The sequence below is a fragment of the Vibrio sp. Vb1729 genome (assembly GCF_033338655.1).
GTDB classification, from domain to species: Bacteria; Pseudomonadota; Gammaproteobacteria; order Enterobacterales; family Vibrionaceae; genus Vibrio; species Vibrio alginolyticus.
Window position 1 is genome coordinate 1 of the sequence record NZ_JAWOTB010000049.1, and the last position, 115,343, is coordinate 115,343.

At 44.0% G+C, this 115,343-nt stretch carries 95 protein-coding genes, 1 tRNA gene, 1 other RNA gene and 1 riboswitch (1 of these 98 running past the window's edge); of the genes, 52 read left to right on the plus strand and 45 right to left on the minus strand.

Annotated elements, in window-relative coordinates; translation table 11 throughout:
• Nucleotides 1-67 (minus strand) — tRNA-Tyr (locus R7E29_RS20440).
• 292 nt (nt 68-359) lie between these two features.
• Between R7E29_RS20440 and R7E29_RS20445 the strand changes: the two genes are divergently transcribed.
• Both R7E29_RS20445 and vmeF read left to right on the plus strand, forming a co-directional pair.
• On the plus strand, nt 360-1,454 hold the full coding sequence (locus tag R7E29_RS20445; protein ID WP_054576346.1) for an efflux RND transporter periplasmic adaptor subunit: 1,095 nt from the start codon (nt 360-362) through the stop codon (nt 1,452-1,454).
• Nucleotides 1,454-4,567, plus strand: coding sequence for a multidrug efflux RND transporter permease subunit VmeF (vmeF, locus tag R7E29_RS20450; protein WP_054576347.1), 3,114 nt, complete (start codon nt 1,454-1,456; stop codon nt 4,565-4,567). Before R7E29_RS20445 ends, vmeF begins: the two co-directional genes overlap by 1 nt.
• Nucleotides 4,568-4,647: 80 nt before the next feature.
• On the opposite strand, the gene R7E29_RS20455 is transcribed toward vmeF, so the two are convergent.
• Nucleotides 4,648-5,223, minus strand: a complete 576-nt coding sequence (locus tag R7E29_RS20455; protein ID WP_053307492.1) for a porin family protein — start codon at nt 5,221-5,223, stop codon at nt 4,648-4,650.
• 214 nt (nt 5,224-5,437) lie between these two features.
• Between R7E29_RS20455 and R7E29_RS20460 the strand changes: the two genes are divergently transcribed.
• The gene (locus R7E29_RS20460) at nt 5,438-5,755 is read left to right on the plus strand and encodes a DUF1244 domain-containing protein (RefSeq protein ID WP_054576348.1); all 318 of its coding nucleotides are present in this window, start codon (nt 5,438-5,440) and stop codon (nt 5,753-5,755) included.
• Nucleotides 5,756-5,816: 61 nt separating this feature from the next.
• Here R7E29_RS20460 and R7E29_RS20465 read toward each other — a convergent pair whose 3' ends face one another.
• Nucleotides 5,817-6,911, minus strand: a complete 1,095-nt coding sequence (locus R7E29_RS20465) for a PLP-dependent cysteine synthase family protein (RefSeq protein WP_005389952.1) — start codon at nt 6,909-6,911, stop codon at nt 5,817-5,819.
• A 138-nt stretch (nt 6,912-7,049) separates the two neighbouring features.
• Here R7E29_RS20465 and R7E29_RS20470 point away from each other — a divergent pair, with 138 nt between their 5' ends.
• Both R7E29_RS20470 and R7E29_RS20475 read left to right on the plus strand, forming a co-directional pair.
• Nucleotides 7,050-7,514 (plus strand): Lrp/AsnC family transcriptional regulator, encoded by a 465-nt coding sequence (locus R7E29_RS20470; RefSeq protein WP_017820003.1) that lies wholly within the window; start codon nt 7,050-7,052, stop codon nt 7,512-7,514.
• Between the two features lie 456 nt (nt 7,515-7,970).
• The gene (locus tag R7E29_RS20475; RefSeq protein WP_054576349.1) at nt 7,971-11,012 is read left to right on the plus strand and encodes a hypothetical protein; all 3,042 of its coding nucleotides are present in this window, start codon (nt 7,971-7,973) and stop codon (nt 11,010-11,012) included.
• 68 nt (nt 11,013-11,080) lie between these two features.
• Here the strand turns inward: R7E29_RS20475 and tesB are convergent, their stop codons facing one another.
• On the minus strand, nt 11,081-11,941 hold the full coding sequence (gene tesB, locus R7E29_RS20480; protein WP_005378575.1) for an acyl-CoA thioesterase II: 861 nt from the start codon (nt 11,939-11,941) through the stop codon (nt 11,081-11,083).
• 240 nt (nt 11,942-12,181) lie between these two features.
• On the opposite strand from tesB, the gene R7E29_RS20485 reads away from it, so the two are divergent.
• Nucleotides 12,182-12,616, plus strand: a complete 435-nt coding sequence (locus R7E29_RS20485) for a YbaY family lipoprotein (protein ID WP_005378572.1) — start codon at nt 12,182-12,184, stop codon at nt 12,614-12,616.
• 30 nt (nt 12,617-12,646) lie between these two features.
• Here the strand turns inward: R7E29_RS20485 and R7E29_RS20490 are convergent, their stop codons facing one another.
• On the minus strand, nt 12,647-12,949 hold the full coding sequence (locus tag R7E29_RS20490) for a DNA base-flipping protein (RefSeq protein ID WP_033905036.1): 303 nt from the start codon (nt 12,947-12,949) through the stop codon (nt 12,647-12,649).
• A gap of 257 nt (nt 12,950-13,206) precedes the next feature.
• On the opposite strand from R7E29_RS20490, the gene R7E29_RS20495 reads away from it, so the two are divergent.
• The 7 genes from R7E29_RS20495 to udp all read left to right on the plus strand — a co-directional run bounded on the left by R7E29_RS20495 (nt 13,207) and on the right by udp (nt 21,502).
• A complete protein-coding gene (locus tag R7E29_RS20495) occupies nt 13,207-13,950 on the plus strand; it encodes a hypothetical protein (protein ID WP_005389942.1) in 744 nt (247 codons plus the stop codon).
• A gap of 152 nt (nt 13,951-14,102) precedes the next feature.
• Nucleotides 14,103-16,106, plus strand: a complete 2,004-nt coding sequence (locus tag R7E29_RS20500; RefSeq protein WP_053349422.1) for a GGDEF domain-containing protein — start codon at nt 14,103-14,105, stop codon at nt 16,104-16,106.
• Between the two features lie 137 nt (nt 16,107-16,243).
• Nucleotides 16,244-16,340: signal recognition particle sRNA small type (gene ffs / locus R7E29_RS20505), an RNA gene on the plus strand.
• A 212-nt stretch (nt 16,341-16,552) separates the two neighbouring features.
• A complete protein-coding gene (locus R7E29_RS20510) occupies nt 16,553-17,287 on the plus strand; it encodes an RNA methyltransferase (RefSeq protein ID WP_005378485.1) in 735 nt (244 codons plus the stop codon).
• 244 nt (nt 17,288-17,531) lie between these two features.
• On the plus strand, nt 17,532-17,951 hold the full coding sequence (locus R7E29_RS20515; RefSeq protein ID WP_005378483.1) for a CBS domain-containing protein: 420 nt from the start codon (nt 17,532-17,534) through the stop codon (nt 17,949-17,951).
• Nucleotides 17,952-18,123: 172 nt separating this feature from the next.
• Complete coding sequence (locus tag R7E29_RS20520) at nt 18,124-20,430, plus strand: zinc/cadmium/mercury/lead-transporting ATPase (RefSeq protein ID WP_025766942.1); 2,307 nt, start codon at nt 18,124-18,126, stop codon at nt 20,428-20,430.
• Nucleotides 20,431-20,743: 313 nt separating this feature from the next.
• A complete protein-coding gene (gene udp / locus R7E29_RS20525; RefSeq protein ID WP_005378479.1) occupies nt 20,744-21,502 on the plus strand; it encodes a uridine phosphorylase in 759 nt (252 codons plus the stop codon).
• Nucleotides 21,503-21,659: 157 nt separating this feature from the next.
• On the opposite strand, the gene R7E29_RS20530 is transcribed toward udp, so the two are convergent.
• Both R7E29_RS20530 and R7E29_RS20535 read right to left on the minus strand, forming a co-directional pair.
• The gene (locus R7E29_RS20530) at nt 21,660-22,820 is read right to left on the minus strand and encodes a DUF1887 family protein (protein ID WP_005378476.1); all 1,161 of its coding nucleotides are present in this window, start codon (nt 22,818-22,820) and stop codon (nt 21,660-21,662) included.
• A 163-nt stretch (nt 22,821-22,983) separates the two neighbouring features.
• Nucleotides 22,984-24,975, minus strand: a complete 1,992-nt coding sequence (locus R7E29_RS20535) for a methyl-accepting chemotaxis protein (RefSeq protein WP_213906489.1) — start codon at nt 24,973-24,975, stop codon at nt 22,984-22,986.
• 269 nt (nt 24,976-25,244) lie between these two features.
• Here R7E29_RS20535 and hinT point away from each other — a divergent pair, with 269 nt between their 5' ends.
• From hinT to R7E29_RS20570, 7 genes are all read left to right on the plus strand, one after another.
• On the plus strand, nt 25,245-25,595 hold the full coding sequence (gene hinT, locus R7E29_RS20540) for a purine nucleoside phosphoramidase (RefSeq protein WP_005378473.1): 351 nt from the start codon (nt 25,245-25,247) through the stop codon (nt 25,593-25,595).
• A gap of 69 nt (nt 25,596-25,664) precedes the next feature.
• Nucleotides 25,665-27,062 (plus strand): COG3014 family protein, encoded by a 1,398-nt coding sequence (locus R7E29_RS20545; protein WP_065274288.1) that lies wholly within the window; start codon nt 25,665-25,667, stop codon nt 27,060-27,062.
• Nucleotides 27,062-27,454: a YcfL family protein gene (locus R7E29_RS20550; protein WP_064353738.1), complete on the plus strand. Its 393-nt coding sequence runs from the start codon at nt 27,062-27,064 to the stop codon at nt 27,452-27,454. Before R7E29_RS20545 ends, R7E29_RS20550 begins: the two co-directional genes overlap by 1 nt.
• Before the next feature lie 66 nt (nt 27,455-27,520).
• Nucleotides 27,521-28,111: a penicillin-binding protein activator LpoB gene (gene lpoB, locus R7E29_RS20555; RefSeq protein WP_005378467.1), complete on the plus strand. Its 591-nt coding sequence runs from the start codon at nt 27,521-27,523 to the stop codon at nt 28,109-28,111.
• Nucleotides 28,112-28,135: 24 nt separating this feature from the next.
• Complete coding sequence (gene thiK / locus R7E29_RS20560; RefSeq protein WP_149191934.1) at nt 28,136-29,017, plus strand: thiamine kinase; 882 nt, start codon at nt 28,136-28,138, stop codon at nt 29,015-29,017.
• Between the two features lie 75 nt (nt 29,018-29,092).
• Nucleotides 29,093-29,635, plus strand: a complete 543-nt coding sequence (gene ycfP, locus R7E29_RS20565; RefSeq protein ID WP_005378464.1) for an alpha/beta hydrolase YcfP — start codon at nt 29,093-29,095, stop codon at nt 29,633-29,635.
• A 533-nt stretch (nt 29,636-30,168) separates the two neighbouring features.
• A complete protein-coding gene (locus R7E29_RS20570) occupies nt 30,169-31,458 on the plus strand; it encodes an NAD(P)/FAD-dependent oxidoreductase (RefSeq protein WP_005378463.1) in 1,290 nt (429 codons plus the stop codon).
• Between the two features lie 76 nt (nt 31,459-31,534).
• On the opposite strand, the gene R7E29_RS20575 is transcribed toward R7E29_RS20570, so the two are convergent.
• The 4 genes from R7E29_RS20575 to R7E29_RS20590 all read right to left on the minus strand — a co-directional run bounded on the left by R7E29_RS20575 (nt 31,535) and on the right by R7E29_RS20590 (nt 37,055).
• Nucleotides 31,535-32,083 (minus strand): GNAT family N-acetyltransferase, encoded by a 549-nt coding sequence (locus R7E29_RS20575; protein ID WP_042522138.1) that lies wholly within the window; start codon nt 32,081-32,083, stop codon nt 31,535-31,537.
• A 160-nt stretch (nt 32,084-32,243) separates the two neighbouring features.
• Nucleotides 32,244-33,011 (minus strand): peptidoglycan binding protein CsiV, encoded by a 768-nt coding sequence (locus R7E29_RS20580; protein WP_080773703.1) that lies wholly within the window; start codon nt 33,009-33,011, stop codon nt 32,244-32,246.
• A 7-nt stretch (nt 33,012-33,018) separates the two neighbouring features.
• The gene (gene mfd, locus R7E29_RS20585; RefSeq protein WP_213906488.1) at nt 33,019-36,480 is read right to left on the minus strand and encodes a transcription-repair coupling factor; all 3,462 of its coding nucleotides are present in this window, start codon (nt 36,478-36,480) and stop codon (nt 33,019-33,021) included.
• 5 nt (nt 36,481-36,485) lie between these two features.
• Nucleotides 36,486-37,055, minus strand: coding sequence for a hypothetical protein (locus R7E29_RS20590; RefSeq protein ID WP_054576371.1), 570 nt, complete (start codon nt 37,053-37,055; stop codon nt 36,486-36,488).
• A 249-nt stretch (nt 37,056-37,304) separates the two neighbouring features.
• Here R7E29_RS20590 and lolC point away from each other — a divergent pair, with 249 nt between their 5' ends.
• The 3 genes from lolC to lolE are packed head-to-tail and all read left to right on the plus strand — an operon-like array spanning nt 37,305 to nt 40,460.
• On the plus strand, nt 37,305-38,513 hold the full coding sequence (lolC, locus tag R7E29_RS20595) for a lipoprotein-releasing ABC transporter permease subunit LolC (protein WP_054576372.1): 1,209 nt from the start codon (nt 37,305-37,307) through the stop codon (nt 38,511-38,513).
• Nucleotides 38,506-39,213 carry a lipoprotein-releasing ABC transporter ATP-binding protein LolD gene (gene lolD / locus R7E29_RS20600; protein ID WP_005378457.1) on the plus strand — a complete coding sequence of 236 codons (708 nt, stop codon included), beginning with the start codon at nt 38,506-38,508 and terminating at the stop codon, nt 39,211-39,213. The genes lolC and lolD overlap by 8 nt, the downstream gene beginning before the upstream one ends.
• 2 nt (nt 39,214-39,215) lie before the next feature.
• Nucleotides 39,216-40,460, plus strand: coding sequence for a lipoprotein-releasing ABC transporter permease subunit LolE (gene lolE / locus R7E29_RS20605; RefSeq protein ID WP_025766930.1), 1,245 nt, complete (start codon nt 39,216-39,218; stop codon nt 40,458-40,460).
• A gap of 148 nt (nt 40,461-40,608) precedes the next feature.
• Here lolE and R7E29_RS20610 read toward each other — a convergent pair whose 3' ends face one another.
• Complete coding sequence (locus R7E29_RS20610; protein WP_005387834.1) at nt 40,609-41,118, minus strand: DUF2062 domain-containing protein; 510 nt, start codon at nt 41,116-41,118, stop codon at nt 40,609-40,611.
• A gap of 8 nt (nt 41,119-41,126) precedes the next feature.
• Here R7E29_RS20610 and R7E29_RS20615 point away from each other — a divergent pair, with 8 nt between their 5' ends.
• From R7E29_RS20615 to kdsB, 5 genes are read left to right on the plus strand one after another with little or no spacing between them, the layout of a single operon-like run.
• On the plus strand, nt 41,127-43,382 hold the full coding sequence (locus tag R7E29_RS20615; RefSeq protein ID WP_054576373.1) for a DNA internalization-related competence protein ComEC/Rec2: 2,256 nt from the start codon (nt 41,127-41,129) through the stop codon (nt 43,380-43,382).
• 31 nt (nt 43,383-43,413) lie between these two features.
• On the plus strand, nt 43,414-45,162 hold the full coding sequence (gene msbA, locus R7E29_RS20620) for a lipid A ABC transporter ATP-binding protein/permease MsbA (protein ID WP_042522131.1): 1,749 nt from the start codon (nt 43,414-43,416) through the stop codon (nt 45,160-45,162).
• Between the two features lie 5 nt (nt 45,163-45,167).
• On the plus strand, nt 45,168-46,175 hold the full coding sequence (gene lpxK / locus R7E29_RS20625) for a tetraacyldisaccharide 4'-kinase (protein WP_053303249.1): 1,008 nt from the start codon (nt 45,168-45,170) through the stop codon (nt 46,173-46,175).
• Complete coding sequence (locus tag R7E29_RS20630) at nt 46,156-46,335, plus strand: Trm112 family protein (protein WP_005378451.1); 180 nt, start codon at nt 46,156-46,158, stop codon at nt 46,333-46,335. The genes lpxK and R7E29_RS20630 overlap by 20 nt, the downstream gene beginning before the upstream one ends.
• Complete coding sequence (gene kdsB / locus R7E29_RS20635; protein WP_053303248.1) at nt 46,335-47,090, plus strand: 3-deoxy-manno-octulosonate cytidylyltransferase; 756 nt, start codon at nt 46,335-46,337, stop codon at nt 47,088-47,090. Before R7E29_RS20630 ends, kdsB begins: the two co-directional genes overlap by 1 nt.
• Nucleotides 47,091-47,169: 79 nt before the next feature.
• On the opposite strand, the gene R7E29_RS20640 is transcribed toward kdsB, so the two are convergent.
• From R7E29_RS20640 to R7E29_RS20680, 9 genes are all read right to left on the minus strand, one after another.
• On the minus strand, nt 47,170-48,729 hold the full coding sequence (locus tag R7E29_RS20640; protein WP_005378449.1) for a SpoVR family protein: 1,560 nt from the start codon (nt 48,727-48,729) through the stop codon (nt 47,170-47,172).
• 11 nt (nt 48,730-48,740) lie between these two features.
• A complete protein-coding gene (locus R7E29_RS20645; RefSeq protein ID WP_005378448.1) occupies nt 48,741-50,012 on the minus strand; it encodes a YeaH/YhbH family protein in 1,272 nt (423 codons plus the stop codon).
• Between the two features lie 47 nt (nt 50,013-50,059).
• On the minus strand, nt 50,060-51,994 hold the full coding sequence (locus R7E29_RS20650; RefSeq protein ID WP_005378447.1) for a PrkA family serine protein kinase: 1,935 nt from the start codon (nt 51,992-51,994) through the stop codon (nt 50,060-50,062).
• A gap of 493 nt (nt 51,995-52,487) precedes the next feature.
• The gene (locus R7E29_RS20655; RefSeq protein ID WP_005378446.1) at nt 52,488-52,988 is read right to left on the minus strand and encodes a YfbU family protein; all 501 of its coding nucleotides are present in this window, start codon (nt 52,986-52,988) and stop codon (nt 52,488-52,490) included.
• A 136-nt stretch (nt 52,989-53,124) separates the two neighbouring features.
• Nucleotides 53,125-53,790, minus strand: a complete 666-nt coding sequence (locus R7E29_RS20660) for an energy-coupling factor ABC transporter permease (RefSeq protein ID WP_005378445.1) — start codon at nt 53,788-53,790, stop codon at nt 53,125-53,127.
• Between the two features lie 154 nt (nt 53,791-53,944).
• Nucleotides 53,945-54,685 (minus strand): pyruvate formate lyase 1-activating protein, encoded by a 741-nt coding sequence (gene pflA / locus R7E29_RS20665; RefSeq protein ID WP_005378444.1) that lies wholly within the window; start codon nt 54,683-54,685, stop codon nt 53,945-53,947.
• Nucleotides 54,686-54,896: 211 nt separating this feature from the next.
• Nucleotides 54,897-55,874 (minus strand): lipid A deacylase LpxR family protein, encoded by a 978-nt coding sequence (locus R7E29_RS20670; RefSeq protein ID WP_213906487.1) that lies wholly within the window; start codon nt 55,872-55,874, stop codon nt 54,897-54,899.
• Between the two features lie 153 nt (nt 55,875-56,027).
• Nucleotides 56,028-58,304 carry a formate C-acetyltransferase gene (pflB, locus tag R7E29_RS20675; protein ID WP_005378442.1) on the minus strand — a complete coding sequence of 759 codons (2,277 nt, stop codon included), beginning with the start codon at nt 58,302-58,304 and terminating at the stop codon, nt 56,028-56,030.
• Between the two features lie 303 nt (nt 58,305-58,607).
• A complete protein-coding gene (locus R7E29_RS20680) occupies nt 58,608-60,155 on the minus strand; it encodes a DUF3360 family protein (RefSeq protein ID WP_005378441.1) in 1,548 nt (515 codons plus the stop codon).
• Between the two features lie 454 nt (nt 60,156-60,609).
• Between R7E29_RS20680 and R7E29_RS20685 the strand changes: the two genes are divergently transcribed.
• From R7E29_RS20685 to R7E29_RS20710, 6 genes are all read left to right on the plus strand, one after another.
• On the plus strand, nt 60,610-62,085 hold the full coding sequence (locus R7E29_RS20685) for a hypothetical protein (protein ID WP_054576374.1): 1,476 nt from the start codon (nt 60,610-60,612) through the stop codon (nt 62,083-62,085).
• A 264-nt stretch (nt 62,086-62,349) separates the two neighbouring features.
• The gene (locus tag R7E29_RS20690) at nt 62,350-63,120 is read left to right on the plus strand and encodes an ABC transporter ATP-binding protein (RefSeq protein WP_005378438.1); all 771 of its coding nucleotides are present in this window, start codon (nt 62,350-62,352) and stop codon (nt 63,118-63,120) included.
• Nucleotides 63,121-63,203: 83 nt separating this feature from the next.
• Nucleotides 63,204-63,974 carry an ABC transporter substrate-binding protein gene (locus R7E29_RS20695; protein ID WP_005378437.1) on the plus strand — a complete coding sequence of 257 codons (771 nt, stop codon included), beginning with the start codon at nt 63,204-63,206 and terminating at the stop codon, nt 63,972-63,974.
• Nucleotides 63,975-64,055: 81 nt separating this feature from the next.
• Nucleotides 64,056-64,796, plus strand: a complete 741-nt coding sequence (locus R7E29_RS20700; RefSeq protein WP_005378436.1) for an ABC transporter permease — start codon at nt 64,056-64,058, stop codon at nt 64,794-64,796.
• A 3-nt stretch (nt 64,797-64,799) separates the two neighbouring features.
• Nucleotides 64,800-65,477 carry an ABC transporter permease gene (locus R7E29_RS20705; protein WP_213906485.1) on the plus strand — a complete coding sequence of 226 codons (678 nt, stop codon included), beginning with the start codon at nt 64,800-64,802 and terminating at the stop codon, nt 65,475-65,477.
• 154 nt (nt 65,478-65,631) lie between these two features.
• The gene (locus R7E29_RS20710; RefSeq protein ID WP_054576375.1) at nt 65,632-68,355 is read left to right on the plus strand and encodes an ImpA family metalloprotease; all 2,724 of its coding nucleotides are present in this window, start codon (nt 65,632-65,634) and stop codon (nt 68,353-68,355) included.
• 93 nt (nt 68,356-68,448) lie between these two features.
• Here R7E29_RS20710 and xthA read toward each other — a convergent pair whose 3' ends face one another.
• From xthA to dinG, 5 genes are all read right to left on the minus strand, one after another.
• The gene (xthA, locus tag R7E29_RS20715; RefSeq protein WP_005378433.1) at nt 68,449-69,255 is read right to left on the minus strand and encodes an exodeoxyribonuclease III; all 807 of its coding nucleotides are present in this window, start codon (nt 69,253-69,255) and stop codon (nt 68,449-68,451) included.
• A 95-nt stretch (nt 69,256-69,350) separates the two neighbouring features.
• Nucleotides 69,351-69,515: a pleiotropic regulatory protein RsmS gene (gene rsmS, locus R7E29_RS20720; RefSeq protein WP_213906484.1), complete on the minus strand. Its 165-nt coding sequence runs from the start codon at nt 69,513-69,515 to the stop codon at nt 69,351-69,353.
• Complete coding sequence (locus R7E29_RS20725) at nt 69,515-70,060, minus strand: primosomal replication protein (protein ID WP_017820026.1); 546 nt, start codon at nt 70,058-70,060, stop codon at nt 69,515-69,517. Before R7E29_RS20725 ends, rsmS begins: the two co-directional genes overlap by 1 nt.
• Entirely contained in the window at nt 70,057-70,842 is a 786-nt protein-coding gene (locus R7E29_RS20730) for a sulfite exporter TauE/SafE family protein (RefSeq protein ID WP_005387866.1), read from the minus strand. Before R7E29_RS20730 ends, R7E29_RS20725 begins: the two co-directional genes overlap by 4 nt.
• Before the next feature lie 14 nt (nt 70,843-70,856).
• Complete coding sequence (dinG, locus tag R7E29_RS20735; RefSeq protein ID WP_054576376.1) at nt 70,857-72,932, minus strand: ATP-dependent DNA helicase DinG; 2,076 nt, start codon at nt 72,930-72,932, stop codon at nt 70,857-70,859.
• 515 nt (nt 72,933-73,447) lie between these two features.
• On the opposite strand from dinG, the gene R7E29_RS20740 reads away from it, so the two are divergent.
• Nucleotides 73,448-74,527: a porin gene (locus tag R7E29_RS20740; protein WP_005378424.1), complete on the plus strand. Its 1,080-nt coding sequence runs from the start codon at nt 73,448-73,450 to the stop codon at nt 74,525-74,527.
• Between the two features lie 76 nt (nt 74,528-74,603).
• The gene (locus R7E29_RS20745; RefSeq protein WP_017634732.1) at nt 74,604-75,281 is read left to right on the plus strand and encodes a DUF2057 family protein; all 678 of its coding nucleotides are present in this window, start codon (nt 74,604-74,606) and stop codon (nt 75,279-75,281) included.
• 85 nt (nt 75,282-75,366) lie between these two features.
• On the opposite strand, the gene R7E29_RS20750 is transcribed toward R7E29_RS20745, so the two are convergent.
• Nucleotides 75,367-76,068 (minus strand): pseudouridine synthase, encoded by a 702-nt coding sequence (locus R7E29_RS20750; protein WP_005387874.1) that lies wholly within the window; start codon nt 76,066-76,068, stop codon nt 75,367-75,369.
• Nucleotides 76,069-76,379: 311 nt separating this feature from the next.
• Between R7E29_RS20750 and R7E29_RS20755 the strand changes: the two genes are divergently transcribed.
• Nucleotides 76,380-78,605: an NADP-dependent isocitrate dehydrogenase gene (locus R7E29_RS20755; protein ID WP_005378404.1), complete on the plus strand. Its 2,226-nt coding sequence runs from the start codon at nt 76,380-76,382 to the stop codon at nt 78,603-78,605.
• A 185-nt stretch (nt 78,606-78,790) separates the two neighbouring features.
• On the opposite strand, the gene cspD is transcribed toward R7E29_RS20755, so the two are convergent.
• Nucleotides 78,791-79,009 carry a cold shock domain-containing protein CspD gene (gene cspD, locus R7E29_RS20760; RefSeq protein ID WP_005378407.1) on the minus strand — a complete coding sequence of 73 codons (219 nt, stop codon included), beginning with the start codon at nt 79,007-79,009 and terminating at the stop codon, nt 78,791-78,793.
• A 704-nt stretch (nt 79,010-79,713) separates the two neighbouring features.
• Between cspD and clpS the strand changes: the two genes are divergently transcribed.
• Together clpS and clpA are read left to right on the plus strand one after the other, a co-directional pair.
• On the plus strand, nt 79,714-80,034 hold the full coding sequence (clpS, locus tag R7E29_RS20765; protein WP_005378419.1) for an ATP-dependent Clp protease adapter ClpS: 321 nt from the start codon (nt 79,714-79,716) through the stop codon (nt 80,032-80,034).
• Nucleotides 80,035-80,084: 50 nt separating this feature from the next.
• A complete protein-coding gene (gene clpA / locus R7E29_RS20770) occupies nt 80,085-82,352 on the plus strand; it encodes an ATP-dependent Clp protease ATP-binding subunit ClpA (protein ID WP_005387879.1) in 2,268 nt (755 codons plus the stop codon).
• 133 nt (nt 82,353-82,485) lie between these two features.
• On the opposite strand, the gene infA is transcribed toward clpA, so the two are convergent.
• From infA to aat, 3 genes are all read right to left on the minus strand, one after another.
• Complete coding sequence (infA, locus tag R7E29_RS20775; protein ID WP_001040192.1) at nt 82,486-82,704, minus strand: translation initiation factor IF-1; 219 nt, start codon at nt 82,702-82,704, stop codon at nt 82,486-82,488.
• 81 nt (nt 82,705-82,785) lie between these two features.
• Nucleotides 82,786-83,487, minus strand: a complete 702-nt coding sequence (locus R7E29_RS20780) for an arginyltransferase (RefSeq protein WP_047100846.1) — start codon at nt 83,485-83,487, stop codon at nt 82,786-82,788.
• Nucleotides 83,484-84,191 (minus strand): leucyl/phenylalanyl-tRNA--protein transferase, encoded by a 708-nt coding sequence (gene aat, locus R7E29_RS20785; RefSeq protein ID WP_005387881.1) that lies wholly within the window; start codon nt 84,189-84,191, stop codon nt 83,484-83,486. Before aat ends, R7E29_RS20780 begins: the two co-directional genes overlap by 4 nt.
• Before the next feature lie 39 nt (nt 84,192-84,230).
• Here aat and R7E29_RS20790 point away from each other — a divergent pair, with 39 nt between their 5' ends.
• Together R7E29_RS20790 and aroA are read left to right on the plus strand one after the other, a co-directional pair.
• Entirely contained in the window at nt 84,231-84,707 is a 477-nt protein-coding gene (locus tag R7E29_RS20790) for a glycine zipper 2TM domain-containing protein (RefSeq protein ID WP_005378348.1), read from the plus strand.
• Between the two features lie 290 nt (nt 84,708-84,997).
• Nucleotides 84,998-86,278, plus strand: coding sequence for a 3-phosphoshikimate 1-carboxyvinyltransferase (gene aroA, locus R7E29_RS20795; protein ID WP_017634728.1), 1,281 nt, complete (start codon nt 84,998-85,000; stop codon nt 86,276-86,278).
• 63 nt (nt 86,279-86,341) lie between these two features.
• On the opposite strand, the gene R7E29_RS20800 is transcribed toward aroA, so the two are convergent.
• Nucleotides 86,342-86,590, minus strand: a complete 249-nt coding sequence (locus R7E29_RS20800) for a YciN family protein (protein ID WP_005387884.1) — start codon at nt 86,588-86,590, stop codon at nt 86,342-86,344.
• Nucleotides 86,591-87,024: 434 nt separating this feature from the next.
• On the opposite strand from R7E29_RS20800, the gene topA reads away from it, so the two are divergent.
• The 4 genes from topA (at nt 87,025) to R7E29_RS20820 (ending at nt 93,840) form a co-directional block, all read left to right on the plus strand.
• Nucleotides 87,025-89,655 carry a type I DNA topoisomerase gene (topA, locus tag R7E29_RS20805; protein ID WP_054576377.1) on the plus strand — a complete coding sequence of 877 codons (2,631 nt, stop codon included), beginning with the start codon at nt 87,025-87,027 and terminating at the stop codon, nt 89,653-89,655.
• 607 nt (nt 89,656-90,262) lie between these two features.
• Nucleotides 90,263-91,480, plus strand: coding sequence for a glucose-1-phosphate adenylyltransferase (glgC, locus tag R7E29_RS20810; protein ID WP_017634726.1), 1,218 nt, complete (start codon nt 90,263-90,265; stop codon nt 91,478-91,480).
• Nucleotides 91,470-92,927 (plus strand): glycogen synthase GlgA, encoded by a 1,458-nt coding sequence (glgA, locus tag R7E29_RS20815; protein WP_017820031.1) that lies wholly within the window; start codon nt 91,470-91,472, stop codon nt 92,925-92,927. Before glgC ends, glgA begins: the two co-directional genes overlap by 11 nt.
• Nucleotides 92,928-93,036: 109 nt before the next feature.
• Entirely contained in the window at nt 93,037-93,840 is an 804-nt protein-coding gene (locus tag R7E29_RS20820) for an alpha/beta fold hydrolase (RefSeq protein WP_054576378.1), read from the plus strand.
• Between the two features lie 31 nt (nt 93,841-93,871).
• Here R7E29_RS20820 and R7E29_RS20825 read toward each other — a convergent pair whose 3' ends face one another.
• The 4 genes from R7E29_RS20825 to purR form a co-directional block, all read right to left on the minus strand.
• Nucleotides 93,872-94,192, minus strand: coding sequence for a DUF2007 domain-containing protein (locus R7E29_RS20825; protein WP_017820033.1), 321 nt, complete (start codon nt 94,190-94,192; stop codon nt 93,872-93,874).
• Nucleotides 94,193-94,212: 20 nt separating this feature from the next.
• Nucleotides 94,213-94,899 carry a TVP38/TMEM64 family protein gene (locus R7E29_RS20830; protein ID WP_054576379.1) on the minus strand — a complete coding sequence of 229 codons (687 nt, stop codon included), beginning with the start codon at nt 94,897-94,899 and terminating at the stop codon, nt 94,213-94,215.
• Between the two features lie 114 nt (nt 94,900-95,013).
• Complete coding sequence (locus tag R7E29_RS20835; protein WP_005378367.1) at nt 95,014-95,604, minus strand: TfoX/Sxy family DNA transformation protein; 591 nt, start codon at nt 95,602-95,604, stop codon at nt 95,014-95,016.
• A 116-nt stretch (nt 95,605-95,720) separates the two neighbouring features.
• Nucleotides 95,721-95,810: riboswitch (cyclic di-GMP riboswitch) on the minus strand.
• A 287-nt stretch (nt 95,811-96,097) separates the two neighbouring features.
• Nucleotides 96,098-97,102 carry an HTH-type transcriptional repressor PurR gene (gene purR, locus R7E29_RS20840; RefSeq protein ID WP_005378368.1) on the minus strand — a complete coding sequence of 335 codons (1,005 nt, stop codon included), beginning with the start codon at nt 97,100-97,102 and terminating at the stop codon, nt 96,098-96,100.
• 2 nt (nt 97,103-97,104) lie between these two features.
• On the opposite strand from purR, the gene R7E29_RS20845 reads away from it, so the two are divergent.
• Entirely contained in the window at nt 97,105-97,281 is a 177-nt protein-coding gene (locus R7E29_RS20845) for a hypothetical protein (RefSeq protein WP_155489418.1), read from the plus strand.
• Between the two features lie 290 nt (nt 97,282-97,571).
• Here R7E29_RS20845 and torD read toward each other — a convergent pair whose 3' ends face one another.
• Nucleotides 97,572-98,219 carry a molecular chaperone TorD gene (gene torD, locus R7E29_RS20850; protein WP_054576380.1) on the minus strand — a complete coding sequence of 216 codons (648 nt, stop codon included), beginning with the start codon at nt 98,217-98,219 and terminating at the stop codon, nt 97,572-97,574.
• 266 nt (nt 98,220-98,485) lie between these two features.
• On the opposite strand from torD, the gene torR reads away from it, so the two are divergent.
• Nucleotides 98,486-99,196 (plus strand): two-component system response regulator TorR, encoded by a 711-nt coding sequence (gene torR / locus R7E29_RS20855; protein ID WP_005378370.1) that lies wholly within the window; start codon nt 98,486-98,488, stop codon nt 99,194-99,196.
• A gap of 72 nt (nt 99,197-99,268) precedes the next feature.
• Here the strand turns inward: torR and elyC are convergent, their stop codons facing one another.
• Nucleotides 99,269-100,054, minus strand: coding sequence for an envelope biogenesis factor ElyC (elyC, locus tag R7E29_RS20860; RefSeq protein ID WP_005387893.1), 786 nt, complete (start codon nt 100,052-100,054; stop codon nt 99,269-99,271).
• Between the two features lie 114 nt (nt 100,055-100,168).
• Here elyC and cmoM point away from each other — a divergent pair, with 114 nt between their 5' ends.
• From cmoM to mukB, 4 genes are read left to right on the plus strand one after another with little or no spacing between them, the layout of a single operon-like run.
• On the plus strand, nt 100,169-100,960 hold the full coding sequence (gene cmoM, locus R7E29_RS20865) for a tRNA uridine 5-oxyacetic acid(34) methyltransferase CmoM (RefSeq protein WP_025998624.1): 792 nt from the start codon (nt 100,169-100,171) through the stop codon (nt 100,958-100,960).
• 2 nt (nt 100,961-100,962) lie between these two features.
• A complete protein-coding gene (mukF, locus tag R7E29_RS20870) occupies nt 100,963-102,300 on the plus strand; it encodes a chromosome partition protein MukF (RefSeq protein ID WP_054576381.1) in 1,338 nt (445 codons plus the stop codon).
• The gene (mukE, locus tag R7E29_RS20875) at nt 102,281-103,006 is read left to right on the plus strand and encodes a chromosome partition protein MukE (protein WP_005378379.1); all 726 of its coding nucleotides are present in this window, start codon (nt 102,281-102,283) and stop codon (nt 103,004-103,006) included. Before mukF ends, mukE begins: the two co-directional genes overlap by 20 nt.
• Before the next feature lie 2 nt (nt 103,007-103,008).
• A complete protein-coding gene (gene mukB / locus R7E29_RS20880; RefSeq protein ID WP_054576474.1) occupies nt 103,009-107,472 on the plus strand; it encodes a chromosome partition protein MukB in 4,464 nt (1,487 codons plus the stop codon).
• A 143-nt stretch (nt 107,473-107,615) separates the two neighbouring features.
• Here mukB and R7E29_RS20885 read toward each other — a convergent pair whose 3' ends face one another.
• From R7E29_RS20885 to R7E29_RS20915, 7 genes are all read right to left on the minus strand, one after another.
• On the minus strand, nt 107,616-107,768 hold the full coding sequence (locus R7E29_RS20885) for a hypothetical protein (protein ID WP_005378381.1): 153 nt from the start codon (nt 107,766-107,768) through the stop codon (nt 107,616-107,618).
• A gap of 227 nt (nt 107,769-107,995) precedes the next feature.
• Nucleotides 107,996-108,964, minus strand: a complete 969-nt coding sequence (locus tag R7E29_RS20890; RefSeq protein ID WP_005378387.1) for an alpha-L-glutamate ligase-like protein — start codon at nt 108,962-108,964, stop codon at nt 107,996-107,998.
• Between the two features lie 3 nt (nt 108,965-108,967).
• On the minus strand, nt 108,968-110,473 hold the full coding sequence (locus R7E29_RS20895) for an inactive transglutaminase family protein (protein ID WP_005378389.1): 1,506 nt from the start codon (nt 110,471-110,473) through the stop codon (nt 108,968-108,970).
• 11 nt (nt 110,474-110,484) lie between these two features.
• Complete coding sequence (locus R7E29_RS20900) at nt 110,485-111,231, minus strand: ATP-dependent zinc protease (RefSeq protein ID WP_005378391.1); 747 nt, start codon at nt 111,229-111,231, stop codon at nt 110,485-110,487.
• Nucleotides 111,232-111,507: 276 nt separating this feature from the next.
• On the minus strand, nt 111,508-112,479 hold the full coding sequence (gene cmoB / locus R7E29_RS20905; RefSeq protein ID WP_005387902.1) for a tRNA 5-methoxyuridine(34)/uridine 5-oxyacetic acid(34) synthase CmoB: 972 nt from the start codon (nt 112,477-112,479) through the stop codon (nt 111,508-111,510).
• Nucleotides 112,480-112,560: 81 nt separating this feature from the next.
• Complete coding sequence (gene cmoA / locus R7E29_RS20910; protein WP_054575109.1) at nt 112,561-113,298, minus strand: carboxy-S-adenosyl-L-methionine synthase CmoA; 738 nt, start codon at nt 113,296-113,298, stop codon at nt 112,561-112,563.
• A 93-nt stretch (nt 113,299-113,391) separates the two neighbouring features.
• Nucleotides 113,392-114,258, minus strand: a complete 867-nt coding sequence (locus R7E29_RS20915; protein ID WP_054576382.1) for a DUF72 domain-containing protein — start codon at nt 114,256-114,258, stop codon at nt 113,392-113,394.
• A gap of 273 nt (nt 114,259-114,531) precedes the next feature.
• Between R7E29_RS20915 and aspS the strand changes: the two genes are divergently transcribed.
• Nucleotides 114,532-115,343, plus strand: partial view of an aspartate--tRNA ligase gene (gene aspS, locus R7E29_RS20920; protein WP_054576383.1) — the 5' portion only. Its footprint extends 967 nt past the window's final position; 812 of the gene's 1,779 nt are visible here — the first part of the coding sequence; the start codon lies at nt 114,532-114,534; its stop codon lies beyond the right edge, outside the window.

Here is a 115,343-nt window from a genome sequence, read left to right on the forward strand (position 1 = left end):
GGACGGATTCGAACCATCGAAGGCAGTGCCGGCAGATTTACAGTCTGCTCCCTTTGGCCACTCGGGAACCCCTCCAGAGGATTTTTATACTTAGTAAGATGTTTTCCCAACTCATCTCCCAAGTGCGGAGCGAATCATAGCAAACTCGCTCAGGCTGTAAAGCGTTTTTCTTACGTTTTTACGTTGAATGCTGTCTTTTTGGGCAAAGATGGTAGAAAGTCAGCGTTTTGTTTGTCCTTTGAACAGAAGAGAAGCGCACTTTTTACTTGAATTTACACTACTTGACGTTAAACACCGTATCTACTGATAAACTGTAAGCAGTTTAATGACATAAGTTTATTCGTTTAGAAGTCAATATCATGAGCATGAAAGCCACGTTATCGTTATCTGTTTTAACGCTTTCTATATTACTGAGTTCTCCATCGGTTTGCGCTGCGATGCGAGGAGGCTCAGCGGTTACTGTTGTGACTGAACAAGTAGAAACGCACGAGATCAATCAATCCTTAACTCTTATCGGCAAATTAAAGGCAGCGGAGTCTGTGGTTGTCGCATCGGAAGTCGCCGGCAAAGTGAATCAAATCGCTGTTAAAGCGAATCAAAATGTCCAGCAAGACCAGTTATTAATTAAGTTAGATGACGATAAGGCTCAAGCCGCTTTGATTGAGGCAAAGGCGTATCTAAAAGATGAACAGCGTAAGTTAAAAGAGTTCCAACGTTTGGTTAAGCGGAATGCGATTACTCAAACTGAAATCGATGCACAAAAAGCCAGTGTTGAAATAGCACAAGCGAGGCTAGATGCTGCTCAAGCCAATTTAGCTGATCTCCATATTACTGCTCCATTTTCTGGCACTGTTGGTTTTATCGATTTTAGCCGCGGCAAAATGGTCAGTGCGGGTACTGAACTTTTGACGTTGGATGATCTTTCCGTCATGGAACTGGATTTACAAGTACCGGAGCGCTATTTATCGATGCTTTCTATTAGTATGGAAGTCATCGCTAAAACCAGTGCATGGGGTAGCCAGATCTTTACTGGTCAAGTCACAGGTATTGATACGCGTATCAGCGCCGAAACACTGAATCTTCGCGTGCGTATTGAGTTTGATAACCCAGAAAATCAATTGAAGCCGGGCATGTTGATGAACGCTTCACTAGCATTTCCTGCTATTAAGGCGCCAATCATTCCTGTTCAAGCACTTGAATACTCCGGAACTAAACGTTTTGTATATGTAATTGATGAAAATAACAAAGCTACTCGTCAAGAAGTGTCGCTAGGTGCTCGTGTTGGCAACGAGGTGGTGATCGAATCTGGTGTTGAGATTGGTGACAAGATTGTGGTTCAAGGCATTGTTAACATGCGTGATGGTGTCGAAGTGAAAGAAATTGTCGCGCCACTAAAAGCGAACACCACGGATGTGACACGCAATGACAGTGAATCGGATGAGGAAGAAAACTAATGTTACTGTCCGACGTTTCAGTTAAACGCCCTGTCGCGGCGTTAGTTCTGAGCATGCTGTTGTGTGTGTTTGGCTTTGTGTCATTCACCAAATTAGCCGTTCGTGAAATGCCTGATATAGAAAGCCCAGTCGTTTCTATCAGTACGCGTTATGAGGGTGCATCTGCGACTATTATTGAAAGCCAAATTACCTCCGTTTTGGAAGACCAGCTTTCTGGGATCAGTGGAGTTGATGAAATTAGCTCCACTACTCGTAACAGCATGTCGCGTATCACGATCACGTTTGAGTTAGGTTACGATCTCAACACAGGTGTGAGCGACGTGCGTGATGCCGTGGCTCGTGCTCAGCGCTCGCTACCTGATGAAGCGGATGACCCTATTGTTTATAAGAACAATGGCTCGGGAGAGGCATCGCTCTACATCAATCTCAGTTCTGCAGAGATGGACCGTACTCAATTAACGGATTATGCCGAACGTGTATTGATGGACCGCTTTAGCCTGATCTCTGGGGTTAGCTCCATTGATCTCTCCGGTGGTTTGTACAAGGTCATGTACGTGAAGCTTAAGCCAGAACTAATGGCTGGACGTTCAGTTACAGCTTCGGACATTACATCAGCTTTACGAAGTGAGAACCTAGAAAGCCCAGGTGGTGAAGTTCGCAACGACTCAACAGTAATGTCCGTGCGTACGGCTCGTACTTATAACACGCCTGAAGATTTTCAATATCTTGTCATTAAACGCGCAAGCGACAATACACCTATCTATTTAAAAGATGTAGCAGATGTCTTCATTGGTGCAGAAAACGAAAATTCAACCTTCAAAAGTGATGGTGTAGTAAACATCAGTCTTGGTGTGGTATCGCAGTCAGACGCAAACCCGTTAGAGGTTGCTAAGCTGGTTCGTTCTGAAGTCGATAACATCCAGAAGTTCTTACCAGAAGGTACACGCCTTGCGATAGATTACGACGCGACAGTATTTATCGAGCGTTCAATCGAAGAGGTGTACAGCACGCTATTTATCACGGGCGGCTTGGTGATTTTGGTGTTGTACATTTTCATCGGCCAAGCTCGTGCAACCTTAATTCCTGCGGTTACGGTTCCTGTTTCTCTGATTTCTTCGTTCATTGCCGCGTACTACTTTGGGTTTTCTATCAACTTGATCACCTTGATGGCGTTGATATTATCGATTGGTTTGGTGGTGGATGACGCAATTGTGGTTGTAGAGAATATCTTCCACCATATTGAACGCGGTGAATCGCCATTACTCGCCGCATATAAAGGCACAAGAGAGGTTGGTTTTGCTGTTATAGCAACAACATTAGTGCTGGTGATGGTGTTCTTACCGATCTCCTTTATGGATGGCATGGTAGGTCTACTATTTACAGAGTTTTCTGTATTGCTGGCTATGTCGGTCATATTCTCCTCTTTGATTGCCCTGACGCTGACTCCTGTATTAGGTAGTCAGATTTTGAAAGCGAATGTAAAACCAAATCGATTCAATGAAGCGGTTGATCGCTTGTTTAGCAAGCTTGAGAGTGGTTATCGCGCATTATTGAAAGGCGCATTGAAAGTACGTTGGGCTGCTCCGCTGGTGATTCTAGCTTGTTTGGGCGGTAGCTATTTCTTGATGAATCAGGTACCGGCCCAGCTGACCCCACAAGAAGATCGCGGTGTTATATTCGCGTTTGTGCGCGGTGCAGATGCTACGTCATACAATCGTATGTCAGCCAATATGGATATTGTCGAAGACCGATTGATGCCATTACTAGGGCAAGGTTATCTGAAGTCATTCAGTATCCAAACGCCAGCGTTTGGTGGCCAGGCAGGAGACCAGACAGGCTTTGTGATCATGATTCTAGAAGATTGGAACGAACGTGATATCACGGCTCAGCAAGCCCTTAACAAAGTACGGAAAGAATTGGCAGGTATCCCAGATGTTCGAGTGTTCCCATTTATGCCAGGTTTCCAAGGTGGTTCGAGTGAGCCAGTTCAGTTCGTATTAGGCGGCTCTGATTACGATGAGCTCGTTGTTTGGGCTGAAATGCTAAAGAACAAAGCAGAAGAATCACCAATGATGGAAGGAGCAGAGATAGATTACTCGGAAAAAACGCCTGAGTTATTGGTTACAGTTGACCGACAGCGTGCCGCAGAGCTAGGAGTCAGTGTTCAAGACATTTCTGACACCCTAGAAATCATGCTCGGTGGTAAAAGCGAAACGACTTATGTTGAGCGTGGCGAAGAGTACGATGTGTATCTTCGCGGTGATGAAAATAGCTTTAATAATGCTGCAGATTTAAGTCAGATTTATCTGCGCACGAATAGCGGTCAGCTAGTGACGTTAGATGCGGTCACAAAAATTGAAGAAGTGGCGGCCTCTATTCGTCTTTCTCACTACAACAAACAGAAGTCCATCACTATTACTGCCAACCTGTCGGAAGGTTATACATTAGGAGATGCGCTGGATTACCTAGACCAGGAAGCCATCGACAACTTACCGGGTGACATTTCGGTGAGTTATTCGGGGGAGTCGAAAGACTTTAAAGAGAACCAAGCGAGTGTTGCTGTTGTGTTTGCATTGGCACTGCTAGTGGCGTATCTCGTGTTGGCGGCTCAGTTTGAAAGCTTCGTAAACCCGTTAGTGGTCATGTTTACGGTGCCGATGGGTGTATTTGGTGGCTTCCTTGGTTTAGTTATTATGGGCCAAGGTATGAACATTTATAGCCAGATCGGCATGATCATGTTGATTGGTATGGTGACGAAAAACGGTATTTTGATCGTAGAATTTGCCAATCAGCTACGTGATCGTGGCGTTGGGTTTGAAAAAGCGATCATTGATGCAGCTGCGCGACGTCTACGTCCAATCTTGATGACTGCGTTTACCACACTTGCTGGCGCAATTCCGTTGATCGTATCGACAGGGGCGGGTTATGAGAGCCGTATTGCCGTGGGTACGGTAATCTTTTTCGGGATGGGGTTTGCGACATTGGTGACCTTGTTTGTTATCCCGGCAATGTACCGATTGATTTCGGCGAAAACACAAGCACCAGGTCATGTAGAAGCAGAGTTAAACAAAGCAATTAGCCATGATACGAAGGGCCGTATAGCGCACCCTTAAATCAAACGTTAAAACATAAAAGCCGAGGTAATAACCTCGGCTTCTCTTTATCGGTTTAAAGTTAGCTCGGAAGCGTTCGATTAGAAGCGTTTCCCTAGGCTGATTTGTACACCTTCGTAGCTGTCGTAAAAATCTTCAAAACCCATATCCGCGACATTATAAATGTACTCTGCGCGTAACCAGATATCTTTGCTCATATCCCAATGGACACCAGCACCGATGTTGAATAGCGCGCCTGAATCATCTGTGACTTTTTGTTCGTTTGGAACATACATTTCAGCTTGAGTGCCAAGCGCAGTTACGCGACCAAACAGTGACAGCGGCGTATCGCCTAAGTTATCACTTGTTACAACAGCAGACATACCTGCTTGGTAATAGTGAAGATCTAAGTCAGTTTTTAGAGCATCGTTCTTAAGTTCATTTTGTGAATAGCGCAGAACCCCTTCAAACGCGAGGTATTGGTTTATATGGTAACCCCAGCCAACTGTGATATGTGGTGTTGACCACTCATTGTCTCTATCCGAGCCGAAATACGGTGTATCAAAACCAACGTTACCAGTACCCAGATAAAAATAAGATTGATGAGCTTGTTCTTGAGCAGCTAAAGTTGGCACGCTAATGGTCAAGGCAGACAATAATAGAATGGCGTTTTTCATAACTAGACGATAACCTTGGTAAAAGACCGTTGTAATGATTTGTTTAAATGTTAATTTAATCAATAGGATGGATGGTAATTATCATATCAGCTTTTATCAAAGGTAGTGATTTTAGAATGGGAATTGTTGCGCTAAAGCATACTTCTTACTCATGACTACCGACTAACTAGATATGGTGACGAAAGCTAGCTAAATAAGAGAGAAGGAAAGGAAAGTGGCTGAATTCAAATACAAAAACTTGACTCAAGAAGAACAAGATAAGTTAGACGCGGCGACATTTCGCCGTTTATTGGCGCATTTAGATGCTAACAAAGACGTACAAAACATCGACCTGATGATCCTTGCGGGCTTCTGTCGCAACTGCTTTAGCAAATGGTATAAATCTGAGGCTGAAAATCTCGGTTTGGATTTAGATATTGATGACGCTCGCGAACGTGTTTACGGCATGACTTACTATGAATGGAAACAAAATCATCAACCAGCGGCAACGCCAGAACAATTGGCTGCGTTTGAAGCGCGCCAGAAAAAGTAAAACCCAGCGATAAAAACAGCCCACATGAAGTTGGGCTGTTTTTTAAAGTCCAGTTTGCACGTTAAGCGTTAGTTGAGCCGCAACAAGCTGGCTCAACGCAACCTTTTGCTTGAATGACTTCGAGTTGAGCTAAGTAAGGTTGAATATCGCCGATGTTCTCTTTTACCCATGTTAAGTCATAATACGTATCTAGGTAACGCTCTCCAGAATCACATAGAAGCGTCACGATAGAACCCTTCTCACCGCGTTGTTTCATCTCACAAGCCAATTGCAGCACACCGTAAAGATTGGTGCCTGTTGATGCGCCGACTTTACGCCCAATCAGCTGAGATACCCAATGGGCGGTTGCCACACTGGCTGCGTCTGGAATTTTGCGCATTTCATCAATGACACCAGCAATAAAACTTGGTTCGACACGTGGTCGCCCGATACCTTCAATTTTGCTGCCAGTATCGCCTTTCAATGAGTGATTTCCTGACTGGAAAGCATCGTAAAACACTGAGTTTTCAGGGTCTACCACGCAAAGCTTAGTGTCGTATTTTTGGTAACGAATAAAACGGCCAATGGTTGCTGATGTGCCGCCTGTTCCAGGACTCATCACTACCCAGCTAGGAATCGGGTGATCTTCTAACTCCATTTGGCTAAAGATAGAGTTCGCGATGTTGTTGTTACCGCGCCAGTCAGTAGCGCGTTCAGCATAAGTAAACTGGTCCATGTAGTGACCATTTAGTTCTTGAGCCAAGCGTCGAGACTCGTCATAAATCTGATCTGATCGTTCAACAAGGTGCGCTTTACCACCGTAAAATTCAATTTGTTCGATCTTTTTACGTGCAGTGGTTTTCGGCATGACGGCAATGAACGGTAAGCCAAGTAAACGCGCAAAATACGCTTCCGAAACGGCAGTGCTGCCTGAGGACGCCTCGATTACAGTGGTTTCAGGACCAATCCATCCATTACAAATAGCATAAAGAAACAATGAGCGCGCCAATCGATGCTTAAGAGAGCCTGTTGGATGCGTGCTCTCATCTTTTAGGTAGATATCGATACCATCAAGAGAAGGCAGTTCAAGTTTAAATAAATGAGTATCAGCAGAACGTTGAAAGTCTGCTTCAATTTTACGCACTGCATTGTTGATCCAGTTGTGGTCAGTACACATGGCGTCTCTCCTTGGAAATCGATAGATAAGCATTAGATGGGAATAATTTACCTATAATACGAGAGAAAAACTTTGCTATAGTTGCCGGTAATGACTATTTTGATAGAAAAGTTTTCTACACTTCGTGGGTTTTATAGGATGAGTTTGGATCGGGTCGATAAACAGCTGCTTGCGTTGTTACAAACCGACAGCACCTTGTCATTAAATGAGTTAGCAGAGCAGGTAAATCTGACAACGACGCCATGTTGGAAGCGTTTGAAAAGGTTGGAAGAAGAGGGCTACATCGAAAAACGCGTGGCGTTGTTAAGTACAGAAAAGCTCGAGCTATCTTTCATTGCATTTGTTCAGTTAAAAACGATTGATCATTCCGAAGGTTGGTATCACCATTTTGTTACAACTGTGAGTGACTTTCCTGAGGTAATGGAGTTTTATCGTATGGCTGGCGAGTATGACTACATGATGAAAGTACTAGTCAAAGATATGAAGTGTTTTGACGAATTCTATAAGCGGTTAGTTAATAGCGTAAAAGGGCTATCTAATGTGACTTCAACATTTGCTATGGAGTCCATTAAATACACAACAGAGTTACCAATCCTAAAATAACTCGCCCTATAAGAATTCTATCTAATGTTAATTCTACCTTTTAGTATTTTAAATGTTAAAAGGTAGTTTGATTATGCTTTTAAAACTATTTCCTACCAGATTTTTATAAATATAAACGATATTTATTCTCTCTTCTATTTTTCATTAACCATTTGTTTTTGCAGTCCATTAATCCTATACATCATAACGAAAGAAAAAATAACGCAATTTTTTCTCTTTCTTTTTCATGTTTTATTTTATTGAATATTAATTTTTACTAAATTAATGGAAGAGTTTGATTTAAACGTTTGCTTTTTGTGTTTTCATGTAATTTGGTCGCTATTTTTGATTATTTGTTTTTAGGATTAATACAGTAGCAATTACTTAAGTAATAAAGTACTCAAAAATGGGGATAGTGATTAATAAAACATCGTATTATTATCGCCCCATCTTGTATGTAACAAAGTATTACTAAAAATGAACAGAAATTACTATTTGCTTTTTCTCGCAGCTTTACTCGCTGGCTGTGGCGGTGGGGGAGACTCTAAGCCGAACAATACGAAGACACCAACTACGATAACAAAGCAGAACCGTCCGCAATTAAAAGTGGAAGACACGGTGTTGAAGTTTGAAGGAGTGGGAACGGTTACTGAAGCAAAACTGAGCAATGTACATGGGTCGGTATCTTACCAAGTCATTGATTCTAATCCGCCAAATGTCGTGAAAATTAATGACTCAGGAATACTACAAATTCTGCGCCCAGGAACGGCGACTATTCTTGCTACAGATAGTAGCTCTGCTTATGAATCTTCTGAAGCAAGATTTTCTGTCACTGTAGAGCGAGGCATCAATACTGAACTTTCAGTGAGTGATCTGAATTTCAATGCGATTGAGTCAGAAGGAAAAGCGTTGATCGTCCGTGGCCAAAAAGGCGAACTGAGTTATGAGGTAGAAAGTGGTCATAACTTGATTCGTGTTGATGAGAACGGTTCGGTATATTCATTAGGTTCAGTTGGTCAGGCATCGGTGCTGATTACTGATTCAGGTAACGACTTTTACTTGCCGAAACAAGTTCGCGCTACGGTTAAGCTGCATGCAGTAGCTCCGGGGCAATTACAGTTCGCTTTGCTTGAAGACGAGTATCGAGAAGGGTTGACGTTAGAACCAGTGCGTCTAGATAAAGCTCAAACGCAACGTATTTCTTACAAAATTATAAATAGCGTACCAGACAGCAAGGTGGCCGAGTTGCTAGATCCTGAAACGGGTTTGCTTCTTGTTCATAATGTTGGTCGATTAACGGTTGAGGCGACAGCAACTTACAGCGACGCGTTTCTGGATAAACAGCAAACAGCGCAATTTTTTGTGGATGTAAAACAAGGCAAGCGTCAAGAAATCAGCGCAGCGGATATCGTCACAACTTATGAGGAAGGTGGACGAATTTTCCCTAAGGTGACGAATGCCTACGGTGACTATGAGCTGAGAATCATTCGTGGTGAAGACGTTGTCGCTAAAACTGAAAATGGTGAAGCATTACTGATCAAAGGTGTTGGTGCTGCTGAAGTGGAAATTTACGAGCATGACATGCGTAATTATCCTGCAAGCAAAACTCGTTTTGATCTTGAAGTTAATCGCGCGCCTCATCCCGTTATAAAAGACATTGAAATGCCGCTTACCTATCAACCAAATCTTTCAATCCCTCTGGCGTTTAAAGGGCAAAAAGGTAACGTAAATCTAGTTAGCAGCTTACCTAATGGCTTACGAATGACTGACGGCAAGTTGGAGGTAGTGACTGCGGGTGAGTACGACCTTAAGTTTGAAGACGATGGTGGGGAGTTCTACCAACCTATTCAATTTAATGTCGTCATTAAAGTTGCAAAGGCTGAAGGCCAACCCATGGCAACGCACGATTATGACGTTGTATACAGCAACAAATACAGTTTTGATCTTCACCGTGATTTTGGTTTGAGTGCTGACGAGCAAATTGAGATTGTAGATAACTCCGCACCAGATGTTGTCGGTGGTTTTAGTGAAGGACGTCTCCATGTGTATAAAGCGGGTAAAGCGACGCTAACTGTGCGCAGAAAAGAGAGCGCGAATTATACTGTTGGTCCTGATCAAAAAGTCTACGTGACAATTTTGAGTGCGCCGAGCCGAATTGAAGTTCAATCCGATGTGGAAGAGATTTGGAAGGTTGGCCAAACATTTGTTGCGCCGAAAATCTCTGGTACGGTTGGGGAAGTTACGTACCGATTTGCAGACAACGCAGCAACAGATGTAGTTTCCTTAAACAGCCAAACGGGTGCCATGCAAATTCTTAACGCGGGTAGCACAAAAATTATTGTTTCGGATGCGGGGGACGACAAAGTGGATCCGGGTGAAAGTAGTTTCTCGGTCACGATTAAACAAGGCACAAACCCTGTATCGGTTACTTACCCAACGGTAGAATTCTCCGCTGGTAGTGTTATCTCACCAGTGATGAGTGGTGGGACTGCGAAGGCAAGTTACCGTCTTATTAACCAAAAAGATCCTGTGGTCGAGCTAGTTTCCCCTGATACGGGGCGTTTGAAGATTTTGCACGCAGGCGAGTACCAAGTAGAGGTTACTCTTACTGGACGCAACTACAAAGCTAAAACAATCGTCGTAAATGGCACTATTAACAAAGCGAATCACCCTGGTTTAAGTGCTTCTACAATGAAGGTGGAATTTGAACCATTTAAAAAGGTTAAGCTAGACTTTGGTACACCAATAGGAAACCGCAGCTATCAAATATCCAGCTCAACAATTAAAGGAGTCGCTTCATTAGATGTTGATAAGGAAGAGCTGACGTTACTTGACCTCCCACCAGTAAAAAGACGTTGGATTTCTCTCGACGTTTCGGAAGGAGAATCTCGAGATTACAAAGCGTTGGAAAGTAAGAAAGTCCAGCTGTATCTAAGCTTTGCAGATGAAGGTGTTGCGGATCAATATACATTGCTTGAAACTGAACAAACAGTATTGTTTAGCACGCTAAATGCACGTGAGTTTTCTAACTTAGAAGAAAGTGAGTTTGGTTTGATGAACGTTCGTTCAGTGCGTGAGCCAACGGACGAAGAATTGAAATTATACGGCAAAGGTAAGATTGCACTACTTGCATTCAAGCCGGTGGGTAACGATGACCAAACTCTAATAAAAGGAGCGTGGGTACACTTAGCTCGATTTGATGGATGTACATCAGAGCTGTTCGAAGATGATCTCAAGCCTTTTGAAGCAATTGACTATGATGACCCAGGGTACTGCACCAACGGCAGCACGATTCGTATGACTCGGTTCTTAATAATTGATGACTCGAAGATGGAAAAGGTAGAGTATGAGTTAGTAGCACCTGTGATTACTTACCGTCGTGGGGTTCGTGAATTTTTAGCAACGAATAAAGGTGGATTCTATGCCGACCCAAATGTCATTTACGGGAAAGGCGAATATGGTTACCCGAAATCACTTTACGAATGGTCGGTTATTAACATGAAGTATCAACCAAATTAATCATCGTTTGATACCCCTTAAAAAAGGAGTGCGGAACAGCACTCCTTTTTTCGTCTGGCGAACACGAGCTATTTCGTGTAGCGCATCACCCCTTCTTGCACGGCGGTCGCCACTAAGTGACCTTGCTGGTTGTATATTTCGCCACGGACCAACCCACGAGTATTGCTCGCCGTTGGGCTCTCTATCGCATATAGAAGCCATTCATCCATCTTAAACGGACGATGGAACCAGATAGAGTGGTCAATGGTGGCCACTTGAAAGTTAGGCGTCATTAATGAGACTTCATGTGGATGCATTGCTGTCACAAGGAATCCCCAATCGGATGCGTAGGCCAGAAGGTACTGGTGAATTAGCTGATTCTCTGGCATTTCACCATTAGCACGAATCCAAAGGTACTGTTTGGGTTCTGCTTTTTTGGGCTTCAAAGGGTTGATAACCGTAACGGGGCGAGTTTCGATTGGCTTTTCCCCGCAAAATGTTTTGCGTAAGCGTTTGGGTAGAAATTCTGCAATATGGCTTGCGAGCTCACTCTCTGAGGCAAAGTTTTCTGGACCAGGGATATCTGGCATTTCTTTTTGATGATCAAACCCAGGTTGATCGCCATGGTAGGATGCGGTTAGGTAAAAAATAGGGCGTCCATTTTGAATTGCTTTTACGCGTCTAGTGCTAAAGCTACGGCCATCTCTCAGATTTTCTACATCATAAATAATAGGTTTTTCTGGATCGCCAGGGTACAAAAAATAGCTATGGAAGGAGTGTACCGTGCGTGTTTCTTCAACGGTGTAGCGCGCAGCAGAAAGCGCTTGCCCAATTACTTGACCGCCATAAACTTGAGGCAAACCTAGGTTTTCACTTTGGCCACGAAACAAGCCTTCTTCTAATTTTTCGAGTTGTAGTAGGCTGAGCAATTCTCGTAGTGGTTTACTCATTGTGTCTCCTCACCGTTGTCTTTCATTCCAAGTTACCTCAACAGCCTCACTCTTGTGAAGTGGCATAGTTAAGAACTATTGAGTAACTTAGAAATAGTATTGTTCCAATTATGAAACAAAATCAATTGTTTGATAAATTCTAACTCAGTCAAACTATTGTCAAATAAACTGACAGGAAGCAGACAGTTTTATATTCCACACCTATAATTGCCTCGGTTTAATGCTCTTTTCGAGGAATATATGAAAAAAACACTACTACTTGTTACTTCTCTACTCTTTGGGGCTGCGTTAGTGGGTTGCCAAACTTCTCAAAATACAGAAATGGAATCTACAGAGGCGTCAATGAAGACGATTACAGGTACAGTGGCTTATCGCGAGCGGATTGCCTTGCCACCAAACGCAGTGGTTACTATTGCGTTAGAAGATGTGTCCTTGGCGGATGCGCCAGCAAAAGTGTTGGCGAAACAGACATTCGAAACGGAAGGTAAGCAAGTTCCTCTTTCTTTTGAGTTGAGTTACGACAGCAATGAAATCAAACCAAACCATCGTTACAGCGTTCGTGCTCGCATTGAGGTAGATGGAAAGCTGCGTTTTATCAGCGACACACATAACGGTGTTATTACAGATGAAGCACAAACTCACCAATTAGATATTCGTCTAGTTGGAACACGTTAATACGACGTACTGAGAACAAAAAATGGCAGCTTAAGGCTGCCATTTGTATTTTTTAAGTGAAGTTTTGCCAACTTCCGAGACTTCAATCCCTTCTGCTTCTAATTTCTTTTTTTGTCGCTCTAAGTCTCTGCCTTTTAAAGATATTTTTCCTTGGCTATTTACCACTCTAAACCAGGGGAGTTTGCTGTCTTCTGGTAGGTTACCCAGTGCTTTACCAACATGTCTCGCATAGCCCGGATAACCGGCCATTTTTGCAATTTCCCCATAGGTGGAGACTTTTCCTTTTGGAATTTGGTGAATTACAGCAAAGATTTGCGCTAAAAATTGGTCCATACTCAAAAGTGTCTATTTTGGATTACTAAGGAATGGTAAACCATTGGACTTGTATATTGCTAACGGTTCTTAACCCTTGTGTTGTCAGCGACTCACTTTGAAGAATTACATTTTCTGTTCTTTAGTGTCGTTGGTTGATGAGCCTTAAACAGCATGAAGCAAACGCAAGCTAAGCTTGAATCTAGACCCTCTCAACGACTTTCAATCCCAGTTTTTGCCGTTGAGTTACCAAGTAGGTGGGGAAGCCAGGAGGCGCTATGATTTTATCGACACTTCAATTTTTCGTTACGACCTTACTCGCTGTTGTCTGCGTTCGGGCGATGAGTTTGAGCGAGGGTGACATTCCCGTTCTTGCACTTATGATCCCCGCGCTGTGGGTTCTGCCACAAGGTGGGTTCGCTGGCTTAGTATTGCTGGGCGCGATGATGGCTTTTGGTGCGACACTCTCAATGCAGCCAATTGCTTTGTCGGTTGGTGTTTTGATCCTTTTCCCACTTTTAATGGTGGTGTTTTCTCGTAGAAGCTCTTTAGGCGTGTTGCTCACCGCTGGTCTTATTGTACTTACACTGCAAGTTGGTCTTATGGTCACACAGCAAGGCGGTAAGCTGGATGGGTCTGCTTGGGTTACAGTGGTTCAAACCATTGCGGTTATGGCGATGTGGTGGTCGGCTGCGCATTGGACGCCATCCAATAAACACAGCTGGTGGCCGTTGTTTTTGTTGCTCCCATTGTGGATTGCAGGCCTACCGTACGCCGTTCTTATGGCGTTAAGTTTGACGGGAATGTTAGCGTCAATGGAAGCACTTGCGAAGCTTCAACATACCATTCGTTGGAGCAAATTATTATGTTGGACATTGCCGACTGTGGGTTTTGCCGCTTTAGTCGTCAGCCCGACCACGGATGTGCCAAACCCTGTTTTCGTGGTTTGGATCTGTTTGTTAGGGACGGCTTGGATGACTGACTATATTTTACGTAGTAGCGATGAACAGGCTGAATTATGAATTTTTAGTCAGGTAAAAAGTGACATGTGCGGCAGAGTATCGAATTGGTTGTGGAACAAAATGGAGATTAGTATATGTTCTTCATTTCATATTTACTACACTTCCAATAATAATAACCACAATATAAGTGGTTGATTTAAGATAAGTTTGTCATGACAACTTTTGCTCGAACACTGTTGCTTTTTGCATGTTGCCTCTTGAGTTTGAATGTAAAAGCCGAAGCCCCTTTAATTGCTCATTATAAAGTCGCGACTGAAGCGGATGATGTCGTCACTCGTGTTCTTTTCAATGCTGCTTCAAAGGAGTTTGGCTTTACCGTTCAATACGTAAACTACTCCAGCTTTGATGCCATTCTAAATTCAGTAGCGAATGGGGAAGCGGACTTTGCTGCGAATATCACTTACACACAAGAACGTGCTCAACGTTTTAGTTATTCCCGCCCAACAAATATCGAATATACCTACCTCTTTGGCTTAAAAGATTCGACGTTGAGTGATATTTCGCGTGTTGGCGTCCCCAAAGATACAGTTTATGCCCAATTACTTAAACAACACTACCCTGGTCTAGAACAGATCTCTTATCAAGGTCACGAACAAGCAGTAACACTGCTACGTTCAGGTGCTGTGGACGGCGTTGTCGATGCCATTAACCAGCTCAAGCCGATGCTGATGGAGGGGTTTGACGCCAAGATGCTCAATGATCAGATTTCGATAAAGCCCGTATCCATCATCAGTAAAAAAGATCATCATCTTGAGGAGTTGGACACGTTCGCTACGTTTATTCACGGGGAAGCGGTGCAAAAGCAGCTTCGCGAAGAAATTTCCCAGTATCAATTTGAATTAAGGCGAGCAGCGTTGCGTGATTCTATTCGTTTATTACCCCTTGATTTTAATGAACCAATACGGATTAAGCTCGAATCTATCTTTCCATATGTTGTATACAACGCAGATGGTAGTGTCGAAGGGATGACGGCTGATGTAGTCCTGAGAAGTTGTGAGATCTTGGCTTTAAACTGCTTGATCATTAGTGAGCCTGGTGAAAGCTGGGGTTCTATGTACCATGAGTTTATCCAAGGTAATTTCGAAATTTTGGCGCCGTTAACGGTCAGCCGTGAGCGGCGCGCATTTAGCTACTTTCCAAAGTCCCATTACGCGCCAGCATCGGTGATGGTCAAGCGTTTAGGTTACAAACCGAGCACATACTCTCATGTTTCACAGTTGATATCTGAGCAGATTGGCGTAGTTAAGGATGACTTTTTCGATCAAATGATGACGCAACTGTTACCGCTAAAAGAACTCAAACGTTATCGTACTCAACAAGAGCTCATTCAGGGGCTATTAAATGAAGAAGTCGATTACATTCCGATGGATACGGCGATGCTCAATCATTTTTTACGTCTCAGTGAATTGGTTCCGATAGAGCAGGATACCGCTATTGGTGAGTTTTATGAGTCACAACTCTCTGTTGGATTGGTCGCGAATGAAAAAGGAGCCATGCTTGCGCCTTTCTTCAGTCGAGCGATAGCGATGTTAGAAGTTGATAAGATCATTGCTCAGTACGATGTACGCCCAGATTGGCGTACCGCACTTGAATATGAGATTCGATTAGCGACGCAAACACAAGCTGTGTTTATCTTTGTGTTATTGTTTGCTATTTGTGTTTCGCTTTATCTTTACCGTCAATCTAACACTGACAACTTAACAGGGTTAAGGAATCGTCGTGCGTTGCAAGTAAAGTATCGAAAAGGAGTAAACAAAGATCTATCCATACTTTACTTAGACATTAATCATTTCAAACGAATCAATGACACTTATGGGCATCGCGCTGGGGACGAAGTTTTACAACTACTGGCACTAAAAATTCATTATGTCTGGTCGGGAAGATGTTATCGAATTGGAGGGGATGAGTTCATATTACTGGGTTATCCTACGCAAGCTGAGTTAACTAGAGCAATGAGAGAGCTCAGTAGAATCGATGTGAAAGGCAAATTATGTAGTGATTTGGAGTCTATAAGTATCTCTATTGGTTTCTCTGCAAAAAGGGAACGGCACATGAGCTTAGAGCAAGCGATGCATTTGGCTGATGAAGACATGTACATGAGTAAGCAGTCCTCACGGCACGACTCCTCTTATCGTGACTGTACGGTTTCATCATAAAGGAATGAATTGATCGAGTTTTGTCCAAACGGTAATGAAATGATGAAATTCAAGGTTTTTGCTCTTGCATTATGAGAGCTGATACTGAATAATCGCCCCATCGATTGAGGCAAGACCTCTCGAAAAGAATTATGGGGCTCTGGTCCTCTCGCAACAATAGCTCGTGAACTCGGTCAGGTCCGGAAGGAAGCAGCCGCAGCGTGTGACTTGTGTGCCGGGATGTGGCTGGGGTCCCACCCTTTGAAAGCCCTGCGTTATCGCAGGGCTTTTTTCGTTTTTGAGCCTTCTTTTATTTTGGCTACGCTTGGTGTTCAACGTCTTCTGATGCTCAAGCTTCTTGAGGTTATTTAGGTATAATTTATAATCTCATCCGCTTGATACCGAACTGTCGTGAAGATTGTTTAGGGTACGCTCGCCGAATAACCATTTTCACCTGGGATACTTTAATGATTTCAAAAAACCAATTAAAACTGCTTCGTGCTTTAGGTCAAAAGAAACAGCGTAAAGCGCATGGCTTATTCCTAGTTCAGGGTGAAAAGAACGTACTAGAGCTAGCAAGTAGTTCATTGAAGGTGAAGCAGGTTTTTGCAACAGCGGCATTTCTCGAACAAAATGCTGGTACGCTAAATCGTTTTGATTGTGTTGAAGCATCGCTTGATGAATTGACCAAAGCGAGCACGCTTGTGAGCAATAATGCGGCCATTGCTGTGGTTGAAATTCCGAGTGTAAAAGAGCCTCAAGCGAAAGGCTTGATGATTGCGCTAGATGGTGTATCCGACCCTGGTAATCTAGGTACGATTATTCGTGTTGCAGACTGGTATGGCATCAAGCACATTATTGCGAGTACAGATTGTGCTGATCCTTATAATCCTAAAACGATCAGTGCGACCATGGGCAGCTTTGGCCGCGTACAAGTGAGTTTGGTGGATTTGCCAAGTTACTTGGAACACGCCAAATTGCCAGTATATGGCGCGTTTTTGGAAGGAGAGAGCGTTCATAAAACGGATTTCGCTGCTGAAGGTATTTTGTTGATGGGCAGCGAATCTCATGGTGTGCGTGAAGCCGCAGCAAAATTCGTGACAGATAAGATCACGATTCCGGCGTTTGGCGGTGCCGAATCACTGAATGTCGCGATGGCGACTGGCATTATTTTAGACAACATGCGCCGCCAACATAGCTAACGCAACAATTACATAATAACAAAGCCAGTCAATTGACTGGCTTTGTTGTATTTTGCCTAGAAAAATCAGCCTGGCTGAATCTTGCGTTTAACGAAATACAGTGAATGTTGTTCGGTGAGTTAATTTTGTTTTAGTTCAATAGGCTGTGCCTATAAATAAAATTACTCCTTTCCATTTAGTAAAATCAGGAAATTAGGCGACACTTATCTAAAGGCCGCAATAAAATGCCCTTAAGGAGATAAGAATGCATTCATTAAAAGTAAAAGATTACATGACGTTGCAAGCGGTGACTTTCACGAAAGATATGTCACTTTCGGCAGCTTTAAACAAAGTAATGCAAAGTGTCACACTAGGTGGCCCTGTCATTGATGAAAATGAAAAAGTGGTTGGGTTTTTATCGGAGCAAGACTTATTAGATAAGTTGGTGAAAGCAAGTTATCACTGCCAAGATACACATACGGTACAAGAGTGTATGCATGATGATGTCTTATCTGTTTCTCCAGAAATGTCAGTAATTGAACTGGCTGACATGATGAAAGTTGGAAAGCCGAAAATGTATCCAGTGGTGGATGGCAAAGGTAAGTTGGTTGGTGTTATCACAAGAAGAGACGTGCTGCGTGCCATAGGAATGACATTAAATGAGTGTTTTAAGCATCCCGTTTAACCTCTCTGTTTAAACTTTACGGAATATTGCTTTTAAACTGGTTTGGAAAGACGCTTCGGCGTCTTTTTTATTTTCTATCGCCGAACTGTACAAATTTATCTTGACCTTGGAGCTTACTCTAAGGTTTATCCTTAGCAATAGGTAAATCACCGATACCAATAAGGAAAAAATTATGTGTACAAAACATCAAGGTTGCCAATCTAGCAAAATCAAAACTGCGGTGCCGCTTGGTGCAAGCGAGTCATGCTGTGCGCCAGTAAAATCTTCGCTCAATATCTCTCAGGCCAGTGTTGATGTTTCTGAAAGCTCTTGCTGTAGTGGAGGAGGCTGCAGCGTTGACACAGGCGAGGAAGACGATCCCACAAGGGAGAGTAATTCCTCCGTTCGGAACGCTTGGCTTGTGTCAGGTATGGATTGCCCATCTTGTGCGCAAAAGCTTGAGAAAGCCATTACGTCTTTACAAGGCGTCAGCCAAGCCAAGGTTTTGTTTGCAACAGAAAAACTGGTCGTCGATTTTGATGGTCTAGAGCTGATAGCTACGATAGAGCAGACAGCCCAAAAAACGGGTTTCCCGCTCTTTTCACTTGATGCTCCAAAACCAAGCACTACAAAGAAAGGCTGGCTTGGCGTCATAAGAGACAACATCCAAATTCTCTCGATTGCTGGTGCAATGGCTACTGCGGCAGTAATTTCTAAGATCGACCCTCAAATAAGCGCTTGGTTATTCACTTTGACGTGTTTACTTGGTTTATACCCAATCGCGCTCAAAGCATTTAAGTTGGCGCGTAGCGGTACGCCTTTTGCGATTGAAACGTTAATGAGTGTAGCGGCGCTCGGCGCTTTATATTTAGGTGAAACCGCCGAAGCCGCAATGGTGTTATTGCTTTTCCTTATTGGTGAAAAGTTAGAAGCATATGCATCATCTCGCGCGCGAAGCGGTGTCCAGGCGTTAATGGACTTAGTCCCAGAAAATTCAATTTTAATTATTGATGGTGAACGCAAAGAAGTACCAGCTGCGCAGCTTAAACCAGGGGATATCATAGAAGTCGCACCCGGAGGTCGTTTGCCTGCCGACGGTGTTTTGCAAGATGCGCTTGCGAGTTTTGACGAAAGTGCGTTAACGGGAGAATCTGTTCCCGTTGAACATCAAACCGGTGGCAAAGTGATGGCCGGGGCTGTGGTTGTCGATAAAGTGGTTCGTTTACAGGTGACGTCCCGTCAGGGCGAGAATGCGATAGATCGAATTCTTCATTTGATTGAAGAAGCAGAATCCCGTAAGGCACCATTAGAACGCTTTCTTGATAAATTTAGCCGTTGGTATACGCCACTAATGATGTTGGTGTCTCTGATGGTTATCGTTACGCCGCCATTACTATTTGCCCAACCGTGGGAAACGTGGATCTATCGAGGACTCGCCCTGCTGTTGATTGCTTGTCCATGTGCATTAGTCATTTCAACGCCTGCGGCGATCACTTCTGGCTTGGCGGCAGCGGCTAAGCGGGGCGCATTGATCAAAGGTGGAGCGGCGCTTGAGTTGCTTGGCAAGGTTGAGTCTGTCGCATTTGATAAAACTGGGACACTGACGCAAGGTAAACCAGAAGTGACCGACGTCTTTGCTTTTGATATGGATGAAGACAAGTTACTTAGCCTAACTGCGTCAATCGAGGTTGGTTCAAGTCATCCTCTAGCGGTTTCTTTAGTTACCAAAGTGCAAGAGCAGGGGCTTACTATTCCTGAAGCGTTGGATAAAACCGCGCAAGTAGGCTCTGGTGTCACTGGTTACGTCGATGGAAAAATGGTCCAAGTGGTCACGCCTTCAAAGGCAGACTTTCCACTTTCTCAAGAAGCCAAAGAGCAAGTGGTTACGTTGGAACAACAAGGTAAAACGGTTGTCATTGTTCGTTACGATGACGAGGTCATTGGCGTGATCGCATGGCAAGATACATTGCGCTCAGATGCCCAGCAAGCCATCGCAATGTTGAAGGAACTTGGGGTCACGTCGGTGATGCTAACGGGTGACAACCCGAGAAGTGCAGAAGCAATGGCAAATAGAATAGGCTTGGATTATAAAGCGAGTTTGTTACCTGCAGACAAGGTGCATTACGTCGAGAAACTATCACAACAACATACCGTTGCGATGGTGGGAGACGGTATCAATGATGCTCCAGCCATGAAAGCTTCGAGCATTGGTATTGCGATGGGAGGCGGTACGGATGTTGCGCTCGAGACTGCTGATGCGGCGTTAACACACAACCGGTTGATTGAGCTACCTGCCATGATAGAACTGTCGCGTGCGACGCTAAGTAACATTCGTCAGAATGTCGCGTTAGCGCTAGGTTTGAAAGGTGTATTCTTAGTGACAAGTTTACTTGGGGTTACTGGGTTGTGGGTTGCAGTATTAGCTGACAGTGGTGCAACAGCACTGGTGACATTGAATGCGTTGAGATTACTTCGTTTTGAGTCCAAACAGATCAAATAACTGACCTAACCAATGATCCCACTCATTAATAGCCCGAGGCATTCGTGTATCGGGCTTTTTTAACCGTATTCACCTGATGCGATCAGACGTTTTTCTCGTCCTTGAAATCACGCATTGCTATGCAACAAAATGATCTAACGCCCCTTAAAGTGTGATCAATACCAGTTTTGTTTGAAATTTCATTTTCATTACATTTTGTCATTGTGATTGTGATCACTCTATGTTGGTGAAAGGTTCGCTACAGTGCATCTGTACCCAATAACTGATTAATGAGCTTATTGTTCATAAAATAAGCCACAATAAGGAGCGACTTATGTCTCAAGCTGTATTCCATTTAGGTGTTACTGAAGCTGATCTTAATGGTGCGACTCTAGCGATCATTCCTGGTGACCCAGCGCGTGTTCAAAAAATCGCAGAACAAATGGAAAATCCAGTATTTCTAGCAAGCCATCGTGAATACACGCTATACCGTGCAGAGTTAGACGGTAAACCTGTTGTGGTTTGTTCTACAGGTATTGGTGGTCCTTCTACCTCTATCGCAGTTGAGGAATTGGCACAGCTTGGTGTTCGTACTTTCCTACGTGTTGGTACAACGGGTGCAATTCAACCACATGTAAACGTGGGTGACATGATCGTAACGACGGGGTCAGTTCGTCTTGACGGTGCGAGCCTACACTTTGCTCCTATGGAATTCCCAGCAGTTGCTGACTTTGAAGTAGCAACCGCAATGAAAGCAGCAGTAGAAGAGTCTGGCGCTACAGTTCACATGGGTGTGACTGCATCAAGCGACACGTTCTACCCTGGTCAAGAACGTTACGATACGTTCTCTGGTCGTGTTGTTAAGCGTTTCCAAGGCTCTATGCAAGAATGGCAAGACATGGGCGTACTTAACTTCGAGATGGAGTCTGCAACACTGCTAACAATGTGTGCGAGCTCTGGTTTAAAAGCGGGTTGTGTGGCTGGTGTTATCATCAACCGTACACAAAAAGAGATTCCAGATCATTCAACTCTGAAAGAAACGGAAGCGCGTTCAATTAAAGTGGTTGTAGAAGCAGCGCGTAAAATGCTTTAAGCCGCTATAGTTGGCATTTAAACAAACAGAAAAAACCAGAGGCTAACCTCTGGTTTTTTTCTACTTATAGAAATGCGTACAGCTAAAATTTAGGTATAAAAAAAGCAGCATTAATGCTGCTTTTTATCGTTGTGAATTTTAGCTTTTCTTAATGGCACTATATCTCGTCTGAACCGCCCGCGTCTTTAAACCAAGCAGTTAAGTGCGTTCTTAAATCTTTAAGCTCATCAGGGCCAATCAGGGCTAGCCCTAAGTCTTCAGCACGAGTAATGTCATTGTGACGAAGAGGACGGAAGCTCACCAACATTGCGCGCGCTTGTAAGCCACCTAATAGATCGCGAAGCGATTCTAACTTATATAAAGTATCGTCGCCGTCATCTCTCATGCCTTTGGTTTTGCACTCGATGATGTGCAGCTTGTTGTTTACAACTGTTGCGACATCTAACTCATTGCGTACTTCACTTTCACCAAGTTTGCGATAAACCTGAACATTTAACGATCGATCTTGGATCGTCGGCATGGTGTCTTGGATTTGCTTCACGGTGCTGTGAACCAAAGTTTCTAACCACTCACCATTTGAAAAGCGTCGAGCATCTTCATCTGCAAACGTTAAAACGCCATTCTCATAGGTGGCGATTTCTGCTTCTACTAAATCTGAAAGCAACATGTTGAGCTCACGGTAGCCCTGCTGTTTTTCGGAGAGCTCGACATCAAGCTTTTGTTCTTTGCGGCATGTGGTTGCAAGGTAGTTAAGTGTTGCTAGACCTGGCCCAAGCTCAAGCGCATTTGAGGCCCATCGTTCACCAAGTTCATACAATTTTTTATCAAGAAGAGGTGGTAAATCAACGTGGTGAAACTCGCCGCGTGCACCAAAGATAGTGAGGTAATCTGCAATCGTAATGTGATCTTCGACTTGGGTATCTTCTTTGCCATCAGGGTATAACCAACAAAGCTTATCGCTACTAGGCTCTACCACAAAAATTGGCCAGCGATAGGTACGGAAAACTTCGTACACCGACAACAAGCGATGACGAAGACCACAGCTCGCGTTCAATTTTACATCTTCGCCGCGTTCATGGAGGTCTTTTGCCAGTTTTTGAATTGCTTGTTTGATCAGAGATGTATTAACAGCGGATGGAATTTCAAAAAATTCAGAAGTAATTTCTCGTTGATCTAAAACGGCACTCAGTCGGTCAAATATATCTAACTGGCTCTTGTCTCCGATGAAGACGATATGTGTGCTTAGCGTACGATTATCTAATAGAGGAGTGACCAATCTCACTGGGTCTTGGTCGATAATACCAACATGAACAGCCATAGATTTTCCTTTTTATGAGGCCGCTCGAAAAGAGTTGTGCAAGGGGATGAGCTGGCCTTATTAATCATATGTAGACATGGCCGACAAAAAACAAGGGCGACTTAACAAAAAGTCGCCCTTATACAGTTGATTGCACTAATTAATGCTCTTAGTTATAAAGTATTTATAACTTAAAGCGGTGGACCAATTCATTTTGCTGATGAGCCAAGTGGGTCAGTGATTCACTGGTTTGTGCGATACTCGACATGGCTTGGAAACTTTCATCGGCGATACTGTTGATATCTTCAATGCTGCGAGCAATGTCTGTTGATGTTTCACTTTGCTCTGCTGCTGCTTGTGAAATGTGCGTACTCATTTGGCTGATTTCGATGATTAGCGCCTGGATCTCTTCCATTGAGCTGTTCGCTTTTGATGCTTGCTCAACCGATATCTCCATATCGCTCATACAGCTTTGTATGACTTGGTTCGCCGATTGCGAGCTAGCTTGCAGATTACTGATCATGGATTCAATTTCAGTGGTTGATTGAGTCGTTCTTGATGCGAGTACTCGTACTTCATCTGCCACTACCGCGAAGCCGCGACCTTGTTCACCAGCGCGAGCCGCTTCAATTGCCGCGTTCAATGCCAGTAGGTTGGTTTGCTCCGCAATGTTGCGGATCACATCAAGGATAGACCCAATTTGACCACTCATCTTTTGTAGCTCAGAAACTGCGGAGACCGATTCGTTCAAACGTGTTTCTAGTTGATTAATGGTTGAGATGTTACTGCTCATAACATTTCTGCCTTCTTCAGAGGCAGATTCGACGCGTTGCACCATTTCTAGCGAGCCTTGCGCACTTTGCGCGACTTCCTGCACTGAATGAGACATTTCTGTCATCGCGGTAGCGACGTTTGCCGTTTGTTCGCGTTGAGAGCTCAATTTAATTTGTGCTTGCGAAGAGGTGCGTTCGTTGGTTGTCGCGGTTGACGATAGGTTTTCTGACGCTTCGTTGAGTTTCACCAAGATCTCGTGAAGGTTGTCGGCGAGTGAGTTAATGTGTCCACTCACACGGCTGAATTCGTTGTTATAGCGAATGTCGATACGCTGTGTCATATCACCTTCAGTCAGGCTTTCTAACACTTTTAGAATACGAGTCAACGGTTCGCGAACGCTTTGAGCGATGTGGTAGCCAATCGCTGTCGCGAGTAAAACGACAATAACGCCAATGATGATGGCTTTCGTTACACCCGCCGAATATATGTCACCTGCGTCTGCCAATGATTCATTGAGCTTATCTGTTGCGGTTGTCGTGAATTGCTCAAGAATCGCCATGGTTGAATCCACTTTATTTGCTAGGTTGGCGATATTGTTATACAAAGCGGCGCGAGCATTGAGGTAATTATTATGTTGGTCTAGCACACCGCCACGCATACCGACGTCACGAGTAAATTGCTCTACAGATTCGCCAAATGCTTTTTCTAGCTCAGGAAGCTGAGTCACCAACCCGCGGAATGCGTAATTCAAGTGCGTTACTGCTTTGCGGTTTTTAGCTACGGCTTGCGTAACAAACTCAGGGTTGGAACTGGCGAGGGCATCAGAGGTAATTACTTCGGCATCTTTTAACTTGATAAAGTAGCTCTTTGCCATGACTTTGACAGAAATGCTGGTTTGATCTGCCACATATTCTTTAAGACCAACCGACAGTTCGGTATTCAGTTTTTGGAAGCGGCGTGAGGATTTTTGCACTTCTTCTTGAGCCGCGAACATTGCTTCGTAGTTGTCCATGGCCTCTAGAGCTTCTGTAAAATAGCTCTGCTCTAACGTTTTTAACTCTGAAAACGGTTCGGCAAGAGAAGGGTAGATTTGGCTTGCGGTTTTCAGTTGAGCCAATGTGGATTCGAAGCGCTGTTGAGATCTAGCAAATTCCTGACGCATTTCATCCATGCGTTGTTTATTCTCTGTTGTCAGGAAGTCTTTAAATGATTTGTCGGCAGAAAGCAGCTCAACACTGGTTTGATTAGATAACGATACCAACGGTAGGGATGATTTAGAAACCGTGCCAAATTTTCCGTGAATAGCACTCATTCCTCCCATCATAATGGCAATTGTGACGGCAAATAGGATGATGATCAGTGCAAAGCCGGCATACATCCTTTTAATAACTGAACCTCGCATAAGTGAGCTTCCTCTCCCAAAAATAGACAAGCTACCCAAGCATTTTTGAGTTTACTTGGGTATAAAAATAATAATTGTCTTAAAAAAGTAACAAAATTCATTGGATTGTATTCAGTTTGTGACGCGCATTTTATGACGCACACGACAAAAAAAGCTTCGTTAATTAGCATTTGATTAATAATGTTAAGTGAACACTGTTTTTATTGAGCTCCGCTTTTGGTTGGCGCATACTAATTGGGGTCTAATTACGTTTATAAAATGGAGTCCTCATGGCGGAAGAAACGATCTTTAGTAAAATTATTCGCAAGGAAATCCCTGCCGATATCCTTTATCAAGATGATTTGGTGACTGCGTTTCGCGACATTAACCCTCGCACACCAAGCCATATTCTCATTATTCCGAATAAACTGATCCCAACAACGAATGATGTAGAAGCTGAAGATGAAGCAATGATGGGGCGTTTGTTCACTGTTGCTAGAAAGTTAGCGAAAGAAGAAGGTATTGCTGAAGACGGCTATCGCCTGATCGTTAATTGTAATCCACATGGTGGCCAAGAGGTTTACCATATTCACATGCACCTACTAGGCGGCCGCCCTCTAGGTCCAATGGTATTGAGCTAAGCTTTTAAAAGTGGGTGGTGATTCACCCACTTCTTTTTCCTGTCGAATGACACATTTGTGGAGATAAATGTGAAACTAGGTGTAAAGCTGTTAGGGCTGATGAGCTGGGCTTTAATGGCCTCTGGCTGCGCGAATTTATCTGCGGGCAATCTGTTTAGCCATTACAGCAACCAGAATCAAGAAGTTTATCAAGCCGTTGTTGCAGGGGAATATGCCAAAGCAAAACAACTTCAATCAAGTGAAGTGGGTGGCGAGATACTTGGCAATTTTGAAAAAGGTCGTATCTCTTTTCTTGCTGAAGATTACCTAACAAGTTTAAATGCGCTAGAAAGCAGCGATCGTGCTGTACGTGTTCAACAAGATCGTGCGACGATATCTGTGTCAGACACGGCAACGAGCGTCGGCTCTCTCGCAGTGAACGACAATCTCCAAGACTATCATCCCGCCGATTACGAACTTGGCTTTTTGCACCTGTATCTAGGACTAAATTACTTACAGAAAAACGATTTAGAAGGGGCACTAGTTGAAGTGCGTCGAGCTAATCAAGTTCAGGAAGCAGCAAGAAAGGCGCGTGAAAAAGAGCTAAAAGCAGCAGAGAAAGACCTTAACAAGCAAGGCATGTCTGCCAATTTAGGCAGTGTGTTAGCGAACTACCCTGATGCTGGTAAAAAACTAAGCGCGGTACAAAATGGTTATCTGTTCTATCTTTCTGGCTTGTTATATGAAGCGTCGCGAGACTTAAACAGTGCTTATGTTGATTACCGACGAGCACTCGCTGTAATGCCAGACAACAAGCAAGTTGTGGAAAGCACCTTATACGCTGCTAAGAAGCTGGGCATGCGTGAAGACTTGCGCATGCTAGAGAAGCGGTATGGTAAAGCACCTTCTGGATTAACTCAGTCACAAGGGCGAGTCATCGTTATTGATGAGCAGGGTGTTGTTGAGGCGATGAAAGGGTGGCGTATTGATTTACCAATTTACGACAGTCGCGATAATGGCGCGATTTATTCGTTGGCGCTTCCTTATTATCAGAACCGAGGTGCTCAACGTTTTAGCGATGTTGTTTTAAATGGTCAGATATTGCCTTCCAGTACGCTGACTGATGTTAATGCGATGGCGCAAAACGATCTTAATGAACGTCTTACTACAATAGTGATCCGTCAAGCTCTTCGTGTTTGGGCAAAAGATCGAATCCGAAAAGAGGCGGCGAAAAAAGGCGATGATGTAGGCAACATACTTTTCAATGTATGGAACACATTGACCGAACAGCCAGATACAAGAAGTTGGCAAACATTGCCAGCGCAAGTGAAAACGGCTTCAAAAATCGTGAAACCGGGAACACAAAGTTTAAACTTGGGTGATCAAACCTATCAGTTTGAAGTGCCTGCACAGCAGACTACATTGGTATGGGTATCTCGTCAGGGAGCACACTCAACCGTGTGGCATAAACAGCTAGGGAGACTGTAATGAAAGCATGGCTTGTTTGTTTAGCAATGGCTATTGGTTTAGTTGGATGCGCCGAAAACACGGCTGGTATTCGAATTGATGGCCAAACGCAAAAAGTATTTTTTAATGATAACGTTTTAGGTAGTCGCTTATTAGTTGACAACATCACCACCACTTACGTTGATGATCGCCCACGAGGAGTCGTGCTGCTGAGTAGCAATTACAAAGGTGATCAGCACATTCTTTACCGATTTTATTGGTATGACAACAATGGTTTAGAAGTGAATACCAAACCTGGTCCGTGGCGAAAAATGATTGTGCGCGGATTTGAGCAAGTCACGTTATCTGAAGTTACTGTGAATCCAAATGGCACAAAATTCCGTGTGCAAATTAGAGAAGCACAAGACGATTAATCTTAACGGCTCTGCCGAAGCTGCCGCGCTAACGATGCGCTGGTATTGAAAAACTAAGGAACTCTCATGAAAAAAAGTATTATTGCTCTTTTAGGTCTTGCCGTCATTTTAGGTGGCTGTTCTAACAAAGTCTCTTACGGCGATGCGCAAGCAACAGAAACCACGACTATCGATTTTGGCTCAACAGATTTACAAAAAATCGCGGCTGAAATGGTGGATAGCATGATGATGTCGGGCTCTGTAGCAGCAATTACTCGTGACCAACGTCCTATCGTTTTTGTTGAGCGAATTAAGAACAAAACCAGTGAACATATTGACACTGAATCCATTACTGACACGATCTCTACTAAGATGTTGAACTCAGGTAAGTTCCGTTTTGTTGATATGGATCGTGTTGAGTCTGTGCGTGAACAACTTAACTTCCAAAATACGGATGAGCTTGTTAACCAAAGCACAGCGATCCAATTTGGTAAAATGGTTGGTGCTCAATACATGCTTTACGGCAACCTATCTAGCATTGTGAAAAATGCAGGTAGCGATAAAGATGTATACTACAAGATGACCATGCGCCTAATGGACCTAGAAACAGGTTTGATTGAGTGGGCGGATGAAACTGAAATTCGTAAAGCGCAATCTAAGAGCCTATTCGGTCTTTAATCGAACAGGGTGGAGAAGTCATCAATGGCATGGTTTTCTTGGCAACAAGCAAAACAGTTAGATCCGAGTCTTAACGCTCTCGATGGCTTCTTTACGGAGCCTCCGGTAAAAGTACAAACTGTTACCGGGGGGCTCACCAACCGTTGTTGGCGGTTGGAATCTTCTCAAGGCCTTGCATACATCTGGCGACCGACCAGTCATGTCTGCAAGGCTTTTTCAATTTCTCGTCACAGTGAATATCAAGTGCTGAATGCAGTCTCTTCATTGGAAATTGGCCCCAAGCCAGTTTTTATTCATGAGCAAGGGTTGCTGGTGGAATGGATAGAAGGAGAGGCTCTGACGGAGTCAGGCTTAGCACTAAGCAATTTATTATCCATTGCGGCGAAGATTCATCAATATCCGATAAGCGCAATTCCTTTGGTTCCATTTTCATATATTTCTCGCATCGATCATTATTGGCTTGAGCTTGGTGGTCAGTATGTGGGGACGGAGTTTGAGGCTTTGTACATGAAGTGGCGCACGGAACCGAACGTTGCACCTGTTCCGCTGGCCCTATGTCACTTCGATCTGGGGTGTTACAACCTAGTGCGAGGAGAGAATGGGGTGAAAGTCATTGATTGGGAGTATGCCGGGATTGCTGACCCTAGGCTTGATTTGACCTTAACTATTCAGGTCGCGAATTCGCCTGTGGAAGAAGCGGTAAAGCAGTATTGCCAAATTCGAGGTGTCGAAGATGTGTCTCTTTGGCTGAGAGGTGTAAAAGCTTGGCAACCAAGAACCTTGGTGATGGCGATGCTCTGGTATCTACTTGCCTATAAATTGTGGGGAGATGAACAATACTTAAACAGTGCGTATGAGTTGAAAGGCTCATTGTGTATGGAAGATCACTGTTTTGAGAACTCGTGATATTTTCCCCTTTAACAGTAAGGAAATAGTGGTAGTTTTAATAAAAGTACCAGATACACACAGGGAGAGGTACACATGATTATTTACTTACACGGCTTTGACAGTACAAGCCCGGGTAACCACGAAAAAGTTCTTCAACTGCAATTTATCGACGACGACGTTCGTTTTATCAATTACAGCACCCTTCACCCAAAGCACGACATGCAACACTTGTTAAAAGAAGTGTCTAAAGTTATCGATCAATCTGATGACCCAAACCCGTTAATCTGCGGGGTTGGTTTAGGTGGTTACTGGTCTGAGCGAATTGGTTTTCTATGCGGTATCAAGCAAGTGATGTTCAACCCGAACTTGCACCCAGAAAAAACGATGGCTGGTCGAATCGATCGTCCAGAAGAGTACGAAGATATCGCAACAAAATGTGTTGATCAGTTCCGAGCGAAAAATCAAGCTCACTGCTTAGTGATTCTCTCTAAAGATGATGAAGTGCATGACAATTCGAAAACGGCAGCTGAGCTAGAAAAACACTATCAAATCATTTGGGATGAAACTCAGTCTCATAAGTTCAAAAAAATCTCTCATCATTTACAAGCGATAAAGGCATTTAAAAATACTTATTAATGTTGAGTGTAGACAGTAAAGCGGCGTTTTTATCGGCTGCTTTGCTGCGATTCCTTCTCTTGAGTATGCCGAGCCACTGTCTCTTTGAAAGGCACATTTTCTTGGTTTAACGCTTTGAATATTGTGTTCTCCTTACCGTTTTCTTACTTCCCTCCTATGTAGCACGAACACCTTGTTGTAGAGTAGTCGAAAAGTAGTCAATCCGTACTCGTTACACGGATTTTGGTTGCCTTCAAAGTTGGTCTCTATATAATGAACCGGACTAAAATAATTTGATAAATATCAAAAAAAATTGAGAGCGAGTAATAAACTTGCCCAAAAAATTCTGGCGTCGTATGCGTACCAGATAAACATGCCAAACCCTGACAAGTCATTGATAGATAAAGAATCAAGGTGAGTGGCAGTTTTTTAATCCAAGTAATTGAGACACCTCTAAGAACCAAGAATTCATCGGTTGGATGGATGCCACAAATGTTTGTGAGTCATGCATCGAGCTGAACCCCATATATTCATTTTTGTAGAGGAAAATCATTGTGACACGCATTATCGTTGTAGGCGGCGGTGCAGGTGGTCTTGAGTTGGCAACTAAGCTTGGTCGAACTCTAGGTCGCAAAAACCGTGCGCAAATTACGCTAGTCGATCGAAAAGCGAGCCACTTGTGGAAGCCATTATTGCATGAGGTTGCTACAGGTTCTTTGGACGAAGGAGTAGATGCACTGAGCTATCGAGCTCATGCAAAAAACCACAGCTTCGACTTCCAAATGGGTAGCCTTCAAGACATCGACCGTGAACGTAAAGTGATCATCTTAAGTGAGCTTAAAGACGAACACGGTGAACTTCTTATGCCAAGCCGTGAGCTAGAATACGACATTCTAGTGATGGCGATTGGCTCGACATCAAACGACTTCAACACGCCTGGCGTTCGTGAAAACTGTATTTTCCTAGACAGCCCTGAGCAAGCACACCGTTTCCGTACAGAAATGAACAACGAGTTCCTAAAGCTGCACGCGAAAAACGGTAACGGTACGGTCGATATTGCGATTGTTGGTGCTGGTGCAACTGGCGTTGAACTATCAGCTGAGTTACATAATGCTGTTAAAGAGCTGCGCACTTATGGCTTCGGTGATCTTGATTCTAGCAAGTTGAACGTCAATCTGATTGAAGCAGGTGAGCGTATTTTACCAGCGTTACCTCCACGTATTTCTTCTGCTGCTCATCAAGAGTTGGTGAAGTTGGGCGTAAACGTGCGCACCGCCACTATGGTGACTAAAGCTGAAAAAGATGGCCTTACTACAAAAGATGGTGAGAAGATCCCAGCTCAAATCATGGTTTGGGCTGCGGGTATCAAAGCTCCAGACTTTATTAAAGATATCGCTGGCTTAGAAACGAACCGTATCAATCAGCTTGTAGTGAAAAACACACTACAGACAACACGAGATGATGACATCTTTGTTATTGGTGACTTAGCACAATGCACCCAGTCTGACGGTTCGTTCGTGCCGCCACGCGCTCAAGCTGCACACCAAATGGCAAGCCAGGCATTTAGTAACATCGTCGCGAAGATCAACGGGCGCGAGTTGAAAGACTATGTATATAAAGATCACGGTTCATTAGTGTCTCTAAGTCGCTTTTCAACCGTTGGTAGTCTGATGGGGAACCTAACTAAAGGGTCGATGATGGTAGAAGGCCGTATTGCTCGTGTCGTTTACATCTCGTTGTATCGCATGCACCTAATGGCGTTGCACGGTGTATTCAAAACCGGTCTGATGATGCTCGTCGGTCGCATTAATCGCGTGCTGCGTCCAAACCTTAAGCTGCACTAAGGTTTTAAATCCACTCTATGTGGATGTACTGTATCTTAAAAAATGCAGAAGCCACCGCAAGTCGGTGGCTTTTTGTTTATGTTAGATCTGTCGGTAAAAGTGAGTACACAACGCCATCTTTAGGCTTACCATGAAAAATAAACCGGTTTCTGGCGATGGCTTCTTTTTGTGCACCGACGGACTCAATTAAGGCTAGGCTAGCTTCGTTGTCGGGGTCACAAACAATCTCTAGTCGAGTTAAACTTAGCTTTGCGAAGCAGAATTCTGCTAAGGCTTTAACGGCTTCTTGGGCATAGCCTTGTCGTTGATAGCGGTCGGCAACCCAGTAACCAATACTCGCCATATTAAACGTATGGTATAACTCATTAACCGCTGCCATTCCAACCAAAGTGTTACTTTGCCGCTCATAGATACCGAAACCAAAAGCCTCAGTTTTGACCCAGTTAAGACGGGTTGCCAACAGAAAGTCCTGCGCGGTTTTCAATGTGACGTTTTTATCACACCAGTCAAGCCATTGGTGCAGCGAAGGGGATTCTGCAAGTAATCGTTGTAGTGAATGTGCTTCTTCAGCAGGGATGAGCTTGAGCGCTAAGCGGGGCGCAATGATTTCAAAGTCTGGACTCATGAACTAATACGACTTCCATGTTGAGTGTAAGTAAATTGAAAGCTGTCTATTTATACTTGAACGCAGCTATTTTCCTTGCTCTGCGTTGGTTAGGAATAACTGACGTATAGCAGATAAAAACAAAGCGCAGCTTTGCTGCGCTTTGTCGAACCGCTCGTGCTTATCGAACCCGACGAACTTGAATGATCATACCCATCAACGGGTTATCTAGGTAATGAGTCTCGCTGCTACGCATACGACGTTTTTGATCCATTCGATAACTCTTCAGGAATTTCTCTTCGGTTACTGTCGGCGATATTTCTGCCAAGTTACCGACTTGGACGTTACCATCTACTTCACCTAAGTCATCCGCCAATTGCTCAGTTGAGGTTGGTTCAAAACGCACCTCTCTAACACTTGGTTCGCGCAGATCTAGTGTTGTTTCGGCGAAGAGGTAATGCTGTACGTATATTTGGAATCGACCATCTAGTTCATATAAAGGACCATTGACCGTCTCTTCACTGTAACCGTCGCTGGAAAATGTTTGATTGCCATTGAGTGGGCGGCCATCTGCTTGATAAGAATCAGAGAAATCTCGCCCGCCAACGATGCGGAAAATTGGGGCGCTAGATTTACCTCGGTCACCTTGACGCCAGGCTACGTGTTTAAGCACTTTAAAGCCGGCATGATTATTTAGTGCCGCTTCTTGCGCGTTGAGACGGAAAGAAGAACTTGGCAAAAGTGTTACGCCTTTAGAGCGGCGGTAGGATTCACTCTCTAGGCTACCGACATTTTCCATATCGATTTTTGGCAGTTGATTCGGCCAAGATTCTGTTGTGCTTTCAGCGTCGACTGCTCGCTTGAAAATGATCACTTCAATATCAAATTGGCGCTGTGCCCAAGAGGGCATTGAGACACATAGAAGCAATAACGGGATCAGTATTCTCATTCGACTATTAGCTCGTTGGTAATAAATTCTGTTTAAAATCATTCAGTAAGTCTTGAACAAACTGAATGCGTTTACGTCGGTCCACCAATGGTACGCTAAACTTGAACTTAGTTGGACCTTCCATTGCAAATTTTTGCGGCTGTGATTGCAGCAGTTTAACTAAATACGCTGGATTTATGTCAGCATCAGGGTAAAACTCGATAAATCCACCTTTATCATGGGCTTCTATCTTTTTCGCTTTTAAACTACCAGCCGAAATTTTCAATTCTGAGACGGCAAGTAAGTTCTTTGTTGCGTCTGGAAGCAATCCAAAGCGATCAATCAGTTCCACTTTTAGCTCTGATAGTTCATCACTGCTTGTGACACTCGCAATGCGTTTGTACATCGACAGTCGTGTGTTTACATCCGGAATGTAATCATCTGGCAAGAGCGCTGGGATTCGCATTTCCACTTCAGTTTGCTCACGAAGCAGCTCATCCAAAGATGGCTCCTTGCCTTCTTTTAATGCTTGCACTGCTTGTTCCAGCATTTCCATATAAAGTGTAAAACCAACGGATTGAATTTGCCCACTTTGCTCATCACCAAGCAGCTCACCAGCACCACGGATTTCTAAATCGTGGGTTGCTAACGTAAAGCCAGCACCTAAGTCTTCCAGTGAAGCAATCGCATCAAGACGCTTGATGGCATCTTTGGTCATGGCTTTTGGATGTGGTGTTAATAAGTAAGCATAGGCTTGATGGTGCGAACGTCCAACACGGCCACGCAATTGATGCAACTGCGCCAAGCCAAGGTTGTCGGCACGATCCATGATTATGGTATTTGCCGTTGGTACGTCGATACCGGTTTCGATGATGGTTGTACACACCAACACATTAAAGCGCTGATGGTAGAAGTCATTCATGATTCGCTCAAGTTCGCGCTCGCGCATTTGACCATGAGCCACGGTAATGCGTGCCTCTGGGATGAGTTTCTGTAAGTCTTCTGCCGTTTTTTCAATGGTTTCAACCTGATTGTGCAGGAAGTAAACCTGACCACCACGCATAATTTCACGCAGTACCGCTTCACGGACCACTGGCTCTTCTTTTTGTCGAACAAAGGTTTTAATGGCTAAACGGCGTGCAGGAGGTGTCGCGATGATCGACAGGTCTCGCATGCCACTCATTGCCATATTCAGTGTGCGTGGAATTGGTGTTGCGGTGAGGGTAAGAATGTCCACATCCGCACGCATTGCTTTGACTTTTTCTTTTTGACGAACCCCGAAGCGGTGTTCCTCATCAACGATCAACAAACCTAAATCTTTGAATTTAATGTCGCTCGAAAGCAGCTTATGCGTACCAACGACAATGTCTACTTTACCATCGGCAACGTCTTGCAGAATGACTTTTTGTTCTTTGGCAGATTTAAAACGAGACAGTACTTCAACTCGGATTGGTAAGTTGGCAAAACGGTCACGGAAGTTTTCGAAATGCTGCTGAGCAAGCAAGGTTGTTGGTACGAGTACGGCGACCTGTTTACTGTTATCCGTTGCGACAAATGCTGCGCGCATAGCGACTTCCGTTTTACCAAAGCCCACGTCACCACACACTAAGCGATCCATCGCTTTTGCCTGGCACATGTCTGACAAGACGGCATTGATGGCCATCGCTTGGTCATCTGTTTCTTCAAACGGGAATGTTGCTTTAAATGTTGCGTATTGCCCACGATCTAGCTCAAATTTGAAGCCAGGTTTTAATTCTCGTTTAGCATACACATCCAGCAATTCTGCCGCGACATCACGCACTTTTTCTGCCGCTTTACGACGTGCTTTTGCCCACGCTTCACCACCTAAATTATGCAGTGGCGCACTATCTTCAGCGCCGCCAGAATAACGGCTGATAAGATTCAGTGATGAAACTGGTACGTAGAGCTTGGCATCGTTTTGATACTCAAGGGTGACGTATTCCGTTTTCATACCACCGGCTTCAAGTGTTTGTAAACCGATGTAGCGGCCAATACCGTGATCAATATGAACCACAGGTTGACCGGGTTTTAGTTCCGCAAGATGGCGAATAACGGTGTCACTGTTGACGGCTTTTTTATCTTTGCGGCGTCGCTGGATAACACGGTCACCGAGTAGATCACTTTCACAGATCAGAGCGAAGTTCAGCTCTTCGTGAATGAAACCATGCTCTGCTGCGCCTAAGATCAAGCTGAATCGATCACCCGAGTCTAGAGCTTGGTAAAGTGAGCCATGTACGACCGGCCGAACTTTGATGCCTTGCAACAGCTCCGTTAGTGCTTCACGACGACCTTCTGACTCTACCGAGAAAACGATTTTGCCGCTGAATTGCTCACTAAACTGACGAAGGCGCGAGAGCGGCTCTTTATTTTGTTGTTGAACGCCAAGCTCGGCTAACGATTGTACTGGTAGGTTTTGACGACCGGCACGCTTAACCACTTTATCTAGGCTCAATTGAGCGATAGGGAGCTGTTTTAGTTGACTGAAAAGTTCGTCTTTTTTCAACCAAAGCTGTTCAGGAGTCAAAAGAGGACGCAGCGGATCAACTTTTTTCTGGTCGTATCGATATTCGACATCGGTTAAGAAAGTATCGACCGCAGATTCGATATCACCATATGTGATGACTTGAGAGTCTTCTGGCAAATATTCAAATAAAGTCTCGGTATGGTCAAAAAACAGCGGCTGCCAATACTCAATACCAGCGGGCCACGTGCCTTTGGTCACTTGCATGTAGATTGATTCAGGCTCGCGGCGTGCGTCGAACTGGGTGCGCCAACGTGTACGGAAATCTTCAATCGCTTCTTTAGTGGTTGGGAACTCATGTGCAGGTAGCAATTGGATTTGCTGAATATCGTCGATAGAGCGTTGGTTCTCTGGATCAAACGTGCGAATGGTATCTATTTCATCATCAAAGAAGTCGATGCGGTACGGGTCATTGCTGCCCATAGGAAAGAGATCCAGAATAGACCCACGACTTGCATATTCACCTGGTCCAAATACTTGATCTACATGGCGGTAGCCTGAATTTTCAAGTTGTACACGTAACTTCTCTAGCGAGAGCCGATCACCAGTTTTCACCATTAAAGTGTGTTGCAACAGAAAATCACGGGGCGATTGGCGTTGCAATACTGTACTGACCGGGACGATGGTTATGCCATCACGTTGACTTGGCAGTTGGTATAGGCGTGCGATACGTTCAGAGATGATTTCTTGATGCGGAGAAAAGTTATCGTAAGGCAGCGTTTCCCAGTCGGGGAACAGGCTTACCGTTTGGTCGGTGAATTGCTCAATCTCTGCCTGAAGTTTTAAAGCAATTTGCGGGTCAGGCACAACGAGTAGAGAGTGACTCGAATGCTGCTTGGCTAGCTCTGCAATGGCTAGAGGTAGAGCTGCGCCCGGCAAATTACCTAGCTGTTTTTTGTCGCCACGCTCTGAAGGGTTGGTGACGGAAAGAATCGTTGCTTTTGTCATAGGAATTATTTTTTATCTCGCTCCATCGAGCGCTGACGTAAAAGTTTTTGTTGTTGATACAGTGCCGCCTTTATCAGTAAATCTTGATCAGATTCTCGGAGCATCTTGTATCTAAGCGTGATAATGAAATCTTGCTCTGAAGCATCACATTCTTCTACTTGAGCGTAACAGTAAATCGCCGCAGCAGGGTGATCGAGGAACAGTTTAACACGAACGAGTTGTTGAGTAGTTAACGCTGTATCTGAGCGGAAACTGAGTTGACTAGCACCAAACTGCGTCGTTTGATAGCGAATGGAGGCGTCATCTTGTTGTGAAAGCATAAAGCTCAACAAGAGGTTAAGTTTCGCGTTTTGCGTATCAAGCAAGTTGATCACATGCTTTAACTCTTTGTTTTTCAGCTCTAGACGCGCGTTGTCTGCCAACATATCTAAGTGACTAAATTCACTGGCGACAATAAATGGTGCTGGAATTTCGGAGACAAACGTTTCTTCATCTGGCAAAGCAAAGTCCGCACTCAACGTTTCGACGTTGATGGTGAGGTTATGATGGACGGTAAAGTATTCTTGCTCTGTCATATAGTCGATCCTTTTGCCAGCGAGCGCTCCTTGCTCACTCAACAAACAAAGAGAAATAGGGCACTGATTATCGCTAACTGAATGAAGTTATCAAGTTTAGCCGATTTGTCCTTGAACTTTTTGCCCTAAATACAGACTTATTGCATGTCGTTGACAAATTTAGCGATTCTCTTGTCTTCTTAATGAGAAGAGTAAGGTAAGATAATCCGCTAAAGCTTTATATCAAAACAACCAGTTGGTTTGTCTTATATGTATCATCCTATCTCATTGTTTATTGGCTTAAGGTATCTTCGGGGACGCTCTGGAGATAGGTTCAGCCGATTTGTTTCTTATATGTCGACGGCGGGTATTACGATCGGTGTAATGGCGTTGGTGACGGTTCTTTCTGTGATGAACGGGTTTGAATCGCAGTTAAAAGAACGCATTTTAGGTGTGCTACCTCATGCCGTTGTTTCGCAACACGATGGAAAAACGCCTATGACCGAGTCTGCCCCTCCATTTGTTCAAGCGATGTCGAGTGAATCTCAGCCGGAGCCTATCGTTAGAGGAGAGGCTGTTATTCAGAGTTCTGCACAGCTGACGGCTGGTTACCTCATCGGTATTGAACCTAAGAAAGGCGATCCGATTAGCAACCATTTGATTGCCGGACGATTATCGTCACTTCAAGCAGGTGACTACAATGTATTTTTGGGTCACAGTTTGGCACGTTCACTAAAGGTCTCAATCGGGGATAAAGTACGCTTGATGGTGACCAACGCGACGCAGTTTACCCCACTTGGTCGTATTCCTAGCCAGCGAAACTTTACTGTCTCAGGCATTTTCAATACGGGATCGGACGTTGATGGTCAATTAATGATTGTGAACATGACGGATGCATCTAAGCTGATGCGTTTCCCTAAAGACACGGTTTCTGGTTGGCGTGTCTTTTTCTCTGACCCATTTATGGTGACGGATTTTGCTGACCAACCCATGCCTGATGGATGGGAATGGAGTGATTGGCGCGAACAGCGTGGTGAGCTTTTCCAAGCGGTGAAAATGGAAAAGAACATGATGGGACTTATGCTAGGTCTAATTGTGGGTGTCGCTGCATTCAATATTATCTCCGCTTTGATCATGGTGGTAATGGAGAAACAATCAGAAGTCGCAATATTGAAAACTCAAGGCATGACTCAATCTCAAGTGATGACCATTTTCATGGTGCAAGGTGCAAGCAGTGGTGTAATTGGCGCGATTGTTGGTGGCGCTGCGGGCGTGATCTTGTCACTTAATCTAAATGCGATTCTTGAATCTGCTGGTGTGGCGCTATTCAGCTTTGGTGGTCATCTACCCATCTTGATTGATTCAATGCAAATTCTTTTAGTGGTGGTGTTGGCGATTGCTCTTAGCCTTGCTGCTACGCTTTATCCTTCTTATCGAGCATCTTCTGTTAAACCTGCTGAGGCACTTCGCTATGAATAAGCTATTAGAATGTCGTGATATTCGTAAAGTCTACCGAGAGGGTTCGTTAGATACGGAAGTGTTGAAAGGCGTAAGTTTCGATATCGACAAAGGGGAGTTGGTTTCTATTGTTGGCTCTTCTGGTTCGGGAAAAAGTACCTTATTGCATATTTTAGGTGCGTTAGATGACGCAACTCATGGTGAAGTTGATTTTCTAGGGCAAAACCTATCAGCTTTGAGCTCGAACAAACAGGCGGCATTACGCAACAAGCACCTTGGTTTTGTATACCAGTTTCATCACTTGTTGGCTGACTTTACTGCGCTTGAAAATGTGGCGATGCCACTGATGATTGGCGGTGCTAAAGTAGCGGATGCAAAACAGGCGGCTAAAGCGCTGTTAGATAAAGTTGGTTTGAGTCATCGGATGCAACATAGACCCTCCGAGTTATCGGGCGGTGAGCGTCAGCGTGTTGCGATTGCGCGTGCATTGGTGAATAAACCTGATCTGGTCTTGGCTGATGAACCTACGGGGAACTTAGATCACAATACGGCACTGTCTATCTATGATTTGATGCGCGAGCTCAATAAAGAGTCAAACATTGCATTTTTGGTTGTCACGCATGACAAAGAGCTGGCAGCAAAAATGGATCGTCAAATGCACATGCAAGATGGTTTGCTCGTAGATCGTTTTGTGACTGATACAGCATCTGCGGAGGGCTAGTTTTGTTTACCTCTTTAGCTTTGATGATTGGTGGTCGCTTCAGTCGAGCGAAAAAGCGCAACAAGATGGTGTCCTTCATATCGCTTTCTTCGACTATTGGTATTGCGGTTGGCGTTGCTGTGATCATTATCGGTTTGTCTGCAATGAATGGCTTTGAGCGCGAGCTGCAATCGCGTGTGTTGTCTGTGATCCCACACGGCGAGTTAGAAGGTGTTAATGGACCACTTCATGACTACACCAAAACGATGAATCAAGCTCTAAAACATGAACATGTTGTTGCGGCAGCACCGTATGTTCGTTTTACGGGCTTGGCAGAAAAAGGCAGTAAGCTAAAAGCGATAGAAGTTCGTGGTGTAGAGCCTACTTTCGAGCAAGCGGTGTCGAGCTTATCGAATTTTATTGACCAAGAAGCTTGGCAAAACTTTTATGCCGGTCAGCAGCAAGTGATCTTAGGCCGAGGTGTAGCAAACGAGCTAAATGTCGCCGTGGGGGATTACGTTACGTTGATGATTCCGCAAACAGGCGGCGCAAATAAAGTGCAGGCTCCTAAGCGTGTGCGCGTGAAGGTGTCAGGGTTCTTAACGTTGAATGGCCAAATCGACCACTCTCTAGCGTTAGTACCATTAGCGGATGCGCAGCAATACGCGAGGTTAGGGGAAGGGGTCACTGGCATTTCACTGAAAACTGACGATGTTCTCAATGCGCCTTCTATTGTTCGCGAGGTTGGTAGCATGGTTGATGTTTATGTGTATTTGAAAAGCTGGCAGCAAAAGTTTGGTTTTTTGTATCGCGATATTCAGCTCGTGCGCACCATTATGTACTTGGTGATGGTACTGGTGATTGGCGTGGCATGTTTTAATATTGTGTCTACGTTGATGATGGCAGTGAAAGACCGAGCGGCGGAAATTGCAATTTTGCGAACAATGGGAGCAAAAGATAGCCTAATCAAACGGATCTTTGTTTGGCAAGGTGTATTCTCTGGTGTATTTGGCAGTCTCGTCGGCAGTGTTATCGGTGTCTTAGTGGCGTTAAATCTGACCCCGTTAATTAAAGGGTTAGAGAGCTTAATTGGTCATCAGTTTTTATCGGGTGATATTTACTTCGTCGACTTCTTACCATCACAACTACACTGGCCAGATGTGGCATTGGTGTCAGTGACGGCGATAGTGCTTAGTTTACTTGCGACGTGGTATCCTGCTTCGCGTGCCGCAAGGTTGAATCCGGCGGCTGTACTGAGTTCTAAATAGCGGATTGTTTTACAATATGCGAAAAACAAAAAGGACCGAATTCGGTCCTTTTTTGTATTTATCCGACTTGAGTAACATCGCGTTTCATTCTAACTGTTAGATGCCCCTCAACTGATAGCTCAAATGCTGATTTTTACGCGGTAAGGTCTTATCTTATTTTGCGTTTTTGCCAGCTCCGTACCACTGAGTAGCGCCAAAGCCCTCGAATTCCGAAGTAGCCAATAATCGCGGATACAACCCCACAAATTGCGCAGCCCAATAGAAATGGAGGTCCAATGGTGCTCATTTGCTGCATGATGAATTCCCACGATAGTTCAAAGTGAAAAGGTTGCGGGGGAAGACGCATCACTAGAGCACCTAGTTTGTACGCAAAGTAAAATAGCACAGGCATCGTGATAGGGTTGCTGATCCATACCAAAGCGACGGAGAGGGGCAGATTGACACCCAACATAATGGCCAAGCCAGCGGCCATGATCATTTGGCTCGGCAGTGGAACAAAAGCCATAAATAACCCGACAGCAAAAGCCCCTGATGCCGAGCGGCGGTTTAAGCACCACAAGTTCGGGTTGTACAACACATTGCCGAAGACCTTCAATGCTTTTTGGCGTTTGATCAATTCATGATCTGGCATGAAGCGTTTTATCAGCTTTCTAGGCATAGGACAGCATGACTCTCTCAGAAAAAAGTTGGACCTTGGCGTTATTTGTAGCGAGCGTAATCTCGTCGGCTTGGTGGCCGACAATACCAGATTGGCGTTGGTTGCTGCTGGGAATAATAACCACTGGCTCAATAATCAAATTACGTCGTGGCTTAATTAGCATAGGCGCAATTGCGGGCTTTATGGTCGTCATCGTCCACGGCAATGTATTGGAGTCTCAGAGACAAGCCCTTTTTCAAGCAGGGGAGAATATTACCATAATTGGTAAAGTTGACAGCCCTTTTACGCAAATAAGTCACGGTTATGAAGGTATTGTCGCTATAGAAGCGGTAAATTCTCAAACTCTGTTACCTTTTCTTAAACCTAAAATCCGTCTTATTACGCCTTTTCCACTCGATGTTAACAGTGAGTTTACGACATCCATCTCGTTAAAGCCGATTACAGGTCTACGCAACGAAGCTGGCTTTGATGCTGAAAAGCACGCGATGGGTAAAAATACTATCGCCCGAGCGGTTGTTAACAAAGACGCTAAGTGGATTGTTCGTTCTAATGTATCTCTGCGTCAATCCATTATTGCCGATGTCGCTGATGATGTGTCTTCCCTTCATCATTTCTCGTTAATAAGTGCGTTAGTTTTTGCTGACCGTTCTTGGTTGTCTAAGGAAGATTGGCAAGCGCTCAGGGACAGTGGTTTACTGCATTTGGTCTCCATTTCTGGTTTACATATTGGTATGGCGTTTACTTTTGGGCTAGTCGTGGGCGGTACCGTTCGTTATCTATTACCCCAATACCAGTTGTTACCTAGCTTATATGGGCTGATCTTCGCTGTTGCCTACGCTTGGTTAGCGGATTTCTCTCTGCCTACTACGCGAGCAGTGTCGGTATGCGTTGTTTACGTTCTCCTGAAGTATACTCTAGTGCACTGGACTTCTTGGCGAGTTCTTTTGCTTGCAGTATCTCTACAACTGCTTGTCCAACCTTTTGCATCCTACAGTATGAGCTTTTGGTTATCATACCTCTCCGTTTGTGCGGTATTGTTCGCAATTAATTTGATTCGACATCAAAGGGGAGGTTGGAAAGCGCGATTAAAAGCGTTATTGCTTACTCAATTGATGTTGAGCGCTTTAATCGTACCTGTTAGTGGCCATTTCTTCTCCGGTTTTAGTTTGTCCTCAATAGCCTACAACTTGGTATTTATTCCTTGGTTCGGATTTATCGTTGTACCCTTGATGTTTCTAGCCCTGTTCTCATCTTTGTTTCTTGAAATGATAGCGAAGCCTCTGTGGCATTTGGTGGACTGGTCATTACAGCCATTGAGCACGTCAATACAGTACGCAGTAGGTTCTTGGCAACCCATTAGCATGGAAATGACAATGCTGGTTATGGTGATAGTGGTTTGCTTAATATTTCAACGGTTCATGTCTCAGTACGCGTGGTATTTGTTACTCGGCATCGTTATTAGTATCAAGTTTGCAGCGGAGTATGAACCGCATTGGCGTATCGATGTATTAGATGTAGGTCATGGCCTTGCAGTGGTTGTAGAAAAAGACGACAAGGTGTTGCTGTATGACACTGGTAAAGCATGGCAAAGCGGCAGTATCGCAGAGCAGGTCGTCACTCCGGTTTTGCATCAACGAGGCTATGAAAGCATAGATACACTGATTCTAAGCCATTCCGATAATGATCACGCAGGCGGCCGCTTTTTCATTGAAGATGCCTTTTCTCCACAGCGTAAACTTAGTAGTCAATTCTTTATCGAATATGAGCCTTGCACTAGAGGTGACCAATGGAAATGGCAAGGATTAAACATGGAAGTGCTCTGGCCTCCTGCACTTGTTCAACGTGCGCATAATCCGCACTCCTGTGTATTACGACTTACTGACCCTATTTCTAACTTTAGTATGCTTTTTACTGGTGATATTGAGGCCATTAGCGAGTGGATTTTGCTTAGAGAGCCCGGAAAGTTACAAAGCGATGTGATGCTAGTCCCTCACCACGGGAGTAAAAGTTCATCGAATCCTCGATTTATCGAGGCGGTGAGCCCGAGTGTGGCGGTTGCTTCTTTAGCAAAAAACAATCGATGGGGAATGCCAGCGGAAAGTGTCGTTGCTTCATACCGAAAACTTGGCGTCACTTGGCTTGATACTGGTGAGGGTGGTCAGGTAAGCTTCTTTATTCACCGTGATAATTGGCGCTCAGAAACCAAACGTAGCGATACATTTGAGCCTTGGTATAGGCAGATGCTGCGTAAGGGAGTAGAATGAGAGTCTTAATGTAAGAAAATAAAGCACTTCTATGTCGATAAATACTGATGAAACGACTTGGCAGACGTTTAAGCGTCTATGGCAATTTATTCGCCTTTATAAGTCAGGTCTTGTCGTTGCAGTCATTGCATTAGTTATTAATGCTATATCAGATACCTATATGATTTCCCTGCTAAAACCACTACTCGATGAAGGTTTTGGGAACGCTGAATCTGATTTTTTACGCACGCTTCCATTGATTATTTTTGCCATGATGTTCATCCGTGGCATAAGTGGATTTGTCTCCACCTACTGTTTGAGCTGGGTATCTGGCAACGTAGTTATGCAAGTCCGTCGCATGGTGTTCAATCACTTTATGCATATGCCAGTGTCTTACTTTGATAAGGAAAAGACGGGCAACTTATTGTCGCGTATAACCTACGACTCAGAGCAAGTATCAGCGGCAACTAGCCAAGCGTTGGTGAGTATTGTGCGTGAAGGCGCAAGTATCATTGGTCTGTTAGTCTTGATGTTTTACAACAGCTGGCAATTGTCGCTAGTGCTGTTTGCTGTTGCTCCCGTTGTGGCATGGGGTATTGGTGTTGTTTCTAAACGTTTTAGAAAAATATCCAAAAATATGCAGACCATGATGGGTAACGTAACTGCATCAGCAGAGCAGATGCTGAAAGGCCATAAAGTTGTGTTGAGCTATGGCGGCCAAGACATCGAACGTAAACGATTTGAAAAAGTCAGCAACCAAATGCGTCAACAAAGCATGAAGTTGGTGACGGCTCAAGCGGCGGCTAACCCTATCATCCAAATGATTGCATCACTTGCAATTGTTGCCGTTCTTTATTTAGCAAGTATTGATTCGATTAAAGAGCAACTGACTCCAGGTACATTTACTGTTGTCTTCTCTGCAATGTTTGGTCTGATGCGCCCACTTAAAGCGCTGACTAACGTTACTTCTCAGTTCCAACGTGGTATGGCCGCGAGCCAAACGCTCTTCGCGTTAATTGACCTCGAGCCTGAGAAAAACGAAGGTAAGTTGACAGTTGAACGCGCAAATGGCGATGTTTCAGTTAAAAACGTAAGCTTTACTTACACTGGTGCAGAAAAACCAGCATTGGAAAATGTCAGCTTCGATATTCCAAGAGGAAAAACGGTGGCGCTAGTTGGCCGTTCTGGCTCAGGTAAAAGTACCATCGCGAACTTGTTCAACCGCTTCTATGATGTTGACAGTGGATCTATCACATTAGATGGGCATGATATTCGTGATTACGAGCTAAAGAATTTACGCCAGCAATTTGCACTAGTATCGCAAAATGTTCATTTGTTTAATGACACGATAGCAAACAATATTGCGTACGCAACGGATGGCCAATATGAGCGTAGTGATATCGAGAAAGCGGCAACACTCGCGCATGCGATGGAGTTCATCGGCAAAATGGATGATGGACTGGATACCATGATTGGTGAAAATGGTGCTAGCTTGTCTGGTGGTCAACGCCAACGTGTTGCGATTGCGCGAGCTCTATTGCGTGATGCTCCAGTGCTGATTCTTGATGAGGCAACTTCGGCTTTGGATACCGAATCCGAGCGAGCTATTCAAGCTGCACTTGATGAGCTGCAAAAAGACAAAACGGTACTTGTAATAGCGCACCGCTTATCCACAATCGAGAAAGCCGATGAAATTCTTGTGGTTGATGATGGTGCCATCATTGAACGTGGCAACCACGCTGAGCTTATTGAGAAAAATGGTGCGTATGCACAATTGCACCGTATTCAGTTTGGTGAATAAGCGCGGTGATTGAAAAAATCTGGTTTGAAAACCATCCAATAAAATATCTCTTGTGGCCGCTTTTGTGGCCACTGAGTTTATTATTTGGAGCGATAAGCAAGTCAAAGCGAAAGCAATACCAAACTGGCCGCAAGCAAGCTTATAATGCGCCTATACCTGTTGTTGTGGTTGGCAATATCACTGCTGGTGGCAATGGTAAAACACCAGTTGTTGTGTGGCTTGTTGAGCAACTACAGCAAATGGGCTTTAAGCCGGGGGTTGTTTCTCGTGGTTATGGGGCAAAGGCTCCTGCCTATCCGTTAGTGCTAAAAGAAGATACGCCAGCGAAGCATTGTGGCGATGAACCTAAGTTGATTCATCGCCGTACAGGAGCACCTGTTGCGGTAGATCCTGTGCGTTCAAATGCAGTGAAAGCACTGCTAGATTTGGATGTGGATATCATAATTACGGATGATGGATTACAACATTATGCGTTAGGCCGTGATATTGAGTTAGTGATTGTGGATGGTAATCGCCGGTTTGGGAATGAAAGCCTGATTCCATTAGGTCCTTTACGTGAAGGTATTGAGCGACTTAAAGAAGTCGACTTTATCATCACCAATGGCGGTCAAGCGCATACGGGCGAAATCGCAATGGCTTTAGCACCCTCTAAAGCTATTAATCTTAAGACTAAGCAACATGTGGATGTCTCGGAGTTGAAAGACCTCGTCGCATTTGCGGGCATTGGTCATCCTCCGCGTTTTTTTCATACACTAAACTCGATGAACGCAGATGTTAAAGTCACAAAAGGTTTTGCTGACCATCAAGACTTTGATCAACAAGAATTAGAAGCATTGGCTCAACAAGGGACCAATGTGATTATGACCGAGAAAGATGCCGTCAAGTGCAGCCATTATGCGCAAGATAATTGGTGGTATCTGCCTGTATCTGCCCAGTTTGAATCAAACGATGCAGAGCAAATTTTAAATAGAATAAAAGAGGTTAAAGCGGCTTATGGATCACCGTCTACTTGAGATTGTAGCTTGCCCTGTTTGCAAAGGTAAGCTGACGTACGATAAAGATAATCAAGAGTTGATCTGCAAATTGGATCGCCTTGCTTACCCGATCAAAGAGGGTATTCCAGTTCTGCTAGAGCCTGAAGCTCGCACTATGAGCATGGATGAGGGACGCTAATGTCTTTTACGGTTGTCATCCCTTCGCGCTACGCATCGAGCCGTTTGCCTGGTAAACCGCTAGCGGATATTGGTGGTAAGCCTATGGTTCAGTGGGTTTATGAACAAGCGCTACAAGCGGGTGCGGAAGATGTCATCGTTGCAACTGATGACGAGCGTGTTGCGAAAGCGGTTTCGTCATTTGGTGGTAAAGTTTGTATGACCTCTCCCCAGCACGAATCAGGTACGGAGCGTCTTGCAGAAGTTGTTGAAAAGATGGCTATTCCGTCAGACCACATTATTGTTAATGTGCAAGGGGATGAGCCTTTGATTCCGCCGTCCATCATTCGTCAGGTTGCTGATAACTTATCAGGGTGTGAAGCCCCGATGGCGACGTTAGCTGTAGAAATAGACTCGGAAGAGGAAGTGTTCAACCCGAATGCTGTTAAAGTTGTCGCCGATGAGCAAGGCTATGCGTTGTACTTTAGTCGAGCAACCATCCCTTGGGATCGCGATAACTTTGCTAAACAAGACAAAACCATTGCCAACCCATTAATGCGTCATATTGGTATTTATGCTTATCGAGCTGGTTTCATTTATACGTATGTCAACTGGGCACCAAGTGCATTAGAGCAGATTGAGTGTCTTGAGCAACTGCGAGTGCTTTGGTACGGTGAAAAAATTCATGTGGCGGTAGCGAAAGAAGCACCAGCGGCAGGGGTTGATACGCCCGAAGATCTAGAAGCCGTGCGCGCGATTGTTGCAAAGCAAGCGTAACAAATGCTCATATAGATTTAAGAATAAACAAGGCTCCTGAATTAGGAGCCTTTTTGTTTTACTTGTATCGAGGTATTAGTTAAATGTTAGTGTCGTATTGGTTCCGTTTAGGGCAGGTCGCTAAGACCTCTCGGTGACCGGTGTCTTTCACTTCTTGGAGAATGACATCAAAGCCCCATAATCGATACACGTGCTTTAGAACTTCTTCGTAACTATCATCAAGTGGGATGCGGTTGTGAGGAACGTACTGCAACGTAAGCGAGCGATCACCACGGACATCGACATTAAACACCTGAATGTTTGGCTCAAGATTAGATAAGTTATACTGAGCGGCTAGGGTTTCTCTAATGCGTTTATAACCCATCTCATCGTGTATCGCAGCGACTTCAATAAAGTTCTTATGATCATCATCGTTGATCGCAAACAGCTTGAAATCACGCATTAATTTCGGAGAAAGGTATTGGCTAATAAAGCTTTCATCTTTGAAATTATGCATCGCGAAATGCACTGCATCTAACCAGTCGGTTCCTGCTAGGTCTGGAAACCACTCCTTGTCCTCATCAGTTGGTTCTTCGCAGATACGCTTAATATCTCGGAACATGGCAAAGCCTAACGCGTAGGGGTTAATGCCATTAAAGTAAGGACTGTTATAAGGCGGCTGAGCCACGACACTGGTGTGGCTATGTAAGAACTCTAGAATGAACTTTTCAGACACCAAGCCCTCATCATAAAGATGGTTGAGTATGGTGTAGTGCCAGAACGTTGCCCAGCCCTCATTCATGACTTGCGTTTGTTTTTGCGGATAAAAATACTGACTGATCTTACGGACGATCCGAACAACTTCACGTTGCCACGGCTCTAGCAACGGCGCATGTTTTTCGAAGAAGTAGAGCAAGTTTTCCTGAGGCTCGCTCGGGAATCGCTCTTTAATGTCTTCCTCTTTCGTCTTGGCTGTCGGTACGGTGCGCCAAAGCTCATTAACTTGAGATTGTAGGTATGCTTCGCGTTCTTCTTGTCTTGCTTTTTCCTCTGTAATTGAGATTTTCTCTGGACGCTTGTAGCGGTCTACACCAAAGTTCATTAATGCGTGACAAGAGTCGAGCAGTTTTTCCACTTCTTTTACGCCATATCGTTCTTCACATTCGGCTAAGTACTTTTTGGCAAACAGCAGATAGTCGATAATAGAGCTAGCGTCAGTCCACGTTTGGAATAGGTAATTACCTTTGAAAAAAGAGTTATGGCCGTAACACGCGTGCGCTATCACGAGTGCTTGCATTGTTACCGTATTTTCTTCCATCAAATAAGCAATACAAGGGTCGGAGTTAATCACAATCTCGTAGGCTAGCCCCATTTGACCATGTTTATAGTTCTGCTCTGTTTGAATGAATTTTTTACCAAATGACCAGTGATTGTAATTGATTGGCATGCCGATACTTGAATAGGCATCCATCATCTGTTCTGAAGTAATCACTTCTATTTGGTTAGGGTAAGTGTCTAGGCGATAATGCTCCGCGACACGCTTAATTTCTTTGTGGTATCGCTCTAACAGCTCAAATGTCCAATCTGGTCCATCCGGCAACACTTTACTGTTACGCTTCTTAGGCGCCTCTCCTGAGAGGTTTCTCGTTGCGGTATTCATCGCTAGCCTCCTTACGCCGTTTCTTTTTGGAATAGTTCACGAAAGACTGGGAAAATATCCTCCACAGAGCGAATGTTTTTCATTGCGAAATTAGGAAATTCTTCAGTGAGTTTTTCGTACTCATGCCATAGAGTTTGGTGCGAGCGCCGCGTGATCTCTATGTAAGAGTAATACTGACAGTTTGGAAGTAATTTGTTCACTAACAGATCCCGGCATCTTGGCGAATCATCTGCCCAGTTGTCACCGTCGGATGCTTGAGCTGCATATATGTTCCACTGACCAATCGGGTATCGCTCTTTTACTATTTCATCCATTAACTTGAGCGCGCTAGATACAATGGTACCCCCGGTTTCTTGTGAGTAGAAAAATTCGTGCTCGTCCACTTCCTTCGCTTGGGTATGGTGGCGGATAAAGACGACTTCGACATTCTCGTAGGTACGAGTTAAGAACAAGTACAAAAGAACATAGAAGCGTTTTGCGATGTCTTTCGTTGCCTGATCCATAGAACCGGATACGTCCATTAGACAGAACATGACCGCTTGGCTCGATGGTACAGGGCGTTTCTCATAGTTCTTGAAGCGTAAGTCGAAGGTATCGATGAACGGCACGCTTTCGATTTTCTTGCGCAGTTCTTCAATTTCAGCCTTCAAGCGGTTCTCTTCAAACTGCTGAGCAGGCTCAATATTTTTGATGCGAGCAAGTTCGTCTTCTAGCTCTTTGAGAAGTCGTTTCTTACCAGCAGTCATTGCAGTACGGCGCGCAAGAGATTGTTGCAGAGAGCGTACTACGGCGATATTGGAAGGGATACCGGCAGTTTGAAAGCCTGCACGGTGTGTTTTCCATTCAGTGATTTTGGCAATTTGGTTTTTTTCTAGATTAGGCAGCTCGAGATCTTCGAACAAAATATCGAGGTACTCATCTTTTGATATTTGGAATACAAATTCGTCTTGGCCTTCTCCATCTGGACTGGCGTTCCCTTCTCCTGAGCCGCTACCCTGACCGCCACCTTTGGGACGCTCAATTTTATCACCAGTAATGAATTGGTCGTTACCGGGATGAACTCGTTCGCGAACACCACCTTTGCCTTGATGAAATATAGGCTCGTTGATGTCTTTGTGAGGGATAGAGACGTCTTCGCCCGTTTCCGTATTCGTAATCGAGCGTCGATTCACTGCGTCTGCTACCGACTCTTTTATTTGCTCTTTGTGGCGCTTCAAGAAGCGCTGTCGATTAACAGCGCTCTTGTTCTTGCCATTGAGCCTTCGGTCTATAAATTGCGCCATGAAATAGCCCTCTTCATGTTTCACAAGCGACCTAACTCAATACTGGGTTAGGATGACTTACGTACTCGTAGGTACCACTCAGAAAGTAGGCGAACCTGTTTCTCGGTATAGCCTTTTTCCATCATGCGAGCGACAAAGTCGTCGTGCTTCTTCTGATCTTCAGAAGAGGTTTTCGCATTAAATGAGATAACCGGAAGTAGCTCTTCGGTATTGGAGAACATTTTCTTCTCGATTACTGTGCGCAGTTTTTCGTAGCTGGTCCAAACCGGGTTTTGACCATTGTTATTCGCTTTCGCACGAAGCACAAAGTTAACGATTTCGTTTCGGAAATCTTTCGGGTTAGAAATACCAGCTGTTTTTTCGATCTTCTCTAGCTCAGCATTCAGTGAAGAGCGATCAAATAGCTGACCAGTTTCTGGATCTCGGTACTCTTGGTCTTGAATCCAGAAGTCTGCATAGGTGACATATCGATCGAAGATGTTTTGGCCGTATTCAGAGTAAGACTCAAGATAAGCGGTCTGAATCTCTTTACCGATAAATTCAACGTATCGAGGTACTAGGTAGCCTTTCAAGAACTCGAGATATTTCTCTGCTGTTTCAGCAGGGAACTGTTCGCGCTCAACCTGTTGTTCAATCACATAGAATAGATGTACAGGGTTGGCTGCCACTTCGGTTTGGTCGAAGTTAAATACGCGTGACAAAATCTTAAAGGCAAAACGTGTTGAGAGACCGTTCATGCCTTCATCGACACCAGCATAATCACGATACTCTTGATAGCTTTTTGCCTTTGGATCCGTATCTTTCAGCGTTTCACCGTCGTATACGCGCATCTTAGAGAAGATGGACGAGTTCTCAGGCTCTTTAAGTCGAGAAAGAATACTGAATTGTGCCAGAGTCTCGAGCGTGCTTGGTGAACAAGGGGCTTGAGACAACTCACTGTTTTCAAGAAGTTTTTGGTAGATTTTGACTTCTTCTGAAACACGTAGACAGTAAGGTACTTTCACAATATAAACACGGTCCAAGAACGCTTCATTGTTCTTGTTGTTACGGAAGGTCTGCCACTCAGATTCGTTTGAGTGAGCCAGAATCATACCGTCGAATGGAATCGCAGAAAGGCCTTCTGTACCGTTGAAGTTGCCTTCTTGCGTTGCTGTTAACAGCGGGTGAAGCACTTTGATTGGTGCTTTGAACATCTCAACGAATTCCATTAAACCTTGGTTTGCTTTACACAGCGCACCGGAGTAGCTGTAAGCGTCTGGATCGTCTTGCGAATAGTGTTCAAGCTTACGAATATCGACTTTACCAACCAATGATGAGATATCTTGGTTGTTTTCATCGCCTGGTTCAGTTTTGGCAATACCGATTTGGTCAAGGATAGAAGGGCGTACTTTCACTACTTTAAATTTGGTGATATCACCACCAAACTCGTGAAGACGTTTAGCGGCCCAAGGAGACATGATCGAGCGAAGATAACGGTGCTCGATGCCATACTCTTTTTTCAAAATATCGCCATCTTCTGTGGCTTTGAATAGGCAGAATGGATGGTCATTCACTGGGCTGCGTTCGCCGTTAGCAGTAAGAACATAAATAGGCATCTGTTCCATCAGAGCCTTAAGCTTTTCTGCAAGCGAAGACTTACCGCCACCTACAGGGCCGAGTAGGTAAAGAATCTGCTTACGCTCTTCTAGGCCTTGCGCCGCATGTTTTAGGTAAGACACAATTTGTTCTATGGCATCTTCCATGCCATAAAAATCTTTAAAGGTTTCATAACGAGAGATAACACGATTCGAGAAGATTCGGCTTAGTCTCGGATCTTTTGCCGTATCGATTATCTCTGGTTCACCAATCGCCATCAGTAGGCGTTCTGCTGCATTAGCATAAGCGCTTTTGTCATCTTTACACAGGGCTAAAAACTCCTGTAACGACATCTCTTCATCTTTTGCAGCTTCATATCTTGATTGATAGTGGTCGAAAATACTCATGTCGCTTTCCCCTTTAATAGTCAGTCTACCGACGAACGTTGATTCAGGCTTTCCACCAACAGTTATGCTCGTTGTTGTTTGAATATACGTCCTGTTATCACATTTGGTTCGTACAGAATGTAAGGTTGGCGACACCAAAGACTTTGCTTTATGGACGGTTTTTTCGTTACAACGGTGAGCGGTGGATATGAATTTTTCAATCACAGCCTTTCTCTACTTAAGCCTAGTCGGGGATTTGCAATTTTGCTTAACAATTATGAATTTATTGTAAAAGTGACATTTGAATCACTCTTTTATTAAGGACGAATTTATGTCGTGAATAGGTGCAATAGAAATCAAATATTTGGCAAAGACAGAAGAGTCTCAGTGATTCGTTGTTCTACATTGAGCAAGGTAAGTGAAAGAGGTAGGAAGAGAGCAAAGTCTTAGATAAGTTTGTGACAGGGTAAATAACAAGGAGAGCGGGCGCTCTCCTCATTCTTAGACGACCATTTTATGCGCTGAAGATTTGCGCTAGTTCGTTTTCACATAAATGATACTGACGAGGGCAGTTACGCCAAGTTTGCAGCATACGGCGGTATTTATCTAGCATCGGCATTTGGCTGTTAAAGTGATGATCTGCCTTGTCAAACTGAGGGTACAAACCTTCAGAATCGATGAGAAAACGTACGTAATGTACTTGTTGCGCTTCTGAAGCGATATCAAATCCCAAGAACTTCAAGCGACGTTGATCCACGTTGCTGCGATCTTCATCGTCTAGCATGTTGTAAGACTCTTGCATCGCATGATACATCTCCATAACGTCGATGATCTCACGACACTCTGCTTCTGAGAGGCAGCCGAAATCTTTGTTCAACTCTCGCATTTGTAGTTCATAACCACGTTCAACGATCGTTTGTAAGCGTTTGTATTTGGCCGCATTACTTGGATCAAGTTGAGACATAAGGTTGTATTGGTTTGATAGAATCAAACGTTGAGCGTTTGACATTTCCATGGTGACCTCACTAGATATCTAATACATTTTTAATGTGCTTAGGTTAACGCTTAAGACATGAGTGAAACATGATCTCAACACATATTTAATACTAAAAAATGGCAAGAGCTGTCACTTTTGACCAGTTTGAAAACACTTATTTATGGTAATGATTGTATATGTAGTCTCGGTCTGAAAATACTCTCAGCCACTCTGGCTTGAATACGGTTAAAACCGCCAGTGCCATACCATTTAATAGACCTTCTGGAAAGGCGAGCAACGGCACAAAAACAAAGTAGTTATGTTGAATGGTTTCCCAATCGTAGTGACCAACTGATAGGTGATAAAAAGAGTTAATGATGAGGTGCAGACTTCCTGTTATCGCGCCATTGAAAAATCCAGCAACGAAGATGAAAACAAAAATGTTTCGTGGCAAGTAGTGGTAACTCAGAAGAAACACTAAGTAACTAATGAAAATCGGAATTAGGGCAGATAGAACTAACGACGTGGGTAAGAGTAGCAAGGACACATCATGTAGTAGGTGGTTGACCAGCATTGCAGGGATACTGAGTAGAAATGCCATACGCCAACCATACATCATCGTCAGCGTTGTTAGTGCAAGAAAATGAATCTGTAATCCTTCTTTTACACCTGCTTGAGCTGTCCATAAAATACTGAAAAAGAAGAGCGTTGCAAAAACGAGGTGCTGAAATCCTTTCTCTTTTTCCAGTTTGGGCCAAACGACTTTTTTCCAATCTGGTAGGCAGTAGACTACTACTATCCAAATTGAGACAACAAGAGAGCCTAAGTTAAACAAATCCATGTTACTTCCTTCCTATGCGAACATGACGCAATCATTTCTATCGTTCTTTTTCTACCTAAATGACCGCAGAGAAACTCACTGATAAGGCTTAGATATAATCAAAAAAATACCAGCAATAAGCTGGTATTTTAAAGAGGTTAGTCTTGCGGTTCACTTAGTATTTTACGTTATCGTTGTATTGAGCAAGAATGGATTGAATTTCATCCATGGTTTCTTTCGGTGGCGGGTTTACGCCTTCGAGTGGGTATTCTAAGCCTAACGCTTCCCACTTATGAGCCCCTAATTTGTGGTAAGGAAGTAACTCGACCTTTTCGATGTTATCCATGTCTTTAATAAATTCACCAAGCATGTGTGCTGCTTCTGGGTCATCTGTGTAACCAGGCACGACGACATAGCGAATCCATGTTTTCTTTCCGATTTTTTGTAAGTAACGAGCAAAGTCCAATGTGCGTCGGTTGGATACACCGATGAGATCTTGGTGCACTTCGTCTTTCATGTGTTTGATGTCAAGCATGACTAAGTCTGTTGCATCCAGTACTTCATCGATAACATCAGTGTGCTTACGAACATAACCGTTAGTATCTAGACATGTATGAATGCCTTCGGCTTTAGCAGCGCGGAAAAAATCACGTACGAATTCCGGTTGAAGCATCGCTTCGCCGCCAGAACAAGTAACGCCACCACCTGATGCATTCATGAAGTGGCGGTAACTTTTCGCTTCGGAAATGATTTCTTCAACCGTGACTTCTTTGCCATCATGCGTGTCCCAAGTATCGCGGTTATGGCAATACTTACACCGCATTAAACAACCTTGCAAGAAGACGATAAATCGAATACCAGGTCCGTCTACGGTACCACATGACTCAAATGAGTGAATACGACCAGCTGTTGACATCTTTTGCTCTCATTACTAGTAAATTCTAGCTGTTATTTTATTACAAAAAGCAGGGTTAAAACAGCTTTGTCGGTACTAAAGGCAAGGTTATTTGAAGAAAGAAAATAGATGGAGCCAATCTACATAAACGCTTGAACACGAGGTGGTTAATACCTACCCCGAGAACTTGCCGTGTATCTAGATTGACTTCGATGCTGGGATAATCCAGTTTTTAGAAAAAGGCGAACACGGAGAACGAGCCTGTCCCATAAACATCGGTTTGGGCTTCTTCATAATCCGGTGTTTTAATTGTAAAGGTGATGCTTGCACCGTAATTTTGGTTGTACCAAGATACTCCCGCGACGGCACTTGCTTGCCAATTTTGCAGTGTGACGTCGTATGGCGCTGACGGTTCAGGAATGCCAGGACGATCTCCTTCGATAGTCATGTCATTAAAGCGGTAACGACCTTCAAACCCGGTGAACAAGAACCAACTCGACGTGTTCTGAGCGATCATACTTGCTGAGAAAGGGCTTTCGACACTGATATTGGCGGCTCCGATGCTATTCGCTAGGTTTGTACCCCAACGAAACATGACGCCTTGAGAGACATCACTACGGAAGTTACCCGCATTGATGTCGTTAATGTTGGTGATCTCCCATTGTGTTTTTTGTTCTTCGCTGCGCATCAATTTGTTAAATACGCGGTAACCAAGGCTGAACGCCACTTTATCTTCAATCTGGTAATCCCAACCTTGAGGGGCCGTCGATCCTGTTATGCCGTGAACGATTTCTTGCGCCTTTTCTGATAGCGAACTTTCACCCGTAGTTCCTATGGTGAAATTGTACCGTACAGCTTTGTCACTCGTTAGGGAAAGGTAGTTGATTTCGGTGTGTAGGTAACCGGCATATGGGCGATCATTGATTAGTGGATAATCGGCTTCAATGTCGCTTGGAGTCCACATCTTGTGGCCAAGAACCAACTCTATTTTATCGATATTGGCGTGCTCTGAGTTAGCTAGACTCAGCCATTTCCATTGGCTTTCTTGTGTCAGTTGGTCTGTCGCGTAAGAAAGGAAAACACCATTCGTATAGTCTTGATCGACGCCAAAAATACCATCGTTGTCGATGGTAAAAGAAACCGTAGACTTAGTGGATGCTATTGCAACTGGAGAAAGAAGGGTAAGAATAATTAATTTACTAAATCTCATAGACTTTATTTGCTAACTTTTTTCGCATCATACGTAAGAATGCGGGCAAAAGTCTTTCGCGATATCACAACTTTCATTCAAGAAATAAAAAAAGGCTGATGCTACTTAGCATCAGCCTTTGTTGTATTACTAGAACGTTATTTCGCTATAGTCTTATAGAGACTCAGTGAATGTACGCGCGATTACGTCAGCTTGTTGCTCTGCAGTTAGAGAGTTGAAGCGAACAGCGTAACCAGATACACGGATTGTTAGCTGAGGGTATTTCTCTGGGTGCTTAACTGCGTCTTCTAGAGTTTCACGGTTAAGAACGTTCACGTTTAGGTGTTGACCACCTTCGATACCCGCTTCGTGGTGGAAGTAACCATCCATAAGGCCAGCAAGGTTAGCGCGTTGTGAACCCTCATCTTTACCTAGTGCGTTAGGTACGATAGAGAATGTGTAAGAGATACCATCTTGTGCGTCAGCAAACGGCAGTTTAGCAACTGAAGTTAGTGATGCTACAGCACCTTTCTCGTCACGACCGTGCATTGGGTTTGCACCTGGAGCAAATGGAGCACCAGCACGACGACCGTCAGGCGTGTTACCAGTTTTCTTACCGTAAACCACGTTTGAAGTGATAGTAAGAATTGACTGAGTAGGGATTGCATCACGGTAAGTCTTAAGCTTACGGATTTTGCCCATAAATACAGAAACAAGTTCACATGCAATATCATCAACGCGTGGATCGTTGTTACCGAATTTAGGGTAATCGCCTTCGATTTCGAAGTCGATTGCTAGACCGTCTTCGTCACGAATTGGCTTAACTTTTGCGTATTTAATTGCAGATAGTGAGTCAGCTGCAACAGATAGACCAGCAATACCACAAGCCATAGTACGTTTAACGTCACGGTCGTGTAGAGCCATTAGTGCCGCTTCGTAGCTGTACTTATCGTGCATGAAGTGGATAGCGTTTAGTGCAGTCACATATTGTTTCGCTAGCCAATCCATGAAGTGGTCCATTTTCTCCCACAGTTCATCGTAGTTAAGAACATCGCCTTCGATCTTAGGCATTTGCGGGCCAACTTGGATTTTTAGCTTCTCATCCACACCACCGTTGATGGTGTAAAGCATTGTTTTCGCAAGGTTCGCACGAGCACCGAAGAACTGCATTTGCTTACCAACAACCATTGGAGATACACAACATGCGATCGCGTAGTCGTCGGAGTTCATGTCTGGACGCATTAAGTCGTCATTTTCGTACTGAATAGAAGAAGTATCGATAGATACTTTCGCACAGAACTTCTTGAAGCCTTCAGGTAGTTGCTCAGACCAAAGAACAGTGATGTTTGGCTCTGGAGAAGGACCCATAGTGTATAGTGAGTTTAGGAAACGGAAGTTTGTACGAGTAACTAGCGTACGACCGTCAAGACCCATACCACCCATAGACTCAGTTGCCCAGATAGGGTCGCCAGAGAATAGATCATCGTACTCAGGAGTACGTAGGAAACGAACCATACGTAGTTTCATTACGAAGTGGTCGATCATTTCCTGAGCTTGTTCTTCAGTTAGCTTACCAGCCGCGATATCACGTTCGATGAAGATGTCTAGGAATGTAGAAGTACGACCTAGAGACATAGCCGCACCGTTTTGAGATTTAACAGCAGCTAGGTAACCGAAGTAAGTCCACTGAATAGCTTCTTGCGCAGTTTCAGCAGGACGAGAAATATCACAACCGTATTTTGCAGCCATTTCTTTGATTTGACCTAGAGCACGGTGTTGCTCTGCGATCTCTTCACGAAGCTGCATTGTCATTTGTAGGTCTTCGCCGTTCTCAAAACGCTCTTGTAGAGAAGAGAACTGCGCGAATTTATCCTTCATTAGGAAGTCAATACCGTATAGAGCAACACGACGGTAGTCACCGATGATACGACCACGACCGTATGCATCTGGAAGACCAGTCAGTACGCCAGATTTACGACACGCCATGATTTGAGGAGTGTAGATATCGAAAACGCCTTGGTTGTGAGTTTTACGGTATTCTGTGTAGATTTTTTTAACTTGTGGGTCTAGCTCGCGGTCGTAGGCTTTGCATGAACCTTCAACCATGCGGATACCACCGTTAGGGATGATCGCACGTTTTAGAGGAGCGTCAGTTTGAAGACCTACGATAGTTTCTAGGTCTTTTTCGATGTAGCCTGCATCGTGAGCAGTGATGGTAGAGATAACTGAAGTATCAAAATCAACAGGAGCGTGAGTCGCGTTCTCTTGTTTGATGCCTTCCATTACCTTAGCCCAAAGCTTGTTAGTCGCTTCAGTACCTTCAGAAACTAGGAAAGATTCGTCGCCTTCGTACGGAGTGTAGTTCTTCTGAATGAAATCACGAACGTTTACTTCGTTTTGCCAGTCGCCTGCAGCAAAACCTTCCCAAGCTTTAGCAAATTGCTCTGCCATGACATACCTACCTTTTTAGTAGAAAAAAATACGTACTGCTTCGCCGTTGAGCCAGCTATCCCCAGATAAAAGAGGGGAACAGTACACTCTTATGAATAACAATATTTATAGTCTTAAATTTACGTATTCGATTTACAAAACTATAAATATTGTCACTAGTTTTAACGTTTCTCTTTTTAAGCAACAGTTAGAGGTTAAACTAAAATTTTTTTGCAAACCTTAAACTAAATCAATAAATCCTCAAAAATCTCGATAAAAATGGGGTAGCGACGAGCGCTACCCACAAATTTCTGGACTGCTAGCTTATAGCCAAGCTTGGATGCCATACTGGCCTTCAAGCATACCAACTGCAAGCATAGCAACTAAACAGATAACAAGTACGCTTACTGGGATCACAATCTTGTCTACAAATGATAGGCGAGACGCGCGCTCTTTATCTCCAATTAAACCGTTGTTATCTAAAAGCATAGTTAGTGCCCAAGCTAGAACTGGATTAACAACGGCAGAACCAAAGATACAAATGCCTGCTGCTTGTGAGTCTTTCGAGTCCTTCACCATCTGCATGCCAGCTTCAAGCAGTGGTAGAGATACACCAACGAGAAGAGCAACGCGCATAACTGGAGGCCATACTGCAACGTCCATAGGAAAACCAAGGATTGCAACAATAATACATAGAGAGCCTAGTAAGATGGCACCAGCAGGAATAGGGCGTTTCGCGATTGCAGCAGGGATCATGTAAGTCCCCCAAGATGATGTGATGTTACCACCACCCACTGCAGTACCGACCATTTGGCGAACGGAACACATTGTCATTGTGTCATCAACGTCCATCAGCACTTTCTCACTCTTACGTGGGTAGTTCATCTCTTGGAAGATACGGTGACCCAAGAAGTCAGGTGACCACATTGCTACCGCAAGAATGGCGAATGGTAGAGAAGCGATGAAGTGTTCCATATTAGGAAGACCAAGCATCCAACCTTCTTCTGTTGAACCCCACCAGTAGATTGGATTTAGGTTTGGAAGGCCTGTCTCGGTTACGAATTTAATATCGAAGCCTGCGCCAAGAGCAAGTGCGATTGCAAGCCCAGTGAAGGCACAAACAGGGATCGCTAGCCAGCGTTTGTTCACTTTAGCAAGGAACGCGTATAAGCCAATGGTAACCGCAAGAACAATTAGACCGATGTAACCCATGCTACCAGCGGCAACCGTATCGGATTGCAAACCAACAGCCCAAGCTTGAATAGAGTTAATTTGGCTCATGGTTCCGGTTAAACCTAAGAAAATAAGAAGGCCACCAGCCGTACCTTCAGAGGTGAGGTTAACCAGTTTTGACCCACCTTTTAAGAGGCTCAAAATCAAACCAAACACACCAATGAGAATTGCTAATGCAAGAGGGTGAGCACCAGCAAGAGCGATGGTACCAATAAGAGGGATCATTGGGCCGTGGTTGCCTGCTAGGTTGGCTTTAGGGTTAATAAAACCAGAGGCAAGTACACAGAAAAGAAGTGCAGGGATGAGCATTTCTACACGCGCAACTTCGATAGCAAAGTCCTTGCCTAAGTTTACGTGGTCCCATGCTGCAGTAAGACCTTCAGCCCAAGACATCATTACCGCAGAGTACATTGCGATAATACCGATAGTACCAGCAAGTGCTGGAACAAGGTCTTCAAGCTCAAAGCGGAAGTCACGACCTGGCAAGTTCAAGCCAAAACGACGTGGCTTCATAATTTGTAGTTCGTGGTCTAGGTAGTCTGAACGGCTTGCGAACTCAGATGCTGGACGATGAAGCTCACGGTAGCTCTTGGTCTCGATATCTGAATCAGAGTGCGTTTTGTTAACTGCGTCTGACATAGATTCCTCATATATTTAAAAGTTATGAATTCTTCATTCAATTGTGTTAATCCGCATCCTGCGGCACGCTTATGCTAGCTATTGTTAGATTTGTTACACGTCGACACTGTGCCTAAGCATAGCTAATAACTTATTGTGTTGAGGCACAAAAAAAAGCCTCATCTTTTGGCAGGAGTCTAGCAAGATAGCCATTTAGGGTGATTGATTTAGATCACTTTAAGAATGGTTGTGAAATAAAACTACAGAAAGTTTCTGGCATGCGAATGAGATGCGGAGATCTTGTGTAATTTCATTACACAAGTTGCATAAAATTAGAACTTTTTGTCCTTTTGCACGAGATGCAGATTAAATGTCAATATTCACGATGATTATATAAAGCTGGCTTTATTCTTGCTTTGGACAGAGCAAAGACAATTTTTTGGCTAATCATTGCCGCTCAGTTTAGGAAAAAGACATGAAACAGCTTAAAGTACTGCCACTAGTGGCAATCATCTCAGGGTTAATGGTCGGTTGCGGCGGCGGTGGCGGCGGTGGCGGTGGTGCAGCGCCGAAAACTGCGTTTACTTTTGATTTTGCTATACCAGCAACAATGACTGAAAGTGAAGCAACTACGAAAGGTTGTACTGTATATAACCACAAAACTGAGCTGAACGGCGATAAAACGGTTTTAACCTATAGTGCAGCGTCAAAAGAGCAAGTGACCAACTATGTTATCGGTTACTACTCTGATGCCGATGGCAAAAGATCCGGAGACATTATCAAACCTACCACTGATAACTTTAAGTTTTATCTTGAAGATATCCCTGACGGCGGCTTTGTAACGTTTCAAGCAATAGAATTTAACGGCAAAGAAGCTCGCGTAAACACGTTTTCAAAAGAGTTCTTGCAAGATAAGAAACTACGTAATGCTACTTTTGCACTAAACCGAGACTCTTTGAACAAATGCTTTACTGGCGGTAACTTAGCAAGCAATAAGTTTACTAACTTAGATTACCGAAATGCTGAATCAGGTGGCGGAGATTACAACTTTGTCTCGCAAACCGATATTTTCACGTCTCCGAACCCTGATATGTTGCCTACTGATGAACTGATGGGGCTTAAAGGTGAACCAACGGCATTGTTTCAATATGAATCAGGTTCAAGCGACAAAGCGCTTTACCAATATGGTATTGGTTCGTGGGGAACTGGTGAGATAGCCTTAGTTAGAGCGGATAATACGTCAAACATTTATTCGTCTTCTGACTATACTTACGACTCGCTTAACATTGGCTTTGTTACTAACGGCTTTGCATATGACGCGTTGAAGCTGGATAAAACGGCCGTTGAATATAATCGCCCTAGTGCAACGAATAAAGAAACTTGGGTATACATGGCGTTCTCAGAGAATCAAGTTAATGGTTGGGAGTCTCTACTTAACGAAACGATCTCTGACGGATGGGATATTGACGTTGATCCGAGTGCTTACTTAAATATTGATAACCTGCCGAACACAAAGCCAAGTGTATCAACGCAAGGAAGTGCAGAGTCCGTGATTGATCTGGACATGGGCTTAACATCGTCTACTGAAGGCTTTACTCGTGTCGCTTACTTTGCAACTTCAGGCGACTACAGAGTCACACATCGCATTTTCACAACAAGTGATAGTGATTCTGTTGTTGTTCCAGAATTACATTACTACAACTTCCCAACATCGGCCGTTAACGGTTTGAAAGTTTCAGCTTCGGACGATTTTAATCGCACTGCTTTGGTAGTGAATGAAGATAGTAATATTGATTCTAAAGTTTTCATGAGCTTCTTCTCCAATGGTGAAGCGTCAGAGCCTGAACTAGATGAAGACCTAGATGGCATCATTACTTCTGAAAAAGAAGGCTTAGAAAATGAAGTGACATTACGTACTTCAAACTCGTTGGTAGTCAGTCGTTTTAATTAATTCATTGCGACCTCGAATAGGTTTCAATTAACACTTTTGTAAATTTATTAAGCCCCTTTGGAAGGGGCTTTTTTATATTTAATATTCAACTTTTGAAGAATATGTTGCTATATATTGCATATTAATTTGTCTATCGTATCTTTCTATTCGAATTATTTAGGTTAATAATTTGTTGCAAGTTTCAAAGGGCGGTGCTAATTTGTTCCGAATTAGAGAGGGCGGAGTCCCTTAATTGCAGTGACAAAAACACAGGGAGTAGGGCGCATGAATGATGTACCAGCGCTAGATATAAAAGACCTGCACAAAACATTTGGACAAAATGAAGTTTTAAAAGGCATTTCACTTGCCGCGCACAAAGGAGATGTTATCTCCATCATTGGCTCTTCCGGCTCAGGTAAGAGTACCTTTCTCAGATGTATCAACTTGCTAGAAACGCCCACCGCGGGCGAAATTTGGGTAAATGGTGAATTAATCCAAATGAAGAACAACAGAGCAGGTGAATCTGTTCCTGCTAATGAAAAGCAAGTCCAACGTATTCGTTCACGCCTGGCAATGGTTTTCCAAGGTTTCAACCTCTGGTCTCACCTAACCGTACTAGAAAACGTGATTGAGGCGCCTGTTCATGTCTTAGGCGTGCCAAAAGCTCAAGCGATTGAAAACGCAGAAGTCTTGCTTAAGAAAGTAGGCCTATATGAGCGTAAAGACTATTACCCTGGGCACTTATCTGGCGGCCAGCAGCAACGTGCAGCTATTGCCCGTGCGCTAGCAGTTGACCCAGAGGTGATGTTGTTTGACGAGCCAACTTCTGCGCTTGACCCAGAACTTGTAGGAGAAGTTCTGGGGGTAATGAGAGATTTGGCAGATGAAGGGCGAACTATGCTGGTGGTCACGCACGAAATGGCGTTTGCGCGTGACGTATCAAACCATGTGATGTTTTTACATCAAGGCTTAGTGGAAGAACAGGGAAATCCAGCTAAGCTATTTACAAACCCGGATTCAGAACGATTACAGCAGTTTATCTCATCCATTTACTAATATTTGTTAGGCGGCAGACTATTGCCTCCTAAGCCAACACAACAAACAAAACGAAATAAAATAGCAATCACAGGAGTATGGAAATGAAAAAGTGGTTATTAGCAGCAACGATTGCTGCAACGGCAGTATCAGGTGTTGCCCAAGCGAAAGAATGGAAAACAGTTCGCTTTGGTATCGAAGGTGCTTACCCTCCGTTTAGCTGGACAGAAACTGATGGCTCAATAAAAGGCTTTGACGTAGACATGGCAAATGCACTCTGTGAAGAGATGCAAGTGAAGTGCAAAATCGTCGCTCAAGATTGGGATGGTATTATTCCTTCTCTGCTTGCACGTAAGTACGATGCCATCATCGCAGCAATGTCTATCACTGAAGAGCGCAAGAAAAAAGTCGATTTCACTGGCAAGTACGCACAAATTCCAAATAAATTTATCGCTAAGAAAGGTGCGGGTCTAGATTTTGATAATCTTAAAGATGTCAAAATTGGCGTGCAACGTGCGACGACACATGACAAGTACTTAACTGACAACTACGGCGATGATGTTGAAATTGTGCGTTATGGCTCTTTTGATGAAGCGTATCTTGATCTAGAAAATGGTCGAATTGCTGCCGTTTTAGGTGATGCTTCTGCTCTAGAAGAGGGTGTGATCAACAAAGCAGGTGGCGAAGCTTATGAGTTTGTTGGACCATCGTTAACCGATCCAAAATGGTTTGGCGAAGGTATGGGTATCGCTGTTCGTAAACAAGACAAAGATCTAACGAAGAAACTCGACGCAGCAATTATTTCACTACGTGAGAAAGGTGTTTACCAAGAAATTGCTGGTAAATACTTTAACTACGATGTGTACGGTGAATAAACCGTAATTAAGCGACCGTTGGCTTGTTCCTAGAAGTAGTCAACGGTCGATTTTTTGAGTTTAGGGATTAGGAACTCACCTATGCTAGATTTACAAGGATACGAAGCTTCGATTTTGAAAGGAGCTTTAGTAACAATAGAAGTTGCAGTGCTTTCACTCATTCTCGCCATGGTCTTAGGCATGCTTGGCGCATTAGCTAAGTTAGCGCCTTACAAATGGGCAAGGGCGATTGCCACTCTTTACACCACCGTCATTCGCGGCATTCCAGATTTGGTTCTGATGATGCTAATTTTCTTTGGTGGACAAATACTTTTAAATAACAGCCTTTACTCCATCAACGAAACGCTCAACGAGTGGTTTGCCTCGAGTGATCCAAACCATGAATGGACGTCTTACTTACCTGATTATATTGATGTCAGCCCATTTATAGCTGGTGTACTCACGATTGGTTTTATCTTTGGCGCCTACATGGCGGAGACTTTTCGTGGAGCGATCATGGCGGTGGACAAGGGTGAATTAGAAGCGGCGAAAGCTTATGGGATGAGTTCTGCTTTATCGTTTAGAAGAATCTTACTTCCTCAGATGATTCGTCATGCATTACCTGGATTTGGTAATAACTGGTTAGTGTTACTTAAGACCACAGCGTTAGTTTCCATTATTGGTCTGGATGACATGGTGAGAATGAGCTCATTGGCAGCAGGTACAACGAAAATGCCGTTCACCTTTTACATGGCTGTCGCGCTCATCTTTCTATTTTTTACCAGCGTTTCGACCGGGCTACTCAAGCTTGTTGAGCGTAAGTTCAGTATTCATGCGAGGTAAGTTATGGACTTTTCTTTGATTATTGAAAGCTTTCCAACTTATCTTCAGGGACTTTGGACAACAGTTTGGTTAGTGGGATTAGCGTTGGTTATTGGCTTGTGTGTCTCTATCCCATTAGCCGTGGCACGTAATAGTACCAATTACGTTCTAAGCTTACCTTCTTGGGGATTCATTTACTTTTTCCGTGGAACGCCGCTATTGGTTCAGCTGTATTTGATTTACTACGGTATGGATCAGTTTTTCCCTGTTAAAGATACCTTGTGGGAGAACGCTTGGTTCTGTGCTTTGGTCGCTTTTATTCTTAATACATCGGCTTACACCGCAGAAATTATTCGTGGTGCGATTAATGGTTTGCCGAAAGGTGAGGTGGAAGCTGCGAAAGCCTATGGCATGAGTAAGTTTATGACATACAGACGTATTATCTTGCCGAGTGCATTGCGTCGAGCATTACCAGCTTATTCCAACGAGGTCATATTTATGCTGCACGGAAGTGCAGTCGCGGGCATCGTTACCATCATGGATTTAACTGGTGCTGCGCGTCTAGTTAACTCGCGCTACTATGCACCATTTGAGTCTTTCCTGACGGCGGGGCTGTTCTACATGGCACTGACGTTTATGATTTTGTGGTGTTTCAAAGTGGCAGAGAAGCGTTTCTTAGCTTATCTACGTCCTTTAAGCTAATTATCAATAGAGGCAATAGCACCGGAATGGGTGCTATTGCTTTTGATAATTTTGTTATCTTCATTCCTATTTTTCCAGCCGATGTAAAAGACTCTTTCTTATTATTCATTAACTTACATTAACATTCGGTAAACTCATTGTTTAGTAAGTAAAAATGAAAAAAACAATTCTATCGTTGGGCATTGCCGCCTTAGTCACAGGATGTGGTGGGGGAGAGGGAGAATCACAACCTAATGCTCAAGTAAAACCAACGCCAGCTCCAGTTCAACAAGCTCTTGAAACTGGTAATGCACTGCTCGTTTCTGACCCGAGCGATTTCATTCGAGAAAGTCGTCAGGTTGTAGAAGCCCACAAGATGCAGTCGAATACGATCAAATCTGCAATTGCGAAAAACCTTTCAGGTCTTTATTGGGATCCAACCCATGATGCTGCGATCTTGACACCTCAGTATGGCTTCAACGACACCATCTTGATGACCAATAAGGCCATGGCAAGCGGTTACAAAGATCAAGCTCTGTCAATTGGCGTTGCCGGGGAAAAGTCTAATGGTCAACGTTACGCACTATTAGGTAGCAACCCATTTAGAACGGCACAACGTTTTCCCGACTCTTCCAACGCAGCGATGACGAAATGGTTAAGTAATCTGGTCACTTGGTTGTCGGGCGGAGTTACTTCAAACGTCGTCATCGCGCAAATGGACCAGTCTTATTACTTTCCGGATGAGCAAGCGACTCGGAATTGGCTAAAAGACAATGTTTCACAAGAGTTGGCGTTTAACGAGGCCAACCTATGCGATGGTTCGAAGCTACTTAGCTGCTTGCAAACCAATACTCCAAACTTATTGATCTTGTCACAGCATCTGCAATCTGGAGATACCAACAAACCAGTACTCGAGGCTCTGGAATACGCTGAGCAAGCCCAAATTCCTGTTCTATACCTGCATCGGGATGGAGGACTAACTGATCTTGGCCAAGACATTTTGGAAAAATTCCATGTTGATTATGTGGGAGATAACTATTGGCGTAAGTTAGGTTTGGTCGACTGGGAACCTTCATCGTTGATGAACGTTGTGCCGGACTCTGTCATCACACAACAAGCGCTGTTGTCTCGTTTTGAATCTCAAAATTTCAACGTTGACTTGTCAAAGTGTGATGACAAATCCTGCCCTGACACTGCGAATATGGACAGTCAATTTTATGCAGGGGCAAACAGCATTCGCCATTGGTTGCAAAAGCTTGATGAACAAAAAGTAGATTTGTTTAATCAAAACGGCTACCAATACGAAAAACTCATGGTATTGCTGGCTGATCATTATCGTCAAACGGTTGTCTTCCCGATGGACAAACAGTCAACCCAAACGACCGAATTCCTAAAGTCGTACTTTGCCGATTACGTGCAATACAACAGCCGAAGCGTGAACCCAAAACAACCAAATATGGGGAACTTCAGCCGTAGTGAGTTTAGCCCTGAAATAAAGAGAATCAGTGCAACGATTAATATGGAATCAAAGCGTAACTTCCGTTCGGCTGGTGTGTATGCGCTTCCTGGGGAAACTTTTACGGTTAAACGTAATGACAGCAATGATGTGGCGACTAAGATTGTCATCAACACTTTAAGAAGTGGTGCAACTCATGAGTTCAGCAAAGATGGATACACGCGACCAAAACTGCTGACTTCATTCGGCTATGAAGTGAAGCCGGGTGAAACCATCACGCTGACTTCTCCTTATGGTGGTCCAGTACAGGTTCACTTTGACAAAAATGATGTTCCGGTTGAACTGAAATTTAATCATGTGGCACAGCATCCAGTTTGGAGAAGTGAGAAGGACAACGACGCTTTTATTCAACAGTTAGAAGCCAATTTATTCGATTGGGCTGAACTGATCACGCCTGGATTTGAGGTACACTCTAAACGTGACAAAATGCTTGAATCTGTCAACGATGAGATGTGGTCGACACCAGCTGAAATGGCGCTAGCGACAGAAGAGTATGTTCATAACTACCCACATGTCTTGGCTGGTTTCCAAGGGCCGGGGATCGATGAGGTTCCGGAAATTATCCAGTATGCCAAAAATCAAGGTTGGGAAATCGCCAATATTGATATGGTGAAGCATATGAACGCTGACCAAGCGACGTGTGGTTATGGTTGTTCGGGTAACCCTTACGATGCTTACTGGTCATTCAGCCCACTCGGTCACGGTGATTTACATGAGCTTGGTCATGGTTTAGAAAAAGGTCGATTCCGATTTTCAGGCTGGGAAGGGCATTCAACGACCAATTACTACTCGTATTACAGTAAGTCTCGTTTCTTCCAGAATACGGGGAAAGTTTCAACTTGCCAAAGTTTGGATTTCAAAGGCCAGTTTGAATTATTGCAAGCAAGCCGAACTCAAGCGGATCCAAACGCTTACATGGCAGCGCAAAATCAAACTGGTTGGAGTTGGGGAGCTCGCGTTTACATTCAAATGATGATGGCGACGCAGCATGAAGGTGTACTGCAAAATGGTTGGCATTTATTGGCGCGATTGCACCTGATTGAACGTGAGTTTAACCGCTTAAAATCGGATGATGCGCTTTGGAATGAGAGACGATTGAGTATTGGTTTCGCCAACTACTCTCGTGAAGAGGCAAATAGCATCTCAAACAACGACTGGTTGCTTATTGCTCTGAGCTACATCTCTCAGCGAGACATGACGAGCTATTTAGATATGTGGGGCTTCTCGTTCACAGAAAAAGCGAAACAGCAGGTTGTGGCGCTGAATCTACCGCCGATGCCGCTCACTTACTTTGCAAGCAGCAATACCGGCTACTGTCTGAACGAATTTGCTCAAACACCGATAACTATTGATGGTCAAACGGTTTGGCCGCTGAATCAGTGATTAAATAGTAATTTGTATGAAAAAGGGAGACTGAGTCTCCCTTTTTATTGGACTAAGCTTAGCGTTGAGTCTCGCTTATAGCTTTGCAATAAATTACTTAAATGTCGACCAGATTGGTGCGTGATCTGAAGGCTTCTCGATACCACGAAGCTCATAGTCGATACCAGATTCAATACACTTTTCCGCTAGAGAAGGGGTTGCCAAAATGACATCAATTCGTAGGCCACGGTTATCATCAAAACCGCGAGAACGGTAGTCAAACCACGAAAATTGATCGTTCACCTCTGGGTATAGCTTACGGAAGGTGTCCACAAAGCCCCAGTCTAGTAAGGTTTTCAACCATTCGCGCTCTTCAGGTTGGAATGAACATTTACCTGTTTTTAGCCAACGTTTACGGTTTGGTTCGCCGATACCGATATCTGCATCAATAGGGCTGATGTTGATGTCACCCATAACAATCAATTGCTCGTCGTTATTGTGATGATCGTTTAGGTAGGTCATCAGATCTTTATAGAATTGGCGCTTGTATGGGAATTTGGTTTCGTGGCTGATGTTATCCCCTTGAGGGAAATAGCCGTTTAGCACAGTGACCTTTTCGCCGTTTTCATTTAAAAACGTTGCCATGATCATGCGCTTTTGATGTTCCTCGTTATCCGTCGGGAACCCTTTTTGTACGTGTAGAGGCTCTTGCTTACAAAGCATTGCTACGCCGTAATGTGCTTTTTGACCATGAAAATACACTTTGTAGCCCATGGCTTCGACAGCTTCAATCGGGAATGCTTCATCGTGAACTTTAATTTCCTGAAGACCAATCACATCAGGTTGGTGTTTGTCGATTAGCGCTTGGAGTTGGTGCAGTCGCGCACGTAGTCCATTGATGTTAAAGCTGATTACTTTCATTATTTATCCTTTTTGGGGGCGTACTTTTTATGAATAGTATCATTGTGTAAGAGCACTGAAAACGAGTCTCGGTGAAAGGAGTGAAACGCTCTGAGCTACTTTGCTTTTAATTTGTTTTCTAAGTCGTTTTGCACGATCTTTAAAGCGTTAAGCGCAACTTCTGGATCTATCTCATTGCTCTCAAGCAAATAGATTAAATCGACAGCCAGTTTGATCTCTTCAGGTGCGTCATCTAAAGGCGAGGTTGATTGATCAGCCATTATTGATGTTTTTCCCTATGTGTAATTTGGTTCTCTAGCTTAAGAAGTGCTGTTTCACAACGCGCTAAACGTTGCTCGGTTGCTAGTAATACTTTTTGAGCGTCGGCACGCATAAAACTAGGAGCGCTTTCGACAGCACGTTCTTTTTCTAACACCATCTCGCGCAAGCGTCTTGCCCACTCTTGATGTTGAGCGAGCTCCTGATAAAGCACGTTGATAGGCTTACGGAAATGGCTGCTATGTTTGATTTCATTCTTACGAATTTTAGTGGTAGAAATCTCGCGTTGAATCGCACCGATTTGCGCCACTAACCGTTCAGTGAGGTACTCAGCACGCAAAGCGGTGAGCTTACCTTCATTTTGCTCACGCACAATCGCACCCAGCGTGGCTTTTGCTTCTTTTACGCAAGGAGTAAGTAAGCGAGAGCGGCAACCAAATAAACGCTCATCAAAAAGCGGAACATGATGTTCGCCTCTTTGACGGTCAAGAACAGCGGCTTGCTTCGCCATTTGTTCTAGATTTTCCTGGAGTTGAGAAATGTTCATGACAAACCTACAAACCATGCGTCATAAGCCAATTTAATAGCTAGTATGCTGACGACAGTAACAAATACAGGACGAATGAATTTAGAACCAAATCTAATAGCGGAGTGCGCGCCAACAAAAGCACCAGCCATTAAACATACTCCCATTGTTAAGCCTAGCACCCAGTTGATATGTCCGAGGAATGCAAAAGTGATCAAAGAGGTAAAGTTACTGGTAAAGTTCATTGCTTTTGCTAAGCCAGAGGCGAGCAAGATATTCAGCCGGTACAGCGCCATTGAACTTACTGTCCAAAAAGCCCCAGTTCCAGGCCCTGCGAGTCCGTCGTAGAATCCTATGGATAAGCCTTGCATGTACTGTTTTTTATGAAGTTTTGGGCAAGGCTCGGGTATTGGACTTTGATGAGCAGAGTGGGGTGTTTTATGAAAAACGGTATACAACGCTGCCGCCAAAATAACAAGCGGCAATCCTTTTTCCAGCCAATCCGTACTAATCGCATCTACAAATAGCGTACCTAATGTCGCTCCGACGAGTGTTGCCACGAATGCACGCCTCCAGCATTGAGGTTTGAATAGACGTTTTTTGTAGTACGTAAATGCTGCAGTAGAAGATGCAAAGGTAGCGGCAAGTTTATTGGTGCCTAGTGCAATATGAGGCGGCAAGCCTAGCGAAAGTAGAGCAGGTACGGTAAGCATGCCACCACCACCAGCAACTGCATCAATAAATCCTGCGACAAAAGCGACAAGCGCCAACACCAACAGCATGGTTGGCTCAATCATTTCCATAAATGGTGATTCTTCTAATATTCTATTTTACGTTTAAATGGAGGTAGTGAGTCGATTAAGGCTTGTCCGTATCGCTTAGTGACTAGGCGTCGATCAAGAATCGTTACTCTACCAGAATCTCTCTCTTTACGCAGTAAGCGACCTACGCTCTGGATCAGCTTTTTGCTTGCGTCTGGTACAGTTATTTGCATAAACGGGTTTCCTCCTTTTTTCTCAATGTATTCGGAATGAGCCTGCTCAACAGGGGAGGTTGGAACGCCAAATGGAATTTTTGTAATCACCAAGTTTTCAAGTAATTCGCCAGGTAAGTCTAGCCCCTCAGAGAAACTGCCAGTACCAAATAAGACGCTGGTTTTATTTGATTCCATTAACTTTTTATGTTTTTTTAGAATTTCTTGACGTGAGCTTTCACCTTGAACTTGCAACGCCCAGCCTTTTTTTATGAACTCCGAAGAGAGTGCCTTCGCGACTTGGTTCATCTGCCAATAGGATGAGAATAATACTAAGTTGGCTTTCTTGTCTTCCAAGTACTTAGGCAATATCTCGATAAGATATTCAGTAAATTGAGGCGCTGGTGGTTCATATTTCATCGCAGGGATAAGCAATTCTGCCTGGTTTTGGTAATCGAATGGTGACGCAAGCGCTAAAAACTGAGTGCCTGATTCTGGTTTTCCATCAATACCAACCTGATGGCAAAAGTAATGGAAAGAGTTTAATGCACGCATCGTTGCGGAAACCAAAATGGCGCCAATACATCTGCTCCAAATCTGTTGGTCGAGTTGCCATCCAATTTCAAGTGGCGAAACACTCACAATGAAATCACCCTCGCGATCGGGGTGGGTTTCTAACCAGCGAGCTAAAGGCGCACCTTTTTCACGAGTTGGTTCAGCCATTAAATGCCATACTTGCGCTAGGTTTTCTAACCTTTGAATGTAGAAACCGAGCTCTGCAAGCGCTGGTTCAGCCAACCTTGTCGCAAGCTCCCCGTCTTTTACTCTTTCCGCAATAAGGTCGGCAATTTTTGCCACGCTCTGATTTGCTTTTTTACTGAACTGTTTTAGTTCTTTGGATTGGTTCTCTAGCCACTCAGGTAGTTCACCGTGTTCGAAGCGGTAGATACCCTCTTCAAATTGAGCTGGGTCGAACTGTGTGGGCAATTGAGTCAGTGCCGGTATCAAGTTCTGAACCGCGTCTTGAAGGTCGTTGCGAAATCGAGCTACGCGTTTCTCGTCTGCGAGTGATGAAAACTTACTAATCGACTGATTTAACTTCTCAAGCCATGCTGCCGCACCTTTTAAACTCGCAGATGCTGAAGCATGGTCACGAGCGACGTGAGGTAAGTGATGTGCCTCGTCGAAGACGTATATCGTATTTTCTGGCTCAGGTAAAATCACGCCGCCACCTAAATCTGCGTCTGCCATGACGAGAGAGTGGTTAGCAATGATGACATCGTTTTTATCCAACTCTGAGCGCGCTTTTTGGAATGGGCAGCCGCGGTGGCCTGGTAAACTGTTATTGCAACTGTGTTTATCACTGACAATCAGTTGCCAAAGCTTATCGTCGATGGGTTTAGGCCAAGAATCACGGTCACCGTCCCATTTACCTTGCGCAAGAGAGCGATGCATTGTTTCTAACAGCTCTATATCTTTTTGCTTAGGTTTGGTTTCAAACATGGCTAACTGGCCACCATCAGCACCGCTAGCAGTAGCGAGCTTTTCTGCACAACAATAGCGTTGACGGCCTTTTGCCAAAATAAAAGAAAACTCTCGGTCGGTAATCCGACGAAAAAGAGGGAGGTCTTTATTTATGAGCTGCTCTTGCAGAGCGACGGTCGCCGTTGAGATAACCACTTTTCTATTGTTATGTACAGCCACGGGAATGGTCGCCATTAGATAGGAGAGCGATTTACCAATTCCAGTCCCTGCTTCTGCAACGAGTATTCGGTTAGATTTGTGATACTGACCGCACAGCGTTTTTGCAATCTCTGCAACAAGGTAGTTTTGTGCTCTTCTAGGCACAAAGTTATCAAGTTGATCTTGAAGGTTTTGATAGCTATTACGAATCGATTTTTGAATGTTACTGGTCAGCATACGGGCCTCAAATGCGTTGGAGGCGAATAGTAGCACACATCACTAGTTGTACAGTAGTTCACAAAACGGAATGCTTTTATAAGGAATGTAGATCTCCTTCACAAAAAAATATTGAACCTTATCTTAATGAAATTAATTTCATTATATGAAAAATATAAAACTCCAACTTGGTCTGATTTGTGGGTTTTTATTCTTTTTTTTGTTTTTTTAAATTTACTTATTGGATTAAAAAACCATTTGTTAATAATTTTGTAAATTACAAATAATAATGGAGATTGGTTAGATGTTCGTCGAATAAATAAAGGTAAACTTATCAAGTTATTGTTTTATAATGGTATTTTGTTTTTTTTACATTGGTATTTAGAAAATTTGACAGCCAGAATAATCTTTTGCACTCTTAGCTCCAGATTTTGAGGAGGTGCTGTATAACGTTTTGTTAACGCTCTACCTCAAACATATAAAAAAAGGGAACCGGACAAGGATATCCCGAACTAAGAAAAGGCAGTGGATTAATTATGAAAAAAACTCTATTAGCACTAGCTGTAGTTGCGTCTGCAACTTCAGTGAACGCAGCTGAAGTATTCAAATCTGAAGAAGGTTCTGTAGATTTCTACGGTCAGCTACGTCCAACTCTTCTATTCACAGAAAAAACTGATCACACAGCAGAGCTAAACACTAGCTCTTCTCGTACTGGTGTGAACGCGGTTTACGTTGTTGACGAAAGCCTAAAAGTTCTGGGTGAAGTTGAAATCGGTGTTGCTCTAGGTGACAACTACGACGCAGGTGCTGATTCAAGCGAGCGTACAGATGACTCTGTATACGTACGTCGCCACATCATCGGTTTTGATATGGGTGATATGGGTACTCTTCGCTTCGGTAAAGAAGGTACTTGGGCTGATGACGTATACTTCGCAGATTACTCTTACTTCTTCGGTGGTAACGCAGCGGAAACTGCATACGGTCACGCTTGGAACAACGATTCTCAAATCAAATACGCTTACGAAAATGACGCGTTCTGGCTAAAAGCTGGTTACGCGCTAGGCGAAAAAGATTCTAACGAAGAAGTACTAGAAGTATTCGTTGGTAAATCTTTCAACGACCTATCTCTACACGCTGGTGTACTTACTGCGAACAACGACATCAACGTAACTAAAGAGAAAAAACTAGTTCTTAATGGTGTAGAGCAAACAGTTTCTCACACAGAGCGTACTGATAACGAAAACCTATCTTTTGAAGTAACTGCTGAGTACGCACTAAACGAGCACACTCTAGGTGCTACGTACTACTACAACGAAAACGAAGATAAGCTAGGTAAATCAACAGTTGATTCACACTACATCGTTGTAGCTGGTATGTTCGCTGTCGCTCCTAAAACAACTCTATACTCTGGTTACGAGTACCTAGCTCAGTCTACTGACGAAGCAGGTAAAGTAGACGCAGACTCTTCTTGGTTCTACGCTGGTGTTGAATACAAGTTCTCTAAATGGGCACGTGTATTCGCAGAAGCGGGTTACACTTTCGAAGGTACTGACTTCGACAACAAAGACACAGACGACGCAACTAACTTCGGTGTTGGTGCTCGTTTCTACTGGTAATCAATACCCAGTTTGATATTGTAAGACCCAGCTATATGCTGGGTCTTTTACTATGAAGATAAGGATGAAAAATTCTATGCAGTTATCATTAAAAGTGGCAATGGCACTGTCTATTTTTGCCAGTACAAACCTCTACGCTGCAACGACTTTAGTGGTTCCAGAAGACGTGAAGTTATTGGCCGTCAACATGGAGAAGCCAGATCTAGAAGGTGGTCTTTTTTCTAGTGAGAAGACAATCGAACTACCTGACGGAACGAATCAAATTGTCTTCAAATATCAACCTACATTCGAAATTAACGAAAACCTTAAGACGGTTTACAGTGATGTAATCGTTGCTAAATTTGATGCTGAAAACGAAAAGCTAACATTTGAACTGCCAGAGTTTAAAACTCTTCGCCAAGCGCAAAACAACATCTCGCCTCTAGATTGGCAATTACTGGATACCAAAGGCCAACCTATTGCTTTGGTCGAAGATGTATTAGAGTCAGATGGTGTTCAAATTGGTCGTAATTACCCTCAAGAATCTCGCAACTACAATATTGCTGGCGGTATCGCGAGTGTTGCCGTTAGTTATGTAACTGTGAATCAGCATCAACAATCAGTAAGTGATATCGAGCCTCGAGTTGAGACTAGTGATACCCGTTCAACAGCCGCATCGAACGACAGCCCAATGGTTGATGTATTAAAGACTATGTACCAGAAAGCGTCTCCGGCGGAAAAAGAGGCATTTAAAAACTGGCTTGCTGAGCAGTAATCCCTTAGTTCATTAGATAGGGCTTAACTGAAAAAGTACGAATCTAAAAAGCAGGCTTTAAGCCTGCTTTTATCTTTTCTGCTTATTAGAGAGAGATTTCTCTCCATTCACCAGGCATTAGGTCGTTAAGGACGATATCACCCATCGAATGACGAATGAGGCGCAAAGTAGGGAAGCCAATGTGCGCAGTCATGCGACGCACCTGACGATTTCTTCCTTCAATAATGGTAATGGCTAACCAAGTGGTAGGGATATTTGCGCGAAAACGAACCGGAGGCGTTCTGTCCCAGACTTGTGGTTCTGGAATAACTTCAACTTCGGCTGGTAGAGTCATACCATCTTTTAGCTCTACTCCCTTTCTCAATTTTTCAAGATCTTGCTCCTGAGGAGCGCCATCAACTTGAACCCAATAAGTCTTCGGCGATTTTGACTTTGGCTGCGTTAGCTTCGCCTGCAAGATGCCATCGTTAGTGAGTACCATCAAACCTTCGCTGTCTCGGTCCAATCGGCCAGCCGCATAGACATTTTTGATTGGGATATAGTCCGCTAACGTTTTGCGACCATCGCCATCGGTAAATTGACTGAGCGTATCGTAAGGCTTATTGAAAATAATGACTTTACGATCTTTAGGGGCCACTTTTGGCTTTTGGCTTTTTGTTGGGCGATTAGGGCGGCGGTCTTGCTGAGTACGAGTCTTCGAGCCATTGCGAGCTCCTGAGTGTTTAAAATGGCCCGTTTTAGACTGGTTACGACTGCGACCTTTTTCCTGACCTGTACGAGATGACATGTTAACTACCCTGCAAAAATGTAAATGAACTTTGTTTGAAAGTTTTAAGTTTTCTCATGATCGGATATGATTTGCGCGCCTAAAACTAACAAACGCGCACAGAATGATAGACTAATTCGTGTTATTTGTTTAATTATATCAGTGCACTCATGGATTCAGAGCTTAGAGCTTCAAACTACAACAAAGAGTGCGAACCGCATGTGGCGTTAGTGAGGAGACATGTACTGCTAACGTGCAGCAATGCGTCAATTAAACCAACTCAGACGCTGAGTTGATCAGCCAACAAGTTGATTAAAAAATAGGGAAATTTCATGCCTACAGAAAAACCTACAATTATCTACACCATCACTGATGAAGCGCCGGCGCTAGCAACTTATTCATTACTACCAATCATTCAATCATTCACAGCATCGTCTGGCATCAATGTAGATACTCGTGATATTTCACTAGCAGGTCGAATTATCGCTAACTTCCCAGAGCATCTAAAAGAAGAACAGCGCATTGGCGATGCGTTGACTGAGCTTGGTGAACTAGCTCAAACTCCAGAAGCAAATATCATCAAGCTACCTAACATTTCAGCTTCAGTTCCTCAGCTTAAAGCGGCGATTAAAGAGCTTCAGGCGAAAGGTTACGATTTACCAAACTACCCAGAAGAGCCGAGCACGTACGAAGAGAAAGCGATTAAAGCGGCTTACGACAAAATCAAAGGTAGTGCGGTTAACCCAGTACTTCGTGAAGGTAACTCAGACCGTCGTGCTCCGACTTCGGTTAAGAACTACGCGAAGAAAAACCCACACTCAATGGGTGCATGGTCAGCAGAATCTAAGTCTCATGTTGCGAGCATGTCAGACAATGACTTCTTTGGTAGCGAAAAGTCTACAACTATCTCTGGTGCAACAGAGGTCAAAATCGAGTTTGTCGGTAATGATGGTACAGTTAAAGAGCTTAAGTCTGCGTTCCCATTACTAGATAAAGAAGTCATTGATACTTCAGTAATGAAGAAGAAGGCGTTGGTTGAATTTTTCGAGAAAGAGATTGCTGAAGCGAAAGCGCAAGACGTGCTGCTGTCTCTTCATATGAAAGCGACGATGATGAAAGTTTCTGACCCTGTCATTTTCGGTCATGCAGTAAAAGTTTACTACAAAGACGTTTTCGATAAGTACGGTAAGCTGTTTGAAGAGCTAGGCGTTGATGTAAACAATGGCATCGGTGATGTTTACTCAAAAATTGAGTCTCTACCTGAAGCGCAAAAAGCAGAAATTGAAGCGGCCATTCAAGCGGTTTACCAAACTCAACCAGAACTTGCGATGGTTGACTCTGATCGTGGTATCACAAACTTACATGTACCAAGTGACATTATTGTAGATGCTTCTATGCCAGCAATGCTTCGCTCTTCGGGTCAAATGTGGGGACCAGATGGTAAACAAAAAGACACCAAAGCGATGATTCCAGATCGTAGCTACGCAGGTATTTACCAAGCGGTTATTGATTTCTGTAAAGAGCACGGCGCATTTGATCCAACCACTATGGGTAGCGTACCTAACGTTGGTCTAATGGCTCAGAAAGCTGAAGAGTATGGTTCTCACGACAAGACATTCATTCTAGACGCTGCGGGTACTGTTCGCGTTGTTGATGCTTCAGGTAACGTACTGTTAGAGCAAGCGGTTGAAGAAGGTGATATCTTCCGTATGTGTCAGGTTAAAGACGCACCAATCCAAGATTGGGTTAAACTAGCAGTGACTCGCGCACGTGCAACAGGTGTTCCAGCTGTATTCTGGCTAGATGAAAACCGCGCGCACGATGCTGAGCTCATCAAGAAAGTAAACGCCTACCTACCAGATCACGATACTGACGGTCTAGAGATTAAGATCCTATCTCCTGTTGAAGCTTGTAAGTACTCACTAGAGCGTATGAAAGCGGGCCTAGATACTATCTCTGTTACAGGTAATGTTCTTCGTGACTACCTAACAGACTTGTTCCCAATTCTAGAGTTAGGTACGTCTGCTAAGATGCTATCTATTGTTCCATTGATGAACGGTGGTGGTCTATTTGAAACAGGCGCTGGTGGTTCTGCTCCTAAGCACGTTCAACAAGTAGAAAAAGAGAATCACCTTCGTTGGGATTCTTTGGGCGAGTTCCTAGCGCTTGCAGCTTCGTTAGAGCATTTAAGTGTAGCGACAAACAATCCTAAGGCTCAGGTTCTAGCAGATACACTAGATAAAGCGACCGGTGAGTTTTTAGACACCAATAAATCTCCGTCACGCAAAGTGGGTGAGCTAGATAACCGTGGAAGCCACTTCTATCTTGCACTTTACTGGGCGAAAGCGCTTTCAGAGCAAACGGATGATGCGGATCTTGCTGCTGAATTTGCACCAATTGCAAAAGCGCTGTCAGAGCAGGAAGAAACGATCGTTGCTGAGCTAAATAATGCGCAAGGCGTGAAAGGTGAGCTAGGAGGTTACTACTTACTAGACGATGCATTGGTTTCTAAATTGATGCGTCCAAGCGAAACCTTTAACGCAATCATTAACAAGTAAGTTAGTGTTAAAAAACACGTCGTTTTCGGCGTGTTTCCTATCCTGTAAGTGCGTTGTAAGTGTTCCTTTTGTAACACGTGCTCTAAATAGTAAGAAACCCGCTATCTTGGCGGGTTTATTTTTCTCTTCAAAACATCAACGTGGTGTTTCGAGAGCAATATTTTTATATTTCGACAGCGCTCTAATTATTTGGCTTGGCCTTCAAGAGGCACGACGCTACTCGCGTGACAGCCTTTGGGACCTTTTTCAATCTCGTAAGAGACTTGTTGGCCTGCTTTCAGTGTACGATAACCGTCCATCTGGATAGTTGAGTAGTGGGCAAAGATATCTCCCTCTTCTTCATCTGAACAAATAAACCCAAATCCTTTGGCATTGTTAAACCACTTTACTGTACCTGTAGCCATGCTTTACATCCCTCATGCATTTTTTACTGATGTTGTTACTGCAACCAAGTTATACCTTTAACTTGGTACTACCATTGTCAGCGAATGCCAACAAACGTCAAATCAATGATAAGTCACATTCATCAAACCACTTAAAGAAGAGATGTTTCAAAATGATGATTTATGCATCGACACTTTCCACTGTAGTCAATGAATTTCGACAGTCAATAGCAGTGAGCAACAAACAGAAACATAATTGAAAACAAATCACTTTTGAGATTAACAAATTTGCAAACAGTTTTTCGTATATACGCAGAAGTTTAGTCAATTTGCCTATGAAGTGGTTCATACTGAAAAAGCCATACTGTCCGTGTTGCTTATGGTAGAAGAATCCTCTGACTGAATAAAAAATGAAGTTTTCGTGATAATTACCGTATTCTCAATGAGGAAGTGTGATCCAGATAGAAGATGATGGGGTGGTTTGCAATAGTCCGAAAGCAATAAATAGAAAGTTCTTTTATAAGAAAAAATGTGTAACTTATCGACAAGCATCTTTTATTTGCGCCGTATCAAGACGTGCATTAGTCTCTATATTAGGTAGCAACTTTTATCGATCAAAGATCGAATTCGGTGCCATAACTCACTACACCGCGTTGCACGCTTGTGGTAGATTGTTTTTATAGGTCGAAAACATCAACCCTTTGATACGATATCTTTAGATTGCCATGAGTAAAAATTTTGAATGGGTCACTCCGGACTCTGATCTTCTGGAGCGAGAAAGTACGAAAGTCCAGCCACCTAAGCTGTACAATGTCGTACTCAATAATGATGACTATACACCTATGGATTTCGTCATAGAGGTGCTTGAGCGATTTTTCTCACATGATATTGATAAAGCAACTCAAATCATGCTTCAGGTCCACTATGAAGGAAAGGCAATCTGCGGCACATACAGCGCAGAAATTGCCGAAACAAAAGTAGCGCAAGTTACGATGTACGCAAGGGAAAATGAACATCCGCTACTTTGCACTATGGAGCAAGCGTAAACAAAGAAGACTTGCTCGAACAACCCCAGTTGTTTTTTCGGGAGGTACTTATGCTAAATAAAGAACTAGAGTCAAGCCTTAACGGTGCATTTGCTCGGGCGCGCGATAAACGCCACGAGTTTATGACTGTCGAACACCTCCTACTTGCATTGTTGGAAAATGATGCAGCTAAGGAAGCCCTTCTAGCTTGTAAGGCGGATCTTGACGCTTTACGCAACGAACTCGATATTTTCATCGATCAAACTACGCCTCTTATCCCAGATAGTGATGAGACGCGTGAAACGCAGCCGACTTTGAGTTTTCAACGTGTACTACAACGCGCCGTCTTTCATGTACAGTCGTCTGGTCGTAATGAAGTAACAGGCGCCAACGTGCTTGTTGCTATCTTCAGTGAACAAGAGTCGCATGCCGCTTACTTACTGAAGAAAAATGACATCTCCCGATTAGATATTGTTAACTTCATCTCCCACGGTATTACTAAAGCATCAGGTGCAGGTGAGGATTCATCATCAGACTCGTTTAGCTCAGAAAGTGTTGAAGAGCCTAATTCTGAAGAACGCCTAGAAAGCTTTGCGACGAATCTTAATCAAGTCGCTAAAGATGGAAACATCGACCCACTCATTGGACGTGATAAAGAGTTAGAGCGCACTATTCAGGTACTTTGTCGACGCCGCAAGAATAATCCACTACTAGTGGGTGAGGCAGGGGTTGGTAAAACAGCCATTGCGGAAGGTCTTGCATGGCGAATTGTCGAAGGGCAGGTCCCTGAGGTTATTCAAAACAGCGTGATTTATTCACTAGATATTGGTTCTTTGCTCGCTGGTACCAAATATCGCGGTGATTTTGAAAAGCGCTTCAAGGCGATTTTGAAACAACTTGAAAAAGAAGAAGATGCCATTTTGTTCATCGATGAAATACATACCATCATCGGTGCAGGCGCGGCATCTGGTGGTCAAGTCGATGCAGCAAATCTTATTAAGCCTCTTTTAAGTAGCGGTAAGTTGCGTTGTATTGGTTCGACGACATACCAAGAATACAGCAACATTTTCGAGAAAGAGCGTGCGTTGTCTCGCCGCTTCCAAAAGATAGACGTTGTAGAGCCCTCATTGGATGATACAACTAAAATCTTGATGGGCTTGAAGCCGAAGTACGAAGCTCACCATGAAGTACGTTATACCAATAAAGCACTGCGTGCCGCGGTAGAACTGTCGGCTAAATACATTAATGAACGCCATCTACCAGATAAGGCCATTGATGTCATTGATGAAGCTGGTGCTCGTAGTCGTCTTGCTCCTGCAAGCCGTCGTAAAAAAACGGTCGGAGTGGCTGATATCGAATCAATGGTTGCCAAAATGGCGCGAATTCCAGAGAAGTCGGTTTCTTCTTCAGATAAAGACATTTTGAAAAACTTAGATAGCAAAATGAAGATGTTGGTATTCGGTCAAGATAATGCGATTGATGCATTATCCGAGGCGATCAAGCTGACACGTGCAGGTTTAGGTGTAGACAACAAACCCGTTGGTTCATTCTTGTTTGCAGGCCCAACAGGGGTTGGTAAAACAGAGGTGACGGTGCAGTTATCTAAGCTTCTAGGTATCGAACTACTTCGTTTTGATATGTCTGAGTATGGTGAGCGTCACTCCGTAAGTCGCTTAATTGGTGCGCCTCCTGGTTATGTCGGTTATGACCAAGGTGGTTTGCTAACCGATGCTGTTATTAAGCACCCACATTCAGTCGTATTACTTGATGAGATTGAAAAAGCGCACCCTGATATCTTTAACCTGTTGTTGCAAGTCATGGATAACGGTACGCTAACGGACAACAATGGTCGCAAAGCAGACTTCCGTAATGTCATTCTTGTTATGACAACTAACGCAGGTGTGGCGGAAACCGAGAAGAAATCAATTGGTTTGATTCAACAAGACAACAGTCACGATGCAATGGCGGAAATTAAGAAGGTGTTTACTCCTGAGTTCCGTAACCGTCTTGATAACATCATCTGGTTTAACAGCCTTGATGAAAGCGTTATCCATCAAGTGGTTGATAAGTTCATTGTTGAACTGCAAGTGCAACTTGATGCGAGAGGCGTTTCAATGGAAGTATCGCAAGACGCTCGCCATTGGTTAGCACATAAAGGTTATGACAAAGCTATGGGGGCTCGCCCAATGGGGCGTGTTATCCAAGAACAGCTTAAGAAGCCTTTGGCTAACGAACTGTTGTTTGGGTCTTTAGTTGACGGCGGTACAGTGAAAGTAACGCTGGTCAACGATACGCTTGAGTTTGAATACTTAAGTGAGAAAGAGACAGCGATGCATTAATCGTTAGTCGGTAACAAACGTAAAAGCGCACGAGAAGATCGTGCGCTTTTTTATCTGAACTAAATCGGAAAAAATTGTGCAATAAAAAACGGAGCAGCTTGCTCCGTTTTTTATTGCATCCGAAAATCAGAGATTAACGAGCGCGGAAGACGATGCGGCCTTTTGACAGGTCGTATGGAGTCATCTCTACAGTTACTTTGTCACCCGTTAGGATACGGATGTAGTTCTTACGCATCTTGCCAGAGATGTGAGCAGTCACAACGTGACCGTTTTCAAGTTCAACACGGAACATAGTGTTTGGTAGAGTGTCAAGGACTGTGCCTTGCATCTCGATTACGTCTTCTTTAGCCATTTAATCCTCTTTAGAAATTAGGCAATATTAGCGGGCTATATTCTGCCGCTAAATAGTAATTATGTAAAGTTGAGGCGTATTCTACCCTCGCCAACGCTGATTTACTAGCCTTTGGTGGCGTTGAAAGCGTGTTTTGTAGCTCATTGCTGGGCACTCATCAATCTGATATCCCAAATATAGCCACTGTTGTTTGTTTTCTTGGCAGTATTTAATTTGATAAAGCACTGCTAACGTGCCAAGAGATAACTCGTAGTCAGGGTCAAAAAAAGTATAAAAAGCACTCGAGCATTGAGGCATCAAATCTGTCACTGCAATGGCGAGCAATTGATCTGATTCATCGTAAATGTGTAAAAACGACGTTGTCAGCCAGCTGGTTTGAGCAAATCGAGCAAACTCATCACGCTTTGGTGGGTACATAGTGCCGTTTCTATGCCGTTTGCAGATGTACCGACTGTAAAGCTCAAACCATTCCTCATCCATTTCAGGTTTCATTTCCCAGCGTAAAGACTGTGCTTTATTAAGCAGCCTCTTCTGACTTTTTGATAGTCTAACGTCTGGAATCGAGACTCGAATTGGCTGGCAAGCGGTGCAATGCTCGCAATGCGGTTTATATATGGTATCTCCGCTACGACGAAAACCGTTAGCCATGAGCAACTGGTAATTTTCTTCAGTATGCAGCCTTTCATCAAGCGCCACCGCAACCCGCTCTTGCCGTTCAGGCAAATAACTACAAGGGTGATTATTCGTCAACCCTATTCGAATATGTTGTATATCCGTACTCATACTGAATCCTGCAAAACTTGGGGCTGATAGGCATCAAATAGTGTTTGCTTTTCTCTTAAAGATAGTAGTTTTTGCATAAATTCGTCACGCTCAAGTTCAAATGCGCCAAGTGATGCCAAGTGAGAATTCATAACTTGGCAATCGATTAATTGACCTTGCTTTGACGCCAAATGGTTGCATAAGTACCACAATGCAATTTTGGATGCGTTATCTTTTAGGCTAAACATCGACTCCCCGCAAAAAAGTTGGCCCACGCAGATGCCATATAGTCCGCCAATCAGGTTGTTGTCATGCCATACTTCTACAGAGTGACAGTGACCAAGTTTGGCTAACTCAATGTAGGAAGCTTGCATTTCCTCGTTGAGCCATGTTTCCTCTGCAGGGCGTGTTGAAGAACATAGTCTAATCACTTCTTCTGTCGCGAAATTGAGTGTTACTTTATAGTTATGTTTACGCTGAAATTTTTTGAGACTTTTAGATGGCTTAAACTGCAATGGGTCAAACACGGCGCGCGGAGAAGGGCTCCACCATAAAATAGGTTCACCAGGACCATACCAAGGGAAAATGCCTTGATAGTAACCATTGAGGATTCTCATGGGGTTTAAGTCACCACCAAAAGCCAGCAAACCATTGGGGTCGCTGAGTGCTTTATAGGGTGAGGGGAAGTTGAACGTTTCATCGAGTTCAGTTAAATAAATAGCCATAAGAAGTCGTTACCAACATTGGAGTCAGAGGAGTTTATGATGACCTGGTTAAGAAATATCGTAAAAGTATGGCTTGGGATCATACTGTTTTTACCACTTGTCGCCAACGCAGCCTATGAAAGAAATGTTGCCAAGCCAGTTAATGAAGTAGTTTACGGGAAGATTGACTCTGTCCGTTATATTACTCAACAAGAGGTTGTTCAATCGAAAAGTAACGGTTGGAAGACACTACTTGGTGCCACTATCGGTGGTTTAGTCGGTAATCAATTTGGTGGCGGTACGGGAAGAGAAGTCGCGACGGCAGTGGGTGCGCTTGCAGGTGCCGCAGTTGCTCAAAACCAAAGTAATTACCAATACACGGTTGAATATAAGTTAGTTGAGCTACTCATCAAAGTGAAGGGTGATAAGCTAATTAATGTCATCCAAGATGTTGATAAAAATATGTTATTTAGTCGAGGGGATGAAGTTCGTATTTTATATTTTGATGATGGAGTCAGGGTTGATATCACTTATTAACCCTAGGTTGTTTTAGCCTAACGAAGCCTAATCAAGCATGTACAGTCGGGCTGGCTTATTGTCAAATCAAGTCGAAATAGTTTGCTGTTTCGCCGTGCTTCTTTCGCTCTTATTTACATCGCTGGCAATGCCTTTAATTCTGTATCTTTAGGCTGCTTGAGGATATTCATAAATTAGCGCCGATTTACTCTGGTTTTGTCGTGTTTTTTTGGGTAGTCTGAATTCACGAAGAATTGTTTAGCCCTCATAAAAAATCGTATGTTGAGGGCACAAAGGATTATCAACTTTTAATGGAAAGCCTAACGTTACAACCTATCAATAAAATTCAAGGGGAAGTGAACCTTCCTGGCTCTAAAAGCGTTTCTAATCGAGCTCTTTTACTTGCTGCTCTTGCTAAAGGCAGAACTCGCCTTACTAATCTCCTCGACAGTGATGATATTCGCCATATGCTGAATGCGCTGACTAAACTAGGCGTTCAATACCAACTTTCCGAAGATAAAACAGAATGTCTCGTTGACGGCCTTGGGCGCCCGTTTTCTGTCTCAGAGCCGGTAGAGTTATTTCTCGGCAATGCTGGCACTGCGATGCGACCATTAGCTGCGGCTCTTTGTCTTGGAGAAGGGGAGTATGTACTGACGGGCGAACCTCGTATGAAAGAGCGTCCAATTGGTCACCTTGTCACGGCACTGAAAGATGCTGGTGCGAACGTTGAGTACATGGAAAACGAGAACTTTCCGCCTCTCAAAATAATTGGTACTGGCCTAAAAGCAGGTACAGTTTCTATCGATGGGTCCATTTCAAGTCAGTTCTTGACCGCTTTCTTAATGTCTGCGCCATTGGCTGAAGGTGAAATTCGCATCAACATCGAAGGCGATTTGGTTTCTAAGCCTTATATCGATATCACCCTGCATATCATGAAGCAGTTTGGAGTCGATGTGATCAACAACGACTATCAAGAGTTTGTGATCCCAGCCGGTCAGCAATACATCGCTCCAGGCGATTTCTTGGTTGAAGGTGACGCGTCTTCTGCTTCTTACTTCTTGGCGGCGGCAGCCATCAAAGGCGGAGAAGTTAAAGTCACGGGTATCGGTAAAAACAGCATTCAAGGTGATATTCAATTTGCTGATGCGCTTGAAAAAATGGGTGCAGAAATTGAATGGGGTGATGACTACGTAATTTCACGTGTTGGTCAATTAAAAGGCATTGATATGGATTACAACCATATCCCTGATGCTGCAATGACCATCGCGACAACAGCGCTATTTGCCGAAGGCACTACCGCTATTCGTAACGTTTATAACTGGCGTGTAAAAGAAACAGACCGTTTGTCAGCTATGGCGACTGAGTTACGTAAAGTTGGTGCGGAAGTGGAAGAAGGGGAAGACTACATCATCGTCAAACCTGTCTCTCAGTTAAAGCATGCTGCGATTGATACTTACGATGATCATCGAATGGCGATGTGTTTTTCGCTGGTGGCACTTAGTGATACGCCTGTGACGATTAACGATCCAAAGTGTACGTCGAAAACGTTCCCTGACTACTTCGACAAACTTAAGGCTTTAAGCTGCTAAATATTCTGACCTGAAACCGGAAAGCCAGAGTGAATAACACTCTGGCTTTTTTGTTTCCCAATACTATTTAACCAGCGTAAATTCCTTAGAAAGGTGATGCGCTAAGTATTTAAACATATTGAATACTGCAGTCGTATTTGAAGTTGGTAAACCTTTGTCATCAAGGAAGTATTCACCTTTAAAAACTAAAACACCTTCTTTTTCTTCTACGCTTGTTGCTCGCATTCCCTCGATGTAATCATCGTGCTCTTGGATGATTTGGTTAGCGATCAAAAGAAGGTCGAACTCTTCGATAAACGTTCTATCAGACATATTCTTTCTACCATTCTATTCAGTTAAGAGCGCTGAGTATACCTACAACTAAAATGGGTTTGCATGATTAATTCAGTCAATCGTTCAGTAAGACTAAACAGATCAATTTTTAGAGTATAAGCATGATGCGGAGGAAGATGGCAGAACATTGAACCAAACTATTTTGTGATGGGTAACAAAATTTATTGCATTGGATTAGCGGATGCTAAGTTTGCCTGTTTAGATATGCCGCTCAATACCTTTCAGAACCCTGTCTCTTTGAAGTATAAAGACGATGAATTGTCAACCAATCGGATCTGAATTTCAAAAAAGCAGTTGATCTTCTTTTCATCTCGCACAATAGTAAAAAAAGAAGCAATGAAATAGAACATTATGCGGGTGGCCTTTAAACAAGGTTTCTACCCGCATTATTATGAAGGACGTTAGAGTCAGTTATGGGTAAATCACTCGTTATAGTGGAGTCACCAGCCAAGGCAAAGACGATAAATAAGTACCTTGGTAAAGACTTTATTGTTAAGTCTAGTGTTGGTCATGTGCGTGATCTGCCTACGGCCGGTCAAAGCACTGGTGAGAAAAAAGCCGCAGCCATCTCAACTAAAGGGATGAGTCCGGAAGAGAAAGCGCGCGTTAAAAAAGAGAAAGACCGCAAAGCGTTGATCAAAAAAATGGGGATTAACCCATATCATGACTGGGAAGCGAATTACCAAATCCTTCCAGGCAAAGAAAAAGTTGTCAACGAACTACAAAAACTCGCCAAAGACGCAGATTGCGTTTATCTCGCAACCGATTTGGACCGCGAAGGGGAAGCAATCGCATGGCACCTTCGTGAGATCATCGGTGGCGATGAAGAGCGATACAAACGTGTAGTTTTTAACGAAATTACGAAAAACGCGATCCAACAAGCTTTCCAGACACCTGGCGAGCTGAACATGGATGGTGTAAATGCCCAACAAGCACGTCGCTTCATGGACCGTGTCGTTGGTTTTATGGTTTCACCTTTACTTTGGAAAAAAGTGGCTCGTGGCTTATCTGCTGGTCGAGTGCAGTCTGTTGCGGTGAAATTGTTAGTTGAGCGTGAGCGTGAGATTAACGCGTTTGTACCAGAAGAATTCTGGGACATTCATGCGAATACGAAAACGAAAGACAAAGCGGACTTTAAACTGCTTGTTGCGCAGAAAGACGGTTCTGCGTTTAAGCCAGTTAATGAGGCAGAAACCAAAGCAGCGATGTCTGTACTTGAGAATGCAAGTTACGAAGTATGTAAGCGTGAAGACCGTCCTACAAAGAGCAAGCCTTCAGCACCTTACATCACCTCTACGCTTCAACAGGCAGCGAGTACACGTCTGGGCTACGGCGTGAAAAAGACCATGATGCTAGCTCAGCGCCTCTATGAGGCCGGTTACATCACTTACATGCGTACTGACTCGACTAACCTAAGTGCCGAGGCTGTGGACGCTGTACGTGACTTTATTGGTTCTGAGTTTGGTGATAAGTACCTGCCAGCGAAACCATTGGCGTACGGTAGCAAAGAAGGGGCACAGGAAGCGCACGAAGCGATCCGTCCTTCAAATGTGGGTGTTAAGGCGGAAGACCTGCAAGGTGTCGATGCTGATGCGCACAAACTTTATGCTTTGATTTGGAATCAGTTTGTAGCGTGTCAAATGACGCCAGCAGAATACGATTCAACAACCATCAGCGTAAAAGCGGCAGAATACACGCTTAAAGCGAAAGGTCGTATCCTTAAATTTGACGGCTGGACTCGTGTACAGCGTCCAATGGGCAAAAACGAGGATACAATCCTTCCAGCGGTACAACTTGGCGATAAGCTAAGCTTAGAGTCACTTGACCCTAAACAGCACTTTACAAAGCCACCTGCGCGCTACACTGAAGCAGCACTGGTTAAAGAGCTGGAGAAACGAGGCATTGGTCGTCCGTCGACTTACGCATCGATCATTTCTACGATTCAAGATCGTGGCTATGTGAAAGTTGATCAGCGCCGTTTCTACGCTGAAAAAATGGGTGAAATTGTTACTGACCGCCTTGATGACAGCTTTAACGATTTGATGAACTACGACTTTACTGCGCGTATGGAACAGAAATTGGACCAAATCGCTGAAGGTGAAGTGAACTGGAAAGCTGTGTTAGACAACTTCTTTGCTGATTTTACTGGCGATCTTGAAAAAGCGGAGCTGGATGAGTCAGAAGGCGGTATGAAGTTAAACCACATCGTCATGACGGATATCGAGTGTCCGACGTGTAGCCGTCCAATGGGCATCCGTACTGCTTCGACAGGTGTGTTCTTAGGCTGTTCAGGTTACGCGTTACCACCAAAAGAGCGTTGTAAGACAACCATCAACTTGGGTGACGAAGAAGGTATTATTAACGTTCTAGAAGAAGACGTTGAAACCGCAGCTCTTCGTGCTAAAAAGCGTTGTCCGATCTGTGAAACAGCGATGGACGCATACCTGATTGATGACAAGCGTAAGATGCATGTTTGTGGTAATAACCCGAATTGTGAAGGCTACCTTGTTGAATACGGCGAGTTCAAAGTAAAAGGCTACGATGGTCCAGTTGTTGAGTGTGACAAATGTGGCTCTGATATGGTGCTTAAGAACGGTCGCTTTGGTAAATACATGGATTGTACGAGCGAAACGTGTAAGAACACTCGTAAGATTCTTAAGAATGGCGAAGTCGCGCCACCGAAAGAAGATCCTGTTCATTTCCCCGAGTTGCCATGTGAAAACTCAGATGCGTATTTCGTACTTCGTGATGGTGCTTCAGGTCTATTTATGGCGGCAAGCAACTTCCCGAAATCGCGCGAGACACGTGCTCCTTTGGTTGCTGAACTGGCACGTTTTGAAGAGCGTTTACCTGAGAAGTTCAAATACCTAGCGACCGCACCGCAAGAAGATCCTGATGGTCGTCCTGCAGTCGTACGCTTTAGTCGCAAAACAAAAGAGAACTACGTTCGTTCGGAAGAGAATGGCAAACCATCTGGTTGGACAGCGCTCTTTGTTGACGGTAAGTGGGAAGTCACTGATAAGCGTAAAAAAGCGAAAGCATAAAAACGTACGATCTAAGTAATGTAAAAAGGCAGCGATATCGCTGCCTTTTTTGCGTTTTGTTTTGCGTAAAGGCCACTGTGTTGTTCGTATAGATCTTTGCTGCTTTGACTGAGTTTTGCTGACGCGAGAAGATCCCAGCATCAATATTTCGTAGTCGCTGATGTATTTTTTATGTAAAAAATATTCGTTGTAACTTTCATTTTGCATTCACATATTTGTTATACATTGGGCTAAAAAATCGGTGGTGTAGTGAATCCGTTCGTAAATTGTTTTCACAATGTAATCGTTTGCTTTTCCATGTGTGATCTAGATATCGTCTTGAGTACGCAAGAGCTGTATGGTACACAGAATGGCGTATTAAAAATTGTAATTTAGAACCCGCTTAGATAATTTATTACAAAAATTAGTGCAACTGTGTGCATTGTTTGCGTCAAAAAATAAGGAAAGAGTGGACGTTGCATACTGGAAGTGCCGTAGCTTTTTTATCCGTGTTGTAAGAGTTCACAGAAACTCAGAGACGGTTGCTAAATGTATTCGCTTGACTCCCCGAGTATGACTCATTCAAGCGAGTACCAAATCCAAGCTATAACGATATGGAGAACAACAAATGGCTGGTGTTTTGGGAATGATTCTTGCTGGCGGTGAAGGCTCTCGTTTGAGACCTTTAACGGAATCTCGCAGTAAACCTTCGGTACCGTTTGGTGGTAGTTATCGATTGATCGATTTTGCTCTAAACAATTTTGTTAATGCGGATCTGATGCGCATTTACGTCCTAACCCAATTTAAATCTCAATCTTTATTCCATCACTTAAAAAAGGGGTGGAACATCAACGGCATTACAGACCGCTTTATCGATCCTATTCCCGCTCAAATGCGTACTGGTAAACGTTGGTACGAAGGGACGGCGGACGCGATCTATCAAAACCTGCGTTTTATGGAATTAGAGGAACCAGAGCAAGTTTGTATTTTTGGCTCTGACCATATCTATAAGATGGATATCAAACAAATGCTGAACTTCCACTCAGAAAAGCAGGCTTCTCTGACGGTATCTGCATTGCGCATGCCACTAAAAGAGGCGTCGCAATTTGGGGTTATCGAAGTGGATAGTGAAGGTCGTATGATTGGCTTTGAAGAAAAACCAGCAAATCCGAAATCGATTCCTGGGGACCCTGATTACGCTTTAGTTTCAATGGGTAACTATGTTTTTGAAGCTCAGGTACTGTTCTCAGAGTTGGTCGAAGATGCGGATAATGAAGCTTCATCACATGATTTTGGAAAGGACATCATTCCAAAGATGTTCCCTAGAGGTGATGTGTTCGTGTATGACTTCAGTACCAACAAAATCAGTGGCGAAAAAGAAGAGGTGTACTGGCGTGATGTCGGAACTATTGATGCGTACTGGCAAGCGCATATGGATCTGCTAGAAAAAGATGCTCCATTTTCGCTGTACAACCGTAAATGGCCATTGCACACCTACTACCCACCATTGCCACCTGCGACATTTACCGACTCTGATAATGGTCGTGTGCAGATAATCGATAGTTTAGTGTGTAATGGCAGCTATGTTAGAGGCTCAAGAATCGAAAAGTCGGTGCTTGGTTTTCGCAGTAATATTGCTTCTGCTTGCGATATCAGCGAATGTATACTTCTTGGTGACGTAAAAATTGGCGAAGGCTGTGTTTTACGTCGTGTGATTGTCGACAAGGATGCCGATATTGCTCCTGGTACTCAGATTGGTGTGAATCTTCAAGAAGATAAAAAACACTTCCACGTGTCTGAGGAGGGCATTGTTGTTATTCCGAAAGGAGCTCGAGTTGGCTACTAACAACTTATCTATTCTGTTTGTAGCTTCTGAGGTTGAAGGCCTCATTAAAAGTGGTGGCTTGGCAGATGTTGCCAAGGCACTACCGGAAGCCCTTCAAAACCTACAGCAAGACGTAAGAATTACCATCCCTGCGTACAGCAGTATTGATAAACTCGCAGACGCAGAAGTTGTATTAGAAACAGAATTAACATCATGGCCGCATACGGAGTATCGAGTTTTGCGGCTCATGTTAGGTCAAAATCCTGTTTACCTGATTGATTGTCCGCCGTATTTCAATCGACCATCAATGTATGCGGAGAACAACCAAGCGTATACTGATAACGGCGAGCGCTTTGCGTTTTTTAGTGCAGCATGTCTCGATATGTTACCCAAGCTCGCCTTTCAACCTAATATCATACACGCGAACGATTGGCACACAGGTCTTGTTCCATTTTTGCTCAAGCACAGGTATGGCAATGATCCGTTTTTTGCTCATACTAAAAGCGTCATTTCAATTCACAATGCGGTCTTTAAAGGCGTATTTAGTTATGAAGACGTGCAGTGTTTGCCAGAGTTTCATTGTAGAAACGTTCCCGATGCTGCGGTGAGTGCAACGCATATTACGATGCTTAAAGCTGGCGTAATGAATGCAGATAAGATAAACGCGGTTAGCCCTACGTACGCAGAGGAACTAAAAACAGAGCTTGGCAGTCACGGCATGGCTTGGGAGTTTCAGCAACGTGCGCAGGACTTAGTCGGCATCTTGAATGGTTGTGATTACAGCGCTTGGAATCCGGAAACGGATACCTACTTGCCAGTTAATTACTGCGCCGACCAGCAAAGTATGTCGCAAGGGAAGAAAGCTTGTAAAAAAGCATTACAACAACGACTAAATTTGCCCGAAAAAAATGTAGCTATGTTCGGTATGGTTTGTCGGTTGACCCAGCAGAAAGGCGTTCATTACTTGTTGCCTGCTTTGGCCGATTTTTTGAAGCACGATGTTCAGCTAGTTGTCGTTGGGACCGGAGACCCTGTTCTTGCCGCTCAGCTACGAGAGGTTGCCGCGCAGTTTTCTAGCAAATTTGCCTTTGTAGAAGCGTATGACAATGAACTTGCGCATATCGTTGAAGCTGGTTCTGATTTCTTCTTGATGCCTTCTGAGTTTGAACCATGTGGCTTAAACCAAATCTATAGTATGGCTTATGGGACATTACCGATAGTACGCGGTGTTGGTGGCTTAAAGGACAGCGTTAGCGATTATGATGTAAACCCATCTGAAGCAACGGGGTTTGTTTTTTTCGAACCGACACCGCAGGCATTGTTGTTAACGATGCTAAGGGCACTGTTGCTCTACGCTCAAAACGAGCCTGAAGTGAATAAAGTACAGTTGCACGCGATGCAACAAGACTTTTGTTGGCAAAAGGCCGCAGAATCTTATTTGCAGCTTTACCACTCAGCGTTAGTTTGACTTAAAATTGTAACGAAAGGCACCGAATGAGGTGCCTTTATTATCTTGAGTAAGGGGAGTGTGGTAGGATGGCTCTTTACTCAATAGCACGATCTTTTTGATACTGAATATGACCCAGCCGCTACTTTTTCATAAAACCTATTTGCACCCTACTAGTAATGAGTGGGTTGTATTTGTGCACGGTGCTGGTGGTAGCTCTTCTATCTGGTTCAAGCAAATTAAAGCTTACAAGCAACACTTTAACTTATTGCTGATCGATTTAAGAGGTCATGGAAAGTCAAATCAGTTACTTAAAGAGCTCATTGCTAGCCGTTATACCTTTACGGAAGTTACTCAAGATATTATGAAAGTATTGGACCATTTAAAGATCCAATCCGCTCATTTTGTCGGTATGTCGCTTGGTACTATTATTGTTCGAAACCTTGCTGAATTGTCATCAGAGCGCGTACGTTCGATGGTGCTCGGCGGTGCTGTCACAAGGCTTAACACTCGTTCTCAGATATTGGTGAAATTAGGTAATTTTTGTAAGCATATCCTACCGTACATGTGGCTCTACAAACTGTTCGCTTATATTGTTATGCCTCAAAGAAGCCAACGAGAATCTCGCCACCTTTTTATTCGCGAAGCCAAGAAGCTTTGCCAAAAAGAATTTAAACGTTGGTTTATTCTTGCTGCTGATGTAAATCCGTTAATGAAATATTTTAAAGATCGAGAGTTACCCATTCCGACTCTTTACTTAATGGGCGACAGGGATTACATGTTTATTAAACCTGTCAAAGAAATGGTTGCAGCACATAAGCTCAGCATTCTACGAGAAATCCCGAATTGTGGTCATGTATGCAATGTAGAGCGTCCAGAAGACTTCAATCAACACTCCATCGAGTTTATTAAACAGCAAGCTGTATGTGCTTAAAACTGAGTGCATCCACTGAATAGGAGAGCCGCTATAGCTCTCCTAGTTGATATCCACATTGCCAACATGCACCAAATTGCCCTTCGTTTATTTCATGACATTTTGGGCATTGCCAATCTTGATACTCATGCCTATCGGATTGTTTTCGATATGCTTTTACTATTTCTTCAGCTTTCATCTTTTGTGCCGTGTCAAAAAGCCACACATAAGGATCGGTATCATCACCAAACGGCAGTTCTCCTTTTAAGCCGAAAATACCTTCTCCACGAACTTCACAGTAAATTTGTTCCACTTTAAGCAGCTCACATACAATGTGTGCTTCTGCTGGGTTTTTAGCGATAAATATTTTCATCAAAATACCCACTTCACCAATTACGAGTTTTGCTGACTTGGTGTCGGCCTTACTTTATTCATAACCCATTTAGTGATGATTGGAAATAGTCCCAATAGTGCAAAAGACGCTAATACTGCGGGTGAAACAATGCCCGATAGGCTTTCAATTGTTGCTAATTGAGTACCTGCATTCAGATATACGGCTGTGCCTGGCAGCATACCTATTTGGCTAGTGAGATAAAATCTACCTACAGACATCGGCGTTAAGCCCGTCAGTAAGTTGATTAGAAAGAAAGGGAATACAGGGATTAGACGCAAGGAAAATAGATAAAAAGCTCCGTCTTTTTCGACACCTTGATTAATTGCGTTGAGTTTATTTCCGAATTTGTTTTGTACCCAGTCACGCAATAAGTATCGGCTGCTCAAGAAGGCCAGTGTTGCCCCCATAGTGCTAGCGAAAGAAACCAGTAGCAAGCTTGTCCAAAAACCAAATAAGGCTGCACCAAGTAAGGTGACTACTGCTGCTCCTGGGATAGAAAAAGCGGTAATTGCAATGTAGGTAAAAAAGTAAATCGCAGCCGAGAATACAAAATTCTGATCGATGTATGTAGTTAGTGCTTCTTGTTGGGCTTTTGCATTCTCTAAGGTTAAATACTGGCCAAAGTTAATACCTAAAAAGACGATAGCCGCTAGTAGGATGAGACCTAAAATCAGTTTCTTATTCATAATTTTGATTCCAATTTGGGATATATGTAATAAGACAGTAGGAAAACCGAAAAAATTTCACAAAAAAACCGCAGATTAGACTGCGGTTTTACAAGATAGTTTTTAGGCCGACTTTTATTGGAGGCCGTTCATCAACTCATCTCGGCGAGCTTGAGGTACCACACTCCAATGAGTGCCGTTGATAGCACCTTCTAGTGCCCATAGCAACTCAATGTTGACGGTTGCAGAGTGCGTATCTCTTATCGCTTTATAGGCGTTAAGCGCACCTTCCTCTTCAAGCTTCTCTACGGATTCGATGCCGGCTTTTTTTAGCATGCGCTCGGTAGCCAGTCGTAAGTTAGGCAAATCTTTCAAACGGTTAGGCTTTGTACTTGCTTGCTGTTCTTTCTCAAGCTTTGCCTTTTTCAATGATTGATTCGCTACTTCGATTAAGCGTTCGCTTGATTCCCATAAATCGCTGGAAATAGCGTAGTACTTTGTAACGACTGGGAAGCCACGTTTTTTATAAACGTAAGGCTTTAGCCCTTGTTTCTCGAAGTCAGATGAAGTTTTTTGGTCTGCTCTGATATGAAGCTGATTGTTTACCACTAGTGCAAACATTGTTTCATCAGCGAATAGTCCGAAGCCACCAAACATTGAGCGCGACTTGATATTACCAAGTGCCTCAAATAGCTTCATAGAGTCTTTGAGTATCGGTTTATCCATGTTTTGTTATCTCGGTGTAATTAATATTACGCCACCAAAAGTCAGGTCCGAGAGAGTAGCAAACATGCGTAAAAACAATGTCATTACAGAGTAAAGTCATTGCTTACACACTTGCCATCGGTAACCCCGCTACCTTCCATATCGTAATATGGTTCAGGCCGGAGGCTTTGCGTCCCACTCTTTCGAATGGTTTGCCCTGTGCGTGACACAATGAGCATACTTCTTATATTGAATTAACATCACGGTTTAGCGTTAAAAGTGTGATTTCGGTTCAATAAAAATGATAGATTGAATGCTCTATTTTGCATATGGAAAGGTGCAAATTGGCCTTTGAAAAGGAGTTCTTAATATATATTACATTTATATAAAACAGGGAGTTAACGTTAGTCAATTGTTATTAGAGTGGTGTGAAGTATTAGAGAATGCTTAATTTTTCCAAAAAAATAAGCGCCCCTGTAGAGCGCTTATTTAACACGGTTAAATACAGTGAAATTTAGTTCATTTTTTTCACAGTATTTCGAATTACAAGCTCAGGTTGCATTTCGAAAATTCGTTTTTCGTGTTCTTTATCTTTGATACGCTCAAGTAGAATTTCGAATGCATTTTTACCAACACGACGTTTAGGTTGGTGGATAGTCGTTAGCGGTGGAGAGAAGTATTCCGCAAGCTCGATGTTGTCGTAGCCGATCACTGAAATATCTTCAGGAATTTTGATCCCGTTTTGTTGCAAGCGGCTCATTAGGCCTAGAGCCATTGTGTCGTTAAAACAGAATACCGCCGTCGGGCGCTTGTCCATTGCGGTAATTTTATCTGCAACTAATACGGCCGTATCACATTCAAAGTTACCTTCAAGGATCCAGTCTTCATTTACAGCTAGGTTCGCTTCGCTCATTGCGCGACGGAAACCTGCAATGCGCTCTTGGCAAGCAAGCTTTTCAAAATGACCGCTTAGACAAGCGATATCCGTATGACCATTGTCAATCAGATGTTTGGTTGCAATGTAGCCACCTTCTTCTGAGTTATCCATGATCTTGTCTGCTTGTGAGCTCTCTGGGCCCCAATCCATGACCACTTTAGGAATGTCCGCATGACGGTCAAGCATCTCTTTTAGTTCTTCGGTTAAGTCAGAACACATCACTAGGATGCCATCAACGCGCTTTTCAGCCAGCATACGAATGTAATCGCGTTGTTTTTCGTAAATCCCGCCTGTGTTACATAAAATCAGAGTATAGCCTTGGCGGTAACAGTAGCTCTCAACGCCATCAATCACTTCTGAGAAAAATAGGTTAGTTGATTGAGTTACTAACATGCCAATCGTACGAGTTGAGTTGCATTTTAGGCTGCGTGCAACGGCACTTGGCGCGTAATTCAGCTCGTCAACGGCTTTCATTACTTTTTCTTGCGTTGCTTCTGCAACGAAACGCGTTTTATTGATAACGTGCGAAACTGTCGTAGTGGAAACGCCGGCTAAGCGAGCAACGTCTTTTATCGTGGCCATAAATGGTGTCCTGTATCGAGCTACTGAAATATGTCGTATTGGATGTACCTGATGCTCTAATGGTTTCACACCTAGCAATATTAAAATTGGCGCTAAGTGTCTCGGCAGCGGTTGATCCAAGTGCGACAAAAGGGTACGTAGCAGCATCGGTCGATGAATTTTATCTTTTTTCTATCTGATGAGAAATTGCCATCAACCTGTTAAGAAAACACAAAAACCGCTATATTTCAGCGGTTTACATATAAATCATATTTAATCGTTTGCGCTCACATTTTAGCCCTATGTGGACTGACTAGCAATGTTTTCAGCAAGAGATTTGTGTATTTGAAGTCACATTTTGACTGCTAAATAACCAAGCGTCTTTGCGCTAAGTTAAGGCAAACGAATATTATACCCAAGTTACTTACAATTGGTCACTTTCAGGCATACAGGAAGCCCGATAGGCAGGCTCCCTAAAAATAGGCGGCAATTATTCACCAAGAAGGTAGGCGCTGTCTAGTTTACAAAATGCAACTAATAGTTTCGCGACACTCAAGTAAAATCCAAATTCGTCGAATTTTTTACATTTGTCTGAAAACTGAGGTAACCAAGACATCAATTGTTGCTGGATAAAGTCGTTTTGTTTAACGAAGGCTTCTTCCATGTGTTTTTCTTGTTCAAGCTCGTTTGAGCGGATAATCATGTTCCCGAGAAAGTCGAGCTCAACGGCTAAGTGATCCGCAGGTTCCTTTAGGTTTTCGTCTACTTGAACGCCAAATTCAGCCATCAACTTTTCCATTTCCTCAGCTGGCTTGTCATTCAGTAAACCTGATTCACCAATGTACATGGATGCGTAAGGAAGAGCGCCGTATTTTTCTGTCTTCAAAAACAGTTCACAAAAGTCAGCTGCAAGCTCTAGTTGTGCATCTTCACGATCTTGTAACCGATTCAATGCATCAACTAGGCTATCAACAGCTGGTTTCAGCGACTCATTTTCACCTAAACCTGCGAGAAAACTGCGAATTTCAACACTGTGATAGGCTTCCAATTCTTTCTCTGTTAGTTCTTTTGCGAACAAGCTCGAAAACCACCAGTAAATTTCAGCGCGTTTTTCATTAAAAGCTTTCACTTCTTGCATTTTGGGCTCCTGAATGATGCTTCAAGTCATGCATCACAAAGTCAATTAGGGATATCCCCTAAGTGTAATCAATTAAAATGAATAGCAGTAACTATAATTGTTATGTTTTATGGTCAAAAATGACCGTTTATTAATAGCAATGGGCAAGCTTGTTTTGAATCAATAAAAACGCTAAATCTTGCGTTTTAATGTATCTATGACTAGAAATGTTACTAGTTATGAATAGAATACGTCTTGGATAATAAGAAGACAGAAAAGTGGTGTAAATGAGCTATCACGTATTAGTCGTAGAAGATGATGTTGTAACTCGTAGTAAGCTTGCGGGATATTTCCAAAATGAGGGCTACCAAGTCAGCGAAGCAGAGAGTGGCGCAGAAATGCGTGAAGTTTTGCAAGCGGGCGATGTAGACCTGATCATGCTGGATATTAACCTGCCTGGTGAAGACGGCCTGATGCTTACTCGTGAGTTACGTAGCCAATCGGATATTGGTATCATATTAGTAACAGGACGCACGGATAGCATTGATAAAATCGTAGGCCTAGAAATGGGTGCTGACGATTATGTGACAAAACCTTTTGAACTGAGAGAGCTGTTAGTTCGCGTTAAAAACTTGCTGTGGCGTATTTCAGCGGCGCGCAGTGGCAGCTCGAAAGCGAATGAAACCAGTGAAGAGCACATTGTGCGCTTTGGGGAGTGGACATTCGACATTCAACGTCGCGCACTTAGCCGCAACGGTGAGCCAGTAAAACTAACTAAAGCAGAGTATGAACTTTTGGTGGCATTATCGTCTTATCCTAACCAGGTGTTAAGTCGTGAGCGTATTTTGAACATGATCAGCCATCGAGTGGATGCGCCGAATGACCGCACCATTGATGTTCTTATTCGACGTATGCGCGCAAAAATGGAGTTCGATCCTAAGAACCCACAGATTTTTGTAACGGTACACGGCGAAGGCTATATGTTTGCTGGTGACTAGTTGGAACATAACTAAATCGTAAAAAGAAAAAGGAGAGCTTCGGCTCTCCTTTTTTGTGGCTTCAAGATAATACTAGTTTGCTTCAACCATTGGTGTTTGGCCGACAGTATCACGCAACCTTTGCCAAATACTGCCCAAGTACTCATGCCAATAAAGCTCTGTTTGTTCTAAGTAACGCGCTTTAGGTGAGTATTTATCCCAAGGTTGACTTATCTCGCTAATAGCTAAGAAGTTGGTCGGAGCTGGGATTGGTTTAATGCCTGCTGCGTTGAACTCATACAATGCACGGCTCATGTGGCTTGCAGAGGTGACTAACACAATCTCCTTTTGCTGAACGAATGCAGCCGCTTGACGTGCCTCTTCCCATGTATCCTTTGCATCCTCTAATAAAATGATATCGGATTTCGCGACGCCCAACGCAAGGGCAACGTTCGCCATCATTCGCGCGTGGCTAATTTCAGATCCACCAGCATAGCCGGATAAGATTAATTTCGCGCCTGGATACATTCTTAAAATACGAATGCCCTCAGTTAAGCGCATTAATGCTGCACGGCTTAACTGCGAGGTGGGTGGAATTTCGTCATCGATAACATGACCATTCCCTAAAACCATCACGTAGTCGATGGTGCCAGAAACTGGCAAAAAGGCTTTATGCTCTCGCTCTAACGGCATAAGAAGCTTGGTTGAAACAGGTTGGAAGGCAACAAGAAAAATGCCAACAAAAGAGAATAAAACAACGAAGCAGCCAGTTTTACGTTTTGTAGTAAAACTAATGAGAGCAAGACCCAACAAGCCTATCAGCAGCAATGCCGGAAGGGGCATAAGCATGGCTGACACTACTTTTTTCAGCTCAAACATACATAAATAGTCCGAAAAAACATCAATTGATAATAAAAATGAGGGTATCCCTCTTTATTCCTGCTTTCCTTGTGCCAGAATAGCGGCACAATCCGTTATGATAACTCAGCAGAAGTGACAGAAGACCGCAATTTCGACGATATCGCCCACAAATTTGCAAAAAATATTTACGGCTCCGATAAAGGGGAGATCCGCCAAATCATTGTGTGGGAAGATTTTCTACAGATTCTAAGTGAATTAGATGCTGACCAGCAACCCCTAGAAGTGTTGGACGCTGGTGGTGGTTTGGCACAAATGTCGCAAAAGCTTGCTAAGCTCGGACATCGAATCGCTTTATGTGATCTATCTTCGGAAATGCTGCAGTTGGCTAAGCAGGATATTGAAAAAAACGGTTTGCTTGAGCAGTATCGCCTGATTCATTCGCCTGTCCAATCCATCGGTGAACATATGGATGTACAGGTCGATCTGGTTATGTTCCACGCTGTGATGGAGTGGCTGGTTGATCCTAAGGCCGCACTTGAAACAGTTCTAGAACAAGTAAAACCGGGAGGCATCGCATCAGTCATGTTCTACAACCACCACGGTTTAGTCTATAAAAACGTAGTTTGTGGCAACATTCCTCATATATTAGACGGCATGCCTCACCGAAAAAGATTTAAACTACAGCCGCAAAAAGGCTTAAAACCTGAAGAAGTCTACCAGTGGATAGAAAATTCAGGTTTTAATATTTGTGGCAAATCTGGTATTCGCTCATTTAGTGATTACATAGGCAATATGGAATACATGGGCGATTACGAGTTTGAAGATGTGTTGGCGCTAGAAAAACAACTTTGTCGACAAGAGCCATACCTCTCATTAGGCCGCTACATTCATGTGTGGGCTAAAAAGAACGATAAACAGGAATAACAATGAGTGAGATGACTCTCAATGCTGCAGAGCAACCAATCGATGAGCTGGTTGGCTGGGTTAAGCAGCACGATTTCTCGTTGAACCTGACCACAGAGCGATTGGCATTTTTGATAGCCATTGCCGTACTGAGTAATGAAAGGTTCGATGAAGAACTGGGTGAAGGTGAACTGCATGATGCATTTGCCATCGTCACTCGACTATTTGATGAGACCGGCGAAGCCTCCGCTTTTCGTGCGAACAATGCGATCAACGAGATGGTTAAGCAGCGTCTTATGAGCCGTTTTGTCAGTGAAATTACTGACGGAGCGAGCATTTACCGCTTGTCGCCATTAGCGATAGGAATAACCGACTACTACGTGCGTCATCGTGAGTTCTCAAAACTGCGTCTATCTATCCAGCTATCCATGGTAGCGGATGAAATGGCGAAAGCGATTGAGGCAGCACAAAAAGGTGGCACACCGGGTCACTGGAAGAAAAACGTATACGGTGTTTTAAAATATTCTGTAGGCGAAATTTTCGATCAAATTGACCTCAACCAACGTGTTATGGATGAGCAGCAACAGTCAGTGAAACAACAGATTGCTGACCTGCTTAACAAAGACTGGCGCGAAGCGATCAACAACTGTGAAGCACTTCTGTCAGAAACATCAAGCACGTTGCGTGAACTTCAAGATACGCTGCAAGCCGCCAGTGATGAACTGCAAACTCAGATCCTCGATATTCAAGAAATTGTTTACGGTGACCCTGAGCTGGAGTTTATCGAAGAAGCCTTGTTTGGTCTGCAAATGAAGCTGGACCGAATCACAAGCTGGGGCCAGCAAGCTATCGACCTTTGGATTGGTTACGACCGACACGTGCACAAGTTTATCCGTACTGCAATCGATATGGATAAGAATCGTGCGTTTAGCTCGCGTCTGCGTCAATCTGTCAAAGATTACTTCGATGCGCCTTGGTATCTGACTTATGCAGATGCGGAGAGGCTTTCCGACCTTCGTGATGAGGCCCTAGTACTGCGTGATGACGAGGTCACGGGTCAAGTTCCGATGGACGTAGAATACGAAGAGTTTCAACAAGTCAATGATGAGTTGTCTGAACGAATTGGTGACATGCTAAAAGCGCATAAAGATCAAGGCACACCAATCGATTTGAGTGTGGTACTGCGAGATTACCTTGCACAGCACCCTTACACTCATCATTTTGATTTAGCTCGCATTATCGTCGATCAAGCTGTACGTCTAGGGTATTCAGAATCGGATTACCAAGCGATTCAACCAGACTGGAAAGCAATCAACGAATTTGGGGCAAAGGTACAAGCGAATGTCATCGACCGATACTAATGAATACATGTCAGAGAATCTGGCAAAAGCAATTTCTAACCCTCTGTTCCCAGCGCTAGACAGCATGCTTCGAGCAGGGCGTCATATCTCAAGTGAAGATCTAGACAATCACGCGTTGTTGTCGGATTTCGAACTTGAGCTTTCTTCTTTCTACCAACGCTACAACACCGAATTGGTGAAAGCGCCAGAAGGTTTCTTCTACCTTCGTCCACGTTCAACGTCTCTGATTGGCCGTAGTGTTCTTTCTGAACTGGATATGCTGGTGGGTAAGGTACTGTGTTTCCTTTATCTAAGCCCAGAGCGTCTTGCGCACGAAGGCATCTTTACTAACCAAGAGCTGTACGACGAACTGCTTGCTCTAGCAGATGAAAATAAGCTGATGAAGCTAGTGACGAACCGTGCTACCGGTTCTGACCTTGATAAAGAAAAGCTGTTTGAAAAAGTACGTACGTCACTTCGTCGTCTGCGTCGCCTAGGCATGATCATCAACATCGGTGAAACCGGTAAGTTCAGCATCAGTGAAGCGGTATTCCGCTTTGGTGCCGATGTACGTATTGGCGATGACATGCGTGAAGCGCAACTGCGTCTGATCCGTGATGGTGAAGCAGTAGTGCACACCAAAGAGCCAAGCCAAGGCAGCCTATTGTCTGAAGAAGATCAAGACGACCAAGCCCAAGAAGAAACGACAGAAGAGGGTGAAGCATGAGCATGATTGAACGCGGTAAATACCAATCGCTGACCATGGTCAACTGGAACGGCTTCTTTGCCCGTACGTTTGACATCGATGGTCTGGTCACCACGCTATCAGGTGGTAACGGTGCAGGTAAATCAACCACAATGGCGGCGTTCATCACCGCATTGATTCCTGACCAAACGCTACTGCACTTCCGTAACACCACAGAAGCAGGCAGCAGCCAATCGTCTCGCGACAAAGGTCTGTACGGTAAGCTACAGCCGGGCGCGTGTTATGCGGCGCTTGACGTGGTTAACTCACGTAACCAACGCCTATTGTTCGCAGTAAAACTGCAGCAAGTTGCAGGTCGTGATAAGAAAGTAGACATCAAACCGTTTGTTATCCAAGGTCTTCCAAGCCATGTGAAACCAACAGATATCTTGGTTGAAAGCGTATCTGCGACTCAAGCTCGTGTACGTCAAATCAATGAAGTAAAAGAATCAATCGCAGAATTTGAAGGCGTTCAATTTAAAGCCTTCTCTTCTATCGTGGATTACCACGCACAAATGTTTGAATTCGGTGTGATTCCGAAGAAACTGCGTAACTCTGGTGACCGTTCTAAATTCTACCGCCTGATCGAAGCATCGCTTTACGGTGGTATCTCAAGTGCGATTACCCGTTCGCTACGTGACTACCTTCTGCCACAAAACGGCGGCGTGAAGAAAGCGTTCCAAGATATGGAATCGGCGCTGCGTGAAAACCGCATGACGCTAGAAGCGATCAAAACTACGCAAGCAGACCGTGACTTGTTCAAACACTTGATCACAGAGTCGACTAACTACGTGGCAGCGGACTATATGCGCCATGCTAACGAGCGTCGTAAAAAACTAGAACAGACATTGTCTTTGCGTTCAGAGTTATTTGGTTCTCGCGAGACCTTGATTGAGCAAAACAATCTGCTTAATCGCGTTCAAGAAGAGCTGGAACTGCTGATCGAATCAGAATCTTCTTTAGAGCAAGACTACCAAGCGGCTTCTGATCACTTGCAACTGGTGCAAAACGCGCTGCGTCAGCAAGAGAAGATCGAACGCTACCAAGAAGATCTTGAAGAGCTGAGCGAGCGTCTTGAAGAACAAATGATGGTAGTGGAAGAAGCGCAAGAACGCGTGATGATGGCTGAAGAGCAAGCTACCGTTGCAGAAGAAGAGGTGGATAGCCTTAAGACGCAACTTGCTGATTACCAGCAAGCTCTTGACGTTCAGCAAACTCGCGCCCTTCAATATCAACAAGCAGTTCAAGCGCTGGAGAAAGCGAAGCAGCTACTTGGCGATGACAGCCTAACGGCGGAATCGGCTCAAGCGCTTGTCTCTGAGCTTAAGAGCAAAGAATCAGAACACACCAATGCGTTGCTATCGGTTAAGCACAAACTGGACATGTCCTCTGCAGCGGCAGAGCAGTTTGAAACCGCGCTTAAACTGGTACAAAGCATCGTTGGTCAAGTTGAGCGCAAAGACGCGTCTGAACATGCGAAAACCGCAATTGCGAAAGCGCGTGAGTCACAACAAATTGCACAAAACGAACAACAATGGCGAGCACAACACCGTGATCTCGAACGCAGCCTTAACCAGCAGCGTCAAGCACGTGAACTGGTTGCTGAATACAAAAAGCAATATCACGTTGAACTAACCGATGAGGTTACGTTTGAACAAGAACGTGAACGTCATGCGACGCAAATCGAATCACTAGAGATAGCTCAAGAAGAAGTTCGTGATCAGCGTGGTGAACAGCGCCGTCTAGAGCAAAACGCGGTGGCAGAAATCAGTAAGCTTGAAGCAATAGCACCAGCTTGGATTGCGGCGAACGATGCGCTAGAGAAACTGAGAGAGCAGAGCGGTGAACAGCTTGAGGATCGCCATGCGGTAATGAACCACATGCAAGTTGTCCTTGAACAAGAAAGGGAGCTGTCTTTAGCTAAAGATAAGCTTGCTGAGCGCCGTAGCCAGCTAGACTCTGAGATTGAGCGTCTTGCTTCTCCTGGTGGTTCAAATGACCCTCGCCTGAAAGGTTTGGCAGATACGCTGGGCGGTGTATTGCTGTCTGAGATCTACGATGACATCACGATTGATGACGCGCCTTACTTCAGTGCGATGTACGGTCCGGCTCGTCACGCTATCGTCGTTTCTGACTTGTCAGGCATCGAAGAGAAACTGGTAGAGCTAGACGACTGTCCAGAAGACTTGTACATCATTGAAGGTGACATCGATGCCTTTGATGACAGCTCGTTCGATGCAGAAGAGTTAGAGGGCGCGGTTTGCGTTCGTATGAACGATCGCCAAATGCGTTACTCTCGCTTGCCTGAGATCCCATTGTTTGGCCGTGCGGCACGTGAGCAGCGTCTAGAGTTGCTGCGTAACGAACGAGAAGAAGTGGTAGAGAAACACGCAAAAGCGGCGTTTGATTCTCAGAAAATGCAGCGCTTGTACCAAGCGTTTAACTTATTTGTGTCTAACCACATTCAGGTTGCTTTTGACGCCGATCCAGAACAAGCACTGGCAACTATTCGTGATAAGCGTAACCAAATTGCTCGCGTGCTGGCGGATCTGGATGCGAAAGAGCAACAACAACGTTCTCAGCTTCAAACCAGCAAGCAAGCGTTGTCTTCTCTGGACAAGCTAGCGTCACACATGGTGCTTGTTGAAGATGAGTCATTGCAAGCGCGTTTTGATGAGCTAGAAGAGAAAATCGCTCAGCTTGCAGAGGCGAAGAACTTCTTAAGCAACCATGCAAAAGCCGTCACGCAATTAGAGAATATTGCGTCTGCGCTTGATGCTGACCCAGAGCAATTCGATGCACTAGAAGCAGAATACAAAGCGGCAGACGAGCGGCTACAAGATCTTAAGAAGCAAATCTTTGCACTCTCGGATCTCGTTGAACGTCGTCACTACTTCGCTTACTCAGATTCAGTAGACCTACTGAACAAGAGCAGCGAACTGAGTGAGCAGCTAAAAGCTAAACTGGTTCAAGCTGAACAAATGCGTACTCGCTCTCGTGAAGAGTTGAAGCAATCGCAGGGTCAAATGAACCAATACAACCAAGTATTGGCATCATTGAAGAGTTCACACCAAGCGAAACTGGAAACGGTTCAAGAGTTCAAACAAGAACTTCAAGAGTTTGGTGTTAATGCGGACGAAGGTGCGGAAGAACGTGCAATGCGTCGTCGTGACGAACTGCACGAGCGTCTACACACGTCTCGCAGTCGTAAGAGCGAATACGAGCGCACGATCACCTCTACTGAACTAGAGATGAAAGGCTTGGCGAAACGTCTGAAGAAAGTTCAGAAAGAATACGTTGAGCTACGTACGTTCGTGGTTGCAGCGAAAGCTGGCTGGTGTTCAGTACTTCGTCTGGCGCGTGAGAACGATGTTGAGCGTCGTCTACACAAGCGTGAACTGGCTTATATGTCAGCGGATGAACTGCGTTCAATGTCGGATAAATCATTGGGTGCGCTGCGTCTCGCGGTTGCGAACAATGACGACCTGCGTGATGCGCTGCGTCTATCAGAAGACAATGCACGTCCAGAGCGTAAAGTTCTGTTCTACATCGCGGTTTACCAACATCTTCGCGAGCGCATTCGTCAGGATATCATCCGTACTGATGATCCAGTTGAAGCGATCGAAGAGATGGAAGTTGAGCTAGCGCGTCTAACGGAAGAGCTAACCCAACGTGAAAACCGCTTAGCGATCAGCTCTGAGTCAGTAGCGAGCATCATTAAGAAGACGATTCAGCGTGAGCAAAATCGTATTCGTATGCTGAACCAAGGCCTGTCGAATATTTCGTTCGGTCAGGTGAAGGGCGTACGTCTAAACGTGAAGATCCGCGAAAGTCACGAAGTGCTACTGAACGGCCTAGCGACACAACAAGAGCAGCATAAAGACCTGTTTGAATCGACTCGCTTTACCTTCTCTGAAGCAATGGCGAAACTGTTCCAACGCGTGAACCCACACATCGATATGGGTCAACGTTCACCTCAAGTTCTGGGTGAAGAGCTACTGGATTACCGTAACTACCTAGAGCTAAGTGTAGAAGTAAACCGTGGTACAGATGGTTGGCTACAGGCTGAGTCTGGCGCGCTATCAACAGGTGAAGCGATCGGTACCGGTCAGTCAATCCTTCTTATGGTTGTTCAAAGCTGGGAAGAAGAGTCTCGTCGTCTACGCAGCAAAGACATTGTGCCTTGTCGTCTGCTCTTCTTGGATGAAGCCGCGCGTCTGGATGCGAAATCGATCGCGACATTGTTCGAATTGTGTGACCGTCTGGATATGCAGCTTCTTATCGCGGCGCCTGAAAACATCAGCCCAGAGAAAGGTACGACCTACAAACTGGTGCGTAAGGTGTTTAAAGATCACGAACACGTACACGTGGTTGGCTTGCGTGGTTTTGGTCAAACGGATAAGCCTAAGACTGAAGCACAAGAGATGATTGAAGAGTTTGAATCGTAAACTTCGAATCTAACAAAACGCCCGCAATGAACGCGGGCGTTTTTGTATCTATTTACGAGGTAGGCTTCGAACAACATAAGACAAGCCGAGACTGTAGGACGGCAGTCTCGGCTTATTAGCGGAACTTAATGAGGAAGCGACGTTTATTCCTCTGGAATATCGTCCCTGACTTCGATCATTTCAGCAAGTTCTTCAAGTGCTTGGACAGAAAGCTCAGACAAGCGTTGTAGGTGTTGGTCTAAGCTCTCTTGTTCTTCAAGCTCTGGTTCATCATTATTTGTTTCTTTTATTAGCATTTCCCAACCTCTCAAGTTGAGTAAGGGGAGCTCTCATCATACTCAAAAGGCAAAGTAGAAAAGAAACGATCTATGTTGATTTTGTTAGCTCGATCATTGATTCAACTTATATATGAGAAGGATGTGTTTAATAAGGAGAGCAAGTGCAAGGTTTTTGGATGCGGGAACAAAAACGCCAGTAATCATGACAATTACTGGCGAGTAATAACGAACATTAGGTCGGAGGGTTAGAACAACGGCTTCACACCGAATTGCTCTGCCGCGTAAGCGACGCGTTCAATCGGTTTTGGATACTCAGCAGGTGTGCCAAGGCTCTCTATGTGTTTCAAACGAGGAAGCAAGCCTGCACCATTAGCGATTTGGATTGCCAGACCAGGGCGAGCGTTAAGCTCTAAAACCATAGGCCCTTCATCTTTATCCAGCACCATATCCGTACCCATGTATCCCAAACCTGTCATTTCCCAGGCACTTGACGCAAGCTCCAGCAAGCGCTCCCAATGCGGTACTTGAAGGGTCGAAAGGTCTTTACCTGTATCAGGGTGATGAGTCACTGGATGATCGAACTGCACCGCTCTGACGGCTTTACCTGTCGCGATGTCAATGCCTACTCCTACCGCACCTTGGTGAAGGTTTGCTTTGCCGTCGGAAGCCGCTGTAGAACAGCGCATCATCGCCATAACTGGATAACCTTTAAATACGATGATCCGAACATCTGGTACGCCTTCATAACTGAAGCCATCAAAACAGTCATCAAACTTGATTAAGTTTTCAACCACAGCAACGTCATTTTTACCACCAAGAGAGAAAAGGCCAGCAAGCGCATTACTAATGTGACGCTCGACCTCATCCCTACCAATTGTAGAGCCGGAGGGTTTGGTATATACCCCGTTTTTATGAGACGTAACAACCAGAATGCCTTTACCGCCACTACCTTGTGCAGGTTTGATTACAAAACCAGGCCAGTTCTCAACCATTTTGTGGATAGTCTTAACTTCAGCTTGGTTATGAATGACACCGATCAGGGCAGGAACTGTTGCTCCTGCTGCCTGTGCAATAATTTTGGTCTTTAGCTTGTCATCGACAAGTGGGTATTTAGAACGATCATTGTAACGGCCAATATAGCTGTGGTTACGCTTGTTCATCCCCATAATGCCTTTATGGCGAAGCTTAGACGGCGAAGTAAAACTTTCGAACATCGTTTAGTCCTCCGCTAGTGGTTTGAAGCGTCGTAGCTCAGTGAGGCGGTAACCGGTGTAAGTACCTAGTAATAGAATACCGGCCAGAACAATCAACTGTAGACCAATGAAGTTAAAGGTTAAGTGTTGAATGTATGAGTTCGTCATTGCAAGGTAAACTAATACCGCTGTCAGCAATGAACCACCACCTTGCAGAGCAACTTCCTTCGCACCTTCTTCTTCCCATAGGATTGACATACGTTCAATCGTCCAAGACAAGATGATCATAGGGAAGAAGGTAATTGTTAGGCCTTCTGTTAAGCCCATTTTAAACGCAACAACGGTGAACACCGAGATGATCATAATAACGGTAATAATGACCGCAGATATCCTTGCTACCAGCAATAAGTTCAACCTAGACAAATAGCTTCGAATAATCAGGCCTGTACCTACAATTAGCAAGAAACCGACAATACCCGTTAATAGTTGAGTTTGAACAAAAGCAACGGCAATCAACACAGGCATAAAGGTACCGGATGTTTTCAGGCCGATAATCACACGCAAGAACACAACGATCAGAGCACCAATAGGGATGAGCATGATGGTTTTGAACATCGCTTGCTCTTCCAAAGGTAGGCTATGAATTGAAATATTCAGTAATCCATCTGCTTCTATTTTGTTGTTTGTAGCTTGTTGTGGTGTCATTTCTTGCTTAATCATCGAGAAATGCACTTGGCTATTTTTACCACCAACAAGGTCAAGTAAGGATACGTTTGATTCATCCCACACTAACAAGTTGGGTTTCACTGCTTTTTGTTCGGATTTTGGCGAAAACAGTACCCAATCTTTACCTGACCAAACCTGAACCATTGGTTGAATTGTTTGGCGTCGACGACCATCTTCTAGTTCGATAACACCGACGGTTTTGCTCTGTATACCTGCGGTAAGCAAAATGTTATGCAGTGCATCAGTACGGCTGAAATCGTTCAGTAGTAGCGACGAGTTTTGGCTATCAGGGTCATTAAGCGCTTTGATAAGCTCACGAGTAAACGTCACATTATCGGCTGAGCGACTCATCGCACGTTCGATAAGGGCATTTGCCGCTGCTGCTTGTGGCGCTGAAAGCGTTGGTGGCGTAATGTCTTCCGTTGGCGGTAAAGGAGTGACTTTAGCCTGAGGGTCTACTAAGAACTGGGCTTTGTAGTATATGGTTTGTGGCCCTTGAGCTTGGCGAATTGACCATTCTGCACGACGGCCTGAATCGTCATTGATGTAGGAAACGCCATAACCTGATGAGGAAGCAGATTCACCGATAAGTGTGTAACCACTTTGTGTATGAGGTGCTGCAAGTGACGCTTTTACTTCGTTGCCGTTAGCATTGAACTCAATACGAGCTTCTACATCCCATACCTGGCGAGTTTCGCCTGGCGTCCAAGGCACGCCGTAGTTTTCATGTCTGAAAACACTCAGAGCAATGCCCGCAATCACCAATAAGATGATAGAAAGGTAAAACGGTATTTTTGACGTCATAATCTACCTTATTATTTTTTATCTTCGTCCGTTTGGATATAGGTACGACTTACATCGACAAGTGCTATGTCGCGCATAAATTCTCTACCCAGTAAAATAGGATGGTTCATATGTGAGCGATCTGCCAACGTAAATTGCGCTTTTTCATGAATTTTTCCAACGCGCACCCAAAGTTCTACCACAGCGCGGCGTTCTAACTCTTCACTGGTAACCTGGCGGATTTTGACGTAGCGAATGACAGGAGCTTCGATCCAAGTACTTTTCTCTTCTTCGGATTTACTGGTGTCTGCTAAGTGGAATCGGACCCATTTTTTACCATTTCTTTCGAACTCTTCAATATCAACGGCATTTAAAGACGACGTCGCGGCACCAGTGTCGATACGTGCATCAAAAGTTTGCTTAATCGACTCTACAGTGACCTTTTCGATAGAGCCAAGGACAATATCGTGAGTTGGGGTTGGTTCCACAGGAGCGGGAGATTGGACAATAATCGGCTCTTTCGGTTTTTTTACTTCTGCCATTGCTTCATCGCGAAATGTAAGAAGTTCAACCTGTAGTTTATCGACTTGTTCTTCAAGGCTGTCGATATAGTCCGATTGGTTGCTGAGCTGCAGCTCTAGGTTGGTAATGCGATTATTGACATTCGCTTCTGAATTTTGAATCGCCGCTAACGTTTCTTGGTGGTACTGTTCGCCTTTGGTTAGTGAGCATCCAGATAGTAAGGCGATGGCAACAATCGGGGTCAATCGTAATAACATTGAAAACCTTGGGATTGGATTAAGTTGTTTATTTTTTAGGAGTTTAGCTTATATCGATAAAGCCTCACAAGTAAGAATGTTTCTCTATTACTTATTGTTTGAGGAATAGTGATGAAAAGCCAAAAATCAAGGACATAAAAGCGCATCCTTATTTAGAGCGTGCTTATATTTTGACGTGAAAAATGGATTCAAAAAACAAACTCGCTCATTACGAGGAAAGAGGGTAATGTCTTAACTCGTAAAATGAGTTAAGACAATGTCAGGAATCTCAGCGAATTATGATTTGCGAGCGACAAGAACCGCGCGGCGAGGGGCAGGATAGCCTTCTACAGTTTTGCTTGGGTCGTTCGGATCTAAGTAGTCAGGTAGAGAGTTATGCGTCATCCAATCTGTGGTACGTTGTTCATCTACGGATGTGATGTTTTCATCAACGATACGAACATCTTCAAAACCGACCAATTCTAACCACACTTTTAGGGCTTTTGCTGAAGGGAAGAAATAGACATTACGCATTTGCGCGTAACGAGAAGTCGGGACCAGTACTGCATTCTCATCACCTTCAATCACGAGTGTTTCCAATACGAGTTCACCACCAGATACCAATTGATCTTTTAGTTGCACTAAATGATCGAGAGGCGAGCGGCGATGGTAAAGCACGCCCATGCTGAATACCGTATCGAACGCTTCCAACTTAGGTAGTTGTTCAATGCCCAATGGCAGTAGGTGTGCACGTTGGTCATCGCCCATTAGTTTACGAATTGCTTCGAACTGAATTAGAAACAGGTGAGATGGATCGATACCGACAGTTAAGCGTGCACCTTCGCCTAGCATGCGCCACATGTGGTAGCCGTTACCACAACCTACATCGAGTACGCTGCGATTCTTTAATGGAGAAATATGTGGAAGCACGCGGTCCCATTTCCAATCACTGCGCCACTCAGTATCAATATGGATGCCGTGTACGTGGTATGGGCCTTTGCGCCAAGGATGGAATGTACGAAGTAAGCTTTCTAGCTTTTTAAGTTCTCCTTGAGGCATCGGCTCATTGTTTGAAATCGTGACAGAATCAACAATGTCGATGTTGTCCGGTCTACCCGCTGGGATTTTGTTCAGGGCTTTCAACCAGCGACCAAAGTCACCGTGCTCTGCATTTTGCCAATCCGTTAGCTGTTGCGGAAGCACATTAAGCCAAGGTTGAAGACGAGTGTCTTGGGCAATCAATTGGTAGAAATTTGCAAAGTTAAACATAGTTAGTCAATCGCTGAGTTGATGGGTATAAATTATTAACAAAAGCCGAAATCGGTATGGTTCAGGCTTGGTATGCATGGTCTATTTAATCGCGAACATGGAGCCGAAGTTAAAGCATTGGAACCAAACGTCGTAGCTAGAAAAGCCAATTTTAGCGAAACGCTCTTTATGTTCTTTCTTTGAATCTGGGCGCATTACGTTTTCTATCGCGCTGCGCTTTTGGCTGATTTCTAGTTCGCTATAACCATTCGCACGTTTAAAGTCGTGGTGAAGGTCAATTAACAGTTCGTTCGACACTTCATCTTCAAACACGAACTTTTCAGACAGAATCAAAATACCGCCCGGACGCAGACCCGCGTAGATTTTCTCTAGTAGAGCATAGCGGTCTTCTGGAGAAAGGAACTGCAGTGTGAAGTTCAATACCACAACGGATGCGTTTTCAATTTCGATATTGCGAATGTCTGCTTCTACTACATCCACAGGAGTGTCACTGCGGTAAGCGTTGACGTGAAGTTTACAACGCTCAACCATCGCAGGAGAGTTGTCCACTGCGATGATTTGGCAACCTTCTTGTTTGATATGGCGACGCATAGACAATGTTGCAGCACCCAAAGAACAGCCAAGGTCATAGATGTTTGAGTGAGGTTTTACAAAACGCTCTGCCAGCATACCGATTGCAGAAATGATATTGCTGTAACCCGGTACCGATCGTTGAATCATGTCAGGAAATACTTCCGCTACGCGTTCATCGAACGTGAAATCCCCAATTTTATCGATTGGAGCCGAAAAAATAGTATCTGGATTGCTCTTAGGGTTCATAACTAAGTCTCTGCATACAAGCCGCCTGAAAATGTCAGGCACCAAAAAAGGCGCGTATTTTATGGGAATTTCGCGCCTCTGTCATGTGTTGCGTTAGAACATCTGTAACTGCGAGTTGCCATCGTCAGCAGGGAAAGGTGCTAACTCAGGGAGCGTGATACGCTTTTGTATGTCTTTATATAGGTTTGCGGCCAACTCTGGCGCAATTATATTGTCTGCGGTATGGATCATGACATATGGCTGTTTACCTTCGGCAATCCATTGTGGCAACTTGTTGAGCCATGGTTTAAAAAACTCGTAATTTTGCTGTTCTTCTGGATGACCAATAAAGCGAATCAAAGGGTGTGAAGCGGTAGCAATGGCGTGAACAGGTACTCGTGGTTTTTTCATTTGTGCATCAATAATCGCCTCATTGTCGGGCTTAGCGGCAAAGACTGGGCGGCTATCCATAATAATGCGGTCAATATTATTCTCTACTAACCATTGGTTAAGTGCTCGCTCTTCTTCGCCTTTGGAGAAAAATGCCATATGGCGAACCTCAACACCGAGAGGGAAGTTAGGTGGAAAGCTCGCACAGAACTTTTTCAGCCGATCAAGGTGCTCAGGACCAAATGCGGCTGGCAATTGAATTGTCCATTGGCCCACACGGTAATGCAAAGGCTCCATGACTTTCATGAAGTCTCTCAGTTGTTCGCTGCAACCTCTTAGCATTTGCTCATGAGTGATGGCTTTAGGAAGTTTGAAAGTAAAGCGAAAATCATCGTGGGTTGCGGCTCTCCAGTTTTGCACTGTATTGAGCGTCGGTGTGGCATAAAATGTCGTGTTGCCTTCCACGGTATGAAACACTTGCGCATACCTTTCTAAACGTTCAGCGGGCTTTGTCCCGCTGCCGTAAAAACTTTGTTGCCATTGATTGTGCGACCACATCGTCAATCCAAGTCGAAGAGGTAAGTTATCCATTATTCTTTACTGCTTGCTACTCGTGTGAATACTTTACGAGAGTTTTGCTGAAATAGGTAATTTCACGCTATAATCCTCCCCAATTTTTTCGCTTTGGTGCGCTTTTGAACATTTGTTGTACTAAAAAGCACCAGTGAATGATAAAACACACGTAATTGTATGTTGAGTAGTCGATTTTCGTGGACATTCAGCGTATAACTGAATCTTTACTCTGCTTAGCAATGAGGCTGACAGAGCGTAGTTAACAACATTTGAGAGATTGGGAATTTCATTATGCGTACCCATTACTGTGGTCACCTGAACAAGTCCCTTGCAGGACAAACTGTAGAACTTTGCGGCTGGGTTAACCGTCGTCGTGATTTAGGCGGTCTTATTTTTATTGATATGCGAGATCGCGAAGGTATCGTTCAGGTAGTTGTTGATCCAGATATGGCGGATGCGTATGAAGTGGCGAACACACTTCGTAATGAATTCTGTATCAAACTAACGGGTGAAGTGCGCGTTCGCCCAGAGAGCCAAGCAAACAAAGACATGGCAACAGGTGAAGTCGAGATCCTTGCGAAAGGTCTTGAAATCATCAACCGTTCTGATGTTCTGCCTCTAGACTTCAACCAAAAGAACTCTGAAGAGCAGCGCCTGAAGTATCGTTACCTAGATCTACGTCGTCCAGAAATGAGCGACCGCATCAAGCTACGTGCTAAAGCGTCTAGCTTTGTTCGTCGTTTCCTAGATGACAACGGCTTCCTAGACATCGAAACACCAGTACTAACAAAAGCGACACCAGAAGGCGCTCGTGACTACCTAGTACCTAGCCGTGTTCACAAAGGCAGCTTCTACGCGCTTCCTCAGTCTCCACAGCTATTCAAACAGCTTCTAATGATGTCTGGTTTTGACCGTTACTACCAAATCGTTAAGTGTTTCCGTGATGAAGACTTGCGTGCTGACCGTCAACCAGAATTCACTCAGATCGATATCGAAACGTCATTCATGACGGCTGACCAAGTTCGTGCAACGACTGAGAAAATGGTTCGTGAAATGTGGCAAGAGCTACTAAACGTTGACCTAGGTGAATTCCCAGTAATGCC

What these genes read in the sequence shown, in the direction of transcription:
- R7E29_RS20690 (WP_005378438.1), top strand. Translation starts at nt 62,350, where the DNA reads ATGAATGATGTACCAGCGCTAGATATAAAAGACCTGCACAAAACATTT.
- R7E29_RS20900 (WP_005378391.1), bottom strand. Translation starts at nt 111,231, where the DNA reads ATGTTATTACGATTGACCCCGATTGTTGCCATCGCCTTACTATCTGGA.
- R7E29_RS20755 (WP_005378404.1), top strand. Translation starts at nt 76,380, where the DNA reads ATGCCTACAGAAAAACCTACAATTATCTACACCATCACTGATGAAGCG.
- topA (WP_054576377.1), top strand. Translation starts at nt 87,025, where the DNA reads ATGGGTAAATCACTCGTTATAGTGGAGTCACCAGCCAAGGCAAAGACG.
- R7E29_RS20800 (WP_005387884.1), bottom strand. Translation starts at nt 86,590, where the DNA reads ATGTCTGATAGAACGTTTATCGAAGAGTTCGACCTTCTTTTGATCGCT.
- R7E29_RS20470 (WP_017820003.1), top strand. Translation starts at nt 7,050, where the DNA reads ATGAGTTTGGATCGGGTCGATAAACAGCTGCTTGCGTTGTTACAAACC.
- cmoA (WP_054575109.1), bottom strand. Translation starts at nt 113,298, where the DNA reads ATGAACCCTAAGAGCAATCCAGATACTATTTTTTCGGCTCCAATCGAT.
- R7E29_RS20700 (WP_005378436.1), top strand. Translation starts at nt 64,056, where the DNA reads ATGCTAGATTTACAAGGATACGAAGCTTCGATTTTGAAAGGAGCTTTA.
- hinT (WP_005378473.1), top strand. Translation starts at nt 25,245, where the DNA reads ATGGCGGAAGAAACGATCTTTAGTAAAATTATTCGCAAGGAAATCCCT.
- torD (WP_054576380.1), bottom strand. Translation starts at nt 98,219, where the DNA reads ATGCAAGAAGTGAAAGCTTTTAATGAAAAACGCGCTGAAATTTACTGG.
- elyC (WP_005387893.1), bottom strand. Translation starts at nt 100,054, where the DNA reads ATGTTTGAGCTGAAAAAAGTAGTGTCAGCCATGCTTATGCCCCTTCCG.
- xthA (WP_005378433.1), bottom strand. Translation starts at nt 69,255, where the DNA reads ATGAAAGTAATCAGCTTTAACATCAATGGACTACGTGCGCGACTGCAC.
- R7E29_RS20530 (WP_005378476.1), bottom strand. Translation starts at nt 22,820, where the DNA reads ATGGCTGTTCATGTTGGTATTATCGACCAAGACCCAGTGAGATTGGTC.
- R7E29_RS20535 (WP_213906489.1), bottom strand. Translation starts at nt 24,975, where the DNA reads ATGCGAGGTTCAGTTATTAAAAGGATGTATGCCGGCTTTGCACTGATC.
- glgC (WP_017634726.1), top strand. Translation starts at nt 90,263, where the DNA reads ATGGCTGGTGTTTTGGGAATGATTCTTGCTGGCGGTGAAGGCTCTCGT.
- R7E29_RS20630 (WP_005378451.1), top strand. Translation starts at nt 46,156, where the DNA reads ATGGATCACCGTCTACTTGAGATTGTAGCTTGCCCTGTTTGCAAAGGT.
- R7E29_RS20705 (WP_213906485.1), top strand. Translation starts at nt 64,800, where the DNA reads ATGGACTTTTCTTTGATTATTGAAAGCTTTCCAACTTATCTTCAGGGA.
- R7E29_RS20685 (WP_054576374.1), top strand. Translation starts at nt 60,610, where the DNA reads ATGAAACAGCTTAAAGTACTGCCACTAGTGGCAATCATCTCAGGGTTA.
- R7E29_RS20825 (WP_017820033.1), bottom strand. Translation starts at nt 94,192, where the DNA reads ATGAAAATATTTATCGCTAAAAACCCAGCAGAAGCACACATTGTATGT.
- R7E29_RS20845 (WP_155489418.1), top strand. Translation starts at nt 97,105, where the DNA reads ATGGTGTCCTGTATCGAGCTACTGAAATATGTCGTATTGGATGTACCT.
- R7E29_RS20915 (WP_054576382.1), bottom strand. Translation starts at nt 114,258, where the DNA reads ATGGATAACTTACCTCTTCGACTTGGATTGACGATGTGGTCGCACAAT.
- pflB (WP_005378442.1), bottom strand. Translation starts at nt 58,304, where the DNA reads ATGGCAGAGCAATTTGCTAAAGCTTGGGAAGGTTTTGCTGCAGGCGAC.
- R7E29_RS20670 (WP_213906487.1), bottom strand. Translation starts at nt 55,874, where the DNA reads ATGAGATTTAGTAAATTAATTATTCTTACCCTTCTTTCTCCAGTTGCA.
- R7E29_RS20475 (WP_054576349.1), top strand. Translation starts at nt 7,971, where the DNA reads ATGAACAGAAATTACTATTTGCTTTTTCTCGCAGCTTTACTCGCTGGC.
- torR (WP_005378370.1), top strand. Translation starts at nt 98,486, where the DNA reads ATGAGCTATCACGTATTAGTCGTAGAAGATGATGTTGTAACTCGTAGT.
- aat (WP_005387881.1), bottom strand. Translation starts at nt 84,191, where the DNA reads ATGGCTATTTATTTAACTGAACTCGATGAAACGTTCAACTTCCCCTCA.
- lpoB (WP_005378467.1), top strand. Translation starts at nt 27,521, where the DNA reads ATGAAAAAAAGTATTATTGCTCTTTTAGGTCTTGCCGTCATTTTAGGT.
- R7E29_RS20730 (WP_005387866.1), bottom strand. Translation starts at nt 70,842, where the DNA reads ATGGAAATGATTGAGCCAACCATGCTGTTGGTGTTGGCGCTTGTCGCT.
- R7E29_RS20640 (WP_005378449.1), bottom strand. Translation starts at nt 48,729, where the DNA reads ATGAATACCGCAACGAGAAACCTCTCAGGAGAGGCGCCTAAGAAGCGT.
- R7E29_RS20615 (WP_054576373.1), top strand. Translation starts at nt 41,127, where the DNA reads ATGACTCTCTCAGAAAAAAGTTGGACCTTGGCGTTATTTGTAGCGAGC.
- thiK (WP_149191934.1), top strand. Translation starts at nt 28,136, where the DNA reads ATGGCATGGTTTTCTTGGCAACAAGCAAAACAGTTAGATCCGAGTCTT.
- pflA (WP_005378444.1), bottom strand. Translation starts at nt 54,685, where the DNA reads ATGTCAACAGCTGGTCGTATTCACTCATTTGAGTCATGTGGTACCGTA.
- R7E29_RS20510 (WP_005378485.1), top strand. Translation starts at nt 16,553, where the DNA reads ATGATTTCAAAAAACCAATTAAAACTGCTTCGTGCTTTAGGTCAAAAG.
- R7E29_RS20680 (WP_005378441.1), bottom strand. Translation starts at nt 60,155, where the DNA reads ATGTCAGACGCAGTTAACAAAACGCACTCTGATTCAGATATCGAGACC.
- R7E29_RS20710 (WP_054576375.1), top strand. Translation starts at nt 65,632, where the DNA reads ATGAAAAAAACAATTCTATCGTTGGGCATTGCCGCCTTAGTCACAGGA.
- R7E29_RS20740 (WP_005378424.1), top strand. Translation starts at nt 73,448, where the DNA reads ATGAAAAAAACTCTATTAGCACTAGCTGTAGTTGCGTCTGCAACTTCA.
- R7E29_RS20655 (WP_005378446.1), bottom strand. Translation starts at nt 52,988, where the DNA reads ATGGAAATGTCAAACGCTCAACGTTTGATTCTATCAAACCAATACAAC.
- R7E29_RS20590 (WP_054576371.1), bottom strand. Translation starts at nt 37,055, where the DNA reads ATGACAGAGCAAGAATACTTTACCGTCCATCATAACCTCACCATCAAC.
- R7E29_RS20490 (WP_033905036.1), bottom strand. Translation starts at nt 12,949, where the DNA reads ATGGACCAATTTTTAGCGCAAATCTTTGCTGTAATTCACCAAATTCCA.
- tesB (WP_005378575.1), bottom strand. Translation starts at nt 11,941, where the DNA reads ATGAGTAAACCACTACGAGAATTGCTCAGCCTACTACAACTCGAAAAA.
- R7E29_RS20835 (WP_005378367.1), bottom strand. Translation starts at nt 95,604, where the DNA reads ATGGATAAACCGATACTCAAAGACTCTATGAAGCTATTTGAGGCACTT.
- R7E29_RS20485 (WP_005378572.1), top strand. Translation starts at nt 12,182, where the DNA reads ATGAAAAAAACACTACTACTTGTTACTTCTCTACTCTTTGGGGCTGCG.
- mukE (WP_005378379.1), top strand. Translation starts at nt 102,281, where the DNA reads ATGTCATCGACCGATACTAATGAATACATGTCAGAGAATCTGGCAAAA.
- R7E29_RS20660 (WP_005378445.1), bottom strand. Translation starts at nt 53,790, where the DNA reads ATGGATTTGTTTAACTTAGGCTCTCTTGTTGTCTCAATTTGGATAGTA.
- R7E29_RS20820 (WP_054576378.1), top strand. Translation starts at nt 93,037, where the DNA reads ATGACCCAGCCGCTACTTTTTCATAAAACCTATTTGCACCCTACTAGT.
- mukB (WP_054576474.1), top strand. Translation starts at nt 103,009, where the DNA reads ATGATTGAACGCGGTAAATACCAATCGCTGACCATGGTCAACTGGAAC.
- R7E29_RS20750 (WP_005387874.1), bottom strand. Translation starts at nt 76,068, where the DNA reads ATGTCATCTCGTACAGGTCAGGAAAAAGGTCGCAGTCGTAACCAGTCT.
- clpA (WP_005387879.1), top strand. Translation starts at nt 80,085, where the DNA reads ATGCTAAATAAAGAACTAGAGTCAAGCCTTAACGGTGCATTTGCTCGG.
- dinG (WP_054576376.1), bottom strand. Translation starts at nt 72,932, where the DNA reads ATGCTGACCAGTAACATTCAAAAATCGATTCGTAATAGCTATCAAAAC.
- R7E29_RS20610 (WP_005387834.1), bottom strand. Translation starts at nt 41,118, where the DNA reads ATGCCTAGAAAGCTGATAAAACGCTTCATGCCAGATCATGAATTGATC.
- msbA (WP_042522131.1), top strand. Translation starts at nt 43,414, where the DNA reads ATGTCGATAAATACTGATGAAACGACTTGGCAGACGTTTAAGCGTCTA.
- lolC (WP_054576372.1), top strand. Translation starts at nt 37,305, where the DNA reads ATGTATCATCCTATCTCATTGTTTATTGGCTTAAGGTATCTTCGGGGA.
- lolD (WP_005378457.1), top strand. Translation starts at nt 38,506, where the DNA reads ATGAATAAGCTATTAGAATGTCGTGATATTCGTAAAGTCTACCGAGAG.
- purR (WP_005378368.1), bottom strand. Translation starts at nt 97,102, where the DNA reads ATGGCCACGATAAAAGACGTTGCTCGCTTAGCCGGCGTTTCCACTACG.
- infA (WP_001040192.1), bottom strand. Translation starts at nt 82,704, where the DNA reads ATGGCTAAAGAAGACGTAATCGAGATGCAAGGCACAGTCCTTGACACT.
- R7E29_RS20550 (WP_064353738.1), top strand. Translation starts at nt 27,062, where the DNA reads ATGAAAGCATGGCTTGTTTGTTTAGCAATGGCTATTGGTTTAGTTGGA.
- R7E29_RS20465 (WP_005389952.1), bottom strand. Translation starts at nt 6,911, where the DNA reads ATGTGTACTGACCACAACTGGATCAACAATGCAGTGCGTAAAATTGAA.
- clpS (WP_005378419.1), top strand. Translation starts at nt 79,714, where the DNA reads ATGAGTAAAAATTTTGAATGGGTCACTCCGGACTCTGATCTTCTGGAG.
- R7E29_RS20650 (WP_005378447.1), bottom strand. Translation starts at nt 51,994, where the DNA reads ATGAGTATTTTCGACCACTATCAATCAAGATATGAAGCTGCAAAAGAT.
- R7E29_RS20495 (WP_005389942.1), top strand. Translation starts at nt 13,207, where the DNA reads ATGATTTTATCGACACTTCAATTTTTCGTTACGACCTTACTCGCTGTT.
- R7E29_RS20780 (WP_047100846.1), bottom strand. Translation starts at nt 83,487, where the DNA reads ATGAGTACGGATATACAACATATTCGAATAGGGTTGACGAATAATCAC.
- rsmS (WP_213906484.1), bottom strand. Translation starts at nt 69,515, where the DNA reads ATGGCTGATCAATCAACCTCGCCTTTAGATGACGCACCTGAAGAGATC.
- vmeF (WP_054576347.1), top strand. Translation starts at nt 1,454, where the DNA reads ATGTTACTGTCCGACGTTTCAGTTAAACGCCCTGTCGCGGCGTTAGTT.
- cmoB (WP_005387902.1), bottom strand. Translation starts at nt 112,479, where the DNA reads ATGTTTAACTTTGCAAATTTCTACCAATTGATTGCCCAAGACACTCGT.
- R7E29_RS20695 (WP_005378437.1), top strand. Translation starts at nt 63,204, where the DNA reads ATGAAAAAGTGGTTATTAGCAGCAACGATTGCTGCAACGGCAGTATCA.
- R7E29_RS20895 (WP_005378389.1), bottom strand. Translation starts at nt 110,473, where the DNA reads ATGACGTCAAAAATACCGTTTTACCTTTCTATCATCTTATTGGTGATT.
- R7E29_RS20520 (WP_025766942.1), top strand. Translation starts at nt 18,124, where the DNA reads ATGTGTACAAAACATCAAGGTTGCCAATCTAGCAAAATCAAAACTGCG.
- R7E29_RS20575 (WP_042522138.1), bottom strand. Translation starts at nt 32,083, where the DNA reads ATGAGTCCAGACTTTGAAATCATTGCGCCCCGCTTAGCGCTCAAGCTC.
- R7E29_RS20725 (WP_017820026.1), bottom strand. Translation starts at nt 70,060, where the DNA reads ATGAACATTTCTCAACTCCAGGAAAATCTAGAACAAATGGCGAAGCAA.
- R7E29_RS20745 (WP_017634732.1), top strand. Translation starts at nt 74,604, where the DNA reads ATGCAGTTATCATTAAAAGTGGCAATGGCACTGTCTATTTTTGCCAGT.
- udp (WP_005378479.1), top strand. Translation starts at nt 20,744, where the DNA reads ATGTCTCAAGCTGTATTCCATTTAGGTGTTACTGAAGCTGATCTTAAT.
- R7E29_RS20885 (WP_005378381.1), bottom strand. Translation starts at nt 107,768, where the DNA reads ATGCTAATAAAAGAAACAAATAATGATGAACCAGAGCTTGAAGAACAA.
- R7E29_RS20645 (WP_005378448.1), bottom strand. Translation starts at nt 50,012, where the DNA reads ATGGCGCAATTTATAGACCGAAGGCTCAATGGCAAGAACAAGAGCGCT.
- aroA (WP_017634728.1), top strand. Translation starts at nt 84,998, where the DNA reads ATGGAAAGCCTAACGTTACAACCTATCAATAAAATTCAAGGGGAAGTG.
- mukF (WP_054576381.1), top strand. Translation starts at nt 100,963, where the DNA reads ATGAGTGAGATGACTCTCAATGCTGCAGAGCAACCAATCGATGAGCTG.
- R7E29_RS20580 (WP_080773703.1), bottom strand. Translation starts at nt 33,011, where the DNA reads ATGAGAATACTGATCCCGTTATTGCTTCTATGTGTCTCAATGCCCTCT.
- kdsB (WP_053303248.1), top strand. Translation starts at nt 46,335, where the DNA reads ATGTCTTTTACGGTTGTCATCCCTTCGCGCTACGCATCGAGCCGTTTG.
- R7E29_RS20830 (WP_054576379.1), bottom strand. Translation starts at nt 94,899, where the DNA reads ATGAATAAGAAACTGATTTTAGGTCTCATCCTACTAGCGGCTATCGTC.
- cspD (WP_005378407.1), bottom strand. Translation starts at nt 79,009, where the DNA reads ATGGCTACAGGTACAGTAAAGTGGTTTAACAATGCCAAAGGATTTGGG.
- mfd (WP_213906488.1), bottom strand. Translation starts at nt 36,480, where the DNA reads ATGACAAAAGCAACGATTCTTTCCGTCACCAACCCTTCAGAGCGTGGC.
- R7E29_RS20455 (WP_053307492.1), bottom strand. Translation starts at nt 5,223, where the DNA reads ATGAAAAACGCCATTCTATTATTGTCTGCCTTGACCATTAGCGTGCCA.
- R7E29_RS20515 (WP_005378483.1), top strand. Translation starts at nt 17,532, where the DNA reads ATGCATTCATTAAAAGTAAAAGATTACATGACGTTGCAAGCGGTGACT.
- R7E29_RS20445 (WP_054576346.1), top strand. Translation starts at nt 360, where the DNA reads ATGAGCATGAAAGCCACGTTATCGTTATCTGTTTTAACGCTTTCTATA.
- ycfP (WP_005378464.1), top strand. Translation starts at nt 29,093, where the DNA reads ATGATTATTTACTTACACGGCTTTGACAGTACAAGCCCGGGTAACCAC.
- R7E29_RS20790 (WP_005378348.1), top strand. Translation starts at nt 84,231, where the DNA reads ATGACCTGGTTAAGAAATATCGTAAAAGTATGGCTTGGGATCATACTG.
- R7E29_RS20890 (WP_005378387.1), bottom strand. Translation starts at nt 108,964, where the DNA reads ATGTTCGAAAGTTTTACTTCGCCGTCTAAGCTTCGCCATAAAGGCATT.
- R7E29_RS20500 (WP_053349422.1), top strand. Translation starts at nt 14,103, where the DNA reads ATGACAACTTTTGCTCGAACACTGTTGCTTTTTGCATGTTGCCTCTTG.